The 112,871-nt window shown below is 60.2% G+C and carries 109 protein-coding genes and 1 pseudogene (1 of these 110 running past the window's edge); 51 read left to right on the top strand and 59 right to left on the bottom strand.

Going from position 1 to position 112,871, the window contains the following annotated elements; translation table 11 throughout:
• The 5 genes from AC1RMX_RS19880 to AC1RMX_RS19860 all read left to right on the top strand — a co-directional run.
• On the top strand, window positions 1-618 hold the 3' end of the coding sequence (locus tag AC1RMX_RS19880) for a vWA domain-containing protein (RefSeq protein ID WP_493072813.1). Its footprint begins 930 nt before the window's first position; the window shows 618 of its 1,548 coding nt (coding positions 931-1,548); its start codon lies beyond the left edge, outside the window; its stop codon occupies window positions 616-618.
• 357 nt (window positions 619-975) lie between these two features.
• Window positions 976-2,202: an RtcB family protein gene (locus AC1RMX_RS19875; protein WP_493072915.1), complete on the top strand. Its 1,227-nt coding sequence runs from the start codon at window positions 976-978 to the stop codon at window positions 2,200-2,202.
• Window positions 2,203-2,239: 37 nt separating this feature from the next.
• Window positions 2,240-3,028 carry a nucleotidyltransferase domain-containing protein gene (locus AC1RMX_RS19870; RefSeq protein ID WP_096821284.1) on the top strand — a complete coding sequence of 263 codons (789 nt, stop codon included), beginning with the start codon at window positions 2,240-2,242 and terminating at the stop codon, window positions 3,026-3,028.
• A gap of 8 nt (window positions 3,029-3,036) precedes the next feature.
• Window positions 3,037-4,068, top strand: coding sequence for an RNA 3'-terminal phosphate cyclase (gene rtcA, locus AC1RMX_RS19865; RefSeq protein ID WP_493072811.1), 1,032 nt, complete (start codon window positions 3,037-3,039; stop codon window positions 4,066-4,068).
• 74 nt (window positions 4,069-4,142) lie between these two features.
• Window positions 4,143-4,472, top strand: a complete 330-nt coding sequence (locus tag AC1RMX_RS19860) for a hypothetical protein (RefSeq protein WP_096821286.1) — start codon at window positions 4,143-4,145, stop codon at window positions 4,470-4,472.
• A gap of 56 nt (window positions 4,473-4,528) precedes the next feature.
• Here AC1RMX_RS19860 and AC1RMX_RS19855 read toward each other — a convergent pair whose 3' ends face one another.
• The 4 genes from AC1RMX_RS19855 to AC1RMX_RS19840 form a co-directional block, all read right to left on the bottom strand.
• Window positions 4,529-4,942, bottom strand: coding sequence for a VOC family protein (locus tag AC1RMX_RS19855; RefSeq protein ID WP_096821287.1), 414 nt, complete (start codon window positions 4,940-4,942; stop codon window positions 4,529-4,531).
• A 151-nt stretch (window positions 4,943-5,093) separates the two neighbouring features.
• A complete protein-coding gene (locus AC1RMX_RS19850) occupies window positions 5,094-6,038 on the bottom strand; it encodes an alpha/beta hydrolase (protein WP_096821288.1) in 945 nt (314 codons plus the stop codon).
• A 112-nt stretch (window positions 6,039-6,150) separates the two neighbouring features.
• Window positions 6,151-7,149 carry an NAD(P)H-quinone oxidoreductase gene (locus AC1RMX_RS19845; RefSeq protein ID WP_493072810.1) on the bottom strand — a complete coding sequence of 333 codons (999 nt, stop codon included), beginning with the start codon at window positions 7,147-7,149 and terminating at the stop codon, window positions 6,151-6,153.
• Between the two features lie 64 nt (window positions 7,150-7,213).
• On the bottom strand, window positions 7,214-8,434 hold the full coding sequence (locus AC1RMX_RS19840; protein ID WP_493072809.1) for a YbfB/YjiJ family MFS transporter: 1,221 nt from the start codon (window positions 8,432-8,434) through the stop codon (window positions 7,214-7,216).
• Window positions 8,435-8,545: 111 nt separating this feature from the next.
• Between AC1RMX_RS19840 and AC1RMX_RS19835 the strand changes: the two genes are divergently transcribed.
• Together AC1RMX_RS19835 and AC1RMX_RS19830 are read left to right on the top strand one after the other, a co-directional pair.
• Window positions 8,546-9,421 (top strand): LysR family transcriptional regulator, encoded by an 876-nt coding sequence (locus AC1RMX_RS19835; RefSeq protein WP_192560324.1) that lies wholly within the window; start codon window positions 8,546-8,548, stop codon window positions 9,419-9,421.
• A 249-nt stretch (window positions 9,422-9,670) separates the two neighbouring features.
• Window positions 9,671-10,675: a hypothetical protein gene (locus AC1RMX_RS19830; RefSeq protein WP_493072807.1), complete on the top strand. Its 1,005-nt coding sequence runs from the start codon at window positions 9,671-9,673 to the stop codon at window positions 10,673-10,675.
• Window positions 10,676-10,726: 51 nt separating this feature from the next.
• Here AC1RMX_RS19830 and AC1RMX_RS19825 read toward each other — a convergent pair whose 3' ends face one another.
• Window positions 10,727-11,449: a pirin family protein gene (locus AC1RMX_RS19825; RefSeq protein WP_102621571.1), complete on the bottom strand. Its 723-nt coding sequence runs from the start codon at window positions 11,447-11,449 to the stop codon at window positions 10,727-10,729.
• Window positions 11,450-11,662: 213 nt separating this feature from the next.
• On the opposite strand from AC1RMX_RS19825, the gene AC1RMX_RS19820 reads away from it, so the two are divergent.
• Together AC1RMX_RS19820 and AC1RMX_RS19815 are read left to right on the top strand one after the other, a co-directional pair.
• Window positions 11,663-12,613, top strand: a complete 951-nt coding sequence (locus tag AC1RMX_RS19820) for a GlxA family transcriptional regulator (protein ID WP_192560326.1) — start codon at window positions 11,663-11,665, stop codon at window positions 12,611-12,613.
• Between the two features lie 90 nt (window positions 12,614-12,703).
• On the top strand, window positions 12,704-14,176 hold the full coding sequence (locus AC1RMX_RS19815) for an ATP-binding protein (protein WP_493072806.1): 1,473 nt from the start codon (window positions 12,704-12,706) through the stop codon (window positions 14,174-14,176).
• On the opposite strand, the gene AC1RMX_RS19810 is transcribed toward AC1RMX_RS19815, so the two are convergent.
• Window positions 14,138-16,924 (bottom strand): ATP-binding protein, encoded by a 2,787-nt coding sequence (locus AC1RMX_RS19810; RefSeq protein WP_493072805.1) that lies wholly within the window; start codon window positions 16,922-16,924, stop codon window positions 14,138-14,140. The two genes, AC1RMX_RS19815 and AC1RMX_RS19810, sit on opposite strands and share 39 nt — an antisense overlap.
• Before the next feature lie 334 nt (window positions 16,925-17,258).
• Between AC1RMX_RS19810 and AC1RMX_RS19805 the strand changes: the two genes are divergently transcribed.
• Window positions 17,259-17,828 carry a flavodoxin family protein gene (locus AC1RMX_RS19805; protein WP_096821296.1) on the top strand — a complete coding sequence of 190 codons (570 nt, stop codon included), beginning with the start codon at window positions 17,259-17,261 and terminating at the stop codon, window positions 17,826-17,828.
• Between the two features lie 7 nt (window positions 17,829-17,835).
• Here AC1RMX_RS19805 and AC1RMX_RS19800 read toward each other — a convergent pair whose 3' ends face one another.
• The gene (locus tag AC1RMX_RS19800; RefSeq protein WP_096821297.1) at window positions 17,836-18,237 is read right to left on the bottom strand and encodes a helix-turn-helix domain-containing protein; all 402 of its coding nucleotides are present in this window, start codon (window positions 18,235-18,237) and stop codon (window positions 17,836-17,838) included.
• Between the two features lie 209 nt (window positions 18,238-18,446).
• On the opposite strand from AC1RMX_RS19800, the gene AC1RMX_RS19795 reads away from it, so the two are divergent.
• The 5 genes from AC1RMX_RS19795 to ycaC all read left to right on the top strand — a co-directional run bounded on the left by AC1RMX_RS19795 (window position 18,447) and on the right by ycaC (window position 23,244).
• Window positions 18,447-19,367: a LysR family transcriptional regulator gene (locus AC1RMX_RS19795; RefSeq protein ID WP_457379324.1), complete on the top strand. Its 921-nt coding sequence runs from the start codon at window positions 18,447-18,449 to the stop codon at window positions 19,365-19,367.
• Between the two features lie 258 nt (window positions 19,368-19,625).
• Window positions 19,626-20,042 carry a DoxX family protein gene (locus AC1RMX_RS19790; RefSeq protein WP_192560333.1) on the top strand — a complete coding sequence of 139 codons (417 nt, stop codon included), beginning with the start codon at window positions 19,626-19,628 and terminating at the stop codon, window positions 20,040-20,042.
• Window positions 20,035-20,661, top strand: a complete 627-nt coding sequence (locus AC1RMX_RS19785) for an antibiotic biosynthesis monooxygenase (protein ID WP_493072803.1) — start codon at window positions 20,035-20,037, stop codon at window positions 20,659-20,661. Before AC1RMX_RS19790 ends, AC1RMX_RS19785 begins: the two co-directional genes overlap by 8 nt.
• Before the next feature lie 45 nt (window positions 20,662-20,706).
• Window positions 20,707-22,551, top strand: a complete 1,845-nt coding sequence (locus tag AC1RMX_RS19780) for an amidohydrolase (protein ID WP_493072802.1) — start codon at window positions 20,707-20,709, stop codon at window positions 22,549-22,551.
• A 66-nt stretch (window positions 22,552-22,617) separates the two neighbouring features.
• Entirely contained in the window at window positions 22,618-23,244 is a 627-nt protein-coding gene (ycaC, locus tag AC1RMX_RS19775) for an isochorismate family cysteine hydrolase YcaC (RefSeq protein WP_096821302.1), read from the top strand.
• 58 nt (window positions 23,245-23,302) lie between these two features.
• On the opposite strand, the gene AC1RMX_RS19770 is transcribed toward ycaC, so the two are convergent.
• The gene (locus AC1RMX_RS19770; protein WP_493072800.1) at window positions 23,303-24,730 is read right to left on the bottom strand and encodes a mechanosensitive ion channel domain-containing protein; all 1,428 of its coding nucleotides are present in this window, start codon (window positions 24,728-24,730) and stop codon (window positions 23,303-23,305) included.
• Between the two features lie 63 nt (window positions 24,731-24,793).
• Window positions 24,794-25,810, bottom strand: a complete 1,017-nt coding sequence (locus AC1RMX_RS19765) for an alpha/beta hydrolase (protein WP_493072798.1) — start codon at window positions 25,808-25,810, stop codon at window positions 24,794-24,796.
• A 162-nt stretch (window positions 25,811-25,972) separates the two neighbouring features.
• Between AC1RMX_RS19765 and AC1RMX_RS19760 the strand changes: the two genes are divergently transcribed.
• Complete coding sequence (locus tag AC1RMX_RS19760; protein ID WP_102621583.1) at window positions 25,973-26,872, top strand: LysR family transcriptional regulator; 900 nt, start codon at window positions 25,973-25,975, stop codon at window positions 26,870-26,872.
• 31 nt (window positions 26,873-26,903) lie between these two features.
• Here AC1RMX_RS19760 and AC1RMX_RS19755 read toward each other — a convergent pair whose 3' ends face one another.
• The 3 genes from AC1RMX_RS19755 to gspG all read right to left on the bottom strand — a co-directional run bounded on the left by AC1RMX_RS19755 (window position 26,904) and on the right by gspG (window position 29,240).
• On the bottom strand, window positions 26,904-27,533 hold the full coding sequence (locus AC1RMX_RS19755; protein WP_493072797.1) for a hypothetical protein: 630 nt from the start codon (window positions 27,531-27,533) through the stop codon (window positions 26,904-26,906).
• Window positions 27,534-27,609: 76 nt separating this feature from the next.
• On the bottom strand, window positions 27,610-28,797 hold the full coding sequence (locus tag AC1RMX_RS19750) for a type II secretion system F family protein (protein WP_096821308.1): 1,188 nt from the start codon (window positions 28,795-28,797) through the stop codon (window positions 27,610-27,612).
• Window positions 28,798-28,811: 14 nt separating this feature from the next.
• Window positions 28,812-29,240: a type II secretion system major pseudopilin GspG gene (gene gspG, locus AC1RMX_RS19745; RefSeq protein WP_102622369.1), complete on the bottom strand. Its 429-nt coding sequence runs from the start codon at window positions 29,238-29,240 to the stop codon at window positions 28,812-28,814.
• A 202-nt stretch (window positions 29,241-29,442) separates the two neighbouring features.
• Here gspG and AC1RMX_RS19740 point away from each other — a divergent pair, with 202 nt between their 5' ends.
• Window positions 29,443-30,054 carry a lytic transglycosylase domain-containing protein gene (locus AC1RMX_RS19740; protein WP_085733246.1) on the top strand — a complete coding sequence of 204 codons (612 nt, stop codon included), beginning with the start codon at window positions 29,443-29,445 and terminating at the stop codon, window positions 30,052-30,054.
• 4 nt (window positions 30,055-30,058) lie between these two features.
• Here the strand turns inward: AC1RMX_RS19740 and AC1RMX_RS19735 are convergent, their stop codons facing one another.
• Window positions 30,059-30,223, bottom strand: coding sequence for a hypothetical protein (locus AC1RMX_RS19735; protein WP_493072795.1), 165 nt, complete (start codon window positions 30,221-30,223; stop codon window positions 30,059-30,061).
• 33 nt (window positions 30,224-30,256) lie between these two features.
• Here AC1RMX_RS19735 and mnxG point away from each other — a divergent pair, with 33 nt between their 5' ends.
• From mnxG to AC1RMX_RS19625, 22 genes are all read left to right on the top strand, one after another.
• On the top strand, window positions 30,257-36,076 hold the full coding sequence (gene mnxG, locus AC1RMX_RS19730) for a manganese-oxidizing multicopper oxidase MnxG (protein ID WP_493072794.1): 5,820 nt from the start codon (window positions 30,257-30,259) through the stop codon (window positions 36,074-36,076).
• Between the two features lie 27 nt (window positions 36,077-36,103).
• Window positions 36,104-38,026, top strand: a complete 1,923-nt coding sequence (locus AC1RMX_RS19725) for a YncE family protein (protein ID WP_493072792.1) — start codon at window positions 36,104-36,106, stop codon at window positions 38,024-38,026.
• 13 nt (window positions 38,027-38,039) lie between these two features.
• Window positions 38,040-38,690, top strand: a complete 651-nt coding sequence (locus AC1RMX_RS19720; RefSeq protein WP_493072791.1) for an SCO family protein — start codon at window positions 38,040-38,042, stop codon at window positions 38,688-38,690.
• Window positions 38,687-39,307, top strand: coding sequence for an SCO family protein (locus AC1RMX_RS19715; protein WP_102622374.1), 621 nt, complete (start codon window positions 38,687-38,689; stop codon window positions 39,305-39,307). The genes AC1RMX_RS19720 and AC1RMX_RS19715 overlap by 4 nt, the downstream gene beginning before the upstream one ends.
• A gap of 9 nt (window positions 39,308-39,316) precedes the next feature.
• Window positions 39,317-40,867, top strand: a complete 1,551-nt coding sequence (locus AC1RMX_RS19710; RefSeq protein WP_493072790.1) for an ABC transporter substrate-binding protein — start codon at window positions 39,317-39,319, stop codon at window positions 40,865-40,867.
• A gap of 15 nt (window positions 40,868-40,882) precedes the next feature.
• On the top strand, window positions 40,883-41,644 hold the full coding sequence (locus tag AC1RMX_RS19705) for a SurA N-terminal domain-containing protein (protein ID WP_493072789.1): 762 nt from the start codon (window positions 40,883-40,885) through the stop codon (window positions 41,642-41,644).
• 235 nt (window positions 41,645-41,879) lie between these two features.
• Complete coding sequence (locus tag AC1RMX_RS19700; RefSeq protein WP_096821316.1) at window positions 41,880-42,413, top strand: response regulator; 534 nt, start codon at window positions 41,880-41,882, stop codon at window positions 42,411-42,413.
• Window positions 42,414-42,496: 83 nt separating this feature from the next.
• A complete protein-coding gene (locus tag AC1RMX_RS19695; protein ID WP_493072788.1) occupies window positions 42,497-44,203 on the top strand; it encodes a GspE/PulE family protein in 1,707 nt (568 codons plus the stop codon).
• Entirely contained in the window at window positions 44,184-44,987 is an 804-nt protein-coding gene (locus AC1RMX_RS19690) for a hypothetical protein (protein WP_493072787.1), read from the top strand. Before AC1RMX_RS19695 ends, AC1RMX_RS19690 begins: the two co-directional genes overlap by 20 nt.
• A gap of 1 nt (window position 44,988) precedes the next feature.
• Window positions 44,989-45,534: a PilN domain-containing protein gene (locus AC1RMX_RS19685; RefSeq protein ID WP_493072786.1), complete on the top strand. Its 546-nt coding sequence runs from the start codon at window positions 44,989-44,991 to the stop codon at window positions 45,532-45,534.
• On the top strand, window positions 45,521-46,069 hold the full coding sequence (locus tag AC1RMX_RS19680; RefSeq protein WP_493066692.1) for a GspMb/PilO family protein: 549 nt from the start codon (window positions 45,521-45,523) through the stop codon (window positions 46,067-46,069). The genes AC1RMX_RS19685 and AC1RMX_RS19680 overlap by 14 nt, the downstream gene beginning before the upstream one ends.
• Window positions 46,069-46,587: a hypothetical protein gene (locus AC1RMX_RS19675; RefSeq protein WP_493072785.1), complete on the top strand. Its 519-nt coding sequence runs from the start codon at window positions 46,069-46,071 to the stop codon at window positions 46,585-46,587. The genes AC1RMX_RS19680 and AC1RMX_RS19675 overlap by 1 nt, the downstream gene beginning before the upstream one ends.
• Complete coding sequence (locus tag AC1RMX_RS19670) at window positions 46,584-48,431, top strand: secretin GspD/PilQ domain-containing protein (protein WP_096821321.1); 1,848 nt, start codon at window positions 46,584-46,586, stop codon at window positions 48,429-48,431. The genes AC1RMX_RS19675 and AC1RMX_RS19670 overlap by 4 nt, the downstream gene beginning before the upstream one ends.
• 2 nt (window positions 48,432-48,433) lie before the next feature.
• The gene (locus AC1RMX_RS19665; RefSeq protein WP_085733232.1) at window positions 48,434-48,907 is read left to right on the top strand and encodes a type II secretion system protein; all 474 of its coding nucleotides are present in this window, start codon (window positions 48,434-48,436) and stop codon (window positions 48,905-48,907) included.
• A gap of 5 nt (window positions 48,908-48,912) precedes the next feature.
• On the top strand, window positions 48,913-49,287 hold the full coding sequence (locus tag AC1RMX_RS19660) for a type II secretion system protein (protein WP_096821322.1): 375 nt from the start codon (window positions 48,913-48,915) through the stop codon (window positions 49,285-49,287).
• Window positions 49,262-49,813 (top strand): type II secretion system protein, encoded by a 552-nt coding sequence (locus AC1RMX_RS19655; protein ID WP_493072784.1) that lies wholly within the window; start codon window positions 49,262-49,264, stop codon window positions 49,811-49,813. Before AC1RMX_RS19660 ends, AC1RMX_RS19655 begins: the two co-directional genes overlap by 26 nt.
• Window positions 49,810-50,202, top strand: a complete 393-nt coding sequence (csgE, locus tag AC1RMX_RS19650; RefSeq protein ID WP_493072783.1) for a curli production assembly/transport protein CsgE — start codon at window positions 49,810-49,812, stop codon at window positions 50,200-50,202. Before AC1RMX_RS19655 ends, csgE begins: the two co-directional genes overlap by 4 nt.
• Window positions 50,199-50,630, top strand: a complete 432-nt coding sequence (locus AC1RMX_RS19645) for a curli assembly protein CsgF (protein WP_102622383.1) — start codon at window positions 50,199-50,201, stop codon at window positions 50,628-50,630. Before csgE ends, AC1RMX_RS19645 begins: the two co-directional genes overlap by 4 nt.
• Window positions 50,631-50,659: 29 nt before the next feature.
• Window positions 50,660-51,520, top strand: coding sequence for a CsgG/HfaB family protein (locus tag AC1RMX_RS19640; RefSeq protein ID WP_096821326.1), 861 nt, complete (start codon window positions 50,660-50,662; stop codon window positions 51,518-51,520).
• Window positions 51,521-52,325: 805 nt separating this feature from the next.
• A complete protein-coding gene (locus AC1RMX_RS19635) occupies window positions 52,326-52,706 on the top strand; it encodes a DUF6124 family protein (RefSeq protein WP_493072782.1) in 381 nt (126 codons plus the stop codon).
• A 73-nt stretch (window positions 52,707-52,779) separates the two neighbouring features.
• Window positions 52,780-52,971 carry a type II toxin-antitoxin system RelB family antitoxin gene (gene relB, locus AC1RMX_RS19630; RefSeq protein ID WP_096821327.1) on the top strand — a complete coding sequence of 64 codons (192 nt, stop codon included), beginning with the start codon at window positions 52,780-52,782 and terminating at the stop codon, window positions 52,969-52,971.
• 94 nt (window positions 52,972-53,065) lie between these two features.
• Complete coding sequence (locus AC1RMX_RS19625) at window positions 53,066-53,284, top strand: hypothetical protein (protein WP_096821328.1); 219 nt, start codon at window positions 53,066-53,068, stop codon at window positions 53,282-53,284.
• On the opposite strand, the gene relB (AC1RMX_RS19620) is transcribed toward AC1RMX_RS19625, so the two are convergent.
• The 5 genes from relB (AC1RMX_RS19620) to AC1RMX_RS19600 all read right to left on the bottom strand — a co-directional run bounded on the left by relB (AC1RMX_RS19620) (window position 53,277) and on the right by AC1RMX_RS19600 (window position 59,363).
• The gene (relB, locus tag AC1RMX_RS19620; RefSeq protein WP_096821372.1) at window positions 53,277-53,468 is read right to left on the bottom strand and encodes a type II toxin-antitoxin system RelB family antitoxin; all 192 of its coding nucleotides are present in this window, start codon (window positions 53,466-53,468) and stop codon (window positions 53,277-53,279) included. The two genes, AC1RMX_RS19625 and relB (AC1RMX_RS19620), sit on opposite strands and share 8 nt — an antisense overlap.
• A 238-nt stretch (window positions 53,469-53,706) precedes the next feature.
• Window positions 53,707-55,158, bottom strand: a complete 1,452-nt coding sequence (locus tag AC1RMX_RS19615; protein ID WP_493072781.1) for a curlin — start codon at window positions 55,156-55,158, stop codon at window positions 53,707-53,709.
• 26 nt (window positions 55,159-55,184) lie between these two features.
• Complete coding sequence (locus tag AC1RMX_RS19610) at window positions 55,185-55,646, bottom strand: curlin (protein ID WP_096821330.1); 462 nt, start codon at window positions 55,644-55,646, stop codon at window positions 55,185-55,187.
• A gap of 103 nt (window positions 55,647-55,749) precedes the next feature.
• Window positions 55,750-57,984 carry an Ig-like domain-containing protein gene (locus tag AC1RMX_RS19605; protein ID WP_493072780.1) on the bottom strand — a complete coding sequence of 745 codons (2,235 nt, stop codon included), beginning with the start codon at window positions 57,982-57,984 and terminating at the stop codon, window positions 55,750-55,752.
• 35 nt (window positions 57,985-58,019) lie between these two features.
• Complete coding sequence (locus AC1RMX_RS19600) at window positions 58,020-59,363, bottom strand: hypothetical protein (protein ID WP_096821332.1); 1,344 nt, start codon at window positions 59,361-59,363, stop codon at window positions 58,020-58,022.
• A 307-nt stretch (window positions 59,364-59,670) separates the two neighbouring features.
• Between AC1RMX_RS19600 and AC1RMX_RS19595 the strand changes: the two genes are divergently transcribed.
• The 5 genes from AC1RMX_RS19595 (at window position 59,671) to AC1RMX_RS19575 (ending at window position 68,169) form a co-directional block, all read left to right on the top strand.
• Window positions 59,671-61,119 (top strand): sensor histidine kinase, encoded by a 1,449-nt coding sequence (locus AC1RMX_RS19595; protein WP_493072779.1) that lies wholly within the window; start codon window positions 59,671-59,673, stop codon window positions 61,117-61,119.
• A gap of 159 nt (window positions 61,120-61,278) precedes the next feature.
• On the top strand, window positions 61,279-64,086 hold the full coding sequence (locus tag AC1RMX_RS19590; protein WP_493072778.1) for a multicopper oxidase domain-containing protein: 2,808 nt from the start codon (window positions 61,279-61,281) through the stop codon (window positions 64,084-64,086).
• A 17-nt stretch (window positions 64,087-64,103) separates the two neighbouring features.
• Window positions 64,104-65,174 carry an SCO family protein gene (locus tag AC1RMX_RS19585; RefSeq protein WP_493072777.1) on the top strand — a complete coding sequence of 357 codons (1,071 nt, stop codon included), beginning with the start codon at window positions 64,104-64,106 and terminating at the stop codon, window positions 65,172-65,174.
• Window positions 65,175-65,276: 102 nt separating this feature from the next.
• Window positions 65,277-66,770 carry a sensor histidine kinase gene (locus tag AC1RMX_RS19580; RefSeq protein ID WP_493072776.1) on the top strand — a complete coding sequence of 498 codons (1,494 nt, stop codon included), beginning with the start codon at window positions 65,277-65,279 and terminating at the stop codon, window positions 66,768-66,770.
• Window positions 66,739-68,169, top strand: a complete 1,431-nt coding sequence (locus AC1RMX_RS19575; RefSeq protein ID WP_096821337.1) for a sigma-54-dependent transcriptional regulator — start codon at window positions 66,739-66,741, stop codon at window positions 68,167-68,169. The genes AC1RMX_RS19580 and AC1RMX_RS19575 overlap by 32 nt, the downstream gene beginning before the upstream one ends.
• Here the strand turns inward: AC1RMX_RS19575 and AC1RMX_RS19570 are convergent.
• Window positions 68,160-68,528 (bottom strand): hypothetical protein, encoded by a 369-nt coding sequence (locus tag AC1RMX_RS19570; RefSeq protein WP_096821338.1) that lies wholly within the window; start codon window positions 68,526-68,528, stop codon window positions 68,160-68,162. The genes AC1RMX_RS19575 and AC1RMX_RS19570 overlap by 10 nt on opposite strands.
• 137 nt (window positions 68,529-68,665) lie before the next feature.
• Here AC1RMX_RS19570 and AC1RMX_RS19565 point away from each other — a divergent pair, with 137 nt between their 5' ends.
• Window positions 68,666-69,472: a class I SAM-dependent methyltransferase gene (locus tag AC1RMX_RS19565; RefSeq protein ID WP_493072775.1), complete on the top strand. Its 807-nt coding sequence runs from the start codon at window positions 68,666-68,668 to the stop codon at window positions 69,470-69,472.
• Window positions 69,473-69,521: 49 nt separating this feature from the next.
• Here AC1RMX_RS19565 and AC1RMX_RS19560 read toward each other — a convergent pair whose 3' ends face one another.
• The 17 genes from AC1RMX_RS19560 to AC1RMX_RS19480 all read right to left on the bottom strand — a co-directional run bounded on the left by AC1RMX_RS19560 (window position 69,522) and on the right by AC1RMX_RS19480 (window position 88,294).
• Complete coding sequence (locus tag AC1RMX_RS19560; RefSeq protein WP_192560360.1) at window positions 69,522-70,214, bottom strand: GNAT family N-acetyltransferase; 693 nt, start codon at window positions 70,212-70,214, stop codon at window positions 69,522-69,524.
• Between the two features lie 114 nt (window positions 70,215-70,328).
• Entirely contained in the window at window positions 70,329-71,120 is a 792-nt protein-coding gene (locus AC1RMX_RS19555; RefSeq protein WP_493072774.1) for a ChbG/HpnK family deacetylase, read from the bottom strand.
• The gene (locus AC1RMX_RS19550; RefSeq protein ID WP_493072773.1) at window positions 71,092-72,276 is read right to left on the bottom strand and encodes a GNAT family N-acetyltransferase; all 1,185 of its coding nucleotides are present in this window, start codon (window positions 72,274-72,276) and stop codon (window positions 71,092-71,094) included. Before AC1RMX_RS19550 ends, AC1RMX_RS19555 begins: the two co-directional genes overlap by 29 nt.
• Window positions 72,277-72,280: 4 nt before the next feature.
• A complete protein-coding gene (locus tag AC1RMX_RS19545) occupies window positions 72,281-72,970 on the bottom strand; it encodes an N-acetyltransferase (protein WP_493072772.1) in 690 nt (229 codons plus the stop codon).
• A 70-nt stretch (window positions 72,971-73,040) separates the two neighbouring features.
• A complete protein-coding gene (locus tag AC1RMX_RS19540; protein ID WP_493072771.1) occupies window positions 73,041-74,960 on the bottom strand; it encodes a hypothetical protein in 1,920 nt (639 codons plus the stop codon).
• Window positions 74,957-76,276, bottom strand: a complete 1,320-nt coding sequence (locus tag AC1RMX_RS19535; protein WP_493072770.1) for a lipopolysaccharide biosynthesis protein — start codon at window positions 76,274-76,276, stop codon at window positions 74,957-74,959. Before AC1RMX_RS19535 ends, AC1RMX_RS19540 begins: the two co-directional genes overlap by 4 nt.
• Window positions 76,273-77,274: a polysaccharide deacetylase family protein gene (locus tag AC1RMX_RS19530; protein ID WP_096821345.1), complete on the bottom strand. Its 1,002-nt coding sequence runs from the start codon at window positions 77,272-77,274 to the stop codon at window positions 76,273-76,275. The genes AC1RMX_RS19535 and AC1RMX_RS19530 overlap by 4 nt, the downstream gene beginning before the upstream one ends.
• A 13-nt stretch (window positions 77,275-77,287) precedes the next feature.
• Entirely contained in the window at window positions 77,288-78,424 is a 1,137-nt protein-coding gene (locus AC1RMX_RS19525; RefSeq protein WP_493072769.1) for a glycosyltransferase, read from the bottom strand.
• Window positions 78,417-79,385: a glycosyltransferase gene (locus tag AC1RMX_RS19520; RefSeq protein ID WP_493072768.1), complete on the bottom strand. Its 969-nt coding sequence runs from the start codon at window positions 79,383-79,385 to the stop codon at window positions 78,417-78,419. Before AC1RMX_RS19520 ends, AC1RMX_RS19525 begins: the two co-directional genes overlap by 8 nt.
• Complete coding sequence (locus AC1RMX_RS19515) at window positions 79,382-80,752, bottom strand: O-antigen ligase family protein (protein ID WP_493072767.1); 1,371 nt, start codon at window positions 80,750-80,752, stop codon at window positions 79,382-79,384. The genes AC1RMX_RS19520 and AC1RMX_RS19515 overlap by 4 nt, the downstream gene beginning before the upstream one ends.
• Complete coding sequence (locus AC1RMX_RS19510; RefSeq protein ID WP_102622403.1) at window positions 80,749-81,843, bottom strand: glycosyltransferase family 4 protein; 1,095 nt, start codon at window positions 81,841-81,843, stop codon at window positions 80,749-80,751. Before AC1RMX_RS19510 ends, AC1RMX_RS19515 begins: the two co-directional genes overlap by 4 nt.
• Window positions 81,840-83,432, bottom strand: a complete 1,593-nt coding sequence (locus AC1RMX_RS19505) for a GumC family protein (protein WP_096821350.1) — start codon at window positions 83,430-83,432, stop codon at window positions 81,840-81,842. Before AC1RMX_RS19505 ends, AC1RMX_RS19510 begins: the two co-directional genes overlap by 4 nt.
• A gap of 17 nt (window positions 83,433-83,449) precedes the next feature.
• Window positions 83,450-84,475 (bottom strand): polysaccharide biosynthesis/export family protein, encoded by a 1,026-nt coding sequence (locus AC1RMX_RS19500; protein WP_096821351.1) that lies wholly within the window; start codon window positions 84,473-84,475, stop codon window positions 83,450-83,452.
• 21 nt (window positions 84,476-84,496) lie between these two features.
• Window positions 84,497-85,144: a CpsD/CapB family tyrosine-protein kinase gene (locus AC1RMX_RS19495; RefSeq protein WP_096821352.1), complete on the bottom strand. Its 648-nt coding sequence runs from the start codon at window positions 85,142-85,144 to the stop codon at window positions 84,497-84,499.
• The gene (locus tag AC1RMX_RS19490; RefSeq protein ID WP_096821353.1) at window positions 85,144-85,890 is read right to left on the bottom strand and encodes a sugar transferase; all 747 of its coding nucleotides are present in this window, start codon (window positions 85,888-85,890) and stop codon (window positions 85,144-85,146) included. Before AC1RMX_RS19490 ends, AC1RMX_RS19495 begins: the two co-directional genes overlap by 1 nt.
• Before the next feature lie 17 nt (window positions 85,891-85,907).
• Window positions 85,908-86,945 (bottom strand): NAD-dependent epimerase, encoded by a 1,038-nt coding sequence (locus tag AC1RMX_RS19485; RefSeq protein WP_096821354.1) that lies wholly within the window; start codon window positions 86,943-86,945, stop codon window positions 85,908-85,910.
• The gene (locus tag AC1RMX_RS19480) at window positions 86,942-88,294 is read right to left on the bottom strand and encodes a UDP-glucose dehydrogenase family protein (RefSeq protein WP_096821355.1); all 1,353 of its coding nucleotides are present in this window, start codon (window positions 88,292-88,294) and stop codon (window positions 86,942-86,944) included. The genes AC1RMX_RS19485 and AC1RMX_RS19480 overlap by 4 nt, the downstream gene beginning before the upstream one ends.
• Before the next feature lie 391 nt (window positions 88,295-88,685).
• On the opposite strand from AC1RMX_RS19480, the gene AC1RMX_RS19475 reads away from it, so the two are divergent.
• From AC1RMX_RS19475 to AC1RMX_RS19455, 5 genes are all read left to right on the top strand, one after another.
• The gene (locus tag AC1RMX_RS19475) at window positions 88,686-90,383 is read left to right on the top strand and encodes a sulfatase-like hydrolase/transferase (protein ID WP_493072766.1); all 1,698 of its coding nucleotides are present in this window, start codon (window positions 88,686-88,688) and stop codon (window positions 90,381-90,383) included.
• A 50-nt stretch (window positions 90,384-90,433) separates the two neighbouring features.
• Window positions 90,434-91,087, top strand: coding sequence for an ABC transporter ATP-binding protein (locus AC1RMX_RS19470; protein ID WP_192560371.1), 654 nt, complete (start codon window positions 90,434-90,436; stop codon window positions 91,085-91,087).
• Complete coding sequence (locus AC1RMX_RS19465; RefSeq protein ID WP_096821358.1) at window positions 91,084-93,555, top strand: ABC transporter permease; 2,472 nt, start codon at window positions 91,084-91,086, stop codon at window positions 93,553-93,555. The genes AC1RMX_RS19470 and AC1RMX_RS19465 overlap by 4 nt, the downstream gene beginning before the upstream one ends.
• Complete coding sequence (locus AC1RMX_RS19460; RefSeq protein ID WP_493072765.1) at window positions 93,545-94,612, top strand: lipocalin-like domain-containing protein; 1,068 nt, start codon at window positions 93,545-93,547, stop codon at window positions 94,610-94,612. The genes AC1RMX_RS19465 and AC1RMX_RS19460 overlap by 11 nt, the downstream gene beginning before the upstream one ends.
• A gap of 113 nt (window positions 94,613-94,725) precedes the next feature.
• Window positions 94,726-95,310, top strand: coding sequence for a hypothetical protein (locus AC1RMX_RS19455; protein WP_096821360.1), 585 nt, complete (start codon window positions 94,726-94,728; stop codon window positions 95,308-95,310).
• 328 nt (window positions 95,311-95,638) lie between these two features.
• Here AC1RMX_RS19455 and AC1RMX_RS19450 read toward each other — a convergent pair whose 3' ends face one another.
• Entirely contained in the window at window positions 95,639-96,460 is an 822-nt protein-coding gene (locus AC1RMX_RS19450; RefSeq protein ID WP_493072764.1) for a glycosyltransferase family 2 protein, read from the bottom strand.
• 244 nt (window positions 96,461-96,704) lie between these two features.
• Here AC1RMX_RS19450 and AC1RMX_RS19445 point away from each other — a divergent pair, with 244 nt between their 5' ends.
• A complete protein-coding gene (locus AC1RMX_RS19445; RefSeq protein ID WP_493072914.1) occupies window positions 96,705-97,526 on the top strand; it encodes a VanW family protein in 822 nt (273 codons plus the stop codon).
• Window positions 97,527-97,575: 49 nt separating this feature from the next.
• On the opposite strand, the gene AC1RMX_RS19440 is transcribed toward AC1RMX_RS19445, so the two are convergent.
• The 22 genes and pseudogenes from AC1RMX_RS19440 to AC1RMX_RS19335 form a co-directional block, all read right to left on the bottom strand.
• On the bottom strand, window positions 97,576-98,007 hold the full coding sequence (locus AC1RMX_RS19440; RefSeq protein WP_493072763.1) for a hypothetical protein: 432 nt from the start codon (window positions 98,005-98,007) through the stop codon (window positions 97,576-97,578).
• Entirely contained in the window at window positions 98,004-98,426 is a 423-nt protein-coding gene (locus AC1RMX_RS19435) for a hypothetical protein (RefSeq protein WP_493072762.1), read from the bottom strand. Before AC1RMX_RS19435 ends, AC1RMX_RS19440 begins: the two co-directional genes overlap by 4 nt.
• 89 nt (window positions 98,427-98,515) lie before the next feature.
• Entirely contained in the window at window positions 98,516-98,806 is a 291-nt protein-coding gene (locus tag AC1RMX_RS19430) for a hypothetical protein (protein WP_493072761.1), read from the bottom strand.
• A gap of 72 nt (window positions 98,807-98,878) precedes the next feature.
• Window positions 98,879-99,223 carry a hypothetical protein gene (locus AC1RMX_RS19425; protein ID WP_493072760.1) on the bottom strand — a complete coding sequence of 115 codons (345 nt, stop codon included), beginning with the start codon at window positions 99,221-99,223 and terminating at the stop codon, window positions 98,879-98,881.
• A gap of 257 nt (window positions 99,224-99,480) precedes the next feature.
• On the bottom strand, window positions 99,481-99,783 hold the full coding sequence (locus tag AC1RMX_RS19420) for a hypothetical protein (RefSeq protein ID WP_493072759.1): 303 nt from the start codon (window positions 99,781-99,783) through the stop codon (window positions 99,481-99,483).
• A gap of 77 nt (window positions 99,784-99,860) precedes the next feature.
• Entirely contained in the window at window positions 99,861-100,331 is a 471-nt protein-coding gene (locus AC1RMX_RS19415) for a hypothetical protein (RefSeq protein WP_493072758.1), read from the bottom strand.
• 75 nt (window positions 100,332-100,406) lie between these two features.
• On the bottom strand, window positions 100,407-101,048 hold the full coding sequence (locus AC1RMX_RS19410; protein WP_493072757.1) for a hypothetical protein: 642 nt from the start codon (window positions 101,046-101,048) through the stop codon (window positions 100,407-100,409).
• Window positions 101,049-101,130: 82 nt separating this feature from the next.
• Entirely contained in the window at window positions 101,131-101,520 is a 390-nt protein-coding gene (locus AC1RMX_RS19405; RefSeq protein WP_493072756.1) for an immunity 22 family protein, read from the bottom strand.
• A gap of 245 nt (window positions 101,521-101,765) precedes the next feature.
• A complete protein-coding gene (locus AC1RMX_RS19400) occupies window positions 101,766-102,191 on the bottom strand; it encodes an SMI1/KNR4 family protein (protein WP_493072755.1) in 426 nt (141 codons plus the stop codon).
• A 238-nt stretch (window positions 102,192-102,429) separates the two neighbouring features.
• Entirely contained in the window at window positions 102,430-102,987 is a 558-nt protein-coding gene (locus tag AC1RMX_RS19395) for a hypothetical protein (protein ID WP_493072754.1), read from the bottom strand.
• Window positions 102,971-103,357, bottom strand: coding sequence for a hypothetical protein (locus AC1RMX_RS19390; RefSeq protein WP_493072753.1), 387 nt, complete (start codon window positions 103,355-103,357; stop codon window positions 102,971-102,973). Before AC1RMX_RS19390 ends, AC1RMX_RS19395 begins: the two co-directional genes overlap by 17 nt.
• A gap of 103 nt (window positions 103,358-103,460) precedes the next feature.
• Window positions 103,461-103,856, bottom strand: coding sequence for a hypothetical protein (locus AC1RMX_RS19385; RefSeq protein ID WP_493072752.1), 396 nt, complete (start codon window positions 103,854-103,856; stop codon window positions 103,461-103,463).
• A gap of 220 nt (window positions 103,857-104,076) precedes the next feature.
• On the bottom strand, window positions 104,077-104,364 hold the full coding sequence (locus AC1RMX_RS19380) for a barstar family protein (RefSeq protein WP_493072751.1): 288 nt from the start codon (window positions 104,362-104,364) through the stop codon (window positions 104,077-104,079).
• Window positions 104,365-104,373: 9 nt separating this feature from the next.
• Window positions 104,374-104,712 carry a ribonuclease domain-containing protein gene (locus tag AC1RMX_RS19375; protein ID WP_493072912.1) on the bottom strand — a complete coding sequence of 113 codons (339 nt, stop codon included), beginning with the start codon at window positions 104,710-104,712 and terminating at the stop codon, window positions 104,374-104,376.
• Window positions 104,713-104,824: 112 nt separating this feature from the next.
• Complete coding sequence (locus AC1RMX_RS19370) at window positions 104,825-105,277, bottom strand: hypothetical protein (protein ID WP_493072750.1); 453 nt, start codon at window positions 105,275-105,277, stop codon at window positions 104,825-104,827.
• A gap of 72 nt (window positions 105,278-105,349) precedes the next feature.
• Window positions 105,350-105,700 carry a hypothetical protein gene (locus AC1RMX_RS19365; protein ID WP_096823082.1) on the bottom strand — a complete coding sequence of 117 codons (351 nt, stop codon included), beginning with the start codon at window positions 105,698-105,700 and terminating at the stop codon, window positions 105,350-105,352.
• Window positions 105,697-105,966, bottom strand: coding sequence for a hypothetical protein (locus AC1RMX_RS19360; RefSeq protein WP_141401813.1), 270 nt, complete (start codon window positions 105,964-105,966; stop codon window positions 105,697-105,699). Before AC1RMX_RS19360 ends, AC1RMX_RS19365 begins: the two co-directional genes overlap by 4 nt.
• 134 nt (window positions 105,967-106,100) lie before the next feature.
• Complete coding sequence (locus tag AC1RMX_RS19355) at window positions 106,101-106,493, bottom strand: Imm50 family immunity protein (RefSeq protein ID WP_096823081.1); 393 nt, start codon at window positions 106,491-106,493, stop codon at window positions 106,101-106,103.
• A complete protein-coding gene (locus AC1RMX_RS19350; RefSeq protein WP_255261980.1) occupies window positions 106,490-111,322 on the bottom strand; it encodes an RHS repeat-associated core domain-containing protein in 4,833 nt (1,610 codons plus the stop codon). The genes AC1RMX_RS19355 and AC1RMX_RS19350 overlap by 4 nt, the downstream gene beginning before the upstream one ends.
• Window positions 111,319-112,059 carry a DUF4123 domain-containing protein gene (locus AC1RMX_RS19345; protein ID WP_493072749.1) on the bottom strand — a complete coding sequence of 247 codons (741 nt, stop codon included), beginning with the start codon at window positions 112,057-112,059 and terminating at the stop codon, window positions 111,319-111,321. Before AC1RMX_RS19345 ends, AC1RMX_RS19350 begins: the two co-directional genes overlap by 4 nt.
• Before the next feature lie 24 nt (window positions 112,060-112,083).
• Entirely contained in the window at window positions 112,084-112,476 is a 393-nt protein-coding gene (locus AC1RMX_RS19340; protein WP_244142456.1) for a hypothetical protein, read from the bottom strand.
• A pseudogene (locus AC1RMX_RS19335) lies at window positions 112,464-112,871 on the bottom strand (DUF2345 domain-containing protein); the annotation flags it as partial. The gene AC1RMX_RS19340 and the pseudogene AC1RMX_RS19335, both read right to left, overlap by 13 nt.

Below are 112,871 nucleotides of genomic sequence, written 5' to 3'. Positions count from 1 at the left end.
GCACTTGAGTTGTCGTTGAGCAATGTGCCGAAGCTTGAAGGCGCGGTGGTGGTCTGCCCGGACGTCTCCGGCTCGATGGGCAGCCCGCTGACCGGATACCGGCAGGGCGCGACCACGGCGGTGCGCTGCATCGATGTGGCGGCGTTGATCGCGGCAGCGGTGTTGCGCAAGCAGCCGGCTGCACGAGTGATGCCGTTCGAGGTCGACGTGGTGGATATCACGCTCAACCCGCGGGACAGTGTGATCAGCAATGCCGAAAAGCTTGCGGGCATTTTCGGTGGTGGAACCTGCTGTTCGGCGCCGCTGAAGAAGCTGGCGGACAGCAAGGCCAAAGTCGATACGCTGATCATGGTGTCGGACAACGAATCCTGGATCGATGCGCGACGTCGAGGGGCGAGTGAAACGATGCTGCAATGGGAGCGGATAAAGCGGCTCAACCCGCAAGCACGCCTGATCTGTATCGACCTTCAGCCGGGTTGGGCGACGCCGGCGGCAGATCGCGACGACATCCTGAATGTCGGCGGTTTCAGTGACGCGGTGTTTGATGTGATCGAGCAATTCACTGCCGGCCGGTACGGCCCGCAGCACTGGGTCGAAGCGATCGAACGTATGGAATGAAGCTGAATAATTGATTTGTCACGGGCACTGAATGCCGGTGGGACTACATCCAAGACGTCTCATCAAACCCTTGTCAGTGCGCGTGACGGCACGAATGCCGATGGCTGTACATCTGAGGCCGGCTAACCCCGGTGCGCGGCGACGCGCAACAGTCATCAACCTTTGTCGTGCCACCTTTTTCGAATTTGCCCGGCGAATGCCGGTGGAACTACAGGACAGCGTGGGCACGGGTTCGAATCCCGTCGACCGAAAGGTCGTAGCTCAGCGGTAGAGCGCGCTGCATGTTTCACCCAGCCTTGTCGCCGAAGGCTGTGTAACCGCGCCGAATCATCGGCCAGACAATAAAGAATCGAGATGATGAAACAACACACTTACCAACTGCTGGAAGTTGCCAACGGCAAGCCGATCAAGCTTTGGACGGAAGGCGTTCCGGTGGAAAACGAAGCCCGCGAGCAACTGATGAATACGGCGAAGATGCCATTCATTTTCAAGCACCTCGCCGTGATGCCGGATGTCCACCTGGGCAAGGGATCGACCATCGGCAGCGTGATTCCTACCGTAGGCGCGATCATCCCGGCGGCGGTCGGAGTCGATATCGGATGCGGCATGATTGCTGCGCGAACTTCTCTGACTGCTGCTGATTTGCCGGACAACCTGCATGGCCTGCGCAGTGCGATCGAACAGGCGGTGCCCCTTGGCCGCAGTTCGACCCGATCACGGCGGGACAAGGGCGCCTGGGACGAGATTCCGGTGCAGGCCGATCAGGCGTGGGCGGTGCTGCATCCACGGTTCAAGGCAATCACCGACAAGTATCCGAAACTGGCCAACACCAACAACCGCGGGCATCTCGGAACATTGGGCAGCGGCAACCACTTCATCGAAGTGTGTCTGGATGAGGCCAACCGGGTCTGGTTCATGTTGCACAGCGGCTCGCGGGGTGTCGGCAACGCCATCGGCAACCTGTTTATCCAGATGGCACAGGCGGATATGCGTCAGCACATCGCCAACCTGCCGGACCGTGACCTGGCGTACTTCGAAGAAGGCAGCCAGCACTTTGATGATTACGTGGAGGCGGTGGGCTGGGCGCAAGACTTCGCCAAGCAGAATCGCGCGTTGATGATGCAGGCCGTGATTCAGGCCACGCGGCAGATTATCCGCAAGCCGTTCGAAGTGGCGCTGGAGGCGGTGAATTGCCATCACAACTACGTGCAGAAAGAACGGCATTTCGGCGAAGACATTCTGGTCACCCGCAAGGGCGCGGTATCGGCGAAGAAGGGCGAGTTGGGGATCATTCCCGGTTCGATGGGTGCCAAGAGCTTCATTGTGCGCGGTCTGGGCAACGAAGAATCGTTTTGCTCCTGCAGCCACGGTGCCGGTCGGACCATGAGCCGTACAAAGGCAAAAAACACCTTCACCGTTGAAGATCAGATTCGTGCCACCGCGCACGTTGAATGCCGCAAGGATGCTGCGGTGATCGATGAAATTCCGATGGCCTACAAGGACATCGACAAAGTCATGCACGCCCAGCGCGAGCTGGTGGAAGTGCTGCACACCTTGCGTCAGGTGGTGTGCGTCAAGGGATAGCGCGTGCCACGGCACGCTGGAACAAGGATTGAAGGACATGAAATTCGAAGAACGTCACCCGCTGTGCAGCGCCATGCGCGCCCGGGTGCTGGAAGAGCTGGCGCGCATAGAGCGCGAGCGTAATGTCACGGTGCTGTATGCCTGCGAGTCGGGTAGCCGGGCCTGGGGATTCGCCTCGACCGACAGCGATTACGATGTGCGCTTTGTTTATGTGGAGAAACCCGAGTGGTTCGTCCAGGTCGACGCGCCACGGGACGTGATCGAGCGGCCGCTGGATGATGAACTCGACGTGAGTGGATGGGAGCTGCGCAAAACCCTCGGGCTGTTGCGAAAATCCAATCCGACCTTGCTGGAGTGGCTCGACTCACCACTGGTGTACCGCAGCGAAACCGCGGCGGTCTCTCAACTGAGGGCGCTTGCCGAGGCGTTTTACAGCCCGCCGGCCGCGCGCAATCACTACCTGTCGATGGCGAAGAAGAACTTCCGTGGTTATTTGCAGGGCGACAGCGTGAGGTTCAAAAAGTACTTCTACGTATTGCGGCCGCTGCTGGCCGTGCGCTGGATCGACCAGGGCCGTGGCCGGCCGCCGATGACATTTGCCGATCTACTGAGCACCGTCGATGACCAAGCGTTGCTCGACGAAGTCGATGAGCTGCTCGCACTCAAGCGCAATGCCGATGAGAGCGCCTATGGTCCTCGTCGCCCGGCGCTGCATCGATTCATCGCCGCTGAACTGGAGCGCGAAGTACCGACATTGGCCAGAACCCGGGAAGACTCCGGTCAGCTCGATCGATACCTCAGAGAAACCGTCGGGTTGTACGCATAAGGAAGAAAATGAAACAGGACGTGATTGAACTGGACGGCGCTATTGGTGGCGGCCAGGTGTTGCGCAGTGCCTTGAGCCTGTCGATGGTGACGGGACGGGCATTTCGCATCGAACGGATTCGTGCCAAACGTAGCCGTCCGGGTTTGTTGCGCCAGCACCTGACCGCCGTGATGGCGGCGGCACAGGTCTGCGGTGCACGGACTCAAGGCGCAGAGTTGGGGTCGCAAGCGTTGAGCTTCGAGCCCGGACCGATTCGCGGCGGCGAGTACCGCTTTGCCATTGGTACCGCCGGCAGTTGCACACTGGTGTTGCAGACCTTGCTGCCCGCGTTGTTGCGGGCGCCGCAAGCCAGTCGGATATGGATCAGCGGTGGCACCCATAATCCGTTGGCGCCACCGACCGATTTCCTTACCCGCAGCTGGTTGCCGTTGTTGCGACGCATGGGGGCCGAGGTTGATCTGAAGCTGCTTCGTCATGGATTCGTTCCTGCGGGTGGCGGCGAAATCGAGGCCACGGTGCAGCCGTCGAAACTGTCGGCGTTGCACGTGTGTGATCGCGGCTTGCCGCTTTCGCAAAAGGCGTTTGCGCTGTCGGCAGGTCTCGCTTCGGACATCGCCAGACGTGAGCTTGACCGTGTGGCCCGGCGTTTGAATATGCCGCCAGCGACGATGAATGCGATCAGCCTTGATCCGGAGTGCGGGCCGGGTAACGTGCTGTTGCTGGAATATGCGTTTGAACACGTCACGGAAGTATTCATTGCGTTTGGCCAGGCTTCACTGCGCGCAGAGGCCGTTGCGGACGTTGCGGTCAATCAGGCAGACGCTTGGCTGCGCAGTGGAGCAGCGGTGGCTGAGCACCTGGCCGATCAACTGTTGTTGCCGATGGCGCTGGCCGGATCAGGCTCGTTTACGACGCCCGGGATGACCGAGCATCTGCAGAGTAACGTCGCCGTGATCGAGCGCTTTTTACCAGTCACCATTGAGTGCCGTGAAGAAAGCACCGATCGGTTGAGGATCGAAGTCAGCACCCGAGACCAATAGGCGGCAAACTGCTGGCCCCCGAATGTTTCCGGCACCGGCAAACTCGCCTTTTTTCAAAAGGTTAGGCTGGCCCTATGCGGACGACTGTCATCACCGTTGCAACGCTTTCCCTGGCTCTCTTCGCGCTGGGCGCCCAGGCGAGGGAACTGAGCAAGAGCCATCGTTTTGCTTGTACCTGGGGTTCGGACATCGCAGCCGGCGCGCAGCAATCGAAGCTGTCGGGGATTTCCCTTTATGGCGCCCGCAAGCGCTTGCAGGTGCGCAGGTTTCAGCAACCGTGGATGCGCATGACCGCAATGGGCATCACAGAGCAGACCTACAACAGTACCTCGCGCCTCAAGCCTGCAGCCGTCAAGCAGACCTATTACGAACAATGCGTGAGACATGAACTGGCTCAGCGATAAACACAAAGCCCGACCTGAAGAGGTCGGGCTTTTTCATGTCCGGCGCGATGGCTGCATCACTTGTCGCTTTCGCAATTGACCATCCACGACACGCCAAAACGATCCACCAGCATGCCGAAACGCGCGGCCCAGAAGGTCGCTTCCAGTGGCATGTCTACTCGACCGTCTCTGGCCAGGGCATTGAAGACTCTTTCAGCCTCGGCGACGGTGTCGACGTTCAAGGACACCGAGCAACCGCTCATGCCCTGGGTCGGACGGTCGGGCGTGGTGTCCGATGCCATCAGCATCTGATCACCAACCTTCAGGCAGGTATGAATGATCAGATTGTGATGCTCTTTCGGAACATGCTCTGCGGCGGGCGTTTCGCCGAAAGTCATCATCGCTTCAAGCTTGCCTTGCAGGCATTGCTCATAAAACGTGAAGGCCGCACGGCAATCGCCGTTGAAGATCAGGTACGGGTTGATTTTCATGGTGGTGCTCCCGAACAGGCAGTGAAACGCAGCGCGGCCGGGTGTGCCGAAGCTGCGTCATGGATTGACTCCATCCAGCAAAGCGTTAGATCGACGGATTGCCAGTCAGTGCTGCAATTATTTACGCCGGGATGACCGATGGTCTCTGTTTTCAGGAATCGCGCGCGCCTTGCAACAACGTTGCGCCTGCGACGCGTGCGGCGGGCTTGGTTTGCATCAATGCATCGATCGCCTTGCGATAGTTTTGTCCGCCAAGTGCCATGCTGTTGTTGTGCGTCCCGCCGGGTACCAGCAGCAATCGTTTGGGTTGGCTGGCGGCCGCGAACAGTTGCTCGCTGAAGCGTGACGGCACAAACGCATCGGCCAGGCCGTGCACGACCAGCAGCGGCATATGGATGTCGGCAATCTTGTCGATGGAGTCGAACTTCTGCGACAACAACCAGCGAACGGGCAGGGACGTGTTGGCCACCGCCGCGGCGACGTCGGCCAGTGAGGTAAAGGTGGACTCAATCACCAGACCCCGGACCGGCAGCGGCGTATGGTTTCTGGCGGCGTCCCGGCCCAGTTCGGCAGCCAGGTCGATGGCGACCGCACCACCGAGAGAGTGCCCGTAGATCAGACGTTTGCTCGGGTCCGGTTGCAGTTGCTGGAAGCGTTCCCAGGCCACCCGTGCATCCTCATAAACGGTGCTTTCTGACGGCAAGTCACCATGACTCTGACCAAAGCCTCGGTAATCGATGGCCAATACCGAATACCCCGCCGCGCGCAGCTGTTCGATGCGAAACAACTGCCCGGTCAGATTCCAGCGCACGCCATGCAGATAAAGAATGGCCGGGGCATTGGCCCGTTCCGCCGGCCACCACCACGCATGAATGTTCTGCCCGGCCTTGAAGCTTTTGGGTTGCAGGTCAAGTTCCTGAACGCTGCCGGGCAAGCCGTGATACCAGCCGGCCGTGCCCGGTTCGATGCGAAACAGCAGCTTGCGTTCGGTGTGTTCCAGTACGGCGCAACTCGCCGGCAGACCGATGATCAGGGCGGCCATGCACGCAAACGCCAGGCGCCGGCGGCGAAGTCGGGTCATGAAGGCAAGGAACATTGAACGTTTCACCAGTGCGCGGACAAAGAAGGCTTTTTACCAGATGCCTTGGTCCGCGCGTGACATTTTCGATCGTCGTCCGCCTGCAATCATTACAAAACGATGCTGTGGCTCACGCCACGTTCAGCACGATCTTGCCGATGTGATCACCGGCTTCCATGTGCGCATGGGCCTGGGCCGCGTCGGTGAGCGGATAGACCTTGTCGATGATCGGCAGGCAGCGCCCGGCGGCCAGTACCGGCCAGACGTGCTCGCGCAATTGATCGGCGATGGCAGCCTTTTCCGCAGAAGTGCGTGCGCGCAACAAGGAACCAGTGACCACGGCACGCTTGCCGAGAATGGTCAGCAGATCGACATCGTTGGCGCGGGCGCCGCCGAGAAAACCGAGCATCACCACGCGGCCATCCATTGCCAGTGCGCTGAGGTTGGCGTTCAGATACGAGCCGCCCATGATGTCGAGAATCACATTGACGCCCTGGCCGTTGGTTTTCTCGGCGATGACGGCAGCGAAATCCTGCTCACGATAGTTGATCGGCTCACCGCCCAATTCACGGATGGCCTCACATTTATCGGTACTGCCGGCGGTGGCGAAGGCTTCGATACCAAACTCGCGGCACAGCATCAACGCGGTAGTGCCGATGCCACTGGTGCCACCGTGAATCAACACACGCTGCCCTCGAATCGCACCACCGAGACCGAACAGATTGGCCCATACCGTGAAAAAGGTTTCGGGGATTGCCGCGGCCTGAATCCAGTCCATCCCGTCGGGGATCGGCAGGGCCTGGCCCGCCGGAACCGTGCAGTATTCGGCATAACCGCCGCCATTGGTCAGCGCGCAAACCCTGTCGCCCACGGCAAAAGTGCTGACACCTGCACCCAGCGCCACGACTTCACCGGCCACCTCCAGACCGGGGATCGGGTTCATCCCGGGTCTCATCGGGTACTTGCCTGCACGTTGCAAGGCGTCCGGCCGATTGATGCCGGCGGCGTGCACGCGGATCAGCAGTTCGCCCTGCGCGACGACCGGCAGCGGGACTCGTCTGGATTGCAGAACCTCGGGCCCGCCCGGTTCAGTGATTTCGATGCGGGTCATTTCAGTGGGCAACGTCATTGTCGATTCCTCTTTATACAAGTGATCAGTAGATGGGAGCGCACTCAGGGCGCAATGATTCCTGTCATTGGGCGCAGCAGCGTTGCGCGACGGAGGAGGGCAGCAGTTTTATGGCGTGCTCAAGTATCAGAGCGATCACAATGGCACCGCCGGCAATCACGAAGAGCAGCACGTGCTGTCCGCCCATGGCGTTGAACAGCGCCGAATAGGCGAATCCAGCCAGCGCCTGAAACGTGGCGAACGACACCGTGGCGCGGCTCCACGCCACCTGTTGGCGATGATGATCCGGCACCAGCTCATGCACCCGGGCCAACGCCAGCGGAACGATGCCCGGTGGAAACGAGCCGAGCACCACCGCCAGCAGCGCCAACGCCAGGAACGAATGCGAAATGGCCAGCAAACCAAGGGTGATCGCCTGCACCACCAGCACCAGACGAATGCCGGTTCGTGCGCCGAGATGATCGGCGAGAAAGCCATAACTCACCGGGCCGACGATGGCACCCAGACCGTACATGACCCAGATCAGCGCGCCGACGTGCGCCCCGGCGCCCAGTCCACGGGCGACGTAATCCACCAGAAAGACCATGGCCGGCACCAGCCCGGCGGCCATGAATGCGTACTGGGCAAACAGCAGATAAACAGCAGGCGGTGTCGGCTCGACCGGTTCCACCTGAGCCGTTGCGGTGGTTACATGGGGCAACTCCGAGGGCCAGCCGAACCAGCTTAATGCCGTCAGTGCCAGCGACAGCGCGCCCAATCCAAGCCAGGTCGCTTGCAGGCCCAGACTCAACAGCAGCGGAACGATCGTGCCCGAGCCGGCGATGCCCAGACCGATGCCGAGGAAAATCGCCCCACTGGCCAGGCCTTTGCGCGCGGCCGGTACATGGGGCAATACGGTCGAGGCAACCAGCACCATGATCGCGCCGCCCGCGATTCCGGACAGCAGGCGCCAGCCGAAATACCAGCTCACCGACACGGGGTACGCACAGGCGAAAAACGCCACGGTCACCGCCAGCATCATCAGACGCAGAGCGTTTCTCTGGGTAAACCTGCGTGCCAGCGGGCGGCCGAGGAGGGCGCCGATCAGGTAACCGACCAGGTTGGCCGCGCCGAGATAGACCACATCATGAGCGGAAAACCACTGCGCCTGAATCAGCGAAGGGATCAGCGGCGTGTAGGCGAAACGCGCCAGACCGATGCTGACCAGGCTGGCGCAGAGTCCGGCGAAGATCGCCAGCCAGACACTCGTGTCCGGACGCTCGGGCAAAGCAGTTGAAGTGTGCATGACGGCAATCCTGTGAAAGGTTTATGGCGCCCAGCATATCGGCTATCGTTGCTGCGTTAATGCAGCGAGTTTGCGTGATTATGATGCGTTTATGCATCAATGGAGAATGGTATGAACTGGGATGACGCGCGGGTGTTTCTTGCGGTCTGCCGCGAGTCGACATTGCGTGGCGCCGCGCGTGTACTGGGCGTGGATCAGGCGACGGTCGGGCGACGCATCACAGCACTGGAAAAGTCGCTGGGCGCGACCTTGTTTCTGCGCACCTCCGAGGGCTATGCACTGACGGCAGTCGGTGAAGCCGCGCTCAAGTCGGTGGAAAAAATGGAGCATTCGGCGCTGGAGCTGGAGCGGCGTATCCAGGGCCTGGACGATCGCCTGACCGGCAGTGTGCGAATCAGCACCACCGATTCGCTGGCCATCGATTTCCTGATTCCGGCCATTGCGCAGTTGCACGAACAGCATCCGGACGTGCGCGTGCACCTGGACGCCTCCACGCAGATCCTCAGCCTGGCCAAACGTGAAGCGGACATCGCGGTGCGCAATACCCGCCCGGACAACCCGGACCTGATCGCCCGGCGCATCGCGCGCTGGCCGGTGGGGCTGTTTGCCTCGCAGAGCTATGTCGACAGCCATGGCGTGCCGGCGCCAGGCAGTGCGTTCGAGGGCCATGATCTGGTGGTGTACCAGCCGTATCTGCAAGGCAACAAAGACTTGACCCTGGTGACCGAACCCGTGACTCGCGGGCGTATCGTCGCCGGTCTGAGCTCCAGTCTGCTGGTACGACGCTCGATTGCCGCCGGACTGGGTGTAGGAGAAATCCCGGTCTACATGGGCGAACGCGACGGTCTGGTCAGGCTGTGGCCGGAGCGCACGCGTCCGTTGCCTTATGAAGTGTGGCTGGTGACCCACGCGGATTTGCGCCATACCGCGCGGGTCAGGGTGGTGATCGAGCACATTGTCGAGGCGTTTGCGCTGGAGAATGAGTAGTCCTTGATGCTGTGTAGGACGGCTACATCAGCTGACGATCTTGCCTACAACAGCGCCAGAATCCGCTGGCTTGTGAGTTTTTTGGCCGGGTCCTATCGTTTCTCACACCCGGAGTGAGCAGGTGAAACCCTCCGAGGTGATCAATCCAGGGAAGTATTGATAAACGTCAGAGGTGCGGAATTGATTGCAAGGGAAGTCAGCCAATTTCAAGCAAGCGACATGGCCGGGCAAACGGATAGAACTGAGTCTATGACCTACATAACGCGAGACGAATTCAGCGCCAGGATCGAAGTCATCGAGACAAGAATCGATGCGCGGATCGAGTCCATGTCCGCAAAGATCGATGGCTTTCTGACCCAGCAGGCCGAGCGGGACCAGGCACGGCTGGAGTTCGAAAAAAGTCAGGAGCAGGCCCGGCTGGAACAAAAGCGCTCCATGGAGGAGGCCCGGTTCGAGTGGGAGCGATCTCAGGAGGCGGCGCGGGTGGAGCGGGAGCAGGCTCGGGAGGCAGCGCGGCTGGAGCGGGAGCGGTCTCAAGAGGTGGCGCGGCTGGAGCAGAAGCGAGAGCAGGAGGCTGCACGGCAGGGATGGGAGAAGGCTCAGGCGGTAGCGCGGCTGGAGCAGAAACGAGAGCAGGAAACTGCACGGCAGGAGTGGGAGCAGTCTCAGGAGAAGTCGCGTCTTGAGCGGGAGGAGGCTCAGAAGAACGTGTGCCTTGAGCGCGAGCAGGCTCAGGAGAAGGTGCGTAAGGAGCGTGAGCTGGCTCAGGAGAAGCTGCGTCAGGAGCGGGAGCAGGCTCTGGAAAAAATTCAGCTGGCGCATGAGCAGAATCTGGAAAACCTGCGGCAGGAACGCTTGAAGGCTCGACTGGGGCATGAAAAGGTCTTGGAGACGGCCCGACAGGAGCGGGAAACCGCTAGGGTCGAGCGAGAGAAAGCCTACGAAAAAGTCAGACTGGAGCAAGAAAAGGCTCACCTGGAGCGCGACCAGCGTTACGCGGTCATCTCGGCTCGCATGGACAGGTCTCTGGAGCGAATTGACGAAGCAATCAGGCAGGTCTCGACGATCAAGGCGAATTACTGGGCGGCAACGGCCGTACATTTTCTCGGGATGGTTGCCATACTCGCGGGTTCTTACTACGCGAATCAGGCAAACGTGCTGGTAACGATGCAGACCACCCTGGCCAAGATCCAGTCGGTGAAAGAGGCTGGGAGTTCCGTACCGGCAACGCTGATCACCCTGCCCACGGAATGAAAAACGGCCTTCAACGAAGGCCGTTTTTTGTGAGCGATGAACACCAGCGACTCATGGCATTTCTGGCAACTCCTGCGGCCGCAGATCAAACACCAGCACTTCGGCATCCTGGCCATTGCTCAGGGTCAGCGCCTGTTCTTCACGAACCCGCACACCGTCGCCTTCCTTCAACTGCACGCCGTTCAGTTCAACGCTGCCGCGAGCAACATGCACATAGGCGTAGCGGTTTGCAGGCAGCTCGAGTGTGGCGCTTTCCTGGCCATCGAACAGCCCGGCATACACGCGTGCATCCTGGCGCACTTTGAGCGAGCCGTGGGTGCCTTCGGGCGAGATGATCAGTTGCAGGCGACCGCGTTTTTTCTGTTCGCTGAAGTGCTCCTGTTGATAGCGCGGTTTGGCACCACTGACGTCCGGCACGATCCAGATCTGCAGGAAGTGCACAGGCTTGGTCGCCGAGTGGTTGAACTCGCTGTGGGCCACGCCGCTGCCAGCGCTCATCAGTTGCACATCGCCCGGGCGGATGACTGAGCCGGTGCCCAGGGTGTCCTTGTGTTCCAGTGCACCTTCGAGCACATAGGAGAAAATCTCCATGTCACGGTGCGGGTGCTGGCCGAAGCCTTTGCCAGCGGCGACGCGGTCATCGTTGATCACCAGCAGGTCGGAGAAACCCTGCTCACGCGGGTCGCGATAACTGGCGAAAGAAAAGGTGTGGAAGGACTTCAACCAGCCATGATTGGCCAGACCACGGTCGGAAGCTTTGCGAAGGGTCAGCATGATGAAATCTCCTTTCAGGACGTTGATTCGTCCGAGTGAGGAGAAGGTTACTGGTTACTCTTGGGCGCAATAAGTAGATGAAAATTGAAATACTGTCCCCTCAGGGTTGACAGTTGTGTGAGTCAGTTCACGCATTCTTTTTCAACGTTTGCGCTGTACTTGGCCATAATGCGGCAACTTATAACCGCTCATTGATTTCAGTGATGTCTGCTCATGAAAACCGTGGCAATGGTGTTGTTTCCCGAGTTTCTTCTGCTCGATATGGCCGGGCCGCTGGAAGTGTTTTCGGTTGCCAACCGATACCTGAAGCCGGACGCTCATTATCAACTGACGCTTCTGGGCACTGAGCGTGGGCCGCTGCGCGCCTCCAACGGCGTGCTGGTGCACACAGACCGGCACATCGACGAAGCCAGTGATCGCTATGACCTGCTGTTGGTGCCGGGCGGTCCCGGGGCCTACAACGAAAAATGCCCGCCGTTGCTGGCTTGGCTCCAAGGTGCGGTCGGCCGTGCCGAGCGCTACGGTTCGATTTGCACGGGGGCCTTTGTGTTGGGTTACGCCGGGTTGCTCGACGGTTATCGCGTGACCACCCACTGGAATTACACCGAACGCTTGATCAAGGGTTTTCCGAACGCGGATGTCGCCACCGACCAGATCTTTGTCGAGGACCGAAACCTGATCACGTCCGGCGGCGTCACGGCCGGCATCGATCTGGCACTGGCAGTGGTGGCCCGCGATCACGGCAAGAAACTCGCCCAGGACGTGGCCAAAGTGCTGTTGGTGGTGATGAAGCGTCAGGGCGGACAGGCGCAATTCAGTCCATTGATGGCGGCGGTTTCGCCCCAGGAAACGCCCATCACCCGGGTACAGAATCACGTTCTGGAACACCTTGAAGAAAGCTTCACCATCGAACGCATGGCAAGCCTTGCGAACATGAGCGCTCGTCATTTCGCCCGGGTGTTCGCTCGCGAAGTCAACATGACGCCCATGGAGTTCCTGCAAAGTGCGCGCATCGATTGCGCTCGCAATCTGCTGGAAACCAGCGATCTGCCGTTGAAGACGGTGGCCTACAAAAGTGGTTTCGGCAGCGTGCGCCACATGCGTTTTCTGTTCGGCGAAAAGCTTGGGCTGACCCCGGCCCAGTATCGCGAACAGTTCAGCTAGAGCGATTCTGTCCGTTACACGCACCCGGATGTCCGTGCTGCGCCCCGTGTGACGGTTGTACCGTCATCGTGGCCTGCCAAGATAACGGACATGAACAGCCTCAACGAATTGAACTCGGCGTCGGTCCTGCATTTCGGTCCGTACGCGTTCCATTTGCGCCAACGGCTGATCCTCGAAGGGGATCGGCAACTGCGCATGGGCGGTCGTGCGCTGGACATTCTGCAAGTGTTGGTCGAGCGTGCCGGCCGGGTGGTCAGCAAAGAGCAATTGATCGCGCTGGTATGGCCAACGTCGGTGGTCGAGGAGATCAATCTGCGGGTGCACATCGCGGCGTTGCGCCGGGCCCTGGGCGATGGCGAGAACGGACAGCGCTACATCGTCAATGTGCCGCAATGCGGGTACAGCTTCGTTGCACCGGTGCACGGCGACAGCGTCGCCCAGGTGGTGTTCGAAAGCCTGCAAGCTCCGCAGCACAATCTGCCCGCACGGCTGACGCCTGTCACCGGCCGCGATTCATTGGTCGGTGGTCTGGTGCGGCAATTGCCGCTGTCCCGACTGATAACGGTGACGGGACCTGCCGGCGTCGGCAAGAGCACCGTGGCGCTGAGAGCGGCGGAGTTGTTGCTGCAGCATTTTCGCGATGGCGTCTGGCGGGTGGATTTATCCCTGATCGACGAGCAAACCTCACTCGTCGATCATCTTTTGCAAACCCTCGATATCGATTTCGCCACACTGGCGGCGCGCCACGCTTTGCTGGTGCTGGATAACTGCGACCCTCTGCACGAAGCCTGCCGGGGCTTGCTGGAGACTTTGCTCGACGCAGCGCCCCATCTGTCGATCCTGGCCACCAGCCGCGAGCCGTTGCGTCTCGCCCTGGAAGTCCTCCAGCCATTGCCACCTCTCACCATTCCTAAAACTTCGGCGCTCAACAGCGTCGATGAAGTCATGGGTTATTCGTCTGTGCAACTGTTTGTCAGTCGCGCCCGTGCCCGTCAACATGGCTTCTGTCTGCGTGAGCAGGATCTGGAAACGGTGCGCGATATCTGTCGACGACTCGACGGCCTTCCGCTGGCGATTGAACTCGCGGCGGCGCAGATCGACGCGCTGGCGCTGGTCGGGTTGCAGGCGCAGCTGGATAACGGCCTGCAAGTCTTGAGTCACGGCCGCCGGACCGCCGTGCCACGTCATCAGTCGATGATGGCCGCGCTGGACTGGAGTTATCAACGCTTGAGCGAGCACGAACAACGCGTGCTGCAGCGGTTATCGGTGTTCAAAATGGCGTTCACGCTGGATGCCGCCATCGGCGTGATCAGTTGCGTGCAACTGCCACCCTCGACGATGGTGGCTGTCGTTGAACAGTTGGCGGCCAAGTCGTTGCTGACGGTGGATCGATCCAGCGGGACGCTGCGTTACCGAATGCTCAACACCACTCGCCGTTATGCCCGTGAGCAACTGGAGCAGGGCGGCGAGCTGGGTGATGTCGAGCGTCGGCATGCGCGTTACCTGGGACGCACGCGATCGAACTCACGCCCGCAACTGACTGCGCAATTCGTCGAGCAATAAGCGCACCTTGCGCAAGTCCGGGGTGGCGTAACCTTCGGTGAAGCGCTGGTAGATCGGTGTCAGTAACTCCAGTGCTTCGCGGTAGCGCGACTGGCGCTGCCACAACTGAGCCAGCGATGTCGCACTGCGCAGTTCCCAGGCCAGGGCGCCTTGCGTCTTCGCAATCACAAGCGATTGCTGCAAGGCGCTTTCGACGGTGTGATGGCAGGGCGATTCAGCGGCCAGCAATCGCTCGGCCCGAGCTCGCAGGATTTCCGCGGTGCTCCAGCCAGCCGCGCCGCTTTGTGCTCGTTCGAGCAAGGCATCATCAACGAAACCGGTGTCCAGTGTGACCATGATTTCCCTGACCAGGCCGCTATCGGCGGGCGGTATCGCGGGAGCCTTGTCGGCGTCGATCACCTGCGCATAGTGCCGCGCCCACGTGTAGAACAGCAGCACCGAATGTTTCTGCGCCTGTTCGAGCAGCAGTTGCAGCAACGCGCGCGCGTTTTGCCCGTCGCCGTTGTAATGGGCGATCAGGCACGAGGCGAGTGCCAGGGTGTAGCAGATCGAGGTGCCGTGGTTGATCTGTACCGCGATGTCCAGCGCCTGCCGCGCCGTGCGCCAGGCCTGCTCGGGAAATCCTTGCAGCCACAACACCCGTGCGAGAACGGTCAGCGAAGCAACGCTCTGATCGTATTGCACGCCGAAACCGTGGGTGAAGCGGTTGAGGTGGCCGCTGTGGGCCATGCGCTGAATGACTTGTTCGGCATGGATTCGCGCCTGATGCTGATCGCCGGCGTAATGCAGGGCGAGCACCCGCAAACGGTGGGTGCTCAGGGACAACTGCGCATCGCCGTGCAGGCCGAGGCTTTCGAATTGCTCGCTCTGCTCCAGCGCCATCCGGTAATGCCCGCAACTGAGATTGACCGCCATGTGCCCGGACACCGCACGCAATTGCCCGGCCTTGTCGTCGTGCTGTTGCGCCAGTAGGCGGGCGCTGACGAAGGCTTCGATGGTTTCCGGGGTGCCGCCCCAGGTGTGGTAGCAGGCACTGCCGAGGGCCAGTTTCAAGGCGATTTCCAGTCGCGGGCAGGGCTCGTCGGATGACGCCAGCAACGCGAGTGCCCGGCGCACATGAACGCCGTACTCTTTGAGCAGGGACAACTCTTGCCACAACGGCGCCGAAGTCGCCGTCAGGCGCACGCCGAGCGGGCGCGAGCCTTCATCGTTCAGCGTCCACTCCAGCGCCGCCCGCAGGTCTTCGAGGCCACGGGCGTAGCGCTCGATCCACACCTCGGTCGGCGTGTTCTCCCAATCGGCCTGGGCCTGATGCATCAACGCCAGGCAGCGCTCGGCATGACGTTCACGGGTTTCGCCGAGTTCGGCGGCCTGGTCGAGTTTTTCCAATGCATAGCGACGGGTGGTGTCGAGCAGGCGATAGAACACCTCTTCATCGCCGACCTCGACGTTGAGCAACGACTTGGCGACCAGTTGCGTGATCGAGGCGAAGACTTCACCGGGCTCGATGTGCTGGCCGACGATGACCGCTGCCGCAGATTCCAGCGTGAACGCGCCACTGAACACGCCCAGTCGGCGTAGACCGGCCTGTTCGCAGCCGTTGAGCAGGTTGAAGCTCCAGTCCAGCGTGGCACGCAAGGTTTCATGTCGGCCGAGCTGAGTCTGGTTGCCCGCCGGCAAGCTTCCCTGAAGCTGACTCAGCACACCGTCCAGCCCAAGGCTCGCCACCTGCGCGGCCGCCAGTTCCAGTGCCAGCGGGATGCCATCCAGCCGCCGACAGATTTCGACGATCGAGGGCAGATCGGCATTACCTGGCTCGAAATGTTCGTGGGCGGCCATTGCCCGTTCGACGAACAGCTGCAGCGCGGAAAATCCCATCGCCTGATCGCGGTCCAGCACCGCAATCGGCGGCGGACAGTCGAGGGATTCCAGACGCTGCACGTACTCGCCCTCGGCGCGCAGGCTTTCGCGGCTGGTGGCCAGGATGTGCACCTGCGGCGCGCCACGCAGAATGCTTTCGCTGAGCAGTGCCACGGCGTCGATCAAGTGCTCGCAGTTATCGATCACCAGCAGCATCTGGCGCTCGCGCAGGCTGTTGATCAGGCACGCCATCGGTTCACTGTCATGCAGCGAAAGGTCCAGCAGGGCGGCGAGGTGCGAGCAGATCGAGCCGGGATCGTTGAGTGGTGCCAGATCCAGCAGACGAATGCCATCGCGATAACGGCCGATCAGTTGCTCGGCGACGCGCAGGGCGACGGTGGTCTTGCCGATGCCGCCGGGGCCAACGAGGGTGATGCAGCGTTGGCGCGGCAGTTGCGTCATCAGGCTGTCGACCACCGGCTGACGACCGATCATCCGCGTACGACGCAATGGCAGGTTGTGCCGACCGATGGGGTCGGTTGCGGGGCGTTGTTCGATGGATTGCAGCAGGATCGGCGCGACGAAACTGTAACCGCGCTGCGCCACCGTGACGATGTAGCGCTGCCCGGCCTGACCGTCGCCGAGAGCCTTGCGCAGGGCGGCCATGTGCACTCGCAGGTTGATGTCTTCCACCACGCTGTCCGGCCAGATTTCGGCGATCAATTGCTGCTTGCTCACGACCTCGCCGGCGTTGGCCAGCAGGATCAGCAGAATGTCCATGGCGCGGCGGCCCAGGCGCAAAGGCTGGTCGCCTTCAAGCACCAGTCGCTGGCCGGGGTGGATCCGATAGGGGCCAAATCCGATGGCCTGATTCGGGGAAAGACTCAACCGCCCACTCCTTCGATGTTTTTTATGATCCTGACCCGAACAGGGTGAAAAAACCGTGACGGGGTGGTCGGACAGCGACTCGATGGGCATGCAAGCCGTCTAATCCGCAGTATCCGAGCATATTCTTCAGGAATGGGCGTCAACGCAACTTGCTTGAAGACCTGACATTTGAGCGTCTGTCCGTGTCGGGTGCTGACATCACTGTATTTAAAGGCTGGAACCTGTGCCGGCTCGCCCGACAGCCGGGAAAAATTAACAACGATTAACTCGTCCGCGCCCGTTCTAGAGCCAAAACTCCAAGGCAATGGAGTGCATACGTCCGGAGGACGCTGCGATGAGCAAGGTAGTGGTGGTCTATCACAGTGGCTACGGGCACACCCGCGTCATGGCCCAGGCTGTGGCGCAGGGTGTGGAACGCCACCTGGGCAGCACTTGCCTGTTGCTGGCGGTGGAAGACGTGGAAGCCCACTGGGATGACCTGCACCGCGCCGACGCCATCATCTTCGGCGCGCCGACCTACATGGGCAGCGCTTCGGCGGCGTTCAAGCAGTTCATGGAGGCCACGGCCTCGTTCTATCTTGCCCGGCCGTGGCGCAACAAACTCGCGGCGGGCTTCACCAACTCCGGCAGCCTGTGTGGCGACAAACTCAATACCCTGCTGCAACTGGCGGTGTTCGCCGCCCAGCATTCGATGATCTGGGTCGGGCTCGATCTGTTGCCGGCACGTGCACATGCTGGTGCCTTCGATGGCCAATTGAATCGCCTCGGCAGCTCCCTCGGCGCCATGTCCCAATCCTCGGTCGAGCAACCGCCCGAACAGGCACCGCCGCTGGAAGACCAACAAACCGCCGCGCACCTGGGCGAGCGGGTGGCGCGGCTGGCTCAGCGGATGGCGCGGGAATGACACCGCCTCAGCGGTTTTTCATGACCTGACAACGCCACGCAAACGGATTGATCCCTTCGCTGCGGGTGAAGATGTGGCAGAAGTGCGCCTGGTCACAGAAGCCGCATTCCAGGCTGATCTGCGTGAGGCTGTGGTTGGTGTGCTGGATCAACAGTTTGGCCCGGGCAATGCGCTGGGCGCGGATCCAGTCTTGCGGCGAGTACCCGGTGCTGCACTTGAACGCCCGGGAAAAGTGACTGCGCGACAGTGCACAGGCGTTGGCCAGTTCGGTGACTTCAAGGCTGTCGCCGAGGCGTTCGAGGATCAGTTGTTTCACCAAGCGTTCGCGCTGCGGGCTGAGGCCACCGGTGTTGATCTTGCGGGGTTCGCTGGCAGGGGCGAGGGCGACGGTTTGCTGTGAATGAGCCATGGCCAATGTCCGTGTCGGGGGGGAAGGCACGGTCAGCGCTTTCCCTCAGGTCAATAAAACAACGCTGCGCAGAGGGATTCATTGTTTGGCGAGGGGCGAAGGCTGACGAGTTAAACGTTGTTAATTCCGTTACCAAAGCTGATTTCGAATGGCCGCCGATCAAGTAAAGTGCGTAGCACTTGCGCCTGGCCCAAAAGGAAAACACGCCCATGAACCGAAACGATCTGCGCCGCGTCGACATGAACCTGCTGGTGATTTTCGAAGCACTGATGTTCGAAAAGAACCTGACCCGCGTCGCCGAGAAACTGTTCATGGGCCAACCGGCGGTGAGCGCGGCACTGGGCCGCTTGCGCGATCTGTTCGACGACCCGCTGCTGCTGCGCAACGGTCGCGGCATGGAGCCGACGGCGCGGGCGTTGGCGATTCTTCAGGAACTGCAACCGGCGATGGACGTGATTTCCGGCGCGGTCAGTCGGGCCAAGGAGTTCGATCCGGCCACCAGTTGCGACGTGTTCCGCATCGGCCTGTCGGATGACGCCGAGTTCGGTCTGTTCCCGCCATTGCTGCGCCAGTTGCAGGAAGAGGCGCCGGGGATCGTGGTCGTGGTACGCCGCGCCAACTACCTGCTGATGCCGACGCTGTTGGCGTCTGGGGAAATCTCCGTCGGCGTGAGCTACACCACCGATCTGCCGGCCAACGCCAAGCGCAAGAAACTGCGCGACATTCCCTGCAAGGTTCTGCGCGGCGATAACCGCCCGGGCCCGCTGACCCTCGACGAATACTGCGAGCGGCCTCATGCGATGGTGTCGTTCTCGGGTGACCTGAGTGGCAACATCGACGTGGATTTGGCCAAAGTTGGCCGCAGCCGCCGCGTGGTGCTTGGGGTGCCGCAGTTCAGCGGTTTGCGTGCGCTGCTGGCGGGTACCGAGATGATCGCCACCGTGCCGGATTACGCCGCGTGTGCGTTGGTGGAAGGGTGTGCGTTGCGGGCTGAAGATCCGCCGTTCCCGATTGATGCGGCGCAACTGTCGATGGCGTGGAGCGGGGTGCATGACAACGATCCGGCGGAGAAATGGCTGCGGTCGCGGATCAGTCAGTTCATGTCGGTGTCGCTGGATATACCGGCGTAACAAGACCTGAAAAACAATTCGTTCATCGCCTCATAACCCTGTGGGAGCGAGCTTGCTCCGGGCGGCGATCCGACGATTGCGGTGGGTCAGTCAGCATCCATGTTGTTTGATGTAGCACCATCGCCAGCAAGCTCGCTCCCACAATAATTTTTGTCGTTCGTGGGTTCTGCGTGTTCTCCCAAAAAGAGCACACCCATCCAATTTCCCCCCGATCAATCGTTGCACCATTGCCTGCAATGATTGATCAAGGGTGGGCCCATGAACGCTGCACAACGCAATGACCAGGCGCAACACCTCGGCCTGCTGTTCCTGCGGGTCTCCGGCGGGTTGTTTCTGCTGTTCGTCCACGGCTTGCCCAAGCTGCTGGACTTCACCGCGCAGCTGCAACTGATCGAAGACCCGTTCCACCTCGGTGCCCACCTCACGCTGATCCTGGCGATCTTCGCCGAAGTCCTCTGTCCGCTGCTGATCGTCGCCGGGGTGCTGGCGCGATTGGCGTGCTTGCCTATTCTGTTTGTGCTGCTGGTGGCGCTGCTGATCGTGCATCCGCAATGGAGTGTGGCCGAAGGGCAGTTCGGCTGGTTGCTGTTGATCCTCTTCACCACTGTTCTGATCGCCGGGCCGGGACGGCTGGCGCTCAATGTTCGTTTGCCCGGAGTGCTCCGTTATGCCTGATTCCCAGACCCTGAAACCCCCGGGACCCGAAGAAACCGTGACGCTGATCGTCAAGCATCGGGTCAAGGCCGGTTTCGAACAACCGTACGAAGCCTGGCTGCGCAATATCGTCAGCGTGGCGGGGCGCGAAGAGGGGCACCTGGGCGTGGACGTGATGCGCAGCCAGCAGGGTGGTCTCGCGCTGTTCACCTGCGTGCTGCGTTATTGCTCGACCGAAGCGATGCAGCGCTGGCTTGATTCGCCGCAGCGTCAGAAGTTGATCGACGAAGCCGCGCCGATGCTCGCCGACGGCGACCAGACCGAGGTCAATGCGGCCAACGAGTTCTGGTTCACGCCGCTGGCCGATGCCGCCTCGCCGCCACCGCGCTGGAAGCAGGCTGTGGTGACGTTGTTCGTGATTCTGCCGCACACCCTGCTGGTGCCGCTGATCTGGGGGCCGCTGCTGCAACTCAATGCCTTCCTGTCCAACTACGTGGTCGCCACGTTCCTGATCACCCTGACCATCGTGCTGTCGGTGGTGTACGTCTGCATGCCGGCCGCGACCCGCCTGTTCGCACCGTGGCTGACAGCCAGTCAGCCCCATGAACACCTGGATTCCAACACCAACCCGCCGCGCTGAGCCGGCAGGTCTGGGCTTCGTTTCACTAATATCGAAGGAACTGCGATGAACGCCAACGCTGATCTGATTCTGTTCAATGGCCAATTTCATACCGTAGACCGCACAAAACCCCTCGCCAGTGCCGTGGCGATCAAGGACGGCCGCTTCGCCGTCGTCGGCAATGATGCGCAAGCCATGGCCCTGCGCGGCGCCGGCACCCAGGTCGTCGACCTCAAGGGCCGCTGCGTGATCCCCGGCCTCAACGACTCGCACTTGCACCTGATCCGTGGCGGTTTGAACTACAACCTCGAATTGCGCTGGGAAGGAGTGCCGTCGCTGGCCGATGCGCTGCGCATGCTCAAGGATCAGGCTGACCGCACGCCGACTCCGCAATGGGTGCGCGTGGTTGGTGGCTGGAACGAATTCCAGTTCGCCGAAAAACGCATGCCGACCCTCGAAGAAATCAACCAGGCGGCGCCGGACACCCCGGTGTTCATCCTGCACCTGTATGACCGTGCGTTGCTCAACCGCGCTGCGTTGCGCGTTGCCGGCTACACCCGCGACACGCCAAACCCGCCGGGCGGCGAGATCGTGCGCGATGCCAATGGCAACCCGACCGGCATGCTGGTGGCGCGGCCGAACGCGATGATTCTGTACTCGACGCTGGCCAAGGGGCCGAAGCTGCCGCTGGAATATCAGGTCAACTCGACCCGCCAGTTCATGCGCGAGCTCAATCGCCTCGGCCTGACCAGCGCCATCGATGCCGGCGGTGGTTTTCAGAACTACCCGGACGATTATCAGGTGATCGAGCAGTTGGCCAAGGATGAGCAACTGACCGTGCGTATCGCCTACAACCTGTTCACCCAGAAACCGAAAGAAGAGCTGACCGATTTCCAGAACTGGACCGGCAGCGTCAAGTTGCATCAGGGCGATGACTTCCTGCGCCACAACGGCGCTGGCGAGATGCTGGTGTTCTCGGCAGCGGACTTCGAAGACTTCCTCGAACCGCGCCCGGACCTGCCGCAGACCATGGAACAGGAGCTGGAGCCGGTGGTGCGCCACCTGGTCGAGCAACGCTGGCCGTTCCGTCTGCACGCCACCTATAACGAATCCATCAGCCGCATGCTCGATGTGTTCGAGAAGGTCAACCGCGACATTCCGTTCAACGGTTTGCCATGGTTCTTCGACCACGCGGAAACCATCACCCCGCAGAACATCGAGCGGGTGAAAGCATTGGGTGGCGGTATTGCGATCCAGGATCGCATGGCGTTCCAGGGTGAGTACTTCGTCGACCGTTACGGCAAGCAGGCCGCCGAAGCCACGCCACCGATCAAACGCATGCTCGCCGAAGGCGTACCGGTCGGCGCGGGTACCGATGCCACGCGGGTGTCCAGCTACAACCCATGGACTTCGCTGTACTGGATGGTCAGCGGTCGCACCGTTGGCGGTCTGGCGCTGTATGAAGAAGGTTTGCCGCGCGCCACCGCGCTGGAACTGTTCACCCACGGCAGCGCCTGGTTCTCGTCGGAACAGGGCAGCAAGGGCCAGATCAAGGTCGGTCAACTGGCGGATCTGGCAGCGCTGAGCGCGGACTTCTTCCATGTCGAGGAAGAGGCGATCAAGTGGATCGAGTCGGTACTGACCGTGGTCGGCGGCAAGATCGTTTATTCCGCCGGCGACTTCGAAGACCTCGGTCCACGTGCATTGCCGGTGCTGCCGGACTGGTCGCCAGTGGTGAAAGTCCCGGGCCACTGGCGCCCGAATTCGCCGTTGCAGGCGCAGGTGCACCAGTGCAGCGGCCCGTGCGCCGTGCATACCCACAGCCATGAAAAAGCCCGGATGTCGAATGCGCCAGTCAGCGATTTCGCCGGTTTCTGGGGTGCGTTCGGCTGCTCCTGCTTCGCTTTCTGAGTCTTGCAATAAAGCGTCGGCCACCGGGGTCGGCGCTTCACCTCACCACCACCCGAGGAGTTTCAAATGAGCAACGTTCCTTACAAGCGCCTGAACAAAGACGATGCCGTGGTCCTGCTGGTCGACCACCAGACCGGCCTGATCTCGCTGGTGCAGGATTTCTCGCCGAACGAGTTCAAGAACAACGTGCTGGCGCTGGGCGACATCGCCAAGTTCTTCAAACTGCCAACCATCCTCACCACCAGTTTCGACGCCGGTCCGAACGGCCCGATCGTGCCTGAACTGCGCGAACAATTCCCGGACGCGCCGTTCATTCAGCGTCCAGGCCAGATCAACGCCTGGGACAACGAAGACTTCGTCAAGGCCATCAAGGCCACCGGCCGCAAGCAACTGATCATCGCCGGTGTGGTGACTGACGTCTGCGTGGCGTTCCCGACCCTGTCGGCGCTGGCTGAAGGTTTTGAAGTGTTTGTGGTGACCGACTCGTCCGGCACCTTCAACGAAACCGTGCAGCAAGCAGCGTGGGCGCGCATGTCGGCGGCCGGTGCTCAGTTGTTGAACTGGTTCTCCGTGGCTTGCGAGCTGCAGGGCGACTGGCGCAACGACATGGAAGGTTTGGCGAATCTGCTGTCGAATCGCCTGCCGAACTACCGCAACCTGATCAACAGCTACACCAAGTTCACTGCCAAGTAATGGGTTGAGGAAAAATGCCCGCTGAAGAGCGGGCATTTTTTTGTCTGTCGCAAAGGGCTCAGCGCTTTTGCAGCCACCCCAGAAACCCACCCTTGCGAACCGGCAAAGGCTGGGCCATCAACGCCAACCGACTGTTCTGCTGCCGTACCGCTTGCAACTTGTTCAACGCTTGGCCGACTTCGCCGCGCTGTTCCATGCACTGGCGGGTCAGGTTTTTGTCGAGCCGATAAATGATCGAAGACGTCAACGCCGTAAACGTTGCCTGCGAAGGCGTATCGGCCAGAATGCTCTGCTCGCCCATGACCTCACTCGGCCCCATGCGCCCGGCCTCGGTGAACCCATTACCGTCCGGCACGCTGGCGCTGACCACGCCGGTGGCGATCACGAACAGCTTGTCCGGCACTTCATTCAGATCCAGCACAACCTGCCCGGCGCTGTACTGCTGCGCGACCATCGATTCGGCGAGGCGATCGCGTTCTTCATGGCTGAGCGAGCGGAAGATTTTCACTTCATCGAGCAAGGCGCGGGCGCGGGTCGAAGGTTCGATCACGCCGTCCGGGTGCCGCGAAATACCGGCCGCTTCGAGATGACGATGGGCGAGGTCGAACAGTTGATTGCGCACTTCAGCCTTTTTGCCCAGCTCGGCGATAAAACCACTGGCCACGTATTCGGACATTTCTTCGCCGGCCTCTTTGAGTACCGCTTTCGGCGCAGGCGTCAGCAACAGACTGCTGCTGCCTTGCAGCGTGCGGTCGAGGGCGTCGAGTACCCGGCGCGGGCGAATGTGGTTCGGCACCTTGATGCTGATCGACACGCCGTGCAGGTTGTTCGGGCGGCTGAGGTTGACGATCTTGGCCTTGGCCGCCACCGAGTTCGGCACCACGGCCAGGGTGCCGGCGCTGGTCAGCAGGTGCGTGGCGCGCCAGTCGATGTCGAGCACTTTGCCTTCGACGCCGTCGATCACCACGAAATCGTCGACCTGATACGGCTTGGTGGTGTTGAGCACGATGCCCGAGAACACGTCGCTCAAGGTGCTTTGCAGCGCCAGACCGACCACGATGGCGAACACCCCGGAGGTAGCGAGCAGGCCTTTCACCGGCAGCTCCAGCACATAACCGGCGGCCGCGACGATGGCCACCAGAAATACCAGCGCACCGATCACGTCCTGCAACAGCCGGCCGCTGTGACCGATGCGACGCATCAGAATCAGGCCGATCACTTCGGTCAGTGCCCGCGCGGCATACAGCCACCAGAAAATTCCCAGCGCCGTCGCGCCCAGTTGCGCTACCTGATCATCGGCAAAGACTGGCGCCTGCAACGGGCTGACGCCGGCATTGATGATCAGCGCGCTGAAGGCCAGAAACAGTACCAGCCGCACACCGACCCGTTGCGCGCGATGCTTGAACGGCGCGAGGTGCCAGAGCAGGGCGTCGAGCACCAGCAGCAGGGCACTCCAGGACAGCAGGTGGGCAGAAAAAACGCTCATGAGGTGAACTCCGGCGGGCACAAAAGAAAACGCCACACCCGAAGGTGTGGCGAGTGGCTGGACTCAGTTCAGATGGGTCTTGAGTTCCGCCGCGGCCTGGCGCACGGCGGCTTTTACTTCCGGAATCTGATTCAGCGGATTGAGCAGGCCGAAGTCATGAATCATCCCGTTGTAGCGCACCGAGGTCACCGGCACACCGGCCGCGTCGAGGTGGCGGGCGTAGCCTTCGCCTTCGTCACGCAGCACGTCGAACTCGGCGGTCTGCACCAGCGCGGCGGGCAGGCCCTTGAGCTGTTCGCTGCTGGCATTGAGCGGCGAGGCATGAATCTGCGCACGCTCGGCCGGGTTGGTGGTGTAGTTGTCCCAGAACCACTGCATCATGCCTTTGGTGAGGAAGTGGCCCTCGGCGAATTGCTGGTACGAGCCGTTATCGAACCCGGCGTTGGTCACCGGCCACATCAGCAACTGGAAGCGCAGGGCCGGGGTTTTCTGCTCCTTGGCCATCAGCGCCACGACCGCCGCCATGTTGCCGCCGACGCTGTTGCCGGCCACTGCCAGACGCTTGCCGTCGACCCCGATGTCCTTGCCGTGCTCGGCCACCCATTTCGTTGCGGCGTAGGCCTGATTGATCGCGGTCGGGTACTGCGCTTCCGGCGACGGCGTGTAATCGACATACACCGCGACCGCGCCAGAGCCCACCACCAGATCACGAATCAGCCGTTGGTGCGTCGGGAAGTCGCCCAGCACCCAGCCGCCACCGTGGAAGAACATGAACACCGGCAGTTCGCCCTTGACCTTGGCCGGGCGCACCACTTTCAGGTTGATCGTCTGGCCATCGACCTTGATCGCCTTGTCGCTGACTTCAACGCCCGACAGGTCAACCTTCACCGAAGCCTGGGCACCGGTCAGCACCGCACGGGCGTCTTTCGGGCTCAGTTGCTCGAGCGGTTTGCCACCGCCAGCGGCGAGGGCATCGAGGAAGGCCTGGGTGGTGTGTTCGACGCCAGTGCTTTCGGCAGCGAACGCGTTGCCGATGGACAGGGCGAGGAGGGAAGCGGCGAGGGTTTTCTTGATGTTCATGTGCAATTCCTTTTTAAGTCGTTCGAGTTTTTGTATGCCTTGGGATCGGGCTGCTGTGGCGCTGGGCTTCAGGCCTCAGCAACACCGTGAGCACAGATTAATGAGGTGTCGGAAAGTGAAAAAGCGGCTATAAAGCGTTTAACTGTCAACCAGAGAGTGACAATGAACCCGTTCGAAGACATGCGTATTTTTTGCCAGGTCATGGACTCCGGCAGCTTCACGGCGGCGGCCGATCAGTTGGGCCTGTCCAAGCAATTCGTCAGCCGTCGGTTGATGCAACTGGAGGAGCGCCTCGGCGTGCGTCTGCTCAACCGTTCGACCCGGCGCCTGGACGTGACGCCACTGGGCCAGAGCTATTACGAGTCGGCGCTGCGGCTGTTAAGCGAAGTTGAACAGGTGGAGCAGGGCATTGCCGGGCAGACCGCCGAACCGCGCGGGACGATTCGTGTCAGCGCGCCGCTGTCGTTTGCGGTGGCGCATCTGGGCTGTCTGCTGCCGCTGTTCTTGCAGCGTTATCGCGAAGTCACGGTGGAGGTTGATCTGAGTGACCGCCCGGTGGACTTGCTCGGCGAGGGCTACGACCTAGCGCTGCGCATCGGCGTGCTGGAAGACTCGACCCTGATCGCCCGACGCATCGCCGCCATCGAGCGGGTGTACTGCGCCAGCCCTGCGTATCTGGCCGAGCGCGGCACACCGGTCAAACCAGAGGATCTGCTCAGCCATGACTGCCTGCCTTACGGCCACGGGCGTTCGGTGCAGTGGCGGTTCAACGCGGGGCAGGGCAAGCCGCAGCTGGTGAATGTCACCGGGCGGATGCGGGTCAACAACGGCGAGTTGCTGCGGGATGCAGCGGTGGCGGGGATGGGGATTACCTACTTGCCGACGTTCATTGTCGGGGCCGCGCTGAAGGATGGGCGCCTGGTGCCGGTGCTGGATGATTTGCGTCCGGAGCCGTTGATCCTGTCGGCGGTGTATCCGCAGCATCGTCAGGCATCGCGGCCGGTGCAGGCGTTGATCGAGTTTTTGCGCGAGCGGCTGGATCAGCGTCAGGGGGTGTTGTAGCCCCAGCCGCTCGCACAATTTTCAGCGTTGCTCAGTTGGCGCGCTTGTCATCGCCTGGCTCGCCGCCAACGTGAACCCCGCGATCATCGCCGGGTTCGCCTGCGGCATGTACGCCATGGTCGTCACCGATTTCGCCCGCGCGGTGTACGCCGTGGTCATCACCGATTTCGCCTGCACGATGAACCCCATGGTCATCGCCGATTTCTCCGGCCCGATGAACGCCGTGATCGTCCCCAGCCTCGGCGTGGGTGCCGTTGCGTCCTGAAGAGGCGCTGTCGCCGGAATGGCCCGAACCATGGTCGCTGCCGCTGTGGCCACTGTTTCCACCGCCGCCGCTGCCACTGTTGCCACCACTGCCACTGCCACCGTGGCTACCGCCATTGCCGCCACCGCCACTGCCACCGTTGCCGCCGCCCCCTCCGCCGCTACCGCCCCCTCCGTTGCCACCACCGCCCCCCCCATTTCCGCCTCCACCGCCGCCACTACCTCCACCGCCGCCACTACCTCCGCCGCCCCCACCACCACCGCTTCCTCCACCCCCACTGCCACCTTCCTTGGCCTGAACGCTGGACACCCCGGACAGGTTGTCCGGGATCAATACGGTAGACGCCGACAGGACTGCGCCGATGGCCATTGCGAGCATGAGCTTTTGAATGTGCATATCGTTCTCCGTCTTTGTTGTCTTGATTGGGAACCTGGATGTGCAGTGTTGCGCTTGAGTCGACCCGTTCCCGGGGTCAGTGAATGCTTGAAGCGAGTTCGAAGATCGGGATGTACATCAGGATCACGATCACCCCGATCAACAGGCCGATGAAGGTCATGAGCAGCGGTTCGAACAGCCGCACGAACCACTCGATCCAGCGGCTGATTTCCTCGTCGTAGAAGTCGGCGCTGCGTTCCATCATTTGCCCGAGGTTGCCGGACTGCTCGCCGGCGCGCAGCAGGCGCAGGGACACGGGCGTCACCAGCCGATTGAGCTCCAGCGCGGTGGACAATGACTGTCCTTCGCGCACTCGTTCGCAGGCCTGGTCGAGTCGCGCCCGCGAGGCCACGGTGAGCAGGCCGCGGACCATGCCCATGGCGGTCACCAGCGGAATCCCGCCTTGCAGCAGAATCCCCAGTGATCGGTAAAACCGCGCCAGCTCATACATGAAGATCCGCTGGTGCACGGCGGGGAGTTTTTCCACCAGCCTATCCAGCCCACGGCGAAACGCCGGTTGTTTCTGCAACACGGCGAGGGCGGTGATGATCGCCGCCAGAATCCCGAAAAACTCACCCTGATGTGCGTGCAAAAACATCCCGCTGCTCATCAGAATCTGCGACAGCCACGGCAGGTTCGAGCCCAGTCCTTCGAACACCAGGCTGAAGCGCGGCACCACGTAGCCCATCAAAAACAGCACCACGCCACCGCCGACCACCAGCAACAGCAAGGGGTAGATCGAGGCGCTGACGATCTTCTGACGCACCTCGTCCATGCGCTGGCGATAGCTGACATAACGACCCAGCGCATCGCCGACCGCGCCGGTCTTCTCGCTGGACTGCACCAGCGCCACGTACAGCGGCGGGAAAACCGCCGACAACTGGGCCAACGCCTGGGAGAACGATTTGCCTTCGTACAGCAGCCGCACCAGCTCAGTCAGGGTTTTTCGGGCGGCGGGCGCGGTTTCTTTTTCCGCCAGGCTTTCCAGTGCATCGATCAACGGCAGGCCGGCGTTGAGCAGCGTGGTCAGCTCCTGGCTGAACAGCACCAGGTTGAAGGTTTCGCGTTGGCTCAGGCGCAACGAACGCCAGTGACGCTCGGCGTGCAGGCTGACCACGCGCAAGCCCTGATCCTCGGCGATGCGCCGTGCTTCGCTGTGACCGGGCGCCTCGATGTTCAGCGACACCACGCCGGCCTTGCCCACTGCCTTCAGATGAAAACGCATGCCGTGTGCTCCGCTCATTGCCAGTTGGTGACTTCGGCGTTTTCGCCTTCGCCGCCGGGCTGGCCGTCCTTGCCCATCGACAGCAAGTCGTACTCGGCGTTTTCACCGGGGTAGCGGTAGGTGTAGTTACGGCCCCATGGGTCCTGCGGGAGTTTTTTCTGCAAGTACGGGCCGGTCCATTTCGCCTCGTCACTCGGCGCGGTCACCAGCGCCTGCAAGCCCTGTTCGGTGGACGGGTAGTGGCCGACTTCCAGCCGATACAAGTCCAGTGCCTTGCCCAGGCCTTCGATCTGCGCCTTGGCGACTTTCACTTCGGAGCGCCCCAACTGGGCGAAATATTTGGGCGCGACGATCCCGGCCAACAGGCCGAGCACCACCAGCACCACGAGCAATTCGAGCAGGGTAAAACCCTGTTGGGCGCGCGGACGAACATGCAGCTTCATGATGACCTCCGGTGAGTGGCAGCCGAGTCGCCTGAGGGCTTATGCAATTGCCATGCTCAGCCCCCGATAAATCCTGCGTGCGGGCTGAAGCCCTTGAAATACGGGCTTCTCGAGAGTCGGCACAGTGCTTGCGTACGGCTGATTCACGACAGGTCAGTGGGGCATTTCCCCCAATTTTTCGGGGCCTGTCAGGGGAGGCCCAATGCTCAATCCAATCTGCGCAGGACTGCTTGGCTGCATGCTGTTGACCGGCATCGCCGAGGCCGATGTGTTTGTCTCCGTGGACGCCAAGGGCAGCTATGTGCTGTCCAACGTCCATCGCCCCGGACGCACCTACGAACGGGTGATTCACGAGGCACAAATGCCCGTGGTCAGCCTTGACCGGCAACCGCAATTGATCGCCAACCAACCCTACGCGGAACTGGTGTCGGCGGCGGCCACGGCCAATCACTTGCCCGAAGCCTTGCTGCACGCGGTGATCAACGCCGAGTCGAACTACAACCCCGGCGCCACCTCGCCCAAAGGCGCCGGCGGGCTGATGCAACTGATGCCGGACACCGCCCGTGAACTGGGGGTGACCGACGTCTACGACCCCAAGGCCAACATCCAGGGTGGGGCCCGGTATCTCAAGCGCCTGATGACCCTGTTCGACAACGATATCGCGCTCGCCGTGGCGGCCTACAACGCCGGCCCCGACGCGGTGCTCAGCCGTGGACGGGTGATCCCGCCGTTTGCCGAAACACAGCGTTATGTGCCCAGCGTCCTGCGCCAGTACCGGCGTTTGCAGGGACTGGCGGCGGACGCGCCGTTGTAAAGCTTCAACCCGGTTTTCCCCACTTTCGGGGCAAATCCGCCGGGTCGGAAAAACGGGGAAACGGGTGGGGAATATCCCCCGGATTCTCAAATGATTTCTGTAACTGATTGAACAGCAACACGATTTTTTGTGGCATGCGGATTGCTCCGAGGGCTTTGTCGAGAATCATTCCCTGTGAGCACCCACTACGAGGTTTCCGATCATGGTTGGCATTCACCACGCACCGTCCCTGTTGAACTGGCTGCTGTTGCTGGCCTCGATGCTCAGCGTCGAACTGGCCAGTGCCGCCGTGCGCTGCGAACGCAATCTGGTGGCCAACGTCGTGGCCTTCGATCAGCCGCTGATGTTCAACCGCCTCGGTGCGCAGAACGTCAACGGCATGATGTTCGCCTTGCGCCGCGACGTGGTCGATGACCACGACCGGTCACTGGCACAGGGCGGTTCGGCGGTGCCGGGCAAAGTGTCGCTGCGCCCGGACAAGCGTCCACGGCCGCTGGTGCTGCGTGTGGCGGCGGGGGACTGCCTGACGATCAACCTGCAAAACCTGCTGGCGTATCAGGCCAACCCGAACCATCACTCCGAGCCCGAGGGCGAAGAGGAAAACGCCAACGTCGGCGAAGCCTTCAAGGCCGACGAGCAAGTCGCCGACCGGCATGTCGGTTTCCAGGTCAACGGCCTGCAAGCGGTGAACAGCATCGATGACATCGCCTCGTTCACCGGACGCAACGCCAACAGTCTGGTCGCCCCCGGTGCCAGCCGTTCCTATCTGTTATACGCCGAGCGCGAAGGGGCGTTCGATGTCAGCAGCCGTGGCGCGACGTTCGGCGGGGAGGGCGCGGCCGGCAACAATGCCAATGGTCTGTTTGCCCAAGTGGTGGTCGTGCCGAAGGGCGGCCGCACTTACCGCAACACCCTCACTGAAGAAGACATGCGCCTGGCCAGCACTGGCCGCACCCCCGCCGGACATCCCATCGTCGATTACCAGGCCCGCTACCCGCAACGCGAGCCGTGGCTGCGCGAAGGCAAGGCCGGCATGCCAATCATCAGCATGGTCGACGGCAGCGAAATCATCTCCAGCGAAAGCGATGCCATCGTCATGGGCAGCAACCCCGACGGCAGCTTTCCGTCGATCACCTATCCGCTGGAATCGGTGGGCAAACGCAACCCGGCGCTGCCCAACCGGCTGGAGCCGTTCCGCGATTTCGCCGCGCAGTTCCAGGACGAAACCGCCGTCACCCAGGCGTTCCCGGCGTACTTTGCCGACCCGGTGATGGGCCATGTGCTGGAGCCGACCCGCGACTCGTTCATGATCAACTACGGTGCCGGCGGCATGGGCGCCGAAGTAATCGCCAACCGTTTGGGCGTGGGGCCGATGCACGATTGCCTGTCCTGCGCCTACGAAGAATTCTTCCTCAGCTCGCACACCGTCGGCGACGTGGCGATGCTGGTGGACGTGCCGGCCAACACCGGGCTTGAGAACATCGCCCCCGGCCAGACGCCACGTGCCGATCAGGTCGGCGTGAAAGCCACCATGGCCCTGTATCCGTCTGAGCCATCGAACGTCGCCCACAGCTACATCGGTGACTTCGTCAAATTCCGCAACACCCATAACGGTTACGAGCACCACATCTTCCACTTGCACGGTCACCAGTGGCTGTTCAATCCCAACGATGACAACTCCGATTACGTCGACGCTCAGGGCATCGGGCCGGGGGCTGGCTACACCTATGAAATCGCCAATGGCGGCTCGGGCAATCGCAACCGGGTGGCGGGCGATGCGATCTACCATTGCCACTTCTATCCGCACTTTGCCCAGGGCATGTGGGCCATGTGGCGGGTGCACGATGTGTTTGAAGAGGGCACCCGACTGGAGGTTTCCCAGCAGGGTGCCGACAGTTACCACAGCGAACCCTATGCACTGCGCAGCGGTAAACCGGCCGCGGGTGCTCGCGCCTTGCCCGATGGCGAAATCATTGCCGGCACGCCAATCCCCGCCATCGTGCCGCTGCCGGGCAAAGCCATGGCGCCGATGCCGGGCAAGGTTGTGGTTGTGCCGAAAATCGGCGAAACGATGGTTGCCGCCAGCGATGACGACGATGAGGAAGAAGAGGGCGACGATGAACACCACGGCGGCAACGCTGGCGCTCAGGCTGTTGGTTCTCTGGCCCTGGTGGATCGCAGCGAAGCCAACCGCAACGCCGACGGCAGCCTGAAAAACCCTGGCTATCCGTTCTGGATCGGCGGCATGGAAAGTTCGGTCGGGCAACGTCCGCCGACTCCACCGCTGGACATGCTCGACGCCGCCACCGCGCAATCGCTCAAAGCCAGCGGCAAGGCGCTGTGGGCCAACCTCGACCCGACGCAATCCGGCGGCTGGGACGGTGGTTTGCCGCGTCATGCACTGGACGGAAAGTCTGCTGGCGGCGAAGCGCTCACCGTGACCACGTCGCTGGATTTCTCCAAGGAAGTCACCCGCGCCAAACCGATTTATCTGCCCGAAGAGGGCACCGAAGTCGAACAGGCGGCGATGGCTTTCCACGCGAAAAAGGATCACCCAAGCTTCGCCTTGCTGCCCGGCAATCAAGTGGTGGCCAAGGCCTTCCGCACCAATGGCGCCTTGCCGATTGCCGGCGCGCCGTACTACGAACCGTGCATGGATGACCGTCAGAAACGTTTGACCAGCAGCGCCGGTACAGGCGAATTCAACAGCGGCGAGCGTCTCGATGGCATGTCCTTCGTCGGCGCCTCGACTTTCACCGCCGACCGGCCACGGGTCTACAAAGCCGCCAACATCCAGTTCGACGCGGTGTACAACAAGGTCGGTTATCACTTCCCGCAGGCGCGCATCCTGGCGCTGTGGGAAGACGCCTGGCCGGTGATCACCAAGCAGCGTCCGCCAGAGCCGCTGGTGATGCGCATGAACACCTTCGACTGCGTGCAATACCAGCAAACCAACCTGGTGCCGGCCGTCTACGAGATGGACGACTATCAGGTGCGCACCCCGACCGACGTGATCGGCCAGCACATTCACCTGCCGAAGTGGGACCTGACGGCGGCGGACGGTTCCTCCAACGGCTGGAACTATGAAGACGGCGTACTTTCCCCAGGTGCTGTGCAAGAGCGTGTGCACGCGATCCGCGAGTTCAACCAGTGCGCCGGCACCGACCCGCGTGATGGCACCCCGGCCTGCCCGAAAGCCAAGGCGCATCCGTTTTTCGGCCAGTACGGGCGCAGCGACTGGATGGGCGCGCGTACGGCGATGCAGCGTTGGTTCGTCGATCCGGTGATCAACAGCAAAGGCGTGGATCGCGGCCTGGGCACCATCTTCACTCACGACCATCTCGGCCCATCGACGCATCAACAGATCGGCCTCTATGCCACCGTGCTGGCGGAACCGGCCGGTTCCACCTGGTTCCACGCCGAAACCGGCGAGCCTCTGTATAGCGGTGCGCGGCAGGACGGCGGGCCGACGTCGTGGCAAGCGGTGATCAACACCGGCGACCTCGACGGCGACGGTTTGAACGACAGCTTCCGCGAGTTCTTCCTGGAGTACAGCGACTTCCAGCACGCCTATGAAGCCGGGGTGTATGTGGGCGCCGGCCCGAACGGCATCCCGAATGCGCAAGCGTTCCCGGCCACGGCCGACAGCTTCCGCTTTGCGATCAACCCGCCAGTGCGCAACAACGCCGGCAACCTGCTCGAAGCGGTGGTCGAGGCGCGCGGCGGGATCAAACCGGGCTGCCCGAGCCGGCCGTGCCCGCAGGCGATTTCCGTGGATGACCCCGGCATGTTCGTCGTCAACTACCGTAACGAACCGCTGGGCCTGCGGGTGTTCGACCCGAACAAGGTCGGCCCGGACGGCAAGCGCGGCATGCAGGCCGACGGCCTCGGCGGTGACCTGGCGTACGCCATGCAGAGCCGCACCGATCGGGCGATCCCGGCGCTGAACCTGGCGCCGAACCAGATCAATTCGGCCACCGGGCCTACCGGCGGCACCACGCAGTTCCCACCGCACATCAACAAGGGTGGCGCTGAACCGGGCGATCCGTTCACACCGATGCTGCGCACCTACACCGGCGATAACGTGCGGTTGCGGGTACATGCCGGCGGCCACGAGGAAGAGCACAACGTCACCCTGCACGGCGTGAAGTGGCTGCAGAGCGGTTCCGGGTTCGGCAACAGTTCGAACTCCGGCTGGCGCGCTTCGCAGATGGTCGGGATCTCCGAGCAGATGGGCTTCATCGCGCCGGTGTCGATGCTGTCGAGTTCGGCGGCGACCACCGGGGATTATCTGTACTCGATGGACGCCTCGATCGAAGGCTACTGGAACGGCATCTGGGGCGTGATGCGCAACTACACCGCGCAACGCAACGACCTGTTCGCGCTGCCGAACAACCCGAAACCCACCGGCATGCGCAACACCGTGGCATTCGAAGGCAGTTGCCCACGGATCAGCGCCAACCCCAACGGCATCGGCACCCGACCCACCGTGCAGCGCAATTATGAAGTGGTCGCGGCGCTGGCCAACGACATCCTGCGCAACCCGCTGGGGCTGACCATCGGTGACTCGGCCGGGCTCGGCCAGCACGTCGGCGGGCCGTTGAATCCGGCCGGCGGCACGCTGGTGTTCAACTCGCGGCCAGTGAGCATTCCGCAGGTGACGGTGACCGATCCAGAGGATGGCGAAACCATCACCATCGGCGGTCAGAGCGGGCCGATCCATGACCCGACCGCCATTCTGTACGTGCGCAAGTCGGATCTCGATCCAGCCACCGGCAAACTCAAACCCGGCATTCCGGTGGAGCCGCTGGTGCTGCGTGCTGCTGCCGGGGACTGCATCAACATCACCCTGGAAAACCGCCTGCCGAGCGTGATGCCCGATCTGGCGCAGACCGCAATCCTGCAAGGCCTGGTCAAGCGTGATCGCAACGGTGGTGACGGCTCGACCACCTTCAACAACAACCTGCTGCGGCCGTCCAGCCACGTCGGACTGCACGCACAATTGCTGGCCTACGACATCACCAAGTCGGACGGTGTGAACGTCGGCGCCAACCCGATCCAGACCGTGCCACCGCGTGCCGGAAGCACCGGTGCGTACCCGACCCGTACCTATCAGTACTACGCCGGGCACCTGGAGCGCGAAGGCAAACCGATCACCCAACTGGGGCGCAGCGTCGACAACATCAACGCCACAGCCGTGGAGTTCGGCGGCCTCAACTTCACCCCGGCGGACGTGATCAAACAACCGCAAAAAGGCCTGGGCGGGGCGATGAGCATCCTGCCGGCGGGCGCCACCTGGGTCGACGATGCACGCAAGGTCAGCGCCACGGTGACGGCGGCGGGGCAAACGGCTTATCGCGATTTTGCGATGGTCTGGCAGCGCGCCCTGAACCTGCGCTGGGCCAATGGCCGGCCGGTGGAGGGCATTGCCTCCGAAGGTATGGGCGTGCCGAACGATCCGAAGGACAACGCCGGCATGGCCATCAACTACAAGGCCGAGCCGATGTGGTACCGCTTCGGCCTGGCGCCGGACGCACCGTTCGGCCGTGCCGACGGCCACGGTTACGGCGACGTGCCCAACGCGCACATGGCGTACAGCAACGCGCTGGTCGGCGGCGATCCACAGACCCCGGTGTTCTACGCCAGACCGGGGCAGCCGTTCCGCACCCACATCCTGATGCCGACCGGTGGCAGCCGTGGCTCGACCTTCCAGCTCGACGGGCATCTGTGGTCGGTCAATCCGTTCCAGTCGGAGAAGAGCGATGTCGGCGGCTACCCGATGAACACCCCCGGCGTGGGTTCGGTGAAGTTCGGCTACAACCCGATGTCGATGTACATCGGCGCCCGCGAGAGCGTGCTGCCAGCGGCGCACTTCAGCTTCATGTTGCCGAGCGCCGGCGGCGCCAACGCGATAGCGGGGGATTACCTGTTCCGCGACAACGCCTCGTTCGGCAACACGGCGGGGTTGTGGGGTTTGCTGCGGGTGACCAATGAGCCCGAGCCGGCACCTCAGGGCCAATAGCGGAAATGCAGTCGAGGGGAGAGCGACATGAACAGGATCATCAACATCATCGGTGTCTGCCTGCTGGCGATGGCCGGGGCGTTGCTCACGCTGAGCGAGATTGCCCTGGCGCAAACCGGGCCCGGGCAGGTGCTGACCCGCGACGGCGTGTCGATTGCATTCAACCTGCAACCGCTGGCTCGCGACGGCAAATTGCGTGAAGGCGAGTTCGCCGACGTGCAGTTTCGCGTCAGCGATGGCGCCTCCGGCCAGCCGCTGTCCGGTGTGGCGCCGGGAGCGTGGATCGATCCCGAAACCGTTGCCGCCGACCAGGCCCAGGGCCGCGACAAGAGCTGCAAATCCCGGGTCGGGACGTTCCTCAAATCCAACATCGGCGCGCGGCCGCTACTCGATCTCAACAGCTACTTCCTGCTGGTGATGAACCGCGATGCCAGCGTTTCGGTGATTGATCCTTCGGTGTCGGTCGGCGGCATCACCAGCACCCTGGCGCGGATCGAACTCAAGCAGCCGCCGATGGATTGGGTCACGCCCAGGGACAACAAACGGGTGTTCGTGTCGATGCCGGCGGCGGGGGAAGTGGCAGTGATCGACAGTGAGCAATTCAAAGTGCTCGACTCGGTGCTTGCCGGCAGCCAACCGGTGCGGGTCGCGCTGCAACCGGACGAGCGCCTGCTGTGGGTCGGCAACAACGCGGCGAAGGCCGAAGAATCCGGCGTCACCGTGATCGACGCGCAAAGCCTGAAACCGCTCAAACACTTGGCGACCGGTCGCGGGCACCACGAAATCACCTTCAGCAAGGACAGCCGCTCCGCCTTCGTCAGCAACCGCGACGACGGCACGTTGAGCGTCATCGACATCGCCAGCCTGAGTCTGCTGCAACAGGTCAAAACCGGCTCCAGCCCGTTGTCGGTAGCGTATTCGCCGCTGTCCGGCGCGGTGTACGTGGCTGACGGCAAGGACGGCACCGTCACGGTGATCGACAGCAACAGCCGCGCCGTGCGGCGGGTGATCAAGCTGCAACAGGGCCTTGGCCCGATGGGGTTCAGCGCCGATGGTCGCTTCGGTGTGGTGTTGAACACGGTAGAGAATCGCGCCACCGTCATCGATGCGGCCAATGATTCAGCGATCCATGATCTGGAAGTCTCGGCCGAACCCTATCAAGTGGTGTTCACCAAGGCCTACGCCTACGTGCGCGGCCTGGCCTCGCCGAAAGTCACCATGATCAATCTGGCGTCGCTCGGCGAAGGGCGGCAGCCGATCAGCCAGGGTTTCGAGGCCGGGCCGCAGCCGCCACGGCTGGCCGGGGATTTGCCGCTGGCGTCGAGCCTTGCCGTGTCGCGGGATGACAACGCGGTGTTCGTGGTCAACCCGGTGGACAACACCACCTATTTCTACGCCGAAGGCATGAACGCGCCGATGTCCGGTTACCCCAATCGCGGGCAGGTTGCGCGTGCGGCGATGGTTGTCGACCGCAGCCTGCGCGAGGTGTCGCCGGGCCTGTACAGCGCCCGGGTGAAACTGCCGGCGGCGGGGCGTTTCGACGTGGCGTTCCTGCTCAATCAACCGAACATCATTCATTGCTTCAGCGCGCAGGTGGAGCCCGACGGCGCGGCTGAAAAACACGTCGGCCCGCCGAAAGTCGAGTTCCTGCCGGGCAAGACCGCCGTGGCGCTCAACGACCCGTACGTGGTGCGGTTCCGCATCGTCGAGGGCAAGCAAAAGGTGCAGCGCAGCGGCGTGAAAGACGTGCAGTTGCGCTACTTCCTCGCGCCCACATCGCGGCCCCGTGAAGTGGCGGCGCTGGAAGTCGCCGACGGCGTGTACGAAGCCCCGGTGACCCTCGACCGCAGCGGCGCCTGGTACCTGCATGTGCGCGCGGCATCGCTGGGCGCCGGTTTCGACGACAAGACCTTTGCCAGTGTCCGGGTGCTGCCCGGCCAGACTCAGTGACGAGGACAACGCCATGAACCGATTCGCATCATCCGGCTTGCTGACCCTGTGTCTGTTGGCCGCCGGCATTCATCAGGCCCGGGCCCATTCGGCGGACGAACACGCGGGGCACAAGGCACCGGCCACCAGCACCCAGGAACACACCCAGGTCAAATTCGTCGACGTGCCGCTGCTCGACCAGAACGGCAAGACCGTGCGCCTGGAGCAGGATCTGGTGCACAACAAAATCGTCGTCATGAGTTTCATCTACACCAGCTGCACCACGGTTTGCCCGGTGGTCTCGTCGATCATGGGCAAGGTGCAGAAACAGCTGGGTTCGCGGGTCGGCGGCGAAGTGCAACTGGTGTCGATCAGCATCGACCCGCAGCGCGACGACCCGAAACGGCTGCTGGATTACGCCCGCTCTTTCCAGCGTGGGCCGGGCTGGAGCTGGCTGACCGGTTCGCCGCAGTCGATCAACGCCACGCTCAAGGGCCTCGGTAGTTTCAGCGGTGACTTCAAGAACCATCAGCCGCTGATCCTCGTCGGTGACGGCAACAGCCGCCACTGGATGCGCTACTACGGTTTCACCGACCCGGCGTTGCTGGCCAAGGAAGTGGAAAAACTCAGCGGCCTGCGCACCCACGCCAAACACACCGCGATTGCCATGGAGCAACAGCCATGAGAATGCTCGACTGGATCAGCCTGACTGTGTGCTTCTGGATTCTCGGCAACGTGGCCTTTGCCCACGAAGGCCACGCGCCCGAGGCCCCGGCGACGGTGGCCGCTGCGCCGGCCAAAGGTACTCATGACGCGAAAACCTGGTTCACCGACACGCCGTTGCTGGATCAACACGGCGTCACCCAGCGTTTCTACAGTGACGCGCTGCAGAATCGCGTGGTGCTGCTCAACGTCATCTTCACCAGTTGCAACGATGCCTGTCCGCTGATCACCCGCAAGCTCAAGGAAGTCCGCGAGCTGCTGGGCGACAAGGCCGACGGCATCACTTTCATTTCCCTTACCAGTGATCCGCTGCGCGACACGCCGGCGGTGCTCAAGGCTTACACCTTGAAGCAGGGTGCCGATGACCCTCACTGGCTTTTCCTTACCGGCGACAAGGCGCAGATGGATCTGGTGCTCGGTCGCATCGGCCAGATCGTGCCGACGCCGGAGCAGCACTCGACCCAGTTGATCGTCGGCGATGTCGCCAACAAACGCTGGAGCAAGATCCGTCCCGACGCCCCGGCCGCCGCCATTGCCCAGCGCTTGCAACTGCTGACAATGCCCGTGGCCGGCCGCTGAGTCCGCGCCATGAACCTGCGCCGCGTTCTCGCCTTGATCCTGCTCGCTGGCGCCAGCCTCGGCGCGGCCGCGTTGCCGCTGACCGCTGAAGAAAGCGCCGGCAAGCGCCTGTACCGCGAAGGCCTGTCGGCCAGCGGCGAGGCGATCATGGCGCGGGTCGGTGCGGCGGACGTGTTGCTGCCGGCCACCCGCCTGCCGTGCGCCAACTGTCACGGCGCCGACGGTCTCGGCCGGCCCGAGGGCGGCGTGCGTCCACCGGAGCTGAACTGGTCGCGGCTGACCAGCCTCCACGGTCAGCAACAGATCAATGGCCGCAACTACCCGGCCTACACCGACAGCAGTCTGGCGCGGGTGATTCAGGAGGGGCGTGACCCCGGCAACAATCGGCTCGACTCGAGCATGCCGCGCTTTCTGCTGTCGATGAAGGATCAGCGCAACCTCACTGCCTATCTCAAACGCCTGGCCGATGATCGCGATCCGGGTCTCGATGACCAGACTTTGCACCTGGGCACTTTGCTGCCGAGCCAGGGGCCGCTGGCCGAGGAGGGCGCCACGGTGGCGGCGGTGCTCAACGGCAGCGTGGCGCGGATCAATCAGGCCGGGGGCATTCATGGCCGGCAGTTGCGCCTGACCGTGGTCGATCCCGGCCCGGATCGCGCCAGCGCCGAGCAGGCTCTGCAACGGCTGATCGACGAGGAAAAGGTCTTTGCGCTGATCGCCCCGCTGGCCCCGGCGCTGGATAGCGAACTGGCGCCGCGTCTGGAGCAGGCCGGTCTGCCCCTGATCGGGCCGCTGTCCTTGATGGGCTCGGTGCAGGCCAGTGCGCAGATTTTCGAACCGCTGCCGGGATTGCGCGAGCAGTTGATCGCCCTGGCCGACTACGCCACCGCCAGCCTGAAAGTGCTGCAAGGGCCGACGCTGATCGCCTATCCCGACGACCCGACCCAGGTGCAGGCCGCGCAGGCGCTGGGGCAATACTTGCAGGATCACGGCTGGAAAAATGTCCGAATGCAGGCCTACGACCCGGCAGCGGATGCCTTGCCGCTGGGCTCACGCTCGGTGTTCTACCTGGGCAGCGGCAGTGGTTTCAGTCGGCTGGCGGCGGGGTTGCAGCATGCCGGGCAGGTGCCGTACCTGTTCGCCACGTCGGGCCAGGTGGCGGGCGACCTGCTGCAAGTGCCCGAGGGCTTTTCCCGGCGCGTATTCCTGGCCTATCCCTTTGTGCCTAGCGACTGGACTCAGGCCGGGCGCATGGCCCTGACCCTGCTGCGCGAACATCAGGGCCTCGGCGCGCAGCATGCGGTGCTGCAAGTCGGCGCCTATGCCTCGATGCTGCTGTTCAGCGAAGCCATGAAGCAGGCCGGGCGCGACGCCAGCCGCGAAAAAATGGTGGCGGCCCTCGAAGGCCTGCACGACTTCGACACGGGGCTGACCCCGCGCCTCAGCTTCGGCCCCGGCCGGCGATCGGGCTTGAGCGGGGCGCATGTGGTCACCGTGGATTTGCCCGATCAGCGTTTCTATCTGGTCGCGCCCTACAAACCGATTCTCGCGAGCCCCTGAACGGAGGCCTAGATCATGATGCTCAAAAGCGTGTTGTGGCTGCTGGCGTGCTGGCTGCCGATGGCGTTCGCCAATACGGAACCGGTGGCGGCGCGGGTCAATGGCGAGGTGATTTCCGAGTTTCGCCTGGAACGGTTTTTCGCCGAGTACCTGGAAGACCGGGGCCGCGCCGTCGCGAGCATCCGCAGCCCCAAGGCCTATAAACAGCTGCGCCAGGCCGCGCTGGACACGTTGATCGACAAGGAGCTGCTGTGGCAGGAGGCGCAAAAGCGTGGCCTGAAGGTGGATGATCAAGCAGTGCAGCAACAGGTCGAACAGATTCGCGTGGCCATCGGCGGCAGAGACAACTTCCTGCGGCGTTTGCAGGATGCGGGGTTCGACGAAGCTTCGTTCACCGAGTACACCCGACGTGAACTGGCGGCGCAGCAGATGTTCGCCGCGTTGATCCGCGCCAACACCTTGCAGGCTCGGCATCTGCTGGTTCGGGTGGCGCCGGGTGCCGATGCCGCCACAGACGCGGCGGCGCGTCTACGCTTGATGCAGATGCGCGCCTCCGTGGTCGAGGGGGCAACGTTCGCCAGCGATGCCGTTCGCTCGCCATTCGGCTGGCATTTGATCTATTTGCAGAACCACTTGGAGGCAGCCGATGTCCCACAGATGCAGGGGCTTGCAACAGTCCGGGTACAGCGTGCCCGACAGCAACAGGTCCAGGCTCGTCGCCAGGTGCTCGCGCAATTGCGGGCGCAGAACAGGATCGAACGAATTGACGACGATTGAAGGTTCCCCCCCAATAGTGGGGAATGGCTTCGATGCCCATTCAGGTGCTTCCCCGTTTCTGGGGAACGGGGTACCGGGACGAGCGGGCATTGTCATCAAATTCAAGGACATGAAGACATCAATTTACCGGCACTCGGCCTGGCATGAAGTGTGCGTTACCTCTTGTGAGGCGCACTCCAGCAGGATCGGGCAGTTGATTTGAAAAGGCCGGATCTGTCGCTGCAAGGAGTAGACCTTGGTTAACAAAGTACTGGTTGTCGAAGACGAACAGCTGCTTGCACAGAACCTTCAGGATTATCTGTCGGCGCAAGGGCTGGATGTCCGGATTGCACATGACGGCGCAGACGGAATCGGCCAGGCCGAGACCTTCGCTCCCGACGTGCTGGTGTTCGATTACCGCTTGCCCGATATGGAAGGGTTCGAGGTGCTCGACGCGGTCCGCCAGAACAGGACGTGTCATTTCGTGCTGATAACGGGTCACCCGACCGCTGAAGTCTGTGAGCGGGCGCGGCAACTGGGGGTCAGTCACATCCTGTTCAAACCGTTTCCACTGGCGGAACTGGCCCGAGCTGTCTGCGACCTTCTGGGGATCCAGCGCGAAGCGAAACCCGGTGCGAGCCCGTCCGAAGGGTTCGTCGAACGACGCCAGAGCAGGACCGAGAGCTTCCCGTTGCAGTTGTACGATGGCAGTTGGGTGCTGGCGGACCGCCGACGAAACCGGTCGGAGGTCATGGCACCGGACGACGATCAAATGCTCACCGGGGAGTAATGGCGCGATAGACGTTCCGGCACTCGCCGAACTCGCCTCCCGCGCCGTCAGGGCCTCAAGCCCCGGGTGTTGGAGAGCAAGCCATGGAACGTCTGTCCGTTGTCGTCGAAGCGTTACAGCCTGCGTGTGCCCCGACACGCTTCTCCAGTGAACAACTGGCCCAGGCCCGGGCGCGGGCCGGCACCTCCGGGGAACGGGTGCTCGACGCACTCAATGTCCTTTGCGAACTGGCGCCGATGCCGTTCATTGCCAGCCTCGGCGCCACCCTGCATTACCCGGTGCTCGACACCGACACCCTGTTTCTGGCGACCCCGGTGTTCGACCGGGTCACCCTCGCGCAATGCCTCAAACGTGAATTCATCCTGCTGCGGCATAACGATGAAGTCATCGGTGTGTTCGCTGACCCCTTCGACACTGCGCGCCTGGCCTGGATCGACGAATGCCTGCACGGCGCGCCGCTGTATCTGGTGCACGCCGACGACCTCAAGGCCTATCTGGCCCGTCACGAAGAAAGCTTCCATGCCGTCGAATCGCTCAACGCCCAGGCCGACGCCGGCAGCGAGGTCGACACCCTGCAAAGCCTGTCGCTGACCAGCATCAGCGAAGACTCGAGCGTGGTGGTGAAACTGGTCAACTCGACCCTCTACGACGCGCTGAAAATGCACGCCAGCGACATCCACCTCGGCACCACCGGCAACGGCCTGGTGATCAAGTACCGGATCGACGGCGTGCTCAACAACATCAGCAAGATCCAGGGCAGCGAATTCGCCGAACAGGTGATTTCCCGGGTCAAGGTCATGGCCGAACTGGACATCGGCGAAAAACGCGTGCCTCAGGACGGTCGCTTCAAGATCGGCATCAGCGGCCGGCAGATCGACTTCCGGGTGTCGATCATGCCGAGCATCTTCGGCGAAGACGCGGTGCTGCGGGTGCTCGACAAACAGGACCTGGCCGACAAGGTCTGCGGCGTGCAGTTGCAGGCGCTGGGTTTTGAAGACGAAACCCTGCGCCAGCTGCGGCGTCTGGCCGCCGAACCCTACGGCATGGTGCTGGTGACTGGTCCCACCGGCAGCGGCAAGACCACCACGCTGTACGCGATGATCACCGAGATCAACCACGGTGTGGACAAGATCATCACCATCGAAGACCCGGTGGAATATCAGCTGCCCGGCGTGCTGCAAATTCCGGTCAACGAGAAAAAAGGCCTGACTTTCGCCCGTGGCCTGCGCTCGATCCTGCGCCACGACCCGGACAAGATCATGGTCGGCGAGATCCGCGACCCGGACACCGCACAGATCGCCGTGCAATCGGCACTCACCGGGCACCTGGTGTTCACCACCATCCACGCCAACAACGTGTTCGACGTGATCGGTCGTTTCACCCAAATGGAAATCGACCCCTACAGCCTGGTTTCGGCGCTCAACGCGATTCTCGCGCAACGCCTGATCCGTCTGGTGTGCAGCAGTTGCAGCGCACCGGCCACCCCGAGCGATGAAGAACTGCGCGCCTCAGGTCTCGACCCGCACAAGGTCGGCCACTACCACTTCGTCCACGGCAAGGGCTGCGGCCACTGCCGGGGCAGCGGCTATCGCGGACGCACGGCGATTGCCGAACTGCTGCACCTGGACGACGAACTGCGGCAGATGATCGTCGAGCGCCAACCCATCACTCAGATCAAAGCCCTGGCCTGCGCCCGTGGTTTGCGCCTGTTGCGCGAATCGGCGCTGGAGCTGGTGGAGCACGGTAGGACCACGCTGGAGGAGATCAATCGTGTCACTTTTATCGCGTGATCAATTTATCGCCGTGCTCGGCGCCAGCGGTGTCGGCCTCGGCCAGCGCCGGGGCAGCGACACCCTGTGGCTGGGCAGCGTCGGCTACATCGACGAAGGCTTCCACAGCTACACGGTGGCGCTGGACACCCTCGACCGTCTGCTCGGCGAACACGCTCGCGCAGGTTCCGAGCTGAACGTGGTGATCTCCGGGCACTTCAGCCGTTTCTGCCTGGTGCCGTGGAGCGAGCAGATCAGCACGCCCGAGGAACTGCGCGGCTTCGCCCAACTGTGTTTCGAAGACCTGTTCGGCGTCCCGACCCAACCCTGGAGTCTGGTGCTGTCAGCCGAGCCGGCCGGTCACGATCGTATCGCCAGTGCTTTGCCGCAGGATCTGCTGGAACGTCTGCGCACGCTGGTCAGTGGTCGCAACCTGCGTCTGCGCTCGGTGCAGCCGTACCTGATGAGCGCCTTCAACCGCTTCGACAAAAGCCTCGACGCTGGCGACTTCCTGTTCGTGGTCGCCGAGCCACAACGCAGCGTTCTGTTGCTGGCAAGGGAAGGGCGCTGGGCCTCGGTGCGCTCGGTGGGCGGCAGCGACAGTGATGCGGCATTGAACGCGCTGATCGGTCGCGAACGGCAACTGCAAGCCTCCACCAGCGAACGCGCGTTCAACGTTTATCTGCACGCCCCGGCGCGCCTCGAGGCGCAACCGGATGTGGCGGGGGTGCACCTGTGCACCCTCGAAGACGACTCGATGACCGTGCGTGACGCCTTGTACGTCATGTCCCGGGCGGTGGCCTGAGATGCGCGCCCTGAACCTCGACTTCCAGCCCCGTCCACGTTCCGGCCCATTGGGCTGGAGCCTGCTCGGTGGTGGCGTGATCCTCGCGCTGGTGTGCTTCGGCGTTCAGCAGCACCTCGGCGATCAGGCCGAACAGCAGCAAGGTCACTTGCAGCACACCCAGCGACAGCTCACTGGGGACAGCGGTGCCAAGACCAGCCTGAGCCCGGCCGAGACCCGCGAGCAGGCGCAGAACCTTGCCGAAATGCGCAAGGTCTCGCAGCAACTGCGCCGCCCCTGGGAACGCTTGTTCGCCATGCTCGAAGCCATGCCGCGCGACGACATCGCCTTGCTGACCCTGACCCCGGATGCGCGCAAGGGGCAGGTACGGATCAGCGCCGAGGCGCGGGATCTGCAAGCGATGCTGGATTTCCACAAGCGGCTGGAGGACAGCGACGAGCTGTCCGACGTGTCGCTGCTGAGCCACGAAATCGTCGTCAAATCGCCGGAGCAACCGGTGCAATTCAACCTGTCGGCAACCTGGGAGATGGGCGATGCGAATCCCTAGACTGATCGTCCACGAATACCTGCAAGGCCTCGGTGTTCCGGGCCTGGCCGGGCTGGCGCTGCTGCTGGTCACCGTCGCCTGGGCGCTCGGTGGTTTGCTGCCGGGCTGGCAATCGCTGCAACAGCTCAGCCAGCAGACCCAGGAAGCCACCGAATACCTGGCCAAGGTCGAGGACGGCAGCATTGCCCCGCCCGTAGTGCCGCAACGTCAGCTCGATGATTTCCGTAACAAGCTGCCGGCTCAGCCGCAGGCCACCGTCGCCATCGACCGCATCTACGCATTGGCCGCGCAGGAGCACATCACCCTGGCGCGCGGCGAATACGCCCTCGGTGTCGATCCCAAGACTCACCTGGCGCGCTACCAGATCCTGTTGCCAGTGCGTGGCAGCTATCCGCAACTGCGCCGCTTCCTGCACGCGTTGCTCGGCCAGTTGCCGGCGGTGGTGGTGGAAGACGTCGAGTTTCAACGCAAGAAGATCGCCGACACCGACCTCAACGGCCGGATCCGTATGACCCTTTACCTGTCGAGGTCGTGATGAACACCAAGCGCGTAACAGGGTGGGTGGCGTTCTTCGGCGTGGCGGCGGCGCTGGCCTGGTTGCCCGAATATTTTTCGCCGAGCGACGACGCGGACGCCACTGACGTCGCCGTCTCGACCCCGGCCAAAGCCACCGCCCATGGCGCCTTGCCGGCCAGCAGCGCCAAGGCTGGCGCAGCACCGATCAAGGACCTGAGCCCGGCCGGCGACCTGTTCGCCGCCAAGTCCTGGAAAGCCGCGCCGACTCTGGCCACGGTCACCGAGCAACCCGTCAACCTGACCCCGGTGGTGCAAGCCCCGAGCCTGCCACCGGTGCCGTTCCAGTTCGTCGGCCGCCTGCATGACCGCAGCGACCTGCAGGTGTTTTTGCAGGACGGCGAAAAAATCTACGTCGTGCGCAACGGGGATGTGATCGACGACACCTGGAAGATCACCGGCATTTCCGATCTGGAATTGAGCCTGGTCTACCTGCCTCTGCATTTGTCGCAGACCTTGTCTGTGGGGAGTACGCAATGAACAGATCCCGTTTGCTGATGAGCCTTGGCCTGTGCGCCGGGCTGGCCGCGTGCAGCACCGCGCAGGTCGCCAACAAGGAGGCTTCCGACCTGATCGATCAGGGCCAGTACGAGGCGGGCCTGGCCCGGATCCAGGAAGGCTTGCGGGAAAACCCTCGCGATACCGAGCTGCACCTGCTGCTCAACAGCGGCCGGGCCAAGGCGATCACCGCGTTGCTGACTTCCGGCGACACCGACCGCGCCCGCCGCGATTTCGCCAATGCACGCCTGGCCTACAGCCGCGTGCTGACCATCGAACCGAACAACCGTCGCGCCCAGGATGCCCTGCGTCAGCTCGACTACCTGCGCAGCATGGACGAGAAGCTTGAGCTGGCCCGTGGCGACCTGCGCCGGGGCGACATCTACGGCGCCGACCGCCAGGTCAAACAGATCCTCGAACTCGATCCGAAGAACGACGGTGCGTTGGAACTGCAAGGCAACATCCGTCTGGTGCAGAGCCGCAACGTCATCCAGTACCCGCAACTGCGCACCCGGCTCGACCGCCCGGTGACCCTGGAATTTCGCGACGCCAACCTCAAGACCATTTTCGAAGTGCTGTCCCAGGTCGCCGGGCTGAATTTCATCTTCGACAAAGACCTGCGCCCGGACATGAAAGCCACGATCTTCGTGCGTGATGTGCGCATCGAAGACGCGGTGGCCTTGCTGCTGCAACAGAACCAGCTGCACCAGAAAGTGGTGAACGAAAACACCTTGCTGATCTACCCGGACTCGCCGCAGAAGCTCAAGGACTATCAAGAACTGGTGATGCGCACCTTCTACCTGACCAGCATCGACGCCAACACCGCACTGAACATGATCAAGACCATGCTCAAGACCCGCGACGTGTTCGTCGATGAACGCCTGAACACCCTGACCATGCGCGACACCGAAGACGCGATCCGCATGGCCGAGAAACTCCTGCAATCGCAAGACCAGTCCAACCCCGAAGTGGTGCTGGAAGTGGAAGTGATGGAAGTCGCTACCCAGCGCATTCTCGATCTGGGCCTGCAATGGCCGAGCACCTTCGGCGTGCTCAACAGTGACGGTTCGCCCGTCACGCTGCTGGGCCAGCTCAAGGGCATCAACTCCGACCGCATCTCGATCGGGCCATCGCCGCAGGCCAAGATCAACGCACAGGACAACGATATCAACACCCTCGCCAGCCCGGTGATCCGCGTCAGCAACCGTGAGCAGGCGCGCATTCACATCGGTCAGCGCGTGCCGATCATCAGCGCCACCTCGGTGCCGTCCACCCAAGGGCCGGTGATCACCGAAAGCGTCACTTATCTGGATGTCGGTCTGAAGCTTGAAGTGACCCCGACCGTGCACCTGAACAACGAAGTGGCGATCAAGATCGCCCTGGAAGTGAGTAACGCCACACCGCTGGAACCGACCCGTCAGGGCACGATCCCGGTGCAGGTCGATACCCGCAATGCGCAAACCTCGCTGCGTCTGCACGACGGCGAAACCCAGATCCTTGCCGGCTTGGTGCGCAACGATCATGGCGCCACCGGCAACAAGATTCCGGGGCTCGGCGACATTCCGGGGCTGGGCCGGTTGTTCGGCAGCAACAAGGACACCATCGGCAAATCGGAACTGGTGCTGTCGATCACTCCAAGGATCGTGCGCAACCTGCCGTACCAGAGCCCGTCGGACATGGAGTTCCCGACCGGCACCGAAACCAGCATGCACATCCAGGCACCGGATCGCTCGCAGAATTTCGTGATGCCGACGCCTGCCGCGCAGCCTCGCGCCATCGGTGATGCCGCCGTGGCAACCACCCGTGTCACCGTCGAGAAGCCTTGATCATGAACGCCTCCCAGCGCGGTTTTACCTTGATCGAAGTTGTGGTGACGCTGGCCCTGATCGGCCTGCTGGCCGGCATGGCTGCGCCGCTGACCGAGACCCTGGTACGGCGTGGCAAGGAGCAGGAACTGCGCACCGCGCTGTATCAGATCCGCGATGGCATCGACGCCTACAAGCGTGCCTTCGATGCCGGCTACATCGAGAAATCGCTGAACAGCAGCGGCTACCCGCCGAACCTCAAGGTGCTGGTCGAAGGCGTGCGCGACGTGCGCAGCGCCAAGGGTGCCAAGTTCTACTTTCTGCGCCGGATACCCCGCGATCCGCTGGTGCCGGCCAAGCGTGACGACAACGGCGGTTGGGGCCTGCGGGCCTACGACAGTTCAGCCCAGAACCCGCGCGATGGTGAAGACGTGTTCGACGTCTACTCCCACGCCAAGGGCCGTGGCCTCAACGGCATCGCTTACCGCGAGTGGTGACTCTCATGCGCCGGGAAAAGGGTTTTACCTTGCTCGAACTGATGGTGGTGATGGCGATCATCGCGACCCTGATGACCATCGCTTTGCCGCGCTATTTCAACAGTCTCGAAGCCTCGAAAGAGACCACGTTGCACCAGAGTCTGTCGGCCATGCGCGAGGCGCTGGATCACTACTACGGCGACACCGGGCGTTATCCCGATTCCATCGAGCAACTGGTCGAACAGCGTTACCTGCGCAATGCGCCACTGGACCCGATCACCGAACGCAATGACCAGTGGGTGCTCGTTGCACCGCCGGAAGGTGTGGCGGGCGGCGTGGCCGATATCAAGAGCGGTGCTACCGGGAGGGCGCGTGATGGCAGCCAGTATTCCGAGTGGTAAGCGCGTGGAGCAGGGTGGGTTCACCTACCTGGGCGTGCTGTTCCTGATCGTGATCATGGGCATGGGCCTGACCAGTGCCGGCGAGCTGTGGTCGACGGTTTCGCGGCGCGATCGCGAGAAGCAACTGCTGTGGGTCGGTACTCAATACGCCCAGGCGCTGCGCAGCTACTACCGCAGTTCGCCAGGGCTGGCGCAGTACCCGAAAGATCTGGCCGACCTGCTGCAGGACGAACGTTTTCCTGAGCCACGGCATCACCTGCGCCAGCTCTACCCGGACCCGATCGGCGGCGGCGAATGGGCGCTGCAACGGGGCTTTGACGGGCGCATCACCGGGATCAACAGTCCGTCTACCGAGGTGCCGTTGAAACAGGCGGACTTCCCGTCGCAGTGGTCGGATTTTGAAGGCATGCAGCGTTATTCGGACTGGCAGTTCGTGGCTGAAAAAGCCTTCCTCGATGGCACCGGCCCTGGCAACGGGTCTCCGGTCAAAGGCCAGTCGGCCCTGCCGCAGGCATTGCAGCCATGAGCCGTCAGTGGTGGTGCGCGTTGATCCTCGCTGCTGTGGCGTGCGGCGCCAGCGCCGCCGAGGAAGACGAAATGATGGGCTTCATCGTTGACGACACGATCTCGCACATCGGCCACGACTTTTACTACTCGTTCAGCGAACGCCTGCGCGACACCAGCCCGATGGATTTCAACCTGGTGGTGCGCGAGCGCCCCGACGCGCGCTGGGGGAGCCTTGTGACCGTGGAATATCAGCAACGCCTGGTGTATCGGCGCTTCCTGCCGCCGAACACCGTAGAACTGAAGGACGAGGCCTACGAGGCCGCCGACTCGGTTCGACTGGAGGTCGTCCGGCGCAAGCTGGAAGCCTTGTTGCAGGACACCACCGACCTTGAGAAGGACGAACTATGAACACGACAACGTTCTCACGGCGCCGCGGATTCTGGATCTCGGGGTTGTTGATCGGGCTCGCCAGCGCCGCCGCCGTCCAGGCCACCGAACTGGTCTACACGCCGGTCAACCCGTCGTTCGGCGGCAACCCGCTCAACGGCACCTGGCTGCTCAACAACGCCCAGGCGCAAAACGATTACGACGATCCAGACCTCAAGAAACGTACGACGGTGGCCGGCACTTCGGCGCTCGAACGTTTCACCAGTCAATTGCAGTCACGGTTGCTGGGGCAACTGCTGGACAACATCTCCACCGGCAACACGGGGAGCCTGTCCACCGACGCTTTTATCGTCAACGTCGTCGATGACTCGGGGGCACTCACGATTGAAGTGACCGACCGAGCGAGCGGCGAGGTTTCTGAAATTCAGGTGAACGGCCTCAACCCATGACGGGCTGACGGTTCCGGGGAGTGATGGACATGAAAAAAATAATAGCGCTAGGGCTGATGTTGGCGGCATTACAAGGGTGTGGTCTGCGTGAGCCGATGTCGGCCGAGCAGGACACCGACACTCCGACCCTGACCCCCAGGGCCTCGACCTACTACGACTTGCTGAAAATGCCTCGACCCAAGGGTCGCTTGATGGCGGTGGTGTACGGCTTCCGTGACCAGACCGGACAGTACAAGCCGACCCCGGCCAGTTCGTTTTCCACCAGCGTCACCCAGGGTGCGGCGTCGATGTTGATGGATGCCTTGCAGGCCAGTGGCTGGTTTGTGGTGCTGGAACGCGAAGGGCTGCAGAACCTGCTGACCGAACGCAAGATCATTCGTGCGTCGCAGAAAAAGCCGAATACGCCGGTGAACATCCAGGCTGAACTGCCGCCGTTGCAGGCGGCGAACATGATGCTTGAGGGCGGGATCATCGCTTACGACACCAATGTGCGCAGCGGCGGGGAAGGGGCGCGGTATCTGGGGATTGATCTGTCCCGTGAGTACCGGGTGGATCAGGTGACTGTGAATTTGCGCGCGGTGGATGTGCGCAGCGGGCAGGTGTTGGCGAATGTGATGACCAGCAAGACGATTTATTCGGTGGCGCGCAGTGCCGGGGTGTTCAAGTTTATCGAGTTCAAGAAGTTGCTTGAGGCTGAGGCGGGGTATACGACCAATGAGCCGGCTCAGTTGTGTGTGTTGTCGGCGATCGAGGCGGCGGTGGGGCATTTGCTGGCGCAGGGGATTGAGCGGCGGTTGTGGCAGGTGGCGGGGGATAATTCTTCGCCTGCGGGGGATGAGACTTTGAATCGGTATTTGACTCAGAACAAGGTTGATCCTGAGTCGGAGTGAACGTGGCGGCCTTAGGGCCGACCAGGTTCTCTGGGTGGTTTGGGTGAATATCCGTTTTTTTGGGTGTTGCCGCTGGCGGTTTCGCTCTTACAGCGAGTCCCTTTTGGCAAACGCCCCAAAAGGAACCAAAAGGTCTGGGCCCCGGCGTTCGGCCCCTCGCTGAGGCTCGGGGTTCCTTCGCTCCGGGATTCATCCGGGGGCATCGCCTCCGGTTTGCTTCGCTGCACCTCCTCTCGATGTGTTCGACTTCGTCGAACGGTCGCTGCGCTCCCACCCCCGGATAAATCCCTCCACTCAGCCTGCCGAAGGGGCCGGCGCGTCAAGAGCTTTACTCGAGCTAACGCTCATCGTGTTGAGTGGTGAGAGGCGAAAAGCAGAAAGCAGAAAGCAGAAAGCAGAAAGCGGACTGCTTTTGCTTTGATCGTTCCCACGCTCCGCGTGGGAATGCAGCCCGGGACGCTCCGCATCCCATTCTCGAATGTTTAAAAGTTGTGTCTGTTTTAACGATCCTTCCCACAAGGTTTTCAGGTTGTCCGTCGGAAGAGCGGGCTCTAGCCTGTTTCGGTCGCTGCCAATTCAGCGATCGGGTCTGGAAACCCGGATGTGCGAGAAAGCGAAATCGCTTTTCATAACGTATGCTTGCGCACCTTCATTGTGTGCACGCCGTTATGGCGGCTGTGCGCGGGAGACATTTATGTCTGCCGGGTCGCGTTCTCCCCGGATTTCCAGCCCGCGTACTGCTGCCACCCATTCTTCCTGGAAGTCGATTGGGCCGGCTGCAACCATCAATGAGGACGAAATGACCATGTTCAAACCAACACCCAACCCACCCGAAAACCCAGCCAACCTCGAAACCGACCCAACCTCCCCATACACCTCCATCAACTCAAAAAAACTCCACGAAGCCGCCGAACGCGCCCTCGATCATTACCTCTGCCCCGGCGCCCACATCATGGGCTGCGTCAACGAACCCGCCCCGATGTACCTCGCCAACCCGGTCTACAACACCGAATCCCTGCTCGCTAACGCCTGCGAATCCCTCGGCTCCGCCAGCGAAATGCTCAACAACTTCGCCGCCACCCTCGACCCCGCCCACCGCAAGACCGCGCTGGGTATCGCGCAGATCCTCATGTTGAGTGAGCTGGCCGTAAATCAGGCCTTGGATCATGTCGAGCTGAAGGACTGATCAAGCAACATCCCCAATAAAAAACGCGACCCAAGAACAGGGCCGCGTTTTTCATTTTCAAATTGGAGTCACCATGGATCCCCTGATCTCCCCAATCGTTTCAGACTTCGAAAGCGAAGAGCAGGCCGCCAGCTATGACCGTTGGTTGCGTGCCAAAGTACAGGCTTCAATCGATGACCCACGACCCAGCATTCCGAATGCGCAGGTGATGGCTGAAATGTCGGCCCTGATGGAGGACAAACGAAGAAAGCATGAGGCGGGGTGAGTGCTTTGCGTTGGCAATGTGAAAAGTAGAAAAGCGCAATGCCGATTGCGGCTACTCTACTGCTTCCTGACGACTAACTATTTTTGAGGAGCGCATGGACCTTTCACCACCACTGGAAATCGACAGCGCTACCTATGCAGAATTCTTGGGCCTGTGGGAAATGGGTTCCTTTGATAATCAGCGATTGGGACAAGCCTTCTACAACCATTTCCGTCTCCATCGGTTAACCGATCAGGCTTTGTTGCATGGGCTTTACGAGGCAGACGGCAAGAAGGCTCGAGCCGCTATAAGTCGCATATTTAATCTCAATTAGCATCAGCCCTTTTGCGCATTGATTCCATTAAGGCATGTATCTCGGCCATCACCTGGTCATGCGGGATGTTCGGACGCGGATCATCGAGAGAGGCCTGTACTTCGGCCCTAAACCAACGATCATAACTAGCAGACTGTTCCTCAGGATCAAGATCCGAAACAACCGGGCACAGTGGGTCGATCATGGAACCTCCGGGTATCGCTGTCGTCGCTGTCTGGATGAATTGCATGTGGGCCAAGCTCCGTGGGGATCAATGTGTCCCGGCAAATCCTAGAGCCTGCACTTCCGACGGCCAACCGCCAGAATTCGTCAGAAAACTCCCCGATTTTCTGAAAACGTTCCGTTTTCCGTAGGACGCCACTCAAGCGTCAGCGCAAAAAAACCGCGACCCCAAGAGATCGCGGTTTTCCAACACCCAACCCTTACTGTTGCAAAACCGTCGCCTGGTTAGCCGACCCAAACTGCTGAATATTCGCCGTCTGCGTCATCCCGCTCTGGTCCACGTTGGCAATGTTCCCGGCCCCGCCCTGGGTCACGTACGCCACGTTCATGGTGTCAGCCTGTTTCACCGTGATCATGTTGTCGCTGCCATACAGCTGCGCGGTGTACGCCTGGTTGCCGGTGCCCGACTGGTCGAATTCGGTGCTGTTGCCCGTGCCGTTCGAGCTGCCTTGGGCCAGGTTGGTGGTGCCGCGTTGATCGGAGATCAGGATGTTGTCGCTGCCGTTCTGATCGAAGTACAGCTCGTTGTAGGAATCAGCCTGGCTGACTGTGGTTTTGTTGCCGGTGCCAGTCTGGTGGGTCGTCATGATGTGGCCGACGCCGTCCTGGGTGAAGCTGGCGATGTTGCCGTTACCCGCCTGATTGATCGTTGCACGCTGGTTGCTGCCGAACTGGCCGCCGTGTTGCGGGCCTTTCCAGTTGCTGGCGTAGACTTTGTTGTCGTTGCCCACGGACGTGGCGTTGAGTGTGTGACCATCGCCGCTCTGGTAGGTGTAGTGCACGTTGCCGTTGCCGACTTGATAGAGCGACAGCGTCGAGTTGACCGACTCGAACTGGTCGGCGTAGATGGCGTTGGTGTTGCCGACCTGGGTGACGCCGGCGGTGTTGTTTTCGCCGAAGCTCTGGTCGACCACGGTTTCGTTGCTGTCGCCGTATTGGTTGACGGTGGCCTGGCTGGCCAGTTGTGAGTCTTGCCAGATTTCGCTGCCGTTGAGGTTGCCGAACTGGTTGATGGTGATGTTGCCGCCGGTGCCGTTGCGTTGGTCGGCGTAGCCGTAGTTGTTTTCGCCGGCCTGGTTGATGCCGATCTGCCCACCGTTGTGGGTGACCTGTTCGGCGGTGCCGTAGTTGGCGGTGCCGTATTGGGTGATCACCGAGCTGTTGCCGCTGCCTTCATAGAGTTGTTCGATGTTGGCTTCGTTGCTGTCACCGAACTGGAAGGTCTTGCCTTCACTGCCGTTCTGCGAGTCCTGGTAGACGAACGAAAAGTTGCCGGTGCCTTGCTGCTGTTGCAGGGCGGTGTTGGGTGAGCCGAAGCCCAGCGACTGGCTGGCATGGGTGGTGTTGAAGGCGCCGACCTGTTGTTGGGTGATGGTGCCATTGTCTTCGTAAAGTTGTTCGGCATAGGCGGCGTTGTAGTCGCCGACCGCGTCCTGGGTGATGACGCTGCTGGCGGTGTCTTGCACGGCGGCGGCGTCGTTGCCTTGGCCGAGTTGGGTCTGGGTGGCGCTGCTGAACGGGGCCTGGGTCTGCTTCACATTGGCGATGTTGGCAGTACCGACCTGGCTCTGGGTGGACAGGCTGTCGTCGGCCATGGCCTGGGCACTGATCATGACCAGGATGGCGGCGGTGAGGGGCGTCAGTTTGAACATGATGAACTCTCCGATGATTGCAGTGCTTAGCGATATTGCTTGACCGAAACGCTCATGCCGTTGCCCGACTGGGTCACGGCGCTTTGCAGCCCCGTGCCGGCCTGCTCGATGCTGGCGTCGTTGTTGTTGCCGTTTTGCGAAATCTGCGCGCGGTTGTGGCTGCCGTTTTGTGTGATGGACGCGGCGTTGCCGGAACCGTTTTGCGTGATCAACGCCATCAGGTCGCTGCCTTGCTGAAGGATGTACGCCTCTTGATTGCTGCCCGACTGCACGATCTTTCCAAGCAGCGACTGACCGTTCTGCGAGAGCAGCGCGAGGTTGGCCTGGCCGTTCTGGTCGATCAGGGCTTGCTGGCCCACCGGGGGCGGCAGTTCACCGAGGTCGGCGGAGGGCGCCAGGTCGTCGTTTTCCATCAGGTCGTCGGCGCGCACGCCCGCACTGCCACACAGGGCGAGCAGGCAAAGCAGGGCGGCGGTCGGCGTGTTCATGGCGTTGTCCTGTGGTGTGTCGTGTTGCGCAAACCTGAAATCGTGGCTGAGACCGGCCCCACCCACTCCGCGCCTAGCGGTGTGGGGCGGGTGGGGCGTGGGCTCAGAGGGTGGTCACCGAGATGGTGCGTACGGTGCCCTGGGACGAACGGATGGTGGCGGTCGGGTTGGCCGATGGCACCACCGTCGTGTTGTTCAACGTCAGCCGCCAGCGTCCGGTAACCGGTACCGTCGTCGTGCCCAGGATGACCAGCCCGGTCGGGGTGGTGACCTGCACGGTGATGGTGTTGCCGGTGGTCACCGACGAGGTGCCGGCGAAGTCCCAGTTGAAGCGGTTGCCGGAACGGGCCTGCACGGTCGAGGTGGTGATCGTGAAGGTTTCCGCCGCTGGCCGTGGCGACACTTGCACAGTGACCGTGGCCGGCGTCGACTGGGCGCCGAAGCTGTCCCGGGCGATGTAGGTGAAGGTCGTGGTGAAAGCGGTGGTCACGGTGGCCGGTGGGGTGTAGGTGATCACCGTGCCGTCAGTGCTGACGGTGCCGCGTCCTGCCGGCGGTTGGGTCAGGCTGGCGACGCCCAGCGGCGTGTTGCCTTCCGGATCGGTGTCGTTGGCCAGGACGTTGATCGGGATCGCCACGCCCAATGTGGCGACACTGTCGGCGACGGCGGTCGGTGGCCGGTTCGGCGCGACGCTGATGGTCACCGTGGCCGGGTTCACCGAGGCCAGGCCTTTGCTGTCCTGGGCCTTGTAGGTAAAGGTCGTGGTCAGCGGTGCGTTGACCACGGCTGGCGGGGTGTAGACCACCGAGGTGGTGCCGTTCAGGGCAACGGTGCCCTGGCCGGCCGCCGGTTGGGTCAGTGCGGTGATGGTCAGCGGTACGTTGCCGTCCGGGTCGTTGTCGTTGGTCAGCACGTTGAGGGTGATCGGCACGCCGAAGCTGGTGCTGCCGGTGTCGGCGACGGACAGCGGCGCCTGGTTTTCACCGGTGTCCGGCGCGTTGCCGACGACTACGACCGGTTCGGTGTCGCTGCCGCCAGCGGCGGATTTGACCGTGACGGTGGCCGGCGGCTGGGTCAGGTCGGCGACGGTGATTTTTTGCAGGGTGCCGGTTTTCGACAGGCGTCCGTAACCTTGGGCAACCATGTCCGGCACGGCGACTTCATCAGTCGATGTGGCTTCGATCAGCAGGCTGTGGTTGGCCCAGCTGTAGCGGGCGGTCTGGATTTTCACCACGTCGGTGAGCTTGGCCGATACCGAAGTCGGGCGCGTTGTCCCGGCCGGGTTGGTTGCAGTCACGACGATCACCGATGGCAGGGTCCCGTTGCCCAGACGCTGGCCGAAGAACAGACCGTTGTTGTCACCCAACAGACTGGTCTGGCACGGCGTTTTCGGTGGACCGGGCAGCAGCGCCAGGGTTTCGCGGAAACACAGGGTCGAGCTGCTGTCAGCCTTGGCGAACACTTCGGTACGCACACCGGCCGACGTCCGGCGATAGGTGGCGCGATCGAGGGCGACGTGGGTCTGTTGACGGTTGTCGAGGACCTTGCCGGCGACGGTGAACAGGGTGGTCTGAATCGAGCCGGCGCCCGAGGGACCGTCGATCCGCACGAAGTTGGTGTTGAACGGGCTGCCGGTCACTGCTTCGGTGAGGTTCGGGTCACCGACGAAGGTTTCGATGCTGCCGGTGTCCGGATTCACTTCGGTGTACGGGCCGTTGATGCTGCGCAGGAACGGTCCGATGGCGCCGTTGAGCGCACCGCTGAAGTTGCCCGGAGCGCCGATGCCGACGTCCTTGGTGATGTTGATCGCCCGCCGGCCTGGCGTGGTGACGGTGACCGTTTCCACACCGTACGGGTGGGTGATGGTGTAAGTGCCGGCAACAGGTACGTTCACCCGGATGCGGATCCGCGCGAAGCTTTGCTGATCACCGTCCACCGGGTTTCCCGAGGCGAACGCTGCTTCGATCCCGGCGACATAGGCGTCCATACCAAAACCGGCGCCATTGTTGGGGATATTGGTTTCCGCCAGGAACCAGAACGCTTCCGGCGGCCAGTTGTCGGGGAACACCATCGGCAGCGTGTCGTCGAAAATCCCTGGTTCCGGCAGCAGGGTGCACATGTAGGCGGGTGGGGTGGCGGCCGGCACTCGCGAACTGGCGGCGCGGGACTGGCAGAGTTCCATCGACAGCAGGTTGTTGTCCTGGTACCACATCGGGAATTTCCCGGTGGCGAAGGTGTAGGGGCCGGGATCGACGGCGGCCAGTTGCGCGAACGCACTGCCGGTCAGCGAGATTGTCAGCCCGAGCGCGTTGAGCGCGAAGCGTGGCCACTTGTTCATGATGCCTCCTGATGCGGATCTGGGCATGTGAGCGTTCATTGCACGATGACCACTTCTTCGGTATCGCTGCCGCCGTTGGACGACGTCACTCGCACCTTGGCTGGTGGAATCGGGGTGATCCCGGTGGTCAGGGTTTTCACTGCGCCGTCACCGCCCAGCGCACCGATGGCGGCGCCGCTGCCGGAGGTGGCGGTGAGCACTGGCGGCGAGGTTTCGTCACTGGTCGAGGCCACCAGCGTCAGTTGCCCGGAGCTCAGGCTGTACTCGGCGCGCTGGATCACCACCAGGTCGGTCAGGGTCATGGGCAGGGTGGTCGGCGAGCTGGTCGCGATGGCCAGGTGGTTGTCGGCGGTCACTTGCAGCGTGGTCGGCAAGGTCGGGTTGACCTGCGATTGCGCGTACCAACTGCCGGTGCTGTCGGCCTCTTTGAGGTTGAGCACCGGCGTGCTGCTGGTGACCGCGACGGTGGCCGGAGCAGGCGGGGCTTTGACGAATACGTCTTGTTGGGCGACCGGGGCGCTGTCGCCGGGTTTGCGCGAGTAGGTGCTGCGTTCGGTGATCAGCGGTGTTGGCCGAACCACCGTCGACAACTTGCCGGAGACGGCAAACACCGTGGTGCGCAGATCGATGCCGCCGGGGCCTTCGATGCGGATGAAGTTGGTGTTGAACGGGCTGCCGGTCACCGCTTCTTCGAGGTTCGGGTCGCCGATGAATTGTTCGGCACCGCCCGCCGGATTGGTCTCGGTGTACGGCCCGTTGACGCTGCGCAGGAACGGCCCGACGTCACCCTTGAGCGCGCCGTCGTAGGTTTTCGGACTGCCGATGCCGATGTCGCGGGTCATGTTGATCGCGCGGCGACCGGGGGTGTCGACGGTGAACACTTCGACGCCGTACGGGTGAGTGATCACGTAGGTCCCGGCGGTGGGTACATCGACCCGGATGCGGATGCGGGCGAAGCTGATCTGGTCGCCTTCCACCGGATCACCGCCACTGAACGCCGCTTCGACGGCCGAGCCGTAGGACAGGTTGATGCCCCGGGCCGCATCGACAACGGTGCCGTCGGCGGTGAACCAGAACGCTTCGTCGGGAAAGTTGCTCGGGAAGACGATCGGCTGGGCGTCGTCGAACACACCGGGTGTCGGAATCAGCGAGCACATGTACGAAGGGGCGCCGGGCGTGCTTGGCACGCGCGAGCTGAGCGCTTTGGACAGGCACAGATCCAGCGTACGACCGTGGGTGTCCTGATACCAACTGGCAAATCCGCCGGTCGCCGGGGCATAGGGTCCGGGATCGACGGCGAACAGAGCGGCCTGGGCAATGCCCTGGGCCAAGGCGCTCACGACCAGGACGGTCGCGGTTTTGGACAGTAAAGGGTGCATGAGTTAATCCCTCTATCGAAGTGCCTGCCCCTTGGGGGTGGGTCAGTTGCAGAGGGGCTTTACAACTTCCATACCAACGGCCGGGCAACGGGCGGCAAAGGCCCGTGGCGCAAGGGTTGGCAAGTGAGGGTGGGGATTTTTTGCAGCGCAGGCATCGGGCGACAGTCCCCAGGATTGGGGATTGTGGGGCTCCATCGGCAGAGCGGATTTGCAGATCGATGATCGTGGGGCCGTTCACCCCCTGCATCCGGGCAATCACCCAACGGTGGGCTATAACCCTATAGGGACGTATCGGGAAGTCGCCGCCATGAACATGCAGTCAAAATCGCTACCGGTCGAGGAGAGCAGCCTGCGGCTGGGCTCGCGCAAGCAGCCGTTCAATCTGCTGCGCTGGTTTTCATTGATCAGCATGGCGGTGATCGGCACGGTGGCCGTGGCGCTCGGGACGGTGTCTACGCGATTCGTGATCGAGGAAAGCGTACAGCGCGATGCCTTGCTGACCGCGCAGTTCATTCAGGCCATCGCGTCGGCGGAAGTGCGTCACGTCTCGATCCCCAATATCCGCACCATGGGCGAGTTGCTCGACCCGCGCCAGGACAACGATTTTCCCGACGTAGACCCAGCGGCCCGGGCCAATGCCCGAGGCGAGTTTCTCGATCACATTGCCCACTTGCCGGACGTGATTCTCGCCAACATTTATGCGCCGGATCGTCTGGTGATCTGGTCGACCAACCCGGCACTGACCGGTACGCGGATTCACGCCGATGAAGACCTCGACCGGGCGTTCAATGAAAAGATTCCGGTCTCGGCCAGTTACCACGATGTCGACAAGGGCCGTGAAGAGCAGAAGTTCGTGGTGCCGCCGGAATACATCTTCATCGAGAACTACATTCCTTTGTTCGACGCCGATGGCAAGAACGTCACGGCGATGGTCGAGATCTACAAGGAGCCCAAGGACCTGATCGCCCGCATGGAGCGCGGTCTGGCCCTGATCTGGCTGGCCACGGCGCTGGGCGGCGGGCTGATTTATCTGGGGCTGTACTGGATCGTGCGTCGGGCGGCGATCCTGTTGGCGGTCCAACAAAAGCAACTGATCGCCAACGAAACCTTCGTTGCGCTGGGTGAGATGTCCTCGGCGGTGGCGCACAGTTTGCGCAACCCGCTGGCGACCATCCGCTCCAGCGCCGAACTGGCCCTGGAATTCGATGCGGGGCCGGCGCAGAAGAACATCAAGGACATCATTGGCCAGGTCGATCGCATGTCGAAGTGGGTGCGCGAACTGTTGCAGTCACTGCGACCGCTCAACGACGAACCGGAACCGGTGAACCTGGTGGCGGCGCTGCACGAGAGTCTGGTCGCGTTCGAGCAGCAGATCGCCAAAAACGCGGTAAACGTGGTGTTTCATCCGCAACAAACGCCGATGGTGCTGAGCCAACCGGTGCAACTCACGCAAATCCTCAACAGCCTGTTGGCCAACGCACTGGAGGCGATGGACAAGGGCGGCACGCTGACCATTACGCTTGAGCCAACGGACAGCCGAGGTGTCAGCGTCATGCTCAGTGACACCGGCAAAGGCATGAACGAGGAACAGCGCAGCATGGCGTTCCGGCCGTTTTTCACCACCAAGCAGGGCGGGCTCGGCGTAGGGCTGGTGCTGGTCAAACGGATCATGGAACGCTTCGGCGGCGGTGTGACCCTGGACAGCCGCGAAGGCGAGGGCACCACCGTTCGTCTGGCGTTTCAGCTCATCCAGTAAATTGGGGTGAACTTCCCCCCAGGAGCGGGTGTCAGGCCCCGGTCACCGGGGAGTGGGGAATGCAACAGCGTCTGTAACGGCTTGTTTCAACGGGGATTAATACTTTGGCGAGGTAATTGCAAAACACCATCACCCCTTCCTTAGATGAGGCGGCTGGTGATGGACAGAGCAACGCGTTACCCCAACAAGTTATTCCTGCTGACGCCGTTAAGCGTCTTTCTGGCATTGACCCTTGGCACCATGACCGGGGTTCGAGCGAGCCCGATCGATGACGAGAACCAGCCGGAAGCTTCCGACCCGTCGGCCTACTACGACGAGCCGGCCGATGAACCGGCGGCACTCAACGCCATCCTGACCATGCCCGAGGCCAACGAAGACTCCTTCGATCTGCCTGACGGGGTGAAAGGCACGCGCAACACCACGCGTTCGGAAAACATCCTGCCGCCCACCGTGCAGACCAGTTTCAATTACCCCACGAATGGCAAGCCGAGCCCGTTGTACGGCGCCCAGCCGTTCACTCAGCAAATCGTATTGTTCGAAGAATTCGGCCCGGAAAAACTCGACCCGACCACCCCGGCCGCGCCGTTGGGCTTTCCGCCCGCTGCCATCGGCTCGGCGCCGGCCCAGGACCCGAACAGCGTCGCCCGCAGTGCGCCACCCGGCACCGCGCTGGATGCGTTTTTGCGTCAACCGGGGCTGACACCGTTCCCGAGCCAGTTCTCCAACGTGGTCGACCGTAACCCGTGGCAGTCGCAAATCGAGTTGTTCCTCAACCGTCACATCGGCTCGTCCGCCGAAGGCCGGCCACCGGGAAAAGGCTGGGCTCACCAGCGCTGGAACGAGTTCTACCCGCAAGTCGCCTACAAGACCGTGCAGACCGGCGCGCGTCTGAACGGTGGCCTGCGTGACAGTCGGCAGATGCACGGTTATGCCGTCGGCGAGTTCGGCCCCGGCGGGCTGTACCACAACGTCGCGGGTGTGCCGGCGACTGATGGCACAGCCAAAGGCGTCGATGCGCGTTTCCACCCGGCGATGCCAGTGCAGAACCACAACTCGGTGTGGACCTTCGACGGTACGCTGCCGCCGAAACTGCTGATGGTGCGCTACGGCCAACCGGTGATGATGCGCCACTACAACGGCTTGCCGATCGATCCGTCGGCCAACCGCGGTTTCGGCCTGCACACCATCACCACCCACGAGCACAACGGCCACGCACCGGCGGAAAGCGACGGCTATGCCAATGCATTTTTCTTCCCTGGCCAGTATTACGACTATCGCTGGCCGATCCAGCTCGCCGGTTACGACAGCATCAACACCAAGGCTGAAGACCCGCGTGCGGCGTTCCCGTGTGCACCGGGGGAAACCCTGTGGGTCAACGACCTTGCACCTGCGAAGAAGACCTGCGACCACGGCACCATCAAGATCCGTGGCGACTGGCGCGAAACCATGAGCACCCATTGGTTCCACGACCACATGCTCGATTTCACCGCGCAGAACGTCTACAAGGGCAACGCGGCGATGATGAACTACTACAGCGCCCTGGATCGCGGCAATGAATCGGTGAACGACGGGGTCAACCTGCGTTTCCCAAGCGGCAGCGCCTTGCCGTGGGGCAACCGCGACTACGACGTCAACCTGGTGTTCGCCGACAAGGCCTGGGATCAGGAAGGCCAGTTGTGGTTCAACCCGTTCAACACCGATGGCTTCATTGGCGATCAGGTGCTGGTCAACTGGCAGTGGAAACCGACCCTCGACGTGCGTGCCCGCAGTTATCGGTTCCGCATCCTCAACGGTTCGGTCTCGCGCTACTTCAAACTCGCGCTGGTACGGGAAATCAGAGGCACCAGCGGTGAATTCCAGGGGCCGAAGAACTCCGGCGTTTCCTACAGCCGCGTGCCGTTCCACATGATCGCCAACGACGGCAACATCATGGAGCACAGCGTGCCGTTCGACGGCTCGATGGATCTGGATGCCGATGGCGACAAACAGAACCACAACGCGATCCTGCCGACCCAGGGCATCGCCGAACGGTTCGACATCATCGTCAACTTCTCGAAAAACGGCATCAAACCGGGCGACAAGCTGTTCTTCGTCAACCTCCAGGCCCAGGACGACGGCAAAGGCCCGAAAGAGACGATCTCGCTGTCCGATGTGCTCTCCGAGAAGTACCTGGCGGTGATCAAGCAGACCAGCAAAGGCCCGCAATGGGACAGGGGTGATCCGGCAGTGGGCAAGGTCTTGCAGCTCAACGTCAAGCCTTTCACCGGTCAGGACCTGGCCATGGACCCGGCAGCCTACGAACCGGCCAAACCGGGCAAGGCTGAAGGCATGGTGATGATCCCGCTGAAGATCCACCGCGACAACGCCGCCGACAAGGCGCTGCTGGCCAACGCCCGTCACCGGACCTTCACCTTCGGCCGCAGCGACGGCACCGATGAAGCACCGTGGACAGTCAAGACCGATGGCGGCTTCGGCTTCCACATGGACCCACGCCGGTTGAACGCCTCGACCAGATTGGCCAGCGGCCCGACCGATGCCGGCACCGCCGGATTCGGCACCCTGGAAGTGTGGAACATCAAGCTTGGCGGCAAGGGTTGGAGCCATCCGGTGCACGTGCACTTCGAGGAAGGGATCATCCTCAGCCGTGGCGGCAAGGCCCCGCCTGAGTGGGAAAAATGGGCGCGCAAGGACGTCTATCGCATCGGCTCGGAAGCCGACGGGCTGGACAGCGTGGAAATGGCGATCAACTTCCGCGAGTTTGCCGGGACCTACATGGAGCACTGTCACAACACCCAGCATGAGGACAATTCGATGCTGCTGCGTTGGGACCTTGAGAAGCCAGGCCAACTGCAGTTGATGCCGACACCGTTGCCGAGCTGGGATGGCGTGCGCTACGTCAACTCCGCCGCGCTGCCAACCTTCCGTACTGGCGATGGCTTCGGCCCGCAAGTGACCGTGAAGAAATGAAAAGGGAGGGAGCCGACATGACCCAGCCAACGCCGCGCTCCCGCGCCCTCGGCATGCACTTGATCCTGGTGCTGGTCACCTGCCTGTTCGGCAGTCAGGTGCTCATCGCCCATCAAGCGCTGCCCGAAGGCGCCAGCGAATCCGCCACCCCGTGGGGTGGCGACTATTTCCCCAACACCCTGCTGACCGATCAGGACGGCAAGCAGGTGCGCTTTTTCGATGACCTGATCAAAGACAAAGTGGTGGTGATCAACTTCATCTTCACTTCATGCAGCGACTCCTGCCCACTGGAAACCGCACGCCTGCGCCAGGTGCAGAAACTGCTGGGGGACCGGGTCGGCCAGGACATCTTTTTCTACTCGATCAGCATTGACCCTTTAAGCGACACCCCCGAAGTGCTCAAAGCCTATTCGCAACGGTTCAAGGTCGGCCCCGGCTGGAAATTCCTCACCGGCGAATTCGAAGACGTCACCGACCTGCGCAAGAAGCTCGGGTTGTTCATCGAAGGCGTCGACAACGGCCGCACCAAGGATCACAACCTGAGCCTGATCGTCGGCAACCAGAGCACCGGGCGCTGGATGAAGGCGTCGCCGTTCGAGAACCCGTGGATCCTTGCCGATCAACTGGCCAACACCCTGCAGAACTGGAAGCAGCCAAGCATCGAGGAAAGCTACGCCAATGCGCCGGACATTCGTCCGCCAAGCAACGGCGAAGAACTGTTCCGCACCCGGTGCGCCTCCTGCCACAGCCTCGGCCCGCAGGACGGCGAAGGCATCGGCATGCGCAACATCGGCCCGGACCTGATCGGCGTGACCCGTCAGCGTGACCCGGCCTGGCTCAACCGCTGGATCCGCGAACCGGATCGGGTACTGGCGGAAAAGGACCCGATCGCACTGCAACTGTTCGAACAATACGAGCGGATTCCGATGCCCAATCTGCGCCTGGACGAGCTGTCGGCGCAGTCGATCATCGACTTTCTGCGCGATGAAACCGAGCGTCAGCACCCCACCACGCAGCCCTTGGCTGACGGGGCGTTGACGCCAATAAGCCCGGCCGCCAGCAGCGAAACGGTGAGTCGCATGCGCTAGCGGCTAAATAGCATCATTGAGTCCTGTATCACGGTCATTGCCACCTACACTCAGTCGTGAGGTGGCTGTAACCGGTTCGATACACAACGACAGGGCACCCCCATGCAACGACTGGAAGAACAAAAAACACCTGCGCCGAATGTCGCGGCAGCAGCCATCAAGAGTTGGGGCGGACAGTTCAACCTGTTGCGCTGGTTCTCGCTGGCCAGTTTTTTCATCATCGCCGCCGTGGCGCTGGGGCTGGGCTATATCTCCACGCGTTTTGTGGTCACCGAGAGCGTGGAACGCGATGCGTTGCTGACGGCGCAATTCGTCCAGGCCATCGGCGATGCGGAAATGCGCCACGCCGGCATCACACCCCTGCGCACCATGGGCGAAATGCTTGACCCGCGTCAGGACGAAAACTTCCCTGACGTCGATCCGGTGGCCCATGGCGCGGCCCGGTCCGAATTTCTCGATCATGTCGAACACTTGCCGGACATCCTGCTGGCGACGGTCTACGCCCTGGATCGCTCGGTGATCTGGTCGACCAACCCGGAGCTGATCGGCGTGAAATTCGAGGACGATGACGAGCTGGACGAATCCTTCGAAATGAAAGTGCCGGTGTCCTCCAGCTATCACAAGATCGACGACGAGAAACCCGAGCAGAAGCTGTCCCGCGAACCCAAATACCTGTTCATCGAGAACTACATCCCGATGTTCAACGCCGACAAAAGCAAAGTCATCGCCATGGTCGAGATCTACAAGGAACCGGCGGATCTGGTGGACCGCATCGATCGTGGTTTTGCTTCGATCTGGGCGGCGACGATCTTCGGTGGCGCGGCGATTTATCTGGGGCTGTTCTGGATCGTGCGCCGTGCCTCGACCTTGCTGCAGAGCCAGCAACAGCAACTGATCAGCAACGAAACCTTTGTCGCGTTGGGCGAGATGTCCTCGGCGGTGGCTCACAGCTTGCGCAACCCGTTGGCGACCATCCGTTCCAGCGCCGAACTGGCCCAGGAAGTGGCCAGCCAGAGCGCCCAGCGCAATATCGGCGACATCATCAGTCAGGTCGACCGCATGTCGCGCTGGGTGCGCGAGCTGCTGGTGTCGCTGCGGCCGATGAACGATGACGGTGAAGCGGTGGACCTGCTGGCGGCGGTCGAAGACACCCTGGGCGCGTTTGATGCGCTGATTCGGCGTAGCGGGGTCGACGTGCGGTTCAACCCGCAGGACTGCCCGCCGGTCGTCAGCCAAAGGGTGCTGCTGACGCAGATTCTCAATAGCCTGTTTGCCAACGCCCTGGAAGCGATGCCCAAGGGCGGCGTGCTGAGTGTCGACATTGAGACACCCCATGCCGGCCAGGTGTGCATGACCCTGGGCGACACCGGCAAAGGCATGAGCGCGCAGCAGCAACAGCTGGTGTTCAAACCGTTTTTCACCACCAAGCAGGGCGGCCTCGGGGTTGGCCTGGCACTGGTCAAAAGAATCATGGAGCGTTTTCAGGGCTCGGTCGTGCTGACCAGCCGCGAGCAGGAAGGAACCCGCGTCAGTCTCAACTTTAAAGTGGCATCGGGAGGGGAATATGGAACACAGCATTCTGCTGGTCGAGGATGACGAACTGTTGGCCGACAATATTCAGACCTACCTGGAGCGCAAAGACTTCGAGGTGACGGTTTGCCATTCGGCTGAAGACGCGCTGGGGCAACTGGAAAGCTTCATGCCGGACATCGTGCTGACCGACAACTCGCTGCCGGGCATGAGCGGTCACGACCTGATCCAGAAGCTGCGCATCAGCGCGCCGGATCTGAAAGTGATCATGATGACCGGTTACGGCAATGTCGAAGATGCGGTGGTCGCGATGAAGGAGGGCGCCTTTCATTACGTCACCAAACCGGTCGCGTTGCCGGAGCTCAAGTTGCTGCTGGACAAGGCTCTGGCCACCGAGCGGATGGAGCGCACGCTGTCGTTCTATCAGGAGCGCGAGGCGCAGAAATCCGGGGTGCAGGCGCTGATCGGTGAATCGGCGCCGATGCAGCATTTGAAAAACACCATCGGCCAGTTGCTCGAAGCCGAACGCCGCATGACCAACGGCGATCTGCCGCCGGTGCTGGTGGAAGGCGAGACGGGGACCGGCAAGGAACTGGTGGCGCGTGCGCTGCATTTCGACGGCGCGCGCAGCAAAGGCCCGTTCATTGAATTCAACTGCGCGTCGATCCCCGCCAACCTGGTGGAATCGGAGCTGTTCGGTCACGAGAAGGGCGCGTTCACCGATGCCAAGGATCGTCGCGTCGGGCTGGTGGAAGCGGCCGACGGCGGCACGCTGTTTCTCGACGAAATCGGCGAGATGGATCTGGTGCTGCAGGCCAAACTGCTGAAGTTGCTGGAAGATCGCACCATCCGCCGGGTCGGCTCGGTGAAGGAGCGCAAGGTCAACCTGCGGGTGATCAGCGCCACCAACTGCAACCTTGAACAGATGGTGCAGCAGGGCAAGTTCCGCCGTGACCTGTTCTTCCGCCTGCGGATCATCTCGATCAAGGTGCCGCGCCTGTATGCCCGGGGCGACGACGCGTTGCTGTTGGCCCGACATTTTCTTGCCAGCCACGGCAAGCGCTACGGCAAACCGAATCTGCACTTCAGCCAGCAGGCCGAAGAGCTGCTGCTCAATTACACCTGGCCGGGCAACGTGCGCGAACTGCGCAACATGCTCGAACAGACCGTGCTGCTGGCGCCGAACGACATCATCGCCGCGCACCAGTTGAACGTGTGCATGAGCCTGGTCGACGAGCCGCCGCTGCATCAGCATCACGAGGTGCCGCATTTCGAACCGCGCCCGGCGAGCAATACCGAGTCGATGAACCTGCCGGAGGTCGAGCGCGACATGGTGCGCAAGATGCTCGACAAGACCGACTGGAACGTCACCAAGTCCGCCCGCTTGTTGGGCCTGAGCCGCGACATGCTGCGTTACCGCATCGAAAAGCTCGGCCTGGCGCGCCCGGACAAGCGTCAGTGGTAGACCGCGTTACTCCGTGGATTCGGCGGGCTCAGGCACTCCAGCAGGCACGTCGGGTCCAGCACCTCGTCATTGACGTAGATGCCGCGCTCGGCATCGTACGTGCGGATAAACACCCGCACCGTCGCATCGGCCACGGTCGGCAGTTGTGAATCGTGGAAGTCGTGGCGATCGGGGATCACCACGAAATCCTGCGGCGTGGTGTCATCGAACGGCCGTGGCGGCTGGGCATTCAGCGACGGCGGCGCCGGGTGGGCGAAGGGCTGGTTCGGCCCGTAGTAGTTGAAGTTGCTGTCGAGGGCTTGCGCCTGTGTGGCGGCGAGCAGACAGGCGGATAGCAGCAGCCGGTTGAACGTTTGCATGGCGGCACCTGTGGAAGCGGTTTTCCCCAAGGCTATTAACTATAGCCGCCCGTTGGCTTACAAGTTCGCAACAACCTGGATCGGCAGGCTCAACTAGACTCGGGCCGCTCAATCAAGAGCATCGTCCGGAGTGCGCCATGGAAGTGCCAAACAACAAGAACGCCATCGAAAGCAATCGTCAGGCGTGGAACGATTCAGCCCGTCATCACCAGGATTCACCTGACTGGCAGGCTTTGCTGACCGAGGTCGCCCAGGCCGATTTCTCCTGCCTCGACGACACCCTGCGCGGGTTGCTAGAGCAGGTTGGGGTCGATGGCAAAGACGTCGTGCAACTGGGTTGCAACAATGGTCGCGAGAGCCTCTCGCTGTTCGCGCTGGGTGCGCGAAGTGTCGTCGGGGTCGATCAGTCGGCGGCGTTTCTCGAACAGGCCCGGGAGCTCAACAGCCGCTCGCCGCACAAGGCCGAATTCGTCGAAACCGATATTCATCACCTGCCCGAATCACTGCGCGGTCGCTTCGACGTGGCGCTGATCACCATCGGCGTCCTCAACTGGATGCCCGACATCGGCGAGTTTTTCCGCCACGTCGCCTCGACCCTCAAACCGGGCGGGCAACTGGTGATCTACGAAACCCACCCGTTCCTGGAAATGGTCGATCCCGACGCCGAGGATCCGTTTCGCCTCGCGACCTCGTACTTTCGCAGCGAGCCGTTCGTGCAAGAGGAACCGATTGTCTACGTCGGCAAGGTCGAACAACAGGCCGCGCCGTCGTACTGGTTCGTGCACAACCTCGGCGCCATCTTCACCGCCGCCCTCGAAGCGGGGCTGAACATCGCGCACTTCAAGGAATACCCGCACTCGAACCGGGAAGAGGCGTATGACCAGTACCTGAACCGCGAGGCGCAGATGCCGATGTGTTTTACGTGGGTGGGGGTGAAAAACTGAAGTCCGAATTGAGCGTCATGAAGGCGGCCGAATGGCCGCCTTCGTCATTTCAAGCCTGCGCAGCCGCCGTCACCACCGGCCTTCCCGGTTTGCGCAGCGGTTCCAGCCGTGAACCTTCGTACCGCGTCTCACGGAAGAACCGCCACTTTCCAAACAACCCATAGACGTGGGTGACGCGGCCCTGTTCGTGATAGCCCATGCGGATGTGCAGCTTCAGCGCCGGGATGTTGTGGGTTTCGCAGACGTCCACCACCTTGTGGCAACCCTGGGCGGCCATGGCTTGCCAGAGGGTGACTTGCACGTCCACCGACAGGCTGCTGCCGAAGTAGGCGCGGGTCATTTCGCCGCCGAACTCGAAGAACTCGCCGGGTTTGACCGGGAATTCGCAGCCGTAGTAATGGCGGTCGTGGTAGTTGCGGGTGCTGCCCCAGATGAAGCCCACTGCGTGGTCGTCTGCGTCGAGGTACATGTGCCCGGTGTGACCTTCGGCCGCGAGTTCGGCCATGGTCTGCACGCGGTCACCGAAGTGTTTGGCGAAGGCACCGGTGTTGTGCGGCGTGATGTCGACTTTGCGCAGGCCTTCGTAAGGGCGCAGCTTGTGCGGTGGCACCGGGCTGATCAGGTCGCGCTCCATCCACAGCAGTTCCCAATGGAAGAACACGTAGCGTTTCCACAAGGTGCCGAAGGTGCGGCCCAGGCCTTTTTGCTTGATGCGTTCGCGCAGCTTTTCAATGACGCTCATATGCCCTCCGTGGCCGCAGCCCGGGTGTTTTTGGATGTCGCTCTGGTGGGTATAGATCAAGCCTGCAAGTTCATTTCGAAGTGCCATCTTCGAAAGTATTGCAAGTTGTGTAACTCAATCGAGTGCCGCGGCACCGCGCAGAAAATCCTTGTTCAGGTCGGCATAGGAGACCCGTGGAACGCCCGCCAGCCGCTGCTCTAACACGCGGCTCAGGGACTCTCCAGGTTGCAGATACGCATCACCGAAATCAGCCCCGAGCTGATTCGGATGCGCGACGATTTCCAGCACACCGTCGGTCGGCGCGGGCTCGTTGCGCAGGTCGATCGGGGTGCAGACGTAGTCCGCCGTCGCACCGGCCAGCCCTTGCAAACGACGGTTGAGCAAGCCTTTGAATATGCGTTTGGGCAGGCTGAGGTTTTGCCCCAGGTTACGTGCCAGTCGCACCGGTACGCCCTGGTGGGCGGCGAAGCGCGCGACGATCTCGCCGATCGGCCAGATGTTGTGCACGTGCTGATGGGAATCGATGTGGCTCGGGCGCACGCCATGATCGACACAACGTTGCCACTGCGCCTGCAATTCCTCCTGCACCGCCTCGCGATCCGCTCGACCGAGCCACAGGCTGTACCGCGTCAGGTTGAGGTCGAACACACCCTGGCTGTCGCAGAAGGTGGGACGGGCGATAATCGCCTGGCTCAGTGGCCGGCCATACGTCAGGTTGAAATGCAGGCCGATCCGCCCCTCCAGCAAGTGATGGCGGGCCATCGCGCAGGCGGCTTCGAACGCCGGCATGTTGGCCATGGCCGTGGCGGAACTGATGACCCCGGCCTGGAAGGCGCTGAAGATCACCGCGTTTTCGTTCGGGGTCAGGCCGAAATCGTCAGCGTTGACTATGACTTGGCGAGGCATGTTCGCCCTCCGTGGTGATGGCGGCGGGTTTGCCGACGGGTTGGGCGATCGCCGTTTGCCGACGTGCTCGCCACTGCTGCAGTTTCGGTTTGAGCCGCTGCCAGACACGCAGCCCAAGCCCCAGCAACAGACCGCTCGGGCGCCAGGAGTAGAAGCTCCAGCGCCAGTGTTCCAGTTGCCCGGTCATGCGTTCGTGCAGTTGGTGACTGGAGTTTTCCAGGCTGACCCGCGAGGCATCGATCCAGCGCCAGTGGTCCTCCAGCCCCCAGCGAATCCATTCCTCCAGCAATACCCGACCGCTACCCAGATCGGCGTACTGCGGCAGGAAGGCGAGGTTGTAATCGTAGAGCCGGCCCTGTTCGAGCAAACCGAGTCGGTAGCTGATGCAGCGCCCGTCCAGCTCCAGCGTGACCACGCGCACCAGGCCTTGGGCGGCGAGGGCGGTGAAGGCGCTTTCGATGCAGCGGCGGCTGCGTTCGCTGGCGAAGATGCCGACGCCTTCGTCGCCTTTCCAACTGACGGCTTCGACTTCGCTGATGGCTTGCAACAGCGGGCCCATGGTCAGGGCATCGGGAATGATTCGCCGCACGACAGCACCGCACGCAGCAATCCGTTTGCGCGCGCGGCGCAGTTTGTAGCGCGGATCACCGGAGACTTCCTGAAGATCGGCGTCGCTGATCAGGTGCACCGGCACCCGACAGCTCAAGCGCCGCTCGCCAGTCGAACTGCGTGCCATCCATTCGGTGAGGACGCTTTCTTCACCCGCCGGCTCAGACAGTTCGTTGAGCTGCAGCAACGCGTGGGGGATGCGCTGGCGAATGAGCAACAACGCCTGACGCAGGCTGTCGGCCTCAAGCACGGACAGCAGCGCCAGGCGATCCGCCAGCGGATAACCGAGGTGATGCACCACGCCAAACGGTATCCCGGCAAAGCGTTCACGACTCGCCACCAACGGCAGGCACAGGCGCAATTCGTCCGCCTCCCAGCCCAGCAGAATGTGCAGATGCTCACTCGCGTCGAGTGTCTGCTCTGCCGCGATCAACCAGCCGAGGCTGTTGAACGGCGTGTGATCCGTCACCCGCAGGCGCAGCGCTTCATAGGCTGCTGCCGGGAAGTCAGGCGCGCACAACGAAGTGCGCCATTCGAATCGCGCCATAGGCTCAGGTCGCCGTTGCTGTGACGGAGGGGCGGGAAGGTTTGCGCAGCGCATCCAGACGCGAGCCGCTGTAGCGGGTTTCGCGGTAGAAACGCCAGCGGGCGAACAGGGTGTAGACGTTCATGATCCGGCCCTGTTCTGTGTAGCCCATGCGCAGGTGCAGCTTGAGCGCCGGGATGTTGTGGAACTCGCAGACGTCCACGACCTTGTCGCAGCCCAGGGCGGCCATGGCTTTCCACAGTTCCAGTTGCAGGTCCACCGACAGTTCGGTGCCCCAATAGGAACGGGTCAGTTCGCCGCCGAATTCGAAGAACTCACCGGGTTTCACCGGGAACAGGCAGCCGTAGTAATGGCGGTCGAAATAGTCCCGGGCGCTACCCCAGATGAAGGCCACCGCATCGCCGTGATCGTCGAGGTGCATGTGCCCGGTGTGACCTTCGTTGGCCAGCTCCGCCATGGTCCCGACACGGTCGCCAAAGTAACGGGCGAAGGCACCGGCGTTGTCCGGCGTGATCTTCACCACCCGCAGCGGCGGGTAAGGCTTGAGGCTGTGGGGCGGCACCGGGCTGACCAGGTCGCGCTCCATCCACAGCAGTTCCTGATGGGAAAAGAAATAGTGCTTCCACACCTTGGCCAACGTGGCACGCAGGCCTTTCTGTTTAATTTGCTCGCTGATTTTTTGCAGAATGCTCATGGTCGTTGCTCCTGATGACGAGTCATCGCGCGGCACAGGCCTGCGCGGCGGAACATCAACGGACGGTTCATCAAGCGTTCCAGCTCAGAGAAAACAGGGTTTGCCCCGGCAGCTCGAAACGCACACGACCGTCCTGGCAGCGGAAGGGCGCGTCGCGGCTGCGGTTGTCGGCGCCGAAGTAGCGCAGGGCGCCGTTGTTCAACGGGCACTTGGCCCCCGCCAGATCGACACGCTGCAACCGCGTGCCCTTGTTGACGCCCAACAACCCGCGCTGATCGTCGCCGGCCATCGCCAGCACATCGACTTCGAATGCATCGTTTTCCAGCCACAACACGTTGTGCAGCCAGTGCTGCTGGATGAACTGCTGGGCCAGGCCCACCGGTTTCAGTTCGAAGTGTTGTTCATCCGCCGAGACGCGCAACATGCCTTTGGGGTATTCCGGTTCATCGGCGGCCTGGAACCAGTTGAGCATCGTCAGCAAGCCGTCCTGGGAGGCGTTGATCACCACCGAGGCCCACCACAGCGAGGTGTAATGGGTTTCCTGATCGTAGGGGCTCAGGCTTGAGCCGCTGGAGAGATTGGTCTGATCCAGCAGCAAGGCCTTGCGCGGCTGACCCTTGGCGTCGAGGCCGACCAGATCGGCGGCGCGGCGCACGCTGTCGCGATAGATGCGGGTGGCGAGCAGGTCGCGGATCATCCATTCGTGCCATGCCAGTGCATCGACTTGATCGGCGGATTCGCCCAGCAGGCGCCGGGCCCAGTCGATGCCGCGTTTGCTCGCCGCGTTGTCGGCGAACGGGCCGTTGACCAGCCGCGAACTGGCCGGCATCGCAATGCGCACGCCGGCCCTGGCATTGGCCGGATCGCTGCGTACCTGGCGGGCCATGCTGGTGAAGATCGAACGGTATTGCTCGTAGCTTGAATAGTTGAGATTGGGCTCGTCGGCAAAGCCGATGTAGTGCGTGCCTTTGCCGCCAAGCAGTCGCGTGCTCGCGAGCCAGGCGTCGAGGCCGTTGTTGCTTTGCACATCGGCGCGCAGGTCAGCCTGGCGCTGGCTGCCGGCGAGCAGGGTGATGTCCTGGCGGATGCCGAAACGGTCCTGATAGACCTGACGAAACGCATCTTCGAACTGCGGTTTTTTCGCCGTCACATCGACAAAGCTGTAGTAACTGGCGGCCGTCGGTTTCAACGCATCGAGCGCCGCATGACTGGCGGGCGGCGGCATCACGTAGGGCAGGGCGATGCCCAGGTCCGGCGTGCGGCCGAGGACTTTGTCGTGCAGGGTCAGGCGGGTCTGGCCATCGTCTTCGCGCAGCGGTTTGAGCTGCTGCGGATTCTGCGCGAACAGATTGGCCGTGCCATCGAGCCAGAACGCCGCTTTGCCGCTGCCTTGCAGACGCAGGCGCCAGACTTGTTCGCGATCGCTGACCGGCAGCGCGACCTGATCGAATTGCCAATAGGCGCGATACGGTTTGAGCGCCAGCGACAGTTGTTGGCCGTCGCCGACCCGCTGCGCTTGCAGGGCGCTGACGCCACCGTGGAACTTGCCCGCGAGCACCGCGTGTTCACCCGGTGCAATATTGAAAAACAGCTCATCGCCGTCACGGGTCTCAGCGCTGAAATGCACCTTGGCCGGGGAGAACAGCGCCACGGTGTTTTCGTCGTGTTCGACCCGGTAATTGCGGAAGCTGTAGCCGGGGATTTCCAGTTGATAACTCGCCGCGCCCGGCGCCAACGGCCAGCTCTGGCTGCCACGGGTTTCGCTGGCCTTGATGAAGCGGTCGCCCTGCAATTGGCCCTGGCCGTCGAGCAGGTACAGGTGCTCTTCGTTGGCGTCCGCCTGCCACGCCGGCGCCCAGCGCACGGTCACGGTGTCGGGGCGATCCGCTTGCAGGTACAGGCTGCCGTCGCGAATGTCGCCCCAGCGCATCGACGCCGCGAAGGCGTCCAGCGACAGACCGAGTCCGAGCAGCAGGGCCAGGCTTTTCATGCGGATTTCCGTTGTAAAAAGCGACGCTGCAACATCAGCCACATCGGCGTGATGTCAGCGGGCAGGATGATCAAGGTTTGCCAGAACGGCACGCCGCTCAACCGGCAGTACAACACCAGCATCGCCACGGTCACCGCCAGATAGGCAATCGACGAGGCCGCTGCCGCGCCGACGATACCGTACGCCGGGATCATCACCAGGTTCAGGGCCAGGTTGAGCAGGGCACCGAGGCCCATCAGTAGCGACACCGTGCCGGGGCGATTCTTGCCCAGCAGGTCGAGCCGCAGAATGCTCGCGTAGCACAGGCCCAACAGGCCCGGCAGCAACGCCAGCAGCGCCGGATACGCCGGTTGGTAGGCGACGCCGAACAACGTGACGATCAGCCATTCACCGATCACGGCCATGGTCAGGCAGGCGCCGAGCATCACCGTGGCCGTCAGGCGCAGCGCCAGCGGGGTGACTTTGTCCATGCCTTCGTCCTGTTGCAGCAGGCGTTTCATCAGCGGGGTGGTCACCGCTTCCGGGACGATCAGCAGCAGTTCGGCGGCGGCGCTGGCCATCGCGTAATGACCGAGTGCAGTACTGCCGAGCAGGGCGCCGATGAACAGATAGTCGGAACGCAGAATCACTTGTTGGAACAGCAAGTCCGGATGGCTGCGGGCGCTGTAGCGCAGCAGTTCGTTCTGGCTGGCGCGGTCCCATTGCAGCTGCAACGGTTGTGCGCGCTTGAGCCAGACCCAACCGGCCAGCACCACCAGGCTGATCCCGGCCAGCCAACTGATCAGCGCGGCTTCCAGTGCCGCTTCCTTCCACATCCAGAACAATGCGAGAAACAGCAACAGCGGCGCCAGGGATTCCACCAGACGCAGGGCGTTGAACGCGACCACGCCGCCGGATGCATTGTGCAACGTCAGCAAACCGCTCTTGAGTACGGTCAACGGCACCGCCAGCAGCAACAGCCACGCCAGCAGGCCGAGTTGCACGGTTACGTCCAGTTCACTGCCGAACTCGCGCACCAGCGCCACCACCAGCAAGGTCAACAACCCCGCCAGCAGACAACCGAAGACCAGCACCTGGGCCAGCAGCAAACCCATCGGCCGCTGCTTGGCGGCCTGATAGCCGACCGCAGAATTCAAGCCGCCACTGGTGGCCGCGCTGATCAGATCGGGCAGGGTGCTGAGCAGGGCGAACAGCCCGCGCTCACTGGGGCCGAGGATTCGCGCCAGCAACACATTCCTCAGCAGGCGCAGAGCGATCATCGCCAGCTTGGTGCCCATGCTCAGCGCCAGGTGCTTGAGGTAACTGCCTCGACTCATGGTCGCGCCCCGCGAAAGATCCGCCACGACAGCAGTTCCGGGTTGCGCGCAGTGCGCTGGCTGACCCCGAAGCGCGGCAGGTTCAGCGGATCACCCGCGCCGCGATAGATCCCGGTGCCGGTGCCGAGGGCGAACGGATAATCGTGGTTGGCAATCTGTTCGCGCACCCGTGCGTCGTTGTCGCCGTTGGGGTAGCAATACACCGGCAGTGGACGATTGCAGCCATTGTGCAGGGCATCGCGGCTGCGGCTGATTTCTTCGCTCAGGCGCACGTCGTCAAGTTGGGTCAGGATCGTGTGACTGGCGCCGTGAGGACCGAAACGCACCAGCCCCGAAGCTTCCATCGCGCGCACCTGATGCCAGTCCAGCGCCTGGGGCTGCGACTCTGGCGGGCATTCGTCGGTCAGGCGTTCGAGCATCAAAGGGTCAGAACTCTTCAAACCTTGCAGGTAGTGCAGCAACGTCAGGCTGCGACGATCCACATCGATGTCGTCCATCAGCACCGGCAGCGGGTGGTGAATCGCCTGTAAGCAGTCGATCAGGTGCATGCGCGGTTTTTCACCGTGGCTGCCCCACAGGGTTTCTCCGATGCTTTCCCACCAGAAGCGCTGGCGGCTGCCGATGAAGTCGGTGGAGAGGAAAATGCTCGCCGGCACCTGATGTTTCTGCAGCAGCGGGAAGGCGTTGGCGGCGTTGTCGCGCCAGCCGTCATCGAAGGTCAGCGCCACTTGCGGGCGTTCGCTGCGCAGGGCGTTGGGCTGGAGGATTTCCATCAGCGGCACGCAATCGAAATGCTTGCGCAGCCACACCAGCAGATGCTCGAAGGCTTTCGGCCCGACGCACAGTTCGTTGCGATGCGGCAGGTCGGCGGCGCGGTCGTTGGACAACACCCGGTGCAACATCAGGATCACCCCGGCGCCGTGCAACTGGTTTCGCCCCACGGACGAGTTGAGATAGAGCCAGCCACTGGTGCGTTTTATCAGTTGTTTGATCGCCATGGCTTGAGCCCTCTCAACGGTTTTGGTCAGGGTTCCACTGGGCGTAACGCTGGCCGCGCAGGAACTGCCACAGGCCGATGCTCATGCCGGCCAGTGTCACCAGCAGGAATGCCGCAAGGCGGAACGGTTTGGGTAAGCGGTGTTGCGAATCCAGCAGGCCGGCAATCGCGATGCCGTACCCAAGCAGTTGCGCGATCAGGCTCAGGCGATAGAAACCGTGGTCGTCCCACAGCCAGAAATTGCTCAGCAGCAACGGCAGCAAAAGAATCGGTGCCAGACGCCGGATCAGTTTGTGGCTGATCAACGCAATCGAATACAGCCCGTGCTTGAGCGGATTGAGCAGTTCGCTGCGCTGGGCCAGGCTTTGCAGGCCGCCGACGGTGACCCGCTGACGCCGACGGAACTGTTTGTCCGCTTCATCGACGCCGTGGTCGATCACTTGCGCTTCAGGCACGTAAACGATGCGTTTGAACTTCACCGGGGCGCAGGTGCTGATGAAGAAGTCGTCGTTGACCTCCGCCGGCACGTCCTCGAACAGTTCCCGGCGCAGGGCGAGCAACGCGCCATCGGCGGAGACCATGCAACCGGTGCGGTTCTCGACCCGCCGCAGCCAGCCTTCGTAATGCCGGTACAGGCTGTCGCCGACGCTCAAGCCGCCGCCGGTGACCGGGATCACCATGTGCCCGGCGCAGGCGCCGACCTGCGGATCGCTCAAAGGCGCGAGCAGGTAGCCGAGGGTTTCCCGCGACCATTGGTTGTCGGCGTCGGTGAACACCAGAATGTCCCCCGTGGCCAGCGCCGCGCCGGCATTGAGCGTCGCGGCTTTGCCCTGACGCGGCAGGTCGAGCACGGTGATTCGCGGGTCGACGACATTGTGCGCGCACGCCACGGTGTCGTCGGTGGAGCCGTCGCTGGCGAGGATGATTTGCAGGGTGGCCGGCTGATAATCCTGGGACAGCAGCGAACGCAGCTTGTGTTCGATATGCCGCGCCTCGTTGTGCGCGGCGATCACGATGCTGATGTTCAGCGGCGGCGCCGGGCTGTGACGCCACGCCGGGAACAGCGGCGCCAGCAGCGTCAGCAGCAACGGGTAGCCGACATAGGCGTACACCGGCAGCAGCAGGCACATCCAGAAAATGAACTCAGCCACGGGCAGGCCTCCTGGCATTCCAATGACACAGACTGAGAATGAACGCCGCACCCGCCAGGTGCAGGCGTACCCAATGCAGCCCCCACAGTTGCAGGGTCAGGCCGAGGTCATGCTGTTGGCGACTCTGACGGATGCTGAGTACCAGCGCCGGTATCGTGGTCAGTGTCACCATGACGGCGGCGTGATGGGGGAAACCGTTGAGCAGCGCGGAAATCGCCAGCAGATCCAGCAGCCACGCGGCCAGCGACAGCAATGGAAAACGCAGCAGTCGCAGGCTGAACCCGTGAGTGCGCAGCAGTTGCAGGTGACTGCCCTGGCGCCACATTTCCTTGCCCATCCATTCGCGCCAGTTCATCTCGTAGCCCCAGTGCAGGGCCACGCTTTCGTTGACCGACAGCAGCCGCGCCCCCTGTTCGCGCTGGCGCAGGGTGAACTCTTTGTCTTCGCCGGTGCGCAGGGTTTCGTTGAACCCGCCGACCTTGTCGAACCAGCGCCGACGCATCAGCAGGTTGGCACTGGGCAGCCAGTCCACGGCATGGGCGGCGTGGGAGATCGGCCGTTGGGTACGGCGTTGCCAGGCCACGGCGTACCACGGCGCGGCGGCAGGGGTGTGCAGGTCCAGCCCAAACACGTCGGCGTGGTTTTCGGCTTCGAGGGCGAACAGCCCGGTCAGCCAGTCTTCGGGCATTTCGATGTCGGCGTCGATGAACGCCAGCCATTCGCCGGTGGCGATGGCGGTACCGCGATTGCGCAAGGCGCCGATCAACACGCCTGGCACGACCAGCACTTGCGCACCGAACTGGCGAGCGATCTGAGGGCCGTCATCGCTGGAACCGTTATCGACCACGATCAGTTCACACTCGACATCGGCCGCGTGCGCGGCTTTTTGCGCAGCCAGCAGGGTACGGCCGATGTGGCGGCCCTCGTTGTACATCGGGATGACAACACTGATCCGGCTCATGCCCGGGCCTCCGTCAACGGTGCTTGCTCGGCTTTCAGGCGCAGGACACTGGTCAGCGCGAGCATGATCCACACGTACTTCTGATTCGGTGCACTGAGAAACATCAGGAACAGCGTCAGCGACAGGAAGCTCACGCCGAGGTGAGTCATCAAGTCCGCTTGATTCCAGTCCCGTCGCTGCATCCAGGCGCGACGGGCGCGGATCAGGTTGTACAGGCCCAGGCCGAGCATGCCGACAAACAGCAGGCCGGCGGGAACCCCCAGTTCGCTGAAGATTTCCAGGTAGGTGTTGTGGGCGCGGCGGTACAGGTCGCCGATCTTGCGGTTGGCGGAGAATGCCTTGGCGTAACCGGTGGTGGCGTAGTGCAGCGGGAAGGTGCCGGGGCCGGAACCGAGCAGCGGATTCTCGCGGATCATCTGGCTGCCGACCACGATGTACGAGGCACGGCGACCGAGGGATTCGTCATCGTGGCCACGGGCACCGGCGCTCAGTACGCTCAACGACTGGATGCGCGCGATGTAGCCGGCGGGCATCGCATAGATTGCCAGTGGAATCACGATCGCCAGGCCGAGCATCGCGAAGCCGAGGTGACGCGGACGAATCCGCGACAGTTGCGCGCGGTAGTGCCAGCAACCGATCACCAGACTCAACGCCAGTACCACCAGCCCGGAACGGGATTCGGTCTTGGTCATGCCGCCGAGCAACAGCAGGCAGCACGCGCCCCAGAACAGCCGGTGCAGCAGGTTCGGGCCGCGAATCACCAGCAACAGACCCAGCGGCACGGCGAACGCGATCAGTAGGGCGAAGGCGTTCGGGTCTTCGAGCAGGCCGGCGGCGCGGCCCTGATCCTGGAATTTGGTCGAGAACATCGCCATGGCGCAAGTGGCGCTGACGCTCAGGGTCACCAGCCGGGCGAACAGGTCGAGGTTCAGCTCACGGCCGATCAGCAAGGTGATGACGAACAGAATCAGGCCGACGCTGAGTTCACGCAGATGACCCAGCGACATACCCATGTCATCGGTGTTGAGCAGGCTCAGGAAGTACAGGACCATGAACCAGATCAGGTAACGCCAGATGTTGCTGCGCAGGCGTTCCGAAGGAATCTGGTGCATCGCCAGTTGCAGCATCAGGATCACCGCCAGCGACGCGCCGATGAGCTTGCTGCCCGACAGCGAACTGTCCTTGAAGAAACCCTCGAACGGCACCAGTGCGGCGATGCCGAGCAGCCCCCAGGTCGGCTTGCGGTAAAGCACCGCGAACCCCACCAGACCGAGCACCGCGCCCGGCGCCAGATAGGGCCATGGGCTGGCCAGCAAAGCGATGCAGACCAGACCCAGCAGACTGACGATCGAGAGCGGGAAAATCATGCGCGTGCCTCCCGTGCCGTGCGGATGTACAACTGCGACCAGCGCTCGGCCAGGGCCTTGAGGTCGTAGCGGTCCTGTTGTGTGCGTTTGGCGTTGTCGCGCAGTTTGCGCGCCAGCGCGGGTTGGCTCAGCAGCGTGTCGAGCTGGCGGGCGAGGGCGCTGCTGTCGGCCGGCGCGGCCAGCAGGCCGTTGTGCCGGTCTTCCAGCACATCGGGAATTCCGCCGACCGCGAACGCCACCACCGGCACCCCGGTCTGCATGGCCTCCAGCAGAATCATCGGCGTGCCCTCGGTGCGCGAGCTGATCACCAGCGCGTCGAGTTGCTGCCACCAGTGGCGCATATCGGTCTGATAACCCGGCAGACGAATGCGCTGTTGCAGCCCGGCGGCGTCGATCCGCGCCTGAAGTGCCTCGCGCTCCGGGCCGTCACCGAGCATCACCGCGTCGAGTTGCGGATGTTGATGACACAGTGGGATCAGTGCATCGAGAAACAGGTCCGGACCTTTTTCGCTGCTCAGTCGTCCGACGTACCCGGCGAGCCAGCGCTGATGATCGACCTCCGGCATCCGTTCAGCGACCGCCGCCGGCAGACCGTTGGGGATCACTTGCAGCTTTTCCGCACGGACACTGGCCTGGCGGTGCAGCACCGCGATGCTTTCGGCCACGCACACCACCCTATCCACCGACGCGGTGCGGCACAGTTGCAGGCTCAGCCAGGTGTAGAACTTCTGCTTGCGGCTGCGCGGGGTGAAGCCGTGTTGGGTGATCACCAGCGGCAGGCGCAACAGCGAGGCGCCAACCCAGCCGAACAGCAGGCCTTTGAAATTGTGGGTGTTGATCAACGGACGTTCCGCCCGGCGCTGACGCAGATGCCCGAGCAATGCGCCGAGCCCGGCGCAACCTTGGGCATCGACGCCCGCCGCGCGAAAGCGCTCGATCAGTTCCGGCGGCGCATCGAGAAACAGCACCTGATGCTGCCCCGGTGTCGCCAGGCAATGATCCAGCAACATCCGCTCGGCCCCATAGAAGCCGCCACTGCTGAGCAAATGAATGATCGGCAGGGCGGCGTTCGGGGAGGACGGGGTGCTCAATTGCGCACCCAGTGCACGAAGCTTGGCACGGTCCAGTTCTTGTGCGGATTACCCGGCTGAGTGCTCTGGTCGTTGATCACCAGCAGCACCGGCAGGCCCAGCTCGTGGCTGATTTGCGCCGGGTGTTTGAAGCGGTGATCGAAGAACTCACGCACGTAGACCAAGGCAATCGCCAGCAACAGACCGGTGAACAGGCCGAACGGAATGATCAGCAGCGGTTTGGGGAACGCCGCTTCGGTCGGTTCGAACGGTGGGCTCAGGACCCGGGCGTTGGACAGGTCGTCGTTCAGCGAGCGAGTGGTGCTGCTTTCGGCAAAACGCTGGGCGTAGGTCGAGAACGCGGCGTGCAGGGCGTCGATTTCGGTGTCCATCTGCCGCAGCTTGCTCTGGGTCTGCTGCAACTCGTGGATCCGTGCCTTGAACTCGGCGATGCGCGCGGTTTTCTGATCGATTACCTGCTGAACCACGGCCAGGTCGTTGGTGCGCTCCTGAATGCGGTTGCTCACTACTTTGAGGAACTGCTGACGGGTGCGGGCGATCTGCTCCCGGGTCAACAACATCGGCTCGCTGCCAGGCTGGAACACCGCCAGATCGTTCATGTAGCGACTGACCTGGGTGGTCAGTTGCTCGCCCAGCTGTTTGATCTCCCGGTCCTCGAACGCCACGTTGTCGACGGTGGTGGTGAAGGTGTAGGGGAAGGTGTAGTCGTTGAGCTTGTTGTTGCTGGCGGCAGCCAGGCTGGTTTTCAGGTACTCCAGCCAGCGTTGGCTTTGCAGCAGGCGGTCCTGATACAGGTTCAGTGCCTGCTCTTCAGTGTTGATCGCGTTCAGGCGGAAGGTGATTTCTTCCTTCGGATCGGACGCGCCGACACTTTCGAGCAAGGCTTGCCGGTTGCCTTCCAGACCATCGAGACGCACCTGGTACAGGTGTTTTTTCGATTCGTAGAACGACTGCGGCAAATCGATCGATTGCAGCGCCTGACGGCTCACCAGATAGTTTTGCAGCAGGGCTGAAACGAACGTCGTGCCTTGATGCGGATCGGGAAAGCTGTAGACGATCGAGATCACGTTGGAGCCGGGCAGGGTCTCGATCTTCAGGCTGTCGATGGCCTGTTGCGTCAGCGCATCGAGGGCGGTGTCGCGCACCGGATCGGTTTCAAGGCCCAGCACGTTGCGCAGCGGGTTGATCAGGTACTGACGCAGCGGCGAGGTGATGTAGCGCTTGAACGGCTCGCCAATCAGCCGGGCGAAGACGCCGGGCGACGGGGTGTATTCACCCTTGTCCCGCAGTTCGCTGATGGTCTGACGGATCAGCGCCGGCGAGCGCAGGATGTTGCTCTCGGTTTCCATGTCCGCCAGCGACGGCGGGATGAACGTGGCGTTGTCCACGGTCAGTGACGTGGTGGCGTCGCCCTGGGAGAGTTTTTTCGACTGCACGATCACCTGGGCGGTGATATCGAAGCTCTGTTTGAGCACCAGCGGCAGCACCAGCGCGATCACTGCAAAGATCAGGAAGACACGCTTCACCAGTTGCTTGTTGGCGAAGAAGATCCTGAAGAACTCATGCAGGTAGTTTTCCTTTGGATTCATGTCAGGTCACCCGAGAGTCAGTTGTTGTTGCTGCCTTTGTTGTCGACGCGATAGCCGAAGCTGAAACCCACGCCCTGGAACAGCACTACATCGGCCAGTTGCCTTGCGAGTTCGCCGGCGCTGGCCAGTTTGGTTTTCGGCACGTAGAGCATGTCGTCCGGTTGCAGGTAGGCGATCTGCGAAGCATCGCCGGACAGCGCCTTCTCGACGTCGTAACGCACGGCCTGCACCTGATTGCCGTTGCGGCGCATGATCACCACGGAATCCAGGCGCGCCTTGACGTTGGTGCCACGGGCCAGGGTCAGCGCTTCAAGCACCGAGACCGGCCGACGGATCGGGTAGGAGCCGGGCTGGCCGACTTCACCCAGCACGTAGATCTCGTTGCCGGCGGTGGACTTGAGCAGCACGTCCACGGTCATCCGTCCCGGCAGTTGCGCGTAGCGTTTGTTGAGGAAGGTTTCCAGTTGATTGACGGTCATGCCTTGCAGCGGCACGGCGCCGATTTCCGGGAAGCTCGCGTAGCCGTCGGTGCCCACGGTGATCTCGCGGCTCATGCCGGTGGCCGGGTGGTTGAGGGCGCTTTTCAGGTTCTGCTCGTTGGTCAGCGGGCTGATGATCTGCACGGTCAGTTGATTGCGATTGGGCTGGAACAGCTGCTTGCGTTGGTAGGCACGCTGGATTTCCTGGCGCGCTTCGTCGCTGGTCAGCCCGGCGATTTTCACCGAGGTGTTGGCGCCCGGCAGTTCGATGGTGCCGTCCGGCAGCACCAGCTGATTGCCGTTGAGCTGGCTGGCGGCGGTGAAGTTCAGACCGATCTGGTCACCCGATTGCACGCGGTAGGCGTCCGAACCGCTGGTGCTGATGTGGAAGATCACATCCAGCACATCCTGCGGGCGCAAGGTCTGTTCGACCTTGGGCATGTCGGTGGCCTGGGCGTTGGCCGGCGGGGCGGTGAGGATATTCACCGGCATGCTCTGGGTTTCCGAGTTGCTGGAGCAACCTGCAAGCGGCAGCATCAGCAGAACCAGTATCTTGGCGTTCATGGCGTCATCCCTCGCGTTTGCTTACAGGTTTTTGTAGAGCCATTTGGGCATGTAGTACTTGCGCCGGTTGAACACGCTGCCCACCACTTTCGCCCCGGCCTGGGTCAGCCGTTGCACCGCGGCCTGGGCGACTTCCCAGCGGGTGTCCTCGGCACGCACCACGAACACCACCCCGTCGACCTGCGTGCTGATGACCAGGGTGTCGGCGGCCGAATACACCGCATCGCCGTCGATCACCACGAAGCGGTACTGGCTCCCCAACTGATCGAGCAACGGGCTCAGGCGCTCGGCGGTCAGGTGTTCCATGGTGCGGATTGGCCGGCCGTTGGGCAGCACGTGGAACGGCAGGCTCGACACCTGCACCACGCAGTCCTGCAACAGCGGCGGGCTATCCGGGTTGAACAGCAAGTCGCGCAGACCGCGCTCCTTGCTCAGGCTCAGTTGCTGGGTGAGGTTACCGGCCGACTGGCTGGCATCGACGTAGAGCACCAGACCGCTGCTCATTTGTGCCAGTTGACTGGCCAGGGCCAGTGCGCTGGTGGTCGTGCCGGCGCCGGGGTTGGCGGCGGTCAGGAACAGGATCCGCAGATCCAGATCCAGCACGGTCGAGGTCAGGTTCGACTCGCTGGGGCTGGCAATGCTCAGGCTTTTGTTGGTTGAACCGTCCATTAGCTTGCTCCGTGGCCGCTGAATACTTTGAAAGGGGTTTTCAACAGAATCTTCAGATCAAGCAAAAGGCTCTGCTCGGCGATGTAGCTGAGGTCCAACTCAACGCGCTGGTCGAAGTCGATGTTGCTGCGTCCGGAGATCTGCCACAGGCCGGTCATGCCGGGGTAGATCGCCAGGCGCGCGAGGTGACTGTCCTTGTAGCGGTAGGCGTTGAACGAAGTCGGACGAGGGCCGACCAGGCGCATGTCGCCGGTCACCACGTTGATCAGGTTGGGCAGTTCGTCGAGGCTGGTGCGCCGCAGGAAACCGCCGATCCGGGTGATGCGCGGGTCCTTGTCGATCTTGAAATCGATGGCATCGGCACCGTGCTTGTTGAGGTGGCGCAGCGATTCTTTCAGCTCTTCGGCGTTGGCGACCATGGTGCGGAACTTGAACATGCCGAACTTGCGGCCGCGGTAGCCGGTGCGTTTCTGCACGAACATCACCGGGCCTTTGCTGGTGAACTTGATGGCGAGCGCCAGACCGATCAACAGCGGGGAAATCATCACCAGAATGACCAGCGCGCCGAAGCACGCCACCACGCGATTGGTGCGGGACAGTTGCCATGGTCGACCGCCTTCGCGACCGGTTACCCAGCCCTGGCCCTGGCGGTGGATCGCCGCGTCGAGGCGCATTCGCTGTTCGGGATCCATGCGTTTGTCTCGAACCAATTGTTGGATCGGTACACCTTTCTCATGTCCAGTCATGCAGTCCTCCGCTGAGGTCAGCCGCGAGCGGCGCGTGGGCGATAGGCAGTGGGGTAGTAGTCGCGATACCAGGCGATGAAACGCCCCAGTCCTTCATCCAGCTCGATCCGGGGCTGGAACCCGGTGGCCTGGGCCAGATCATCGGTGTCGGCACAGGTGTTGAGCACGTCGCCCGGTTGCAGGGGCAAGAGCTCGACCACGGCTTTCTGACCGAGGTGCTTTTCCATCAGCGCCAGGTAGGTTTTCAGTTCCACCGGGTGGTGGCCGCCAATGTTGAACAGGCACCACGGGGCCATGCTGCTGCCCGCGTCGGGGTGCTCGCGGTCCCACTCCGGATGGTTGTGTGGCGGGTGGTCGGTGAGGCGCGCGATGCTTTCGACGATGTCGTCGATGTAGGTGAAATCACGCTGGTGCCGACCGTAGTTGAACAGCTTCAGTGGCGTGCCTTCGGTGATGGCCCGGGCGAACTGGATCGGCGACATGTCGGGCCGGCCCCAGGGCCCGTACACCGTGAAAAAGCGCAGCCCGGTGCAAGGAATCCCGAACAGGTGGCTGTAACTGTGAGCCATCAGCTCGTTGGCTTTCTTGGTCGCGGCGTACAGCGACAGCGGGTGATTGACGCCGTCGTGCACCGAGTACGGGATGTGCTGGTTGGCGCCATACACCGAACTCGACGAGGCATAGATCAAGTGTTCAACCGGGTGATGCCGGCAGCACTCCAGAATGTTCAGGAAGCCACTGAGGTTGCTGTCCATGTAGGCCCGTGGATTTTCCAGCGAGTAACGCACCCCGGCCTGCGCCGCGAGGTGGATCACCACTTGCGGGCATTCACGGACGAAGAGGGCGTCGACGGCGGCGGCATCGGCCAGGTCAACCCGGGCGATCTGGAAATCACCGACCTGATCGCGCACCCATTGCACGCGATCCAGTTTGAGCTGCGGGTCGTAGTAGCCGTTGAAGTTGTCGAGGCCAACCACCTGATGCCCGTCGCGCAACAGTCGCAACGCGCAATGGGCACCAATGAACCCGGCCGCACCGGTGACGAGGATTTTCATGGGCGCAACCCGTCGGGCGAAATGTGTCGCAGACCGATGCCGCTGTAGTGCAGGCCGGCGGCCGCCACTTGTTCCGGGTTGTAGAGGTTGCGTCCGTCGATGATCACTTTGGAGCGCAGCTTGTCGGCCAGCAGCTCGAAATCCACCACGCGGAAATTCTTCCACTCGGTGCAGATCACCAGCGCATCGGCGTCTTCCAGGGTGTCGTCACGGGTGGCGCACAGGTGCAGGTCATCGCGGTAGCCGTAAATGCGCCGGCACTCGGACATCGCTTCCGGATCGTAGGCCTGGACGCTGGCGCCCTCGGCCCACAGCGCATCCATCAGATAGCGGCTGGGGGCTTCGCGCATGTCATCGGTATTTGGCTTGAACGCCAGGCCCCAGACGGCAATGGATTTGCCGGCCAGACCTTGCGGGAATTGCGCCTTGAGTTTGCTGAACAGGATGTGCCGCTGGGTGTCGTTGACGTCGGTGACACTGCGCAGCAGTTTCAGCGGCATGCCGTTGTGCTCGGCGGTGTGCAGCAGGGCGCGCAGATCCTTGGGAAAGCACGAGCCACCGAAGCCGCAGCCGGGGTAGATGAAGTGATAGCCGATGCGCGGGTCGGAACCGATGCCCTTGCGCACCGCTTCGATGTCGGCGCCCAGCAGCTCGGTGAGATTGGCCAGCTCGTTCATGAAGCTGATGCGGGTGGCGAGCATCGCATTGGCCGCGTACTTGGTCAGCTCGGCGCTGCGGTTGTCCATGAACATCAGTTTTTCGTGGTTGCGGCAGAACGGCGCGTACAACTCGCTCATCTGCGCCCGTGCTTCATCGTCCTGAGTGCCGACGATGATCCGGTCGGGGCGCATGCAGTCGGCGAGGGCGCTGCCCTCCTTGAGGAATTCGGGGTTGGACACGATCCGCACGTTCAGGCCGCTTTTGCCGCGCCGGTGCAATTCGTCACTGGCGGTTTTCAGCACCTGGTCCGCCGTGCCGACCGGCACCGTGGATTTGATGATCAGCGTGCGATCGGCCTCCATGAAGCTTGCGATCTGCCGCGCCACGTTGAGCACGTGACTCAGGTCGGCGGAACCGTCTTCGTCGGCCGGGGTGCCCACCGCGATGAAGATCAACTCGGCGTGTTCTACGGCATCGCTGGCCTGGGTGGTGAACAGCAGGCGCCCGGCCTTGATGTTTTCTTCCAAAGTTGCCGATAGACCCGGTTCACTGATCGGCGGAACTGCCTGTTGCAGTTGTTTAATCTTGTTCGGGTCAATATCGACGCACAACACACGATGTCCGACATCGGCGAGTGCCGCAGCTTGAATCAGGCCAACATAGCCCGTACCAAATACGCTCACGTCCATATTGGCGTGCCTCGTAAGACGGTGGAGGAAGATCGAATTGGAACTGTCAAAAGGGGTATAGCGCAGCGTTGGCAAACCATGTCAGCAAAATGACATGTTGCATGTGTATAACACCCCCATTTTTGGGGGCGATTGGCCATCAAGTACTTGCTATATCTGGATTTGTCCCGTCCTTGACATGTTTTTCACATTTCAAAGAAAACGATAAACGGTCGTAGGCCACAAAATACAAGGCCTGTAACGACTTGGGTGTGTCAGTTTTGAGTCAATGTTTTTTTGACGCTTTTGGCCAAAGTCCGACAGTTCTTGCGCTTTGATGGCCCGCTGCTAGTGTCAGAAAATGGCCGACAAGCGATTGACCAAGCCCCGTCGCAAGCGCCCCGGAATCGCCATGTTTCGATATTTGAAAGAACTGCTTTTAATTATTTATCTACTGCTTTATTCCGAATATTACCTTGAGCGTTTAAACGCCATGGGTATCGGCCCGGCAGTACTTCTTTTTGGCGCGATGTTTTTGGCGCTGACTTTCGCATTATTACTAACGGCCTATATACGTCAGACGTTCATTCGGCACTTGTTCGCATTAACGATGTTTATTTCGGCGGTGTTTTTTGATGTGTATACCCGGGTCACCGCCGATTACCTGACGTACAGCAGCTTCGTCTCGCTGGTGTATTCCGGCGGTTTCATTCAGGAAGCGGCCTACCAGTACCGGGACGCGATCGTCCACGGGGCGCTCAATGGCCTGCTGCTGTTGGTCGGCATCGGTCTCAAGCCACGGCATTCGATCCCCGTGCCAAATGCCTGGCGGATCGCGGCGCCGTTGTGCGGCGTGCTGCTGCTCAGCGCGGTGTTGTTCATGCGGGCAGGGGAGGGCGCGCGCGGATTGCCGATCATGTACACGCCGCTGGCCTACCTCAACCTGTTCGGCTATGAGGCGCTGCACAACACCGTCGGCCCGCGTGAGCCGGTGACCCTGGCGCGCAACGGGCCTGCGGTGAGCCACGACATCGTGCTGATCATCGACGAAAGCATTTCCGGCAATTACCTGGACATCAACGCGCCGTTCGGTGTGCACAGCAACCTCAAGCAGGTGCCTGCGGGCGTCGACATTTTCAACTACGGCTATGCGGCGTCCATCGCCAATTGCAGTGCCGACACCAACGTCACCCTGCGCTACGGCGGCACCCGCGCCGATTACATGCGCATCAACACCACGTTGCCGTCGATCTGGCAGTACGCCAAAAAGGCCGGCCTGCGCACCGTCTACATCGACGCCCAGCGTACCGGCGGCAACCTGCAGAACCTGATGACCGACACCGAGAAAAAGGACATCGACGAATTCGTGCAATTCGACCAGACCAGCGTCCGTGACCGCGACATGGCCGCCGCTGCCAAACTGATCGAGTTGCTCAACGACGACAAACCGGAGCTGGTGGTGATCAACAAGGTCGGCGCGCATTTCCCGGTGCACGACAAATACCCCGATGCGTTCATGGCCTACCGCCCGACCTTGCCGCGCGGCCAGTTCACGGAAGTCGCCGACACCGGCAAGCGCGACGGTTTCAACGGCCAGCCCGATGACTGGGTGCTGTACCGCAACGCCTACAAGAACACGGTGCTGTGGAATGTCGGCGAGTTTTTCTCGCGGGTGTTTGCCCAGGCCAACCTGAACAACGCGCTGCTGATCTACACCTCGGATCACGGTCAGGATCTGCATGAGCGCGGTAATCCTGGGCTCAACACCCATTGCGGCGGCGACCCGGTGGAGGAAGAGGGATTGGTGCCGCTGGTGGTGATTCAGGGCGATCAATTGCACACGCTCGACTGGTCGGCCCAACTGGCGGCGAACAAGGATCGCTCCAGTCACTACAACATCTTCCCGACCCTGTTGCAGTTGATGGGCTATGACCTCGCGGGGATCGAGTCGGTCTACGGCAAACCGCTGAGCGTGCCGACGGCGGATGATTTCACCTTCAACTACCGCTTCAATGCGCGGTTGGGGGCCAAGCCCGAGTGGAAACACATCGACCTGAACAGCATCGTCACGCCGGGAGAGGCGCCGACCAGCGTTGCAGCCGGACAGTAACCCGGCGCCATCCGCTATCCTTGCCCCACACGGATCGATCGGATGGCGGCATGCTGCAGGTTCAAAACGTCTTCAAAAGCTATCTCACCCCTCAAGGCCCGTTGCCCGTGTTGCAAGGCATCGACCTGACGCTCAAACCCGGCAGCAGTCTGGCGCTGATGGGCGAGTCGGGCAGCGGCAAAAGCACGCTGCTGCATCTGATCGCCGGTCTGGATAAAGTCGACAGCGGCAGCATCCGCAGCGGCGAACATCGACTCGACGCCATGAACGAGGCGCAACTGGCCAACTGGCGCCGCACGGAAATCGGTCTGGTGTTCCAGCAGTACAACCTGATTGGCAGCCTGCGGATCGAGGACAACCTGGCATTTCAGGCGCGGCTCGCCGGGCGGCATGACCCGCGCTGGCAGAACCATCTGGTGCAGCGTCTGGGGCTGGGCGATCTGCTCAAGCGTTATCCCGAACAACTCTCCGGCGGTCAGCAGCAACGGGTCGCGCTCGGCCGGGCATTGGCGTCGCGGCCCAAGCTGTTGCTGGCGGATGAACCCACCGGCAGCCTCGATGAGGCGACCAGCGACGAGGTACTGCGTCTGTTGCTGGAATTGCTCGACGACACACCGACCACCTTGCTGATGGTCACTCACAGTCAGCGCGTGGCGGCGCGACTGGCGGAGCGGGTGGTGTTGTCCAGCGGTCGACTGACGTGAGGGTTTTTCGGCAAACGTTGATCGCGTTGCTCAGTCACTGGCGGCGGCATCCGGTGCAGTTTTTCAGCGTGCTGACCGGACTGTGGCTGGCCACCAGCCTGTTGACCGGTGTCGAAGCGCTCAACAGTCAGGCGCGGGACAGTTACGCCCGCGCCAGCCAGATGATTGGCGGCGAACCCCAGGCCAGCCTGAGCACGCCGAATGGCGCGACGTTTTCCCAGCAATGGTTTGTCGATCTGCGCCGTCAGGGCTGGCCGGTATCGCCGGTGCTGCAAGGCCGGTTGATCCTCAAGGGGCACGAATCCCAGCGCCTGCAATTGATGGGCATCGAGCCGGTGTCCCTGCCGGCCGACAGCGCGGTGGCGGGGCAGGCGATGCCGATCGAACGCATCGTCGATTTCTTCAGCCCGCCGGGCAGCACCTGGATTTCTCCCGAGACCTTGCAGGCGTTGAACCTGGTCGAGGGTGCAACAGCGCAAACCGAAACCGGCCAGACGTTGCCGCCGTTGCGGGCGCAAACGGACATGGCTCCCGGTGTGCTGTTGGTAGACATTGGCGTCGCTCAGCGTGTGCTTGAACAACCCGATCAATTGTCGCGGCTGCTGTTGCCCAAGGATTTTCACGCCGACATGCCGGCGGCGTTCAAAGGCCAGTTGCAGCTCAAGAGCAGCGGTGAAGAAAACAATCTGGCGCGGCTGACCGAAAGCTTTCACCTCAACCTCGATGCGCTGGGATTTCTCTCGTTTGTCGTCGGGCTGTTCATCGTCCATGCCGCCATCGGCCTCGCACTGGAACAGCGCCGTGGGCTGTTGCGCACGTTGCGCGCCTGCGGTGTCAGCGCGCGGATGCTGATCGCTTGCCTGATCGTCGAACTCGGTGCACTGGCGTTGATCGGCGGCCTGTTCGGCGTCGTCAGCGGTTACTGGCTGGCGAGCGTGCTGTTGCCGGATGTCGCCGCCAGCCTGCGCGGGTTGTACGGCGCGGAAGTGGCGGGGCAGTTGCGCCTGAGTTCGTGGTGGTGGTTCAGCGGTATCGGCTTGAGCCTGCTCGGCGCGTTGCTGGCCGGGGCCAACAGTCTGCTGCGGGCCGCGCGTCTGCCGTTGCTGGCGGTGGCCGATCCGCAAGCCTGGCATGAACAGCATGCGCGCTGGTTGCGCCGGCAGGGCTGGGTCGCCGGGGTGTTTGCCGCGATTGCGTCGATCGCGCTGCTGTTGGGCAACAGTCTGGCCAGTGGTTTTGTGTTGATGGCGGGGTTGCTGCTCGGCGCGGCGCTGGCGTTGCCGGTGGTGCTCAGTGCGCTGTTGAACGGCTTGCTCGTGCGCAGTCGTTCGGTGCTGGGGCAGTGGTTTCTCGCCGATTGCCGACAGCAATTGCCGGCGCTGAGTCTGGCGCTGATGGCGTTGCTGTTGGCGATGGCGGCAAACATCGGCGCCGGCAGCATGACCGCCGGTTTCCGCCAGACCTTCAACGACTGGCTCGAACAACGCCTCACTGCCGAGCTCTATCTGAACCCGAACAATCCGGCACAGGCGCGCGAACTCTACAGCTGGCTGAAACAGCAACCGAGCGTCGCGGCGGTCCTGCCCAACTGGCAGGTTTCGGTGACGCTGCAAGGCTGGCCGACGGAGGTGTTCGGCATCATTGATCATCCGCACTACCGCCAGCACTGGCCGCTGCTCGAAGCCCGGGGCGACGATCCGTGGGCGGCGCTGGCCACGGACGATGCGGTGATGCTCAGCGAACAACTCGCCCGCCGGCTCAAGGTTCGGCCGGGCGATCACCTGACGATTCCCACGCCGGGCCTGCCGTGGTCGCCGCGCATCGTCGGGATCTACGCCGACTACGGCAATCCCAAGGGGCATGTGCTGGTCAACAGCAATCACCTGTTGCGCAGTTGGCCGCAACTGACGCCAAACCGTTTCAACCTGCGTATCGATCCGTCGAAAATGCCCGCACTGCTGAGCGCCTTGCAGGCGCGTTTCCAGCTCGACGACAGCCGCATCGTCGATCAGGCGCGGCTCAAGGGCTGGTCGGTGCAGGTTTTTGAGCGAACCTTCGCCGCGACGGCCGCGCTCAACAGCCTGACGCTCGCCGTCGCCGGGGTGGCGCTGTTCATCAGCCTGCTGACCCAGAGCCAGAGCCGCCTCGGCCAACTGGCGCCGCTGTGGGCCCTGGGGGTGACGCGACGGCAATTGATGCTGCTCAATCTCGGTCAGACCTGGTTGCTCGCGGTGCTGACGCTGGTGCTGGCATTGCCGTTGGGCATCGGGTTGGCGTGGTGTCTGGATGCGGTGATCAACGTCCAGGCCTTTGGCTGGCGTCTGCCGTTGCGGGTGTTTCCGTGGCAGTTGTTGCAACTGACCGGGCTGGCCTTGCTGGCGACGTTGCTGGCCTCGGCGTGGCCGATGTATTCGCTGTACCGCACGCAACCGGCGGACTTGTTGAGGACGTTTGCCCATGAGGATTAGCTTCGTCGTGGTGTTTCTGGCGTTGTTGCTCAGTGGTTGCGACAACCCGGCACCGGAGCAGAAAGGCTTCGCCGGGATGGGCGCCCAGGCGCAGGCCTTCACACCGGTGGTGCTGGGGCGGGTGTTCAGCTTTCCGGCGGATCACGGCGCCCATGACGGTTTTCGCATCGAGTGGTGGTATGTGACGGCCAATCTCAAGGATGCCCAGGGCAATGATTTCGGCGTGCAGTGGACGTTGTTTCGTAGCGCATTGAACGCCTCGCCGGAACAACCGGGCTGGGCCAACCAAACGATCTGGCTTGGCCATGCGGCGGTGACGTCGGCCAGCGTCCACCACGCCGCCGAACGTTACGCCCGTGGCGGCGTCGGGCAGGCCGGGGTGCGTGCGGCGCCGTTCGAGGCGTGGATCGATGACTGGCGTTTCGTCAGTCAGGCGAGCGATCCGTTGGGCGACATGCAGCTCAGCGCAAAGGACAAAAACTTCAGCTACCAACTGCACCTGACCTCCAGCCGCCCGCTGGTGCTGCAAGGCGATCACGGCTTCAGTCAGAAATCCGAACAGGGCCAGGCGTCGTATTACTACAGCCAGCCGTTTTTCCAGGCCAGCGGCACCCTGCAAATCGACGGCAACACCTACGCCGTCAACGGCCCGGCCTGGCTCGACCGCGAATGGAGCAGCCAACCGCTGACCGCCAACCAGACCGGTTGGGACTGGTTCTCCCTGCATCTGGACGACGGCGCGCACGTCATGCTCTACCGCATGCGCCAGAAGGAAGGCGCGCCGTACTTGACCGGCACCTGGATTGCCGCCGATGGCCAGACCGAAACGCTGCACGCCGAGCAGATCAAACTGACCCCGCAGGACACCGCGAAGGTTGCTGGACGTTCGATGCCGGTGCGCTGGTCGATCGGGATTCCGGAAAAGAATCTGCAAATCACCCTCGATGCAATCAATCCCGGCGCCTGGATGGGGCTGCGCATCCCTTATTGGGAAGGGCCGGTGCGGTTGAGCGGCAGTCAGGGCGGGCAGGGTTATCTGGAGATGACCGGGTACTGATTCGCCCTGTGCGAGGAGCAACGACCGATCAGCGTCTATGCTCCTTCGCACGCACGGCGCTGAAACCGATTCGGCGCGGTGTGCTGCCATTCATCACAGGGAAAGTACCGCTTATGAAGCTCCAAGCACTGACGCACGCCATCGCACTTGCCACTGTCCTGTCCGCCACCAGCCTCACGGCATTGGCCGCCGACATTCCACTGTCCGCAGCGGTCGAGGCCGACCAGGTCACCACCAAAGTATTGGCGGTCGACCCGGCCAATCATCAGGTTGTCCTTGAAGGCGCGGAAGGTCGCCAGGTGCACATTCAGCTCAGCGACAAGGCGAAAAACCTCGGCAACCTGAAGGTTGGCGACAAGGTCGACATCCAGGTTACACATTCGATCGCCGCTTTCCTGGACACCGACGTGGATAAAGGTCTGCCTGGCTCCACCGAGCGTACCGGTGAGCTGCGCAACGCCGTGGGCAGCAGCAACCCCGGTGGCGAGGCGTTCCGTCAGATTCAGGTGCAACTGAAAATCACCAGAATTGATTTGAAGAAAAAGCAGGTCACTCTGGAAAACCCTTCGGGCCAATCGAAAACCCTCAACGTCGAAAAGCCTGAAATCCAAGCCAAGCTCAAAGATCTGAAAGTCGGACAGAGCGTTGTGGTCACTTACACCGATGTATTAAAAGTGACCAGTGCACATGAAAGCTGAGTATTAACTCTACAGATTGACTGTTCTTGTACAAATAGTTGTATGAGAACAGTCATATGAAATGTTTGAGTGGGAGAATTCTGAAAGTTTGTCGGGAAATATCGATGATCAATATTCGTTAACGTTTTAGTACATAAAATTCATTTTCAATTAGCACGACATATCCGCCAACTTCCATTAAAATCCCTCCCGTTCGCCCAGTGTCAGGGCTCTTTACCGGTGCATGGATTGCCAGGCCATTACACTGGGCGAACACCTCCTCCGGAGAGATGGCTAAAGAATTCAGATAAAAAAAGGGCGACTGTGAAGTCGCCCTTTTTTATTGTCCTCAGGATTTGGCAGGTCGCATACCTTGCTGCATCTGAATACGCTTGAGTGTTTGCTGGTACATGGTGGTGCGGCGGTGGTTCTTGGCGTAGCCACCGGCGGCGGCCACGGTGCCTGCCTGGATGTGATCCAGGTAGCGGAAGATCGTACGCGGCGAAAGACATTTGATGCCGTAGCCGAGGCTGCTTAATCGATCCTGCAGCGTGTATCCCGGGACCCGGTCGTCCATCGAAAAATGTAGCCCGTGCGCCTTGATCAACCGTGCATTCCACAAGGTGCAGAAGCTTTTCAGGTGGGTTTCCCGGTAGGGTTTTGGCTCCCGGGAACGCAGGCCCAACTGAAGTTTTGCCCGCCGGAAATAGTGTTTGAAATAACGCGAAGACAAGCGCCAGGTGTCTCTTAGAACACCCCGATCAAGCTGTTCGACACAACCGACCGCTGCTGTATCCAAAGATTGCATACACTCGTTGATCATCATTGAAAAGACAGTGCTGTCGAACACGAAAGTGTCGGTGTGCAGCAGAAACAGGTAATCGGTTTCAACTTTCGCAAGTGCCAGATCAAGTGCCTTGCCATGAGCAATATGTCCGGGTTCCTTCCCCGGCGAAGGGCGCTCGATCAAGTTGATCCAGTCAAGGGAACGCAAGTAAGCCAGACTTTCGTCCGCAGAATCGTTGTCCACCACCCACACCGGAATCTGATGATCCTTGACGTATTGCTGGAGAAACTCCAGGCACATCCGGGTTATTTCCGGGGTTTTGTAATTGACCAATACAAGACTGAACGCGGGCTGTTGTGCCGAGGGGAAATCAAACGCTCTCATGGTCAGGGCTCACATCAAGTTGAAGGGTTTTGCATGCGGCAATCGATGCTCGCAACCCGCTGCTTTGTGGCCCGGATGGTAGGGACGCAACCTTAGTTCAAGCTTAATTTTGGAGCGGTCGGGTTCAGTCGACTTGTTACGGCGTGCGACGCAAGCGCAGGCCGCGCACACGGCGACTTTCCACGGTAAGATGCGCCGCCATTTTCAGATCAAGGAAGACAACGGCCCGCGCCGTTTGCCACGGATGAAACCACTTTCCCTCTACCACCCGGCCCTCTACTGGCTGCGCGTGTGGCAAAAAAGACTGTTCCGCCACATCGCCTGGCACTGTTCGAGCAAACGCTACGCACGGCCTGCCGCGACGTCCGAGCGCCTGCCTTATCGCTACCTCAAACACACCTCCAAACTGATTCGCAAACTCGGCGACTCCGACCTTGCGCTGCAACACAACAAAGTCATCAACCTCAAACTCGCCGTCGCCGCCATCGACGGCGTCACCATCGCCCCTGGCGAATATTTCTCCTTCTGCCACCTCGTCGGCCGCCCGACCCGCCAACGCGGCTACGTCGAAGGCATGGAACTGTCCTTCGGCCAGGCCCGCACCGGCATCGGCGGCGGCATCTGCCAACTCAGCAACCTCATCCACTGGATGGCCATTCACTCACCCCTGGTCGTCATCGAACGCGCCAACCACAGCTTCGACCCCTTCCCGGACGACGGCCGCGTCCTGCCGTTCGGCTCTGGCGCGGCGATCTTCTACAACTACATCGACCTGGTGCTGCACAACCCGACGGATCGGAGCTTTCAGCTAAAGCTGAAGGTGGGGGAGACGCAACTGGAAGGGGAGTTGTTGTGTGATCGGGAACGGGCGTATCGGTATCACGTGTTTGAGTTGGGGCATCGGTTTGTGCGGGAGGGGGAGCGGGTGTTTCGGGAGAATGAGATTTGGCGGGAGGTGCGGGAGAAGGGGCAGGTGGGGGCTTTGGTGGAAAGGGAGAAGTTGTATGGGAATCGGGTGGTGGTTAAGTATGAGGTGGCGGAGCAAGTCATTGAAAGGCAGCAGTAGGTTGTGTTTCTTGCCTTAGGGTTTCCAGCGCGTGACGGAAATAACGCAATTACAGGTTTCGGTAGGGATACGTTTCGCCGCATAAGTGAAACGTATCGTCCAAATAATAAACCCCGGAAATCGAGTTTATTACCAGTTCGAGTTTTCCCTTTGATGGGAGTAGCAAATAGAACAGCTCAAAGAATAAGTAGTCCTTGATGAGAGTAGTTGCTACGTCCGGGTGGCTTTTTATCAGAATTGAAAGTGGCGGGTAATCGCAATCTCGTAATGCGGGGATGTCGGCGTAGCCTTGTTTTTTGTCGTCTTGTATGCATTCAGAAATGAATGCGTTTGCTATCTCATGAAAGTGCTCGGGGAGTTCTTGGGTTTTTATTGATAAAGTATATTTTTTGGCATTGTTGGAGAGAGACTCACCGAAGCCAAGGCTGCGGTAGGTGACAGAGGTTGGGTCAATGGTTTTGTATTCTGATTTGAAGATCATGATTGTTTAATCGCTGGAGGGGGCAAAGGCGTTGCTGTATGTACGCAGTCGTGGTCGTCTACATAAGTTAAGAAGCTAAGTGCTGCATTAGTTATCCAGAATGGAAAGCCAGTCGTCTCTGAAAGTAAGATTCTCAAATCGGATGATGACTGAAGCGTCCAGGCATGTACTTGGTTATCTAGGACGATTAATGTTAGCTTCTCATAAGGGTATAGAAAATCGACTTTTTTCCAATAATCTGGGTCGTGTTGTTTTGTCGCGGATTTTAGATTGAATGGGTCAAGGTTTTTTGTGCTGGAGCCAAAGAAGCAGGTTTTGATATTTGAAATTATTTCTTCTAATTCCTCGTTTTTTAGTTGCCGGTTTTTTAGAAGATTTGTGTCGAGTGCTGATTTGATTTCTTTTTCCAAATAATTCATCTAGATGATCCTACTGCTTTACGGAGAAAAGTGAAAAGCGGATGGATTTGTTTTTTTCAACGGAAAATAAATCTGTCCACTTTGGTTTTCTAAGGCTTCCAAAATTGGATTCCTTCCATATGACGCTCAATATCGTCCATGTCATCCTCTCCGAGGGTTGAGTCAGATTTTGTAGTGATGATCTTTCTTACCTTCGCAAGTCTTTGAGTCACGTTCTCGTTGTCAATAAAGTCGGTAGTTGCTTTTTGGTAATCGTTGACAGGCTTGTCGCAATAGTAGCTTCCTATCTTGTGCAGCGAAATCAAGATAAATTCAATTTCCGCTAGAACCTCAAGGGCATCCTCTCCATTGATTTCTATTGTTTGATTTTTTTCTAACATTGATCTCTCCTCAGGTTTATTCTCTTCAGCAAAAAATAAATTTCTATCCTTTGAGTACGTTCTATTGGTTTGTTATGCTTCAAGCATAAAATCTTCGATTTTTTTAATAAATTCCATCTTGTTTTTTGTTTTGAATTCCCCTAGGAATGTCTCAGAATTTTTTAAAGGGTTCCCTTTGTTGTCGTACTTGATCGTTAGGAATTCAATTACAAACTCCCCCGTTGGATCTCCTTCTGGTTCAACTCTGGAGTCAAAGCAGTGTCCCGTAGTTTGTCGTGCACCACCTAGTAAAACTGAACTACTAAACCACTCTGCAGTTTCTGGGGTGAGATCAACCTCGTAAAGATTGTTGATTGTGATTGTCCATCCACTTGGTACTCGGAGGGGTTGGAGTTCGTATTTAAGTTTTGTTCTCATATTGTTTGGTTTTTCTCATGTGTTTTTTAACTTGATCTGGAGGAGCCGGGAAGCTGTGTATTACAGGTTGTCCTGATTTTGTTAGTTTAATACTTACCTGGTTGGTAAGCTCGCCGTTGTTATAGCTTACTGGAGTTTCTGTAAAAATAAATCTGTCCCCTTTGGGTTAGGTGTTGGAGGGGATGATTGAGGGGGGATAGTGGTGATGTTGCTTTAGTCATCTGGTTTGCTTCATGTGTCGGAAGCGTTTTTCGATTCTAGCTTTCCAGGTTTTTTAATACGTTCTCTAACGCGATTTTCAGTTCTACCCAATTTTTGGCTTTTTCACAATGAATCGGATTTTGCCAGTCTTGATTGTGGATTAGAGAGATTACAAAGGAACCGCGAGTGCTGAATTCTGGATACCATCCGATATCGAGTATTTGGCCGCATGGGAAGATCGCTTGAAACATATCCTCCTTCAAATTGTTTATTAGGAGAGAGAGCTTGATCGCTTGATCAAGGTGCGATATATCATCGAAAGTTATTTTGGCTCCGAGTCGGGCTAGGTCTTTTTTCATGATTTATCTAACACCTTGAGAAAGGAAAGTATGTAATATTGGTTTTTTGTAATCGATGTTTCTATATTAGATCTATGTTATAGGTTGGTTATATTGTCTGGTCCGCCATTTTTGATGAGCATGTTTACTCGACGATTGAAGAGCTCGAGATTTTCAGGAATGTTGTTGGTTGCAACTGTTTCTTTGAGAAATGACATTGTTTTCGAGATTCTTCGCTTTTCGTCGTTGTTGGCATCTCGGATAAGATCGAACCCGTTTTTTGAAAGATAGGGTTGTTCGGTTCTCAAGTAGTAATAGCAGCCAATGTTTTCAAGAAGGTCATGCGCATCGGTTATCGTGAGCTCTACAGTGATTAGATACAAGCTGAATGCATTTTTCAGTATTTCTGTCGAGTTGTTCAACGGTTTTAGAAATACACTCGAGTCCTGCCAGTTTCTGATATGCAACTGAGTTCCCCAGTCTGGATCTCTCGTGAAATACTCTCCTTTGCCCCTGAAGTAATCTGGGAACTCATTTTTGTTCAGTGCGATTTCGAAGTTGCTCGTCATTGTGTGGGCCTGGTTTTTGGTGACGGTGATTTTATCAATTCAATGATGTTGTTTTCAATTTCACATTGGCTTCAATTAGTAGCGGGAAAGGGAAGGTTGTTCATTGTAGGTGCGATAGCCAACGTCGAAGTTGCTAGTGGTGTGAGTGTTGCTATATGTGGGGTCGAATAGACCTGTGAGAGGTGGTTGAGTAGGTTTCTCTCTTGGATTTAATTTTTCTAAGGCCTTTTGAAGCTCAAGGTGGCTCTCTATGTATGTGTACTCTGACGAGTTAAATTCAAGTGTTATAGTGCTGGGTGAAATGAATGCGAAGTTAATCAAGAGCTCCGGAGTCGAAAAAAGTCTTCCGCTGATGTCGTAAATTTTGTCTCCGGTATTTAAATTTTGGCCGTAGCGTTCGTGGGTTAAATATCCGTTATCTTGGTTTAATAGTCGCAATAGTTTTTCGTAGCCTTTTATTGACTCAAAGGAAATACTGGCCTGTCTTATTATAAGGAAGCCGTCTTCGGTCATGTTCTCCAAAAAGGTTGAATTCTGCCTGTTGATTGAGGCAATGACGGGCTCGTCGATCAAGTTAAGTAAGAAGTTTGATAGCTTAAGACGAAATTTTTCCCGAGGGTTTTCGATGGGGGGGATGCTGATATAGCTTATAATCCCGCCTGCATTGTCGGAGTCGATCGCGCCAAAACACTCTGTGATATCAATTGAAAAAATCATTTTTGCTTTCTCGATAGTGAACCGATCAAGTGATTTGGGTTCGATTTGCTCGCCTTCGATGGTCTTTAATCCCTTTGGTTCTCTACTCTTTGTATGTAAATGTGCCTCTGAAAGTGATTTCTTTGCCTCGGATTACGCGGGCTGGTGGATTGCCTTGAAAAGTGAAGTCGTATATTGCAATAAGAGTATCTATTGTTTGATTGGTAGGCTGAATATTTTTTGATTTTATGTCTGAGGATATATCGGAGTCGTAAGAAAAGCCTTCAATTGCACTCTTGAGAGAATTGGTGCTATCGACTGTGTCAGCTTCAATAAGATCATTATCTATAAAACCAAGTGAAAATGTATTTGTGAACTCGCATCCAAGCGAGTTTCCATCTTCAGAGTATGTCGGCACCATTATTTCCTGGAGCGTTGATGGCTCCCAGTCAGTTTTTGCAGTCCAGATTGAGACTGTTTTTGTTACTTCCATTTTATCTCTTGGTTTTTTATATCTGAAAAGTGGACAGATTTATTTACCTCAACGAAAAATAAAACTGTACCCTTTTTACACCTTTTTGCAGCACCTTTCTGCAATTTTTGCGCTTTTTGTCTCACTGCGAAACCTTCCGGTGTTGGCCGATAGCTGACCTGGCGGAGGGCAGCAAATGGCAGAGGTGCAGTGATGCTGTCTGATAATGATTAGGGTTTTAAAAGTTTGAACTCAACCATTCATTTTTAAGACAGGTACCAGGTCAAAAACTCGAAAAATCCGCTCCACTTCATTAGCGAATTACCTGATAAAAAATCATCTCGGTTAGCAAGGCTAAAATCTAAAACTTCACCACTGTGTTTGTCATATATGTAGCATCCTTCACCTTGAATACTTGTAAGGCAAATGAGGTTTTCTGGAAGCTCCCATACCTCATGAATAAAACTGGTGCCGATTTCTATTTCGTTGCTGGGGTCTGCGATTTCACACAGCTTTTCATCTGAAGAGCTACTTCTGAAAAATGTTATTGTGTAATTTAAGAAAAACTCTGAAAGTTCACTATTTAAATCTATGCCGAGCGTGTTTAATGCGTCGATAACAGGGCTTTTGTCTTTTCGGTAGGTCTCGCCGGGTTGTTTTTCAATTAGTTGAATCAGCTCATTTGGGATCATTGTGCGGCCTCTGCTGCTCGGTCTTTCCAATGTTGAGGGACTTCTTTCTTGAATAGTTCCCTATCTACAGGCGCATTTGGATGTTGGCTGTGCCCGTATGGATGTACAGCTTCTCGTCTCTTGTAAGGTGAGTTTTGCGACTTTAGTAAAAAGGAGACAGATTGATTTTCTTCAACGAAGAATGAATCTGTCGCCTTTGGTTATATGTCCCCTTTGGTTATAGGCCTGTTTGGTAAACTCAGTTGCGAAAGTAGAGTTCGTCGATCTGCCGTCGTCGAATCGACAAATATTCTTCCCAGACTGTCGGAAAGTCTTTGTCGCGGGTGAAGGGGAAGGTCAGGTAGATGTGTTTCCCGCTAACGCTCAAATACTGCCTGGTCCGTTTGAATGCGGGCTGCTCGTGAACTGATACAGTCTCATCATAACCATCGTGGCGCTGCTGGATACTGATCCGGTGCGGAGCAATCATTCCTCGTGAAAAGTCGATGACCCAGTTACTGTCCACGGCAGTGGTGAGGTAACCGTAGACACCATTGTCGGATAAGCGAATACACGATCTTGCGTGTACGCCCTCGTCATCGTTTACAAGTACAACTTGGTCGTTGAAGTAATTGATGCGATTTTGATTAGGGCCTGTTAGCAGAAGACCCCAACCCTCTGCTCCCATATGGAACTCACCTGTATTGTTAAATTCTGCAATCCAGTTATTCGGGAGGGTGATTTTATGGCAGTTCATGTTGAGTGTTTTAGTTGGCTTGGTGGTTGTGAAAGGGGGGGGGTTATAGCGGATATTCACAGCGCCATGGTGTAGTGAAAATCTCTGGATTGATATCGAGGTTTTCAAGTAGAGCGTTGATCGCATCCTCTGAGTTCATGGTTTCTGTTTTTTCGATAGTAATATCGCGGTCATCTATATCGTCGCTTGTTTCAAGTGTTTCGGTAGGGATTGTAAATATTATAGTCGCGTATCGGGAGCTTTTTGATTGGTGGATGAAATCGTAATATTGGTTTGGGTCGTTGGTGAAGGAGTACTTGTAAATGGCATACACTGAAATCCATTTTCTTAATGATGGTTCATCGGATTTTAGCTCTTGCGCAATGTTGTCGTAGCCTGTCCCGTCAAGCCCATACCATACACTTCGTGGGATATGTTTTTGCGCTGCCATTTTTTCCCTCGAACGTGAGAAGGGGGTATTTTCTTCCGCGAATGATAAATCTGTCCCCTTCTTTGGTTTGAAAAGGTGACAGATTTGTCCATTTTTATTGAGTTCAATCTAGCGGGTACTCGCAAGTCCATGGGGGCGTAAATAGCTCGGGGTTTATGTTGTTTTCATAAAGAAAAGAGTTTATTTCTTCCTCTGTTTCCATGCTTTTGCACTTTGTGATTGTTGTGTCGCTGGCGCCAATACTGTCTCTTGTTTCGAGAAGGTGGATTGGGAGAGTGAATTCCATAATGACGTATTTAGAGTTTTTTGCATCCTCTAAAAACTTGTAATAACGCTCTCCAGGGTATCTATTTTCAAAGTTTAAATGATAAACGGCGTAGATTGCGATCCACTTTCTAAGTGAGTCATTCTGCGAAGGTAGTTCCTGCGCAATCTCTGTATATGATTTTGCCTCCAAGCCCCACCAAACTTTTCTAGGGATTGTCTTCAGGGTGCTCATTTTTGTCCTTCAAATTGGTTTGGCCAGTAGATTCTTATAACTTCCCCTTTCACAGGGTGAAGCTGCAAATGTGGATGATCACCATGTGGGTCGCTCGGCTCGTGATTCGCCATGAGCTGAAAGGAAGAGCTGAAAGGGGACAGATTTATTCTCTTCAGTAAAAAATAAATCTATCCCCTTTATTTTGTAGTTTTGATAGTGCCTTTTAGCTTTCTAGTGGTTACTCTAGATAATAGTTAAATTTTTCTTCCCATCCGAAATTCACATCCTGTTGCTTTGTGCGTTCAAAAATATTAATTATTTTGTTGTACGAGTCTCCCATGTTATTTTGAGAGTGTTCAGAATTTTTCCATATTAAATCTACTGGGCGTTCCACGTCGGTGCTGAGTAGGTCCCATAAGGCGTTGAGGTTGTTTCCATAAAAATCTGTCACCGCAAAAGCAATGGCTATTTTTTTATGAAACTCTTGCTCTGATGAAATGGTTAAGCCATCAAGTACAATTATCATTTTTAAAACTCACTTCCAGGTTCCAATAGAGCTAACGGTGTCGTAGTGGTCGCTAGTTATATAAAGAAGTCCATCGTCTGAATAAAGTAGTCTTGTTCCTGGTTGGTTGCTACGAGACATTGTATTGTTAAGGCCTACATCAGCTTCATACCAAGTTCGACCAGGGGCTGAAGGGAGTACGTTTGTATCATTATGGAAAACATCACCACCTAGCTGACCACCAGGAACGCTATTATTTAGTGCTTTTCCCGGTTTCCAACCACTCTGCGCTGCTTGAGTCTTTGTGACATAGTTGCCTGGAAGCTGTCCCGTCGTTCGTAGGCTTTCAGTCTTGAAAAGGGGACGGATTTATTTTCTTATTTTCTTTAACGAAAAATAAATCGGTCCCCTTTGACCCCTTGACTGTTCAAGAGCATTCTTTCCTTTGAGTTTGATTGTCCTTTTTATTATGTTTTTAGAGTTAAGCCCATGCTATGGATAGATTGTCTGGACGATCAATGGGTACTATGGCCACTGTGCCGCTTGAAGATTGAACATGGATGTTGCTGTTATGAAAAGTGATTTTTTCAAATGGGTTGGTTCCGCTCAATACGATCAGCCAAACTAGTTCGTCGGTGTCTTTTTTGGAAAGTGCAATGAAACCGTCATCTCCGGATGCTAAGCATTCGCCGCAAGTAAAAAAATTGTTGTTAGAGTCTTCTGCTGTATAAGTAGTCGAGAGGCCTTCGCATATGTCGGTGTGGTCTAGTAAGAAATCATTTGCCGGGATCCATATTTTTTTTGTTAGTTTTTCTTCTTTTTCTGAACAATCAAAGAGGCAGTAGAAGCCATTGTTTAACGTAATTGAATTTTGTCGAGGGTATGCTTCTTCAAGCCAATGTTCTTGGATTTTATGTTTGTCGGTAGTGAACATTTTTACTTGCCTATTCGTTTGTCTTTGGTTGGTCGTTTCAAACGAAAAATAAATCTGTCCCCTTTGGTTGCTTTATTTATTTATGGTTTGGTACTTTTTAAGGCAGTTTAGTAATGTTTTCATAAGGTTGCGTTTGTTGGATGGGAGGGCAGGGAAGTATGTTGTCATGTCTGAAAAGATTCGATTGAAGCTTTCGTTATTTTCTAGATAGAATGTAAGTGAGTCTATATACCATTGCTGTTCGCTTGCTATTCGGCTTGTGAAGTCTGGCATTATAAAAGCGTCGAAAAGCTTAGTAAGCTCTAATTCGTTGTTTATGTCTGTACTTGCTATCTGTTCTTCTGCTTCAATATTTTGATCGCTATCCACGTCAAAGGCGAAAAGTAGAGACGGCAAAATATCCAAGGTTGGTTGTGGTTTCATTGTTCGTACTTCGGGTAAGAGATTTTTTGTAGGCCGTTTGTGTCAAGGATTGTAACGGCTTTTGTTTGCTGTTTGTATTTTGTTCCACCTTTTTTATAACCTTCGCCAATTATTCCGCCCATGCTCATAGGGCGTTCGGCTAATGCTTTATTTCCCGTGTTCTTAAAAATTCGCATTGCGCGTGTAATTGCTGCTAATTGAGCTTTGTGACTTGTATAGAGAGTTGAGTTAGGCTTGACTATCTTCCCGCTTTGATAGGTTTCCACTGAAAAGGGGACAGATTTATTTTCTTATTTTCTTTAGCGAAAAATAAATCTGTCCCCTTTAGTCGTGTCCCCTTTAGTCGTCATTTGGTTGTGTATCGAACTCCTCGGAAATCACCCTTGGTGGCTCAAGTTGTTTACTCTATGGCGCTCATGTAAACAGATGGCCCGCAAAGCAATGGGTATTTTGTTTTGAACTCTAATAGAGAGTGTTTGTTTTCTGCGTGGATTAAAAAATACTCGTCAAATTTCTCTATTTTTATATTGAGATCTTCTTGGGTAGGGATGTTTTTTAAGATTAGTTCTTTGGTGTCGGTGCAGCTTAAGCCAATGCGGCAAGTATTGAATCCCGCCTTTATCCACTTTTCAGGTGCGGAATCGGGGGTTTCTGGGATGTCGAACTCGAAGGTTATGTTGGGCCTGTTATTGTCGATTGTTATTTGGAATAGCCTTATCGTGCTTATTTTAATAGGTTTGGTGAATACTCTATTAAATAAGGTATTGCCATCAAGATCATTCCAGGTTTTCATTTTTTTTCCTTGAAGGGGTAGTGTTCTTGGGCGCCGGGGACTTTTCCGTTCCTGGTATTCTCGAAGGGTCGAAGATTTAGGTGCGCCGCCTGATCTCCTACTCCGTTAACATCGTTGTAGGTATGCCCTGCGCTATGGTCTTGAATAACTACTTTTGATCCGTCTGCTCTAGTGTATTGATATTCTCGCGTAATAATAGGTTTTCCATCTTTTCCTAATATCGCTTCACCAGTTTTATCCGTCATGGCCACATATTTATACTGATGCTCTTTGCCTCGCCGAGGATCATATACAAGGTCAGGTTGTTGTGAACGCGGTATGCCGGCATCAGATTTTGCCTGTTTAAACGCTCCATTTCTAGAGAGTGTTGGTGCTTCAGGTTCATCTGATTTGCCCTGAATTGGGGTGTCTTTACTTTCGAGGCACTGTGTATTCAACCCCAACGGATCCACCCAACCAGTAGGGTTAGGCACGTACTGGTAGTTATTCAACCCCCCCGCAAGCTTGATCGGGTCAGGGGTCAAAAACCGTCCAGAGTTCGGATTGTAGTAGCGATGGCGGTTGTAGTGCAGCCCGGTTTCCGCATCGAAGTACTGGCCCTGAAAACGCAGTGGGTTGTCGATTTCGGAAACGTCCAACGCAGCTAGATTGCCATACGCCCGATACTTCGCCGACCACATGATCTCGCCACTGTAGGCGGTCAGTTCCTGTGGGGTGCCGAGGTGGTCGAGTTGGTAATAGAACGGCGCGGCCTGGGCTGGGCCTTCGCCATCAAGCATGGCCAGGGGGCGGAAGGTGCCGGGTTCGTAGAGGTAAGTGCGATAGCGATTTTCACCGCTCTCGACGATCAGTCGTTCGCCTTCCCACAGGAACTCGGTAGTACGCCCATCGACGGTTTTGCTGATGCGGCGCCCAAAAGCGTCGTACTTGTAGGTCGCGGTGCTACCACCCGGCAGGCTGACGCCGATCAGCCGGTGTTGGCAGTCGTACTGATATTCAGTGACCAGCTTCTGACCGGCGCCGCGGCGTTCGCGGCTGAGGTTGCCGAAGGCATCGTAGTCGTAATGGCGGTCGCCCTGCATCAGGAGGCGGTTACCTTTGACGTTGGCCAGGTTGGCGGCGGGCTGGTCACCCTGGCCCAGCAGGTTGCCGGCGGGGTCGTGGGCGAAGCTCTCTGGTGTCGTACCCCGGACGTTGATCAGGCGATCCAGCGGGTCGTAGTAATAGCGCAGGTTGCCCTTTCTACTATCGTCGATACCGGCCAGGTTGCCGTTGGCCTCGTAGGCATAGGTACGGCGGTAGAGATTGTGCTGTTGGTCGTGTTGTTGCTGGCTGACGCTGTGTGCCTGCAGGCGACCCTGGTCGTCGTATTGGTACTGGCTGAGCAGCAGGCCCTGCTGGCGTTGTTGTTCGCGACCGGCATTGAACTGGTGGCTGGTCAGGCGCGAGCCGTTGAGATCGACGCTGCTGAGCTGGCCACCAGGGGCATGGCGATAGTCGAGCTTGCTGCCGTCGGGCAGGCGGCAGTGGCTGAGCTGGCCGAGCTTATCGTACTCGTAGCGCAGGGTGCCCCAGCCTTGGTGTTCGGTGATCAGTCGGTCTTGCAGGTCGTATTCGTAGGTCAGCGGCCAGTGGCCGTCGTCGACATTCACCAAGCGACCCAAGGCGTCGTAGCGGTAGTGGGTCTCTTCGCCATCGGCCAGGACTTTCACCAGCAGCCGGCCAGCAGCATCGCGCAGGTACTCCGTGACCAGTTCGCAGCCGTCGTCGCCAAACTCGGTTTTCTTCAGCAGATTGCCGTTGAGGTCGTAGGCGTAGGCAGTGCTGCGCCCGTCGAAGCCGGTTTCCTGCTGGATCAGGCCGTTGGGGTAGTAGTCCAAGTGGTACTGCTCGCCGCGCTCGTTTTCGATATCGGTGAGCAGCAGGCGCGCGTTGTCGTAGCGATAACGTAACTGGCTGCCGTCGGGGTTGATGCGGCGGCTGACCAGGTGGAGGTTGTCGGCGTATTCGTAGCGAGTGACGCGCCCCAGTTCATCGCGTTCGGCGGTGACTTTGCCATAGGCGTTGTAGCTGAAGGCGCGGGTCGCGCCGCCGGGCAGGGTGACCTGTGCCAGGCGGTTGGCGGCGTCCCACTGGTAGTGGGTGATGTCGCCACTTTCGTCCTGACGGGTGATCTGCCGGCCCAGGGCATCGTAGCGGTATTTGCGTTGGCCGCCGTCGGGCAGGCGCTCTTCCAGAAGTTGGCCGAGGCCGTTCCAGCCCAGTTGGTGGCGGCTGCCGTCGGCGTGGCTAATTTCCAGCAGGCGGCCCTGGCGGTCGTAGCGGTAGTGGGTTTCGTTGCCGTCGGGGTCGGTCTGTTGCGTGATGTCGCCCTGGAGGTTGCGCTGGTATTTCCAGCTGGCTTTACCCCGACGGACCACTCGTACGAAACCGTTGTGGTGCTGGTAGGTGGTCGGTTCGTCATCGGGAGGGATGATTGCGACCAAGCGCCCGGCTTCGTTGTACTGATATTCGGTAACGGCGCCGAGCGGGTCTTTCTCGGCAATCAGCCGGCCTTTTTCATCGTAGGCTTTTTGCGTTTCTGCGCCGTCAGGGGCGGTCTGGCTGACCAGTCGAGCATTTTCGTCGTGTACGTAAACCTGCTCGCTGCCATCGACGTTGATGACAGTGACTGTGCCTTGGTCGTCCCACACATACCGGGAATCGATTTGCGAAAGGTTGGACCACTGGCGGATACAGCGGGCTGCCTTGCCTTCTCGCTCCCACTCCCAGAAAAAACTTGCACCACCGGCCAGTTGACGTTGCTGAATGACATGCCGCTCGTCATAGCGATAGTGTTCGACTTCCCCGGCGGCGTTGGTGGCACTGATGAGCTGGTTGCGTTCGTTGTACTGGTAGCTGACCAGGGTCTGTACCGTCAACCACGGCTCCTGACGCTCACCTCGTTCGTCGTACTCGGGGCGGCGCTGCTGATAGTCCACTGCTGCGATATGGCGGTCGTCATAGCGCAGGAAAAGGCTGCGCCCGGCGCCATTGTCGATGCGCTGGATACGATCGACCAGGTCATAGCTGATGTGCAGTTGGTTATCGTAGGCGTCGCTGATTGTGGTCAGGCGCCCGGTTCGGAAATGATAGAAGCGCGCACCTTGCCCGGTCTGGGTCAGGATCAGTTCACCTGGCGAATCGCCTAGGAAAATCGCCGCTTCGGCCAAGCTGTTGGTAATGACCGGACGTTGTTCGTTTGGCAGTGGAAACTGGGTCTGGCGGTTTTCGCTGTCAGTCCACAGCACCCCTTCATCGTTGATTTGCAACCGATGGGACAGCGAATGGCTCCAGCCGAAACCCAGGCGGTTGTCGATTTCCACCGCACTGGTGCGATACAGCCGCGTCCATTCCAGGGGCAGTAGGCCGTCGAGTTCACCGTCAGTGAGGGTCAGCAGCTCCTCGCCAGTGACCATCGAGATGGGGTCGCCCTCACAGCGGGTGTTCTTCGTGCATTGTGTTGCTTGCCCTGCCGGATTCTCGGACTGCTTGGGCACATCCTTGATCGGCTCTTCTTTGACCAGCAGGCTTTGAGGTTCTGTTTTCTTCCGGGCAAACACCGAGGCGTTCGGCTCCTTCAGTATGGGGGTGTCGACAGTCTTGGGCAGAGGCACAGGGCCACCGCCAGCATCAAGGGGGCTGATAGTGAGGGGGGCCTTCTTGCTCGCGTTCAGCGGAGCATCTTTAGCCTTTAGCATCACAGGTTTGGATAGCTGTGTATGAGCCGGAAGACTATGCTTGGTGCTGGCCACCATCAGTTGCTCAGCCAGACCCTCAAGGTATTTGAGGGCTCCCCCAGGCTTCATTTTACTTAGGGCCTTGGTGCCCAACCGCACAGCAAGACCGGCTCCGCCGGTGAGACAGATACCAATGACTACGTTGATCAGGAACTCTACACCGATGCTTGCGATCACGTTGACGATCACCTGCGGCGGCAGCATGCCGACCCAGGCCACAATTGCCGAGATGTAGATGAACATCAGCGGTTCGTCGTTGAGTATCAACAAGGCGGAGGCAATTGCGTCTTGGGAGGTCGCGTAGAGCTTATCGAGTTCAAGGTCTGATAAGTAGTCGCGAAGCTTTTTGGCATTTCCTATCGGATCGGCCAGAAGGCCTACAAGGTCCTTCAAGTCATCCCACAAATTAAGCAATGCTTGCTCGAAACTATCGAGTGCTTCTCGCAGCAGAATTCCCGTGCGACCCAAACGATCTGCCGCGGAGTAGGTGTTCCATTGCGGTTGGAACTTGCTCGCCCACTCGCTTTTCAACCAGCCGTCGATGTCGCTGATCACACCTTTGTAAGAGCCATAAAGGGCTTTGAGATCGTTTTCCGAAACGTCTGGAAAGAAGGTGATGCGATATTGTTTTCCCGGGATGCAATTATCGATGGTTTCGATCCCGCTTGGACCGATTTTTTTATTGATTGGGGCTCCCACCACGGAGTAGCCAATCATTGCTTTTTCGACCTGTTCGATACGCACCGGGGTATTGCCGATTGGCACGTAGCGTGCAGTCTCGAATGCATGGATTAGCGTAAGCTTGCCATCTTTTGGACACACGGCAAAGGTCTCGACGGCCCCTGTCCTGGTTCTACGCTGCGTAACACTGACCTCATTGCCGACCTTGAATTTCTGGTCGACGTCCATGGCCCAGCCTGTCCAGAAACCGTCCGCCCAATTCTTGTAGTCACTCAGGCAATTATTGAAGTCCTTGAGGATCAGGTTCACGTCAGGTGCTTTTGCGTCCAGTACCCGAAGGACCAAGGTTCCCAGTGGGCTGCTAATCATGCGTTGACTTCCTTTGTCAGATGGGCGGCGAGGCGCTCTGCCATTTCTTCTGTATTTGGGTTTTGGCGTACGAAGCGCTCGACCTTTCTACGCAGGTTGGCTTCAGGGAATTCGAAGTAAAGCTCTGGACAGTCCTCTGATAGCCACTGCATCAGGTTTTCGACGACGGTGGTGTGGTCTTTTTCGGCAAGTGTATTCAAGAGTTTTTCAGGCACCTCCCACCACGGCCAATCCTTCGCCTTTGGCACCACCCTCGGCCCGACTTCCAGGCTCTGTCCATTGATCAGGTAACGCTCAAACACCGGCAGCACCTCCCCAGCGCTCTCACCCAGCCCTTCAAGAATCGGATAAATATGCCGCCCATCCCAGAAGCGGAAAAACACCTCGGTCCCGTCCGGCATCTTCACTTGGGTCAGGCTGCGCAGGTGTTCGAAGACTTCGTTGGGTTCCGAGCGGGAAACCGCCAGCCAGCCCCAGTCGAGGGCGTCGGTTTCGGTGATCCAGGGCAGGAAGGCCGAGTTGGCCTTGAGTTCGGCGACGTAAGGCATCACCGGTTGCCAGGTGGAGTAGGGCGTTCCGCCCCAGGCGGGAATGGCCTGGACGGACGGTTCGCTCTGATACAAGGCTTTGAGCGCTTCGGCATCGCTGGCGGCGCTGACGATCAGGTACAGGCGTTCGTTCGCCTTGAGCGGGTGCGCGGAGAGCCAGGCCTGGGGAGTGATTTTTTCAGATGCCACAACAACCGTCCTTGATGGGTGAGTCTAAAAACTCATGTCCGCTTCAATGTTTTCTTCGTAACCCGAAAGTTTGCGCAGAACGCTTTCGCTTCCCGAGTATTTTTCTTTCAACTGCTTGAGCTGCTGATCTGTTCCCTTGCAGTACGTGTTTGCATTGCTGACGAACCGATTGATGTTGTCAGGGTCGGCCGGGTCGTACTCGGGAATATCACCGCGAAGCGAGTCACAGTTGTTTCTCTTGATTACGTAGCTGGAGACGTCGTCGGGTACAGCGCTGCGACGCTCGGCTGCGGAGGCGGTCTGCGGTTGAGTCAGCAAGACACCAGATAAACAGCATGACAAAACGCGCAGATTGACTCGGCCTCTGAGCGCTATGAGATTTGTTCGCGTATGGCGCCCGCAAGTCAGATCGCGCATGCCCCTGCCTTACACTTCTCACACTCTTCACAAAACGGCGCATTACGCTTGAGCGTGTTGATCTGCGCCGGCGTCAGCACAGCACCCGCCTTATCGGCATCTGCCTGTTTCAGCACGCCCGGCATCAACGGCGCCGCACCCGTGCCGCTCCCCGGTCCACCACCCGAATTGATGTTGATCGCCGGCCCGCTCATGGTCACACCGCCGCCATCGATCTTGATGAAGCTGCCACCGCCGACCAACGTCAGTTCAGCCCCAGCCTCCAGCACGACCTTCATCCCGCTGCTCAGGTGAATTTCCTGCCCAGCGTCGATGAACTGCCCGGTGCCGATCTTGATGTGCTGGTTCACGCCCACGGTCAGGTGGTCGTTGGCCCGTGCTTCGACTTTGCGGTC

Source organism: Pseudomonas sp. GW822-FHT03F04, from assembly GCF_058801405.1.
This window is presented reverse-complemented; position numbering and strand designations above follow the sequence as displayed.

Excerpts from the sequence above, each read along its gene's own strand:
- AC1RMX_RS19875 (WP_493072915.1), top strand. The coding sequence starts at position 976 with ATGAAACAACACACTTACCAACTGCTGGAAGTTGCCAACGGCAAGCCG.
- AC1RMX_RS19870 (WP_096821284.1), top strand. The coding sequence starts at position 2,240 with ATGAAATTCGAAGAACGTCACCCGCTGTGCAGCGCCATGCGCGCCCGG.
- rtcA (WP_493072811.1), top strand. The coding sequence starts at position 3,037 with ATGAAACAGGACGTGATTGAACTGGACGGCGCTATTGGTGGCGGCCAG.
- AC1RMX_RS19860 (WP_096821286.1), top strand. The coding sequence starts at position 4,143 with ATGCGGACGACTGTCATCACCGTTGCAACGCTTTCCCTGGCTCTCTTC.
- AC1RMX_RS19855 (WP_096821287.1), bottom strand. The coding sequence starts at position 4,942 with ATGAAAATCAACCCGTACCTGATCTTCAACGGCGATTGCCGTGCGGCC.
- AC1RMX_RS19850 (WP_096821288.1), bottom strand. The coding sequence starts at position 6,038 with ATGTTCCTTGCCTTCATGACCCGACTTCGCCGCCGGCGCCTGGCGTTT.
- AC1RMX_RS19845 (WP_493072810.1), bottom strand. The coding sequence starts at position 7,149 with ATGACGTTGCCCACTGAAATGACCCGCATCGAAATCACTGAACCGGGC.
- AC1RMX_RS19840 (WP_493072809.1), bottom strand. The coding sequence starts at position 8,434 with ATGCACACTTCAACTGCTTTGCCCGAGCGTCCGGACACGAGTGTCTGG.
- AC1RMX_RS19835 (WP_192560324.1), top strand. The coding sequence starts at position 8,546 with ATGAACTGGGATGACGCGCGGGTGTTTCTTGCGGTCTGCCGCGAGTCG.
- AC1RMX_RS19830 (WP_493072807.1), top strand. The coding sequence starts at position 9,671 with ATGACCTACATAACGCGAGACGAATTCAGCGCCAGGATCGAAGTCATC.
- AC1RMX_RS19825 (WP_102621571.1), bottom strand. The coding sequence starts at position 11,449 with ATGCTGACCCTTCGCAAAGCTTCCGACCGTGGTCTGGCCAATCATGGC.
- AC1RMX_RS19820 (WP_192560326.1), top strand. The coding sequence starts at position 11,663 with ATGAAAACCGTGGCAATGGTGTTGTTTCCCGAGTTTCTTCTGCTCGAT.
- AC1RMX_RS19815 (WP_493072806.1), top strand. The coding sequence starts at position 12,704 with ATGAACAGCCTCAACGAATTGAACTCGGCGTCGGTCCTGCATTTCGGT.
- AC1RMX_RS19805 (WP_096821296.1), top strand. The coding sequence starts at position 17,259 with ATGAGCAAGGTAGTGGTGGTCTATCACAGTGGCTACGGGCACACCCGC.
- AC1RMX_RS19800 (WP_096821297.1), bottom strand. The coding sequence starts at position 18,237 with ATGGCTCATTCACAGCAAACCGTCGCCCTCGCCCCTGCCAGCGAACCC.
- AC1RMX_RS19795 (WP_457379324.1), top strand. The coding sequence starts at position 18,447 with ATGAACCGAAACGATCTGCGCCGCGTCGACATGAACCTGCTGGTGATT.
- AC1RMX_RS19790 (WP_192560333.1), top strand. The coding sequence starts at position 19,626 with ATGAACGCTGCACAACGCAATGACCAGGCGCAACACCTCGGCCTGCTG.
- AC1RMX_RS19785 (WP_493072803.1), top strand. The coding sequence starts at position 20,035 with ATGCCTGATTCCCAGACCCTGAAACCCCCGGGACCCGAAGAAACCGTG.
- AC1RMX_RS19780 (WP_493072802.1), top strand. The coding sequence starts at position 20,707 with ATGAACGCCAACGCTGATCTGATTCTGTTCAATGGCCAATTTCATACC.
- ycaC (WP_096821302.1), top strand. The coding sequence starts at position 22,618 with ATGAGCAACGTTCCTTACAAGCGCCTGAACAAAGACGATGCCGTGGTC.
- AC1RMX_RS19770 (WP_493072800.1), bottom strand. The coding sequence starts at position 24,730 with ATGAGCGTTTTTTCTGCCCACCTGCTGTCCTGGAGTGCCCTGCTGCTG.
- AC1RMX_RS19765 (WP_493072798.1), bottom strand. The coding sequence starts at position 25,810 with ATGAACATCAAGAAAACCCTCGCCGCTTCCCTCCTCGCCCTGTCCATC.
- AC1RMX_RS19760 (WP_102621583.1), top strand. The coding sequence starts at position 25,973 with ATGAACCCGTTCGAAGACATGCGTATTTTTTGCCAGGTCATGGACTCC.
- AC1RMX_RS19755 (WP_493072797.1), bottom strand. The coding sequence starts at position 27,533 with ATGCACATTCAAAAGCTCATGCTCGCAATGGCCATCGGCGCAGTCCTG.
- AC1RMX_RS19750 (WP_096821308.1), bottom strand. The coding sequence starts at position 28,797 with ATGCGTTTTCATCTGAAGGCAGTGGGCAAGGCCGGCGTGGTGTCGCTG.
- gspG (WP_102622369.1), bottom strand. The coding sequence starts at position 29,240 with ATGAAGCTGCATGTTCGTCCGCGCGCCCAACAGGGTTTTACCCTGCTC.
- AC1RMX_RS19740 (WP_085733246.1), top strand. The coding sequence starts at position 29,443 with ATGCTCAATCCAATCTGCGCAGGACTGCTTGGCTGCATGCTGTTGACC.
- AC1RMX_RS19735 (WP_493072795.1), bottom strand. The coding sequence starts at position 30,223 with ATGATTCTCGACAAAGCCCTCGGAGCAATCCGCATGCCACAAAAAATC.
- mnxG (WP_493072794.1), top strand. The coding sequence starts at position 30,257 with ATGGTTGGCATTCACCACGCACCGTCCCTGTTGAACTGGCTGCTGTTG.
- AC1RMX_RS19725 (WP_493072792.1), top strand. The coding sequence starts at position 36,104 with ATGAACAGGATCATCAACATCATCGGTGTCTGCCTGCTGGCGATGGCC.
- AC1RMX_RS19720 (WP_493072791.1), top strand. The coding sequence starts at position 38,040 with ATGAACCGATTCGCATCATCCGGCTTGCTGACCCTGTGTCTGTTGGCC.
- AC1RMX_RS19715 (WP_102622374.1), top strand. The coding sequence starts at position 38,687 with ATGAGAATGCTCGACTGGATCAGCCTGACTGTGTGCTTCTGGATTCTC.
- AC1RMX_RS19710 (WP_493072790.1), top strand. The coding sequence starts at position 39,317 with ATGAACCTGCGCCGCGTTCTCGCCTTGATCCTGCTCGCTGGCGCCAGC.
- AC1RMX_RS19705 (WP_493072789.1), top strand. The coding sequence starts at position 40,883 with ATGATGCTCAAAAGCGTGTTGTGGCTGCTGGCGTGCTGGCTGCCGATG.
- AC1RMX_RS19695 (WP_493072788.1), top strand. The coding sequence starts at position 42,497 with ATGGAACGTCTGTCCGTTGTCGTCGAAGCGTTACAGCCTGCGTGTGCC.
- AC1RMX_RS19685 (WP_493072786.1), top strand. The coding sequence starts at position 44,989 with ATGCGCGCCCTGAACCTCGACTTCCAGCCCCGTCCACGTTCCGGCCCA.
- AC1RMX_RS19680 (WP_493066692.1), top strand. The coding sequence starts at position 45,521 with ATGCGAATCCCTAGACTGATCGTCCACGAATACCTGCAAGGCCTCGGT.
- AC1RMX_RS19675 (WP_493072785.1), top strand. The coding sequence starts at position 46,069 with ATGAACACCAAGCGCGTAACAGGGTGGGTGGCGTTCTTCGGCGTGGCG.
- AC1RMX_RS19670 (WP_096821321.1), top strand. The coding sequence starts at position 46,584 with ATGAACAGATCCCGTTTGCTGATGAGCCTTGGCCTGTGCGCCGGGCTG.
- AC1RMX_RS19665 (WP_085733232.1), top strand. The coding sequence starts at position 48,434 with ATGAACGCCTCCCAGCGCGGTTTTACCTTGATCGAAGTTGTGGTGACG.
- AC1RMX_RS19660 (WP_096821322.1), top strand. The coding sequence starts at position 48,913 with ATGCGCCGGGAAAAGGGTTTTACCTTGCTCGAACTGATGGTGGTGATG.
- AC1RMX_RS19655 (WP_493072784.1), top strand. The coding sequence starts at position 49,262 with ATGGCAGCCAGTATTCCGAGTGGTAAGCGCGTGGAGCAGGGTGGGTTC.
- csgE (WP_493072783.1), top strand. The coding sequence starts at position 49,810 with ATGAGCCGTCAGTGGTGGTGCGCGTTGATCCTCGCTGCTGTGGCGTGC.
- AC1RMX_RS19645 (WP_102622383.1), top strand. The coding sequence starts at position 50,199 with ATGAACACGACAACGTTCTCACGGCGCCGCGGATTCTGGATCTCGGGG.
- AC1RMX_RS19640 (WP_096821326.1), top strand. The coding sequence starts at position 50,660 with ATGAAAAAAATAATAGCGCTAGGGCTGATGTTGGCGGCATTACAAGGG.
- AC1RMX_RS19635 (WP_493072782.1), top strand. The coding sequence starts at position 52,326 with ATGTTCAAACCAACACCCAACCCACCCGAAAACCCAGCCAACCTCGAA.
- relB (WP_096821327.1), top strand. The coding sequence starts at position 52,780 with ATGGATCCCCTGATCTCCCCAATCGTTTCAGACTTCGAAAGCGAAGAG.
- AC1RMX_RS19625 (WP_096821328.1), top strand. The coding sequence starts at position 53,066 with ATGGACCTTTCACCACCACTGGAAATCGACAGCGCTACCTATGCAGAA.
- relB (WP_096821372.1), bottom strand. The coding sequence starts at position 53,468 with ATGATCGACCCACTGTGCCCGGTTGTTTCGGATCTTGATCCTGAGGAA.
- AC1RMX_RS19615 (WP_493072781.1), bottom strand. The coding sequence starts at position 55,158 with ATGTTCAAACTGACGCCCCTCACCGCCGCCATCCTGGTCATGATCAGT.
- AC1RMX_RS19610 (WP_096821330.1), bottom strand. The coding sequence starts at position 55,646 with ATGAACACGCCGACCGCCGCCCTGCTTTGCCTGCTCGCCCTGTGTGGC.
- AC1RMX_RS19605 (WP_493072780.1), bottom strand. The coding sequence starts at position 57,984 with ATGAACAAGTGGCCACGCTTCGCGCTCAACGCGCTCGGGCTGACAATC.
- AC1RMX_RS19600 (WP_096821332.1), bottom strand. The coding sequence starts at position 59,363 with ATGCACCCTTTACTGTCCAAAACCGCGACCGTCCTGGTCGTGAGCGCC.
- AC1RMX_RS19595 (WP_493072779.1), top strand. The coding sequence starts at position 59,671 with ATGAACATGCAGTCAAAATCGCTACCGGTCGAGGAGAGCAGCCTGCGG.
- AC1RMX_RS19590 (WP_493072778.1), top strand. The coding sequence starts at position 61,279 with ATGGACAGAGCAACGCGTTACCCCAACAAGTTATTCCTGCTGACGCCG.
- AC1RMX_RS19585 (WP_493072777.1), top strand. The coding sequence starts at position 64,104 with ATGACCCAGCCAACGCCGCGCTCCCGCGCCCTCGGCATGCACTTGATC.
- AC1RMX_RS19580 (WP_493072776.1), top strand. The coding sequence starts at position 65,277 with ATGCAACGACTGGAAGAACAAAAAACACCTGCGCCGAATGTCGCGGCA.
- AC1RMX_RS19575 (WP_096821337.1), top strand. The coding sequence starts at position 66,739 with ATGGAACACAGCATTCTGCTGGTCGAGGATGACGAACTGTTGGCCGAC.
- AC1RMX_RS19570 (WP_096821338.1), bottom strand. The coding sequence starts at position 68,528 with ATGCAAACGTTCAACCGGCTGCTGCTATCCGCCTGTCTGCTCGCCGCC.
- AC1RMX_RS19565 (WP_493072775.1), top strand. The coding sequence starts at position 68,666 with ATGGAAGTGCCAAACAACAAGAACGCCATCGAAAGCAATCGTCAGGCG.
- AC1RMX_RS19560 (WP_192560360.1), bottom strand. The coding sequence starts at position 70,214 with ATGAGCGTCATTGAAAAGCTGCGCGAACGCATCAAGCAAAAAGGCCTG.
- AC1RMX_RS19555 (WP_493072774.1), bottom strand. The coding sequence starts at position 71,120 with ATGCCTCGCCAAGTCATAGTCAACGCTGACGATTTCGGCCTGACCCCG.
- AC1RMX_RS19550 (WP_493072773.1), bottom strand. The coding sequence starts at position 72,276 with ATGGCGCGATTCGAATGGCGCACTTCGTTGTGCGCGCCTGACTTCCCG.
- AC1RMX_RS19545 (WP_493072772.1), bottom strand. The coding sequence starts at position 72,970 with ATGAGCATTCTGCAAAAAATCAGCGAGCAAATTAAACAGAAAGGCCTG.
- AC1RMX_RS19540 (WP_493072771.1), bottom strand. The coding sequence starts at position 74,960 with ATGAAAAGCCTGGCCCTGCTGCTCGGACTCGGTCTGTCGCTGGACGCC.
- AC1RMX_RS19535 (WP_493072770.1), bottom strand. The coding sequence starts at position 76,276 with ATGAGTCGAGGCAGTTACCTCAAGCACCTGGCGCTGAGCATGGGCACC.
- AC1RMX_RS19530 (WP_096821345.1), bottom strand. The coding sequence starts at position 77,274 with ATGGCGATCAAACAACTGATAAAACGCACCAGTGGCTGGCTCTATCTC.
- AC1RMX_RS19520 (WP_493072768.1), bottom strand. The coding sequence starts at position 79,385 with ATGAGCCGGATCAGTGTTGTCATCCCGATGTACAACGAGGGCCGCCAC.
- AC1RMX_RS19515 (WP_493072767.1), bottom strand. The coding sequence starts at position 80,752 with ATGATTTTCCCGCTCTCGATCGTCAGTCTGCTGGGTCTGGTCTGCATC.
- AC1RMX_RS19505 (WP_096821350.1), bottom strand. The coding sequence starts at position 83,432 with ATGAATCCAAAGGAAAACTACCTGCATGAGTTCTTCAGGATCTTCTTC.
- AC1RMX_RS19500 (WP_096821351.1), bottom strand. The coding sequence starts at position 84,475 with ATGAACGCCAAGATACTGGTTCTGCTGATGCTGCCGCTTGCAGGTTGC.
- AC1RMX_RS19495 (WP_096821352.1), bottom strand. The coding sequence starts at position 85,144 with ATGGACGGTTCAACCAACAAAAGCCTGAGCATTGCCAGCCCCAGCGAG.
- AC1RMX_RS19490 (WP_096821353.1), bottom strand. The coding sequence starts at position 85,890 with ATGACTGGACATGAGAAAGGTGTACCGATCCAACAATTGGTTCGAGAC.
- AC1RMX_RS19485 (WP_096821354.1), bottom strand. The coding sequence starts at position 86,945 with ATGAAAATCCTCGTCACCGGTGCGGCCGGGTTCATTGGTGCCCATTGC.
- AC1RMX_RS19480 (WP_096821355.1), bottom strand. The coding sequence starts at position 88,294 with ATGGACGTGAGCGTATTTGGTACGGGCTATGTTGGCCTGATTCAAGCT.
- AC1RMX_RS19475 (WP_493072766.1), top strand. The coding sequence starts at position 88,686 with ATGTTTCGATATTTGAAAGAACTGCTTTTAATTATTTATCTACTGCTT.
- AC1RMX_RS19470 (WP_192560371.1), top strand. The coding sequence starts at position 90,434 with ATGCTGCAGGTTCAAAACGTCTTCAAAAGCTATCTCACCCCTCAAGGC.
- AC1RMX_RS19460 (WP_493072765.1), top strand. The coding sequence starts at position 93,545 with ATGAGGATTAGCTTCGTCGTGGTGTTTCTGGCGTTGTTGCTCAGTGGT.
- AC1RMX_RS19455 (WP_096821360.1), top strand. The coding sequence starts at position 94,726 with ATGAAGCTCCAAGCACTGACGCACGCCATCGCACTTGCCACTGTCCTG.
- AC1RMX_RS19450 (WP_493072764.1), bottom strand. The coding sequence starts at position 96,460 with ATGAGAGCGTTTGATTTCCCCTCGGCACAACAGCCCGCGTTCAGTCTT.
- AC1RMX_RS19445 (WP_493072914.1), top strand. The coding sequence starts at position 96,705 with ATGAAACCACTTTCCCTCTACCACCCGGCCCTCTACTGGCTGCGCGTG.
- AC1RMX_RS19440 (WP_493072763.1), bottom strand. The coding sequence starts at position 98,007 with ATGATCTTCAAATCAGAATACAAAACCATTGACCCAACCTCTGTCACC.
- AC1RMX_RS19435 (WP_493072762.1), bottom strand. The coding sequence starts at position 98,426 with ATGAATTATTTGGAAAAAGAAATCAAATCAGCACTCGACACAAATCTT.
- AC1RMX_RS19430 (WP_493072761.1), bottom strand. The coding sequence starts at position 98,806 with ATGTTAGAAAAAAATCAAACAATAGAAATCAATGGAGAGGATGCCCTT.
- AC1RMX_RS19425 (WP_493072760.1), bottom strand. The coding sequence starts at position 99,223 with ATGAGAACAAAACTTAAATACGAACTCCAACCCCTCCGAGTACCAAGT.
- AC1RMX_RS19420 (WP_493072759.1), bottom strand. The coding sequence starts at position 99,783 with ATGAAAAAAGACCTAGCCCGACTCGGAGCCAAAATAACTTTCGATGAT.
- AC1RMX_RS19415 (WP_493072758.1), bottom strand. The coding sequence starts at position 100,331 with ATGACGAGCAACTTCGAAATCGCACTGAACAAAAATGAGTTCCCAGAT.
- AC1RMX_RS19410 (WP_493072757.1), bottom strand. The coding sequence starts at position 101,048 with ATGATTTTTTCAATTGATATCACAGAGTGTTTTGGCGCGATCGACTCC.
- AC1RMX_RS19405 (WP_493072756.1), bottom strand. The coding sequence starts at position 101,520 with ATGGAAGTAACAAAAACAGTCTCAATCTGGACTGCAAAAACTGACTGG.
- AC1RMX_RS19400 (WP_493072755.1), bottom strand. The coding sequence starts at position 102,191 with ATGATCCCAAATGAGCTGATTCAACTAATTGAAAAACAACCCGGCGAG.
- AC1RMX_RS19390 (WP_493072753.1), bottom strand. The coding sequence starts at position 103,357 with ATGGCAGCGCAAAAACATATCCCACGAAGTGTATGGTATGGGCTTGAC.
- AC1RMX_RS19385 (WP_493072752.1), bottom strand. The coding sequence starts at position 103,856 with ATGAGCACCCTGAAGACAATCCCTAGAAAAGTTTGGTGGGGCTTGGAG.
- AC1RMX_RS19380 (WP_493072751.1), bottom strand. The coding sequence starts at position 104,364 with ATGATAATTGTACTTGATGGCTTAACCATTTCATCAGAGCAAGAGTTT.
- AC1RMX_RS19370 (WP_493072750.1), bottom strand. The coding sequence starts at position 105,277 with ATGTTCACTACCGACAAACATAAAATCCAAGAACATTGGCTTGAAGAA.
- AC1RMX_RS19365 (WP_096823082.1), bottom strand. The coding sequence starts at position 105,700 with ATGAAACCACAACCAACCTTGGATATTTTGCCGTCTCTACTTTTCGCC.
- AC1RMX_RS19355 (WP_096823081.1), bottom strand. The coding sequence starts at position 106,493 with ATGAAAACCTGGAATGATCTTGATGGCAATACCTTATTTAATAGAGTA.
- AC1RMX_RS19350 (WP_255261980.1), bottom strand. The coding sequence starts at position 111,322 with ATGATTAGCAGCCCACTGGGAACCTTGGTCCTTCGGGTACTGGACGCA.
- AC1RMX_RS19340 (WP_244142456.1), bottom strand. The coding sequence starts at position 112,476 with ATGCGCGATCTGACTTGCGGGCGCCATACGCGAACAAATCTCATAGCG.